This window comes from Flavobacterium sp. (assembly GCF_031537875.1).
Classification (GTDB): domain Bacteria; phylum Bacteroidota; class Bacteroidia; order Flavobacteriales; family Flavobacteriaceae; genus Flavobacterium.
Genome location: NZ_JAVKNB010000002.1, coordinates 1 through 115,343 on the forward strand (window position 1 = coordinate 1; position 115,343 = coordinate 115,343).

Annotated in this window: 95 protein-coding genes, 2 tRNA genes, 2 pseudogenes and 1 riboswitch (1 of these 100 running past the window's edge); of the genes and pseudogenes, 41 read left to right on the top strand and 58 right to left on the bottom strand. The window is 34.6% G+C overall.

The features are described from left to right. Positions 1-357 precede the first annotated feature (357 nt). The 8 genes and pseudogenes from RMR09_RS00155 to RMR09_RS00190 all read left to right on the top strand — a co-directional run bounded on the left by RMR09_RS00155 (position 358) and on the right by RMR09_RS00190 (position 5,244). Positions 358-588, top strand: coding sequence for a hypothetical protein (locus RMR09_RS00155; RefSeq protein WP_310593812.1), 231 nt, complete (start codon positions 358-360; stop codon positions 586-588). Between the two features lie 42 nt (positions 589-630). Continuing rightward, positions 631-1,107, top strand: coding sequence for a hypothetical protein (locus tag RMR09_RS00160; protein WP_310593813.1), 477 nt, complete (start codon positions 631-633; stop codon positions 1,105-1,107). Between the two features lie 18 nt (positions 1,108-1,125). Then, positions 1,126-1,677, top strand: a complete 552-nt coding sequence (gene ruvC, locus RMR09_RS00165; protein ID WP_310593814.1) for a crossover junction endodeoxyribonuclease RuvC — start codon at positions 1,126-1,128, stop codon at positions 1,675-1,677. 83 nt (positions 1,678-1,760) lie between these two features. After that, on the top strand, positions 1,761-2,894 hold the full coding sequence (gene hemW, locus RMR09_RS00170; protein ID WP_310593815.1) for a radical SAM family heme chaperone HemW: 1,134 nt from the start codon (positions 1,761-1,763) through the stop codon (positions 2,892-2,894). Between the two features lie 65 nt (positions 2,895-2,959). Further along, positions 2,960-3,336 (top strand): annotated as a pseudogene (locus RMR09_RS00175) (GxxExxY protein). 49 nt (positions 3,337-3,385) lie between these two features. After that, positions 3,386-4,183, top strand: a complete 798-nt coding sequence (locus RMR09_RS00180) for a cyclase family protein (RefSeq protein ID WP_310593816.1) — start codon at positions 3,386-3,388, stop codon at positions 4,181-4,183. Further along, a complete protein-coding gene (locus RMR09_RS00185) occupies positions 4,180-4,551 on the top strand; it encodes an MmcQ/YjbR family DNA-binding protein (protein WP_310593817.1) in 372 nt (123 codons plus the stop codon). Before RMR09_RS00180 ends, RMR09_RS00185 begins: the two co-directional genes overlap by 4 nt. A 45-nt stretch (positions 4,552-4,596) precedes the next feature. After that, positions 4,597-5,244 carry a PH domain-containing protein gene (locus tag RMR09_RS00190; RefSeq protein WP_310593818.1) on the top strand — a complete coding sequence of 216 codons (648 nt, stop codon included), beginning with the start codon at positions 4,597-4,599 and terminating at the stop codon, positions 5,242-5,244. 32 nt (positions 5,245-5,276) lie between these two features. Here the strand turns inward: RMR09_RS00190 and RMR09_RS00195 are convergent, their stop codons facing one another. From RMR09_RS00195 to RMR09_RS00215, 5 genes are all read right to left on the bottom strand, one after another. Beyond that, positions 5,277-5,663 (bottom strand): DUF423 domain-containing protein, encoded by a 387-nt coding sequence (locus tag RMR09_RS00195; protein WP_310593819.1) that lies wholly within the window; start codon positions 5,661-5,663, stop codon positions 5,277-5,279. 77 nt (positions 5,664-5,740) lie between these two features. Continuing rightward, positions 5,741-6,934 (bottom strand): M56 family metallopeptidase, encoded by a 1,194-nt coding sequence (locus RMR09_RS00200; RefSeq protein ID WP_310593820.1) that lies wholly within the window; start codon positions 6,932-6,934, stop codon positions 5,741-5,743. Beyond that, positions 6,931-7,305 carry a BlaI/MecI/CopY family transcriptional regulator gene (locus RMR09_RS00205; RefSeq protein WP_310593821.1) on the bottom strand — a complete coding sequence of 125 codons (375 nt, stop codon included), beginning with the start codon at positions 7,303-7,305 and terminating at the stop codon, positions 6,931-6,933. Before RMR09_RS00205 ends, RMR09_RS00200 begins: the two co-directional genes overlap by 4 nt. Next, entirely contained in the window at positions 7,305-7,538 is a 234-nt protein-coding gene (locus RMR09_RS00210) for a hypothetical protein (RefSeq protein ID WP_310593822.1), read from the bottom strand. Before RMR09_RS00210 ends, RMR09_RS00205 begins: the two co-directional genes overlap by 1 nt. 396 nt (positions 7,539-7,934) lie before the next feature. Further along, the gene (locus RMR09_RS00215) at positions 7,935-9,326 is read right to left on the bottom strand and encodes a dipeptidase (RefSeq protein WP_310593823.1); all 1,392 of its coding nucleotides are present in this window, start codon (positions 9,324-9,326) and stop codon (positions 7,935-7,937) included. Positions 9,327-9,437: 111 nt separating this feature from the next. Between RMR09_RS00215 and RMR09_RS00220 the strand changes: the two genes are divergently transcribed. Further along, a tRNA-Leu gene (locus tag RMR09_RS00220) sits at positions 9,438-9,519 on the top strand. Positions 9,520-9,571: 52 nt separating this feature from the next. On the opposite strand, the gene RMR09_RS00225 is transcribed toward RMR09_RS00220, so the two are convergent. The 4 genes from RMR09_RS00225 to RMR09_RS00240 form a co-directional block, all read right to left on the bottom strand. Continuing rightward, positions 9,572-10,465 carry a pseudouridine synthase gene (locus RMR09_RS00225; protein ID WP_310593824.1) on the bottom strand — a complete coding sequence of 298 codons (894 nt, stop codon included), beginning with the start codon at positions 10,463-10,465 and terminating at the stop codon, positions 9,572-9,574. Between the two features lie 105 nt (positions 10,466-10,570). Beyond that, the gene (locus RMR09_RS00230; RefSeq protein ID WP_310593825.1) at positions 10,571-11,527 is read right to left on the bottom strand and encodes a geranylgeranylglycerol-phosphate geranylgeranyltransferase; all 957 of its coding nucleotides are present in this window, start codon (positions 11,525-11,527) and stop codon (positions 10,571-10,573) included. Between the two features lie 35 nt (positions 11,528-11,562). Continuing rightward, positions 11,563-12,501 (bottom strand): mevalonate kinase, encoded by a 939-nt coding sequence (locus RMR09_RS00235; RefSeq protein WP_310593826.1) that lies wholly within the window; start codon positions 12,499-12,501, stop codon positions 11,563-11,565. Positions 12,502-12,509: 8 nt separating this feature from the next. Beyond that, positions 12,510-13,601 carry a diphosphomevalonate decarboxylase gene (locus RMR09_RS00240; RefSeq protein WP_310593827.1) on the bottom strand — a complete coding sequence of 364 codons (1,092 nt, stop codon included), beginning with the start codon at positions 13,599-13,601 and terminating at the stop codon, positions 12,510-12,512. Positions 13,602-13,709: 108 nt separating this feature from the next. Between RMR09_RS00240 and RMR09_RS00245 the strand changes: the two genes are divergently transcribed. Next, positions 13,710-14,186, top strand: a complete 477-nt coding sequence (locus RMR09_RS00245) for a TspO/MBR family protein (protein ID WP_310593828.1) — start codon at positions 13,710-13,712, stop codon at positions 14,184-14,186. Here the strand turns inward: RMR09_RS00245 and RMR09_RS00250 are convergent, their stop codons facing one another. From RMR09_RS00250 to RMR09_RS00300, 11 genes are all read right to left on the bottom strand, one after another. Continuing rightward, complete coding sequence (locus tag RMR09_RS00250; RefSeq protein WP_310593829.1) at positions 14,187-14,765, bottom strand: hypothetical protein; 579 nt, start codon at positions 14,763-14,765, stop codon at positions 14,187-14,189. Positions 14,766-14,804: 39 nt separating this feature from the next. Then, positions 14,805-15,443 (bottom strand): energy transducer TonB, encoded by a 639-nt coding sequence (locus RMR09_RS00255; RefSeq protein WP_310593830.1) that lies wholly within the window; start codon positions 15,441-15,443, stop codon positions 14,805-14,807. Positions 15,444-15,537: 94 nt separating this feature from the next. Next, positions 15,538-16,764 carry an NAD(P)/FAD-dependent oxidoreductase gene (locus RMR09_RS00260; protein WP_310593831.1) on the bottom strand — a complete coding sequence of 409 codons (1,227 nt, stop codon included), beginning with the start codon at positions 16,762-16,764 and terminating at the stop codon, positions 15,538-15,540. Positions 16,765-16,937: 173 nt separating this feature from the next. Continuing rightward, entirely contained in the window at positions 16,938-18,596 is a 1,659-nt protein-coding gene (locus RMR09_RS00265; RefSeq protein ID WP_310593832.1) for an alpha-amylase family glycosyl hydrolase, read from the bottom strand. Positions 18,597-18,680: 84 nt separating this feature from the next. Further along, positions 18,681-20,519 carry a glycoside hydrolase family 13 protein gene (locus RMR09_RS00270; RefSeq protein ID WP_310593833.1) on the bottom strand — a complete coding sequence of 613 codons (1,839 nt, stop codon included), beginning with the start codon at positions 20,517-20,519 and terminating at the stop codon, positions 18,681-18,683. Positions 20,520-20,530: 11 nt separating this feature from the next. After that, on the bottom strand, positions 20,531-21,439 hold the full coding sequence (locus RMR09_RS00275) for an alpha/beta hydrolase-fold protein (protein ID WP_310593834.1): 909 nt from the start codon (positions 21,437-21,439) through the stop codon (positions 20,531-20,533). A 45-nt stretch (positions 21,440-21,484) separates the two neighbouring features. Next, entirely contained in the window at positions 21,485-21,892 is a 408-nt protein-coding gene (locus RMR09_RS00280) for a GxxExxY protein (protein ID WP_310593952.1), read from the bottom strand. Between the two features lie 79 nt (positions 21,893-21,971). Beyond that, positions 21,972-24,275 (bottom strand): glycoside hydrolase family 65 protein, encoded by a 2,304-nt coding sequence (locus RMR09_RS00285; RefSeq protein WP_310593835.1) that lies wholly within the window; start codon positions 24,273-24,275, stop codon positions 21,972-21,974. Positions 24,276-24,335: 60 nt separating this feature from the next. Next, on the bottom strand, positions 24,336-24,992 hold the full coding sequence (pgmB, locus tag RMR09_RS00290; RefSeq protein WP_310593836.1) for a beta-phosphoglucomutase: 657 nt from the start codon (positions 24,990-24,992) through the stop codon (positions 24,336-24,338). Further along, positions 24,985-26,334 (bottom strand): MFS transporter, encoded by a 1,350-nt coding sequence (locus tag RMR09_RS00295; protein ID WP_310593837.1) that lies wholly within the window; start codon positions 26,332-26,334, stop codon positions 24,985-24,987. The genes pgmB and RMR09_RS00295 overlap by 8 nt, the downstream gene beginning before the upstream one ends. Before the next feature lie 190 nt (positions 26,335-26,524). After that, positions 26,525-27,550, bottom strand: coding sequence for a LacI family DNA-binding transcriptional regulator (locus RMR09_RS00300; RefSeq protein WP_310593838.1), 1,026 nt, complete (start codon positions 27,548-27,550; stop codon positions 26,525-26,527). Positions 27,551-27,786: 236 nt separating this feature from the next. Here RMR09_RS00300 and RMR09_RS00305 point away from each other — a divergent pair, with 236 nt between their 5' ends. The 5 genes from RMR09_RS00305 (at position 27,787) to RMR09_RS00325 (ending at position 37,636) form a co-directional block, all read left to right on the top strand. Then, positions 27,787-30,705, top strand: coding sequence for a SusC/RagA family TonB-linked outer membrane protein (locus tag RMR09_RS00305; protein WP_310593839.1), 2,919 nt, complete (start codon positions 27,787-27,789; stop codon positions 30,703-30,705). A 12-nt stretch (positions 30,706-30,717) separates the two neighbouring features. Further along, positions 30,718-32,322, top strand: coding sequence for a RagB/SusD family nutrient uptake outer membrane protein (locus tag RMR09_RS00310; RefSeq protein WP_310593840.1), 1,605 nt, complete (start codon positions 30,718-30,720; stop codon positions 32,320-32,322). A gap of 58 nt (positions 32,323-32,380) precedes the next feature. Beyond that, positions 32,381-33,532: a SusE domain-containing protein gene (locus RMR09_RS00315; RefSeq protein ID WP_310593841.1), complete on the top strand. Its 1,152-nt coding sequence runs from the start codon at positions 32,381-32,383 to the stop codon at positions 33,530-33,532. A gap of 79 nt (positions 33,533-33,611) precedes the next feature. Continuing rightward, the gene (locus RMR09_RS00320) at positions 33,612-36,929 is read left to right on the top strand and encodes an alpha-amylase family glycosyl hydrolase (protein ID WP_310593842.1); all 3,318 of its coding nucleotides are present in this window, start codon (positions 33,612-33,614) and stop codon (positions 36,927-36,929) included. Between the two features lie 2 nt (positions 36,930-36,931). Beyond that, entirely contained in the window at positions 36,932-37,636 is a 705-nt protein-coding gene (locus tag RMR09_RS00325; protein WP_310593843.1) for a SusE domain-containing protein, read from the top strand. 85 nt (positions 37,637-37,721) lie between these two features. Here RMR09_RS00325 and acs read toward each other — a convergent pair whose 3' ends face one another. The 12 genes from acs to RMR09_RS00385 all read right to left on the bottom strand — a co-directional run bounded on the left by acs (position 37,722) and on the right by RMR09_RS00385 (position 50,953). Continuing rightward, entirely contained in the window at positions 37,722-39,629 is a 1,908-nt protein-coding gene (gene acs / locus RMR09_RS00330; protein WP_310593844.1) for an acetate--CoA ligase, read from the bottom strand. A 35-nt stretch (positions 39,630-39,664) separates the two neighbouring features. Further along, a complete protein-coding gene (locus RMR09_RS00335) occupies positions 39,665-41,563 on the bottom strand; it encodes an acetate--CoA ligase (protein WP_310593845.1) in 1,899 nt (632 codons plus the stop codon). 28 nt (positions 41,564-41,591) lie between these two features. After that, on the bottom strand, positions 41,592-41,957 hold the full coding sequence (locus RMR09_RS00340) for a response regulator (protein WP_310593846.1): 366 nt from the start codon (positions 41,955-41,957) through the stop codon (positions 41,592-41,594). A gap of 4 nt (positions 41,958-41,961) precedes the next feature. Then, positions 41,962-44,667, bottom strand: coding sequence for a sensor histidine kinase (locus tag RMR09_RS00345; protein ID WP_310593847.1), 2,706 nt, complete (start codon positions 44,665-44,667; stop codon positions 41,962-41,964). A 256-nt stretch (positions 44,668-44,923) separates the two neighbouring features. Beyond that, entirely contained in the window at positions 44,924-45,145 is a 222-nt protein-coding gene (locus tag RMR09_RS00350) for a DUF6814 family protein (protein WP_310593848.1), read from the bottom strand. 35 nt (positions 45,146-45,180) lie between these two features. Further along, a complete protein-coding gene (locus tag RMR09_RS00355) occupies positions 45,181-46,743 on the bottom strand; it encodes an MFS transporter (RefSeq protein ID WP_310593849.1) in 1,563 nt (520 codons plus the stop codon). Between the two features lie 37 nt (positions 46,744-46,780). Beyond that, positions 46,781-48,025 carry a hypothetical protein gene (locus RMR09_RS00360; protein ID WP_310593850.1) on the bottom strand — a complete coding sequence of 415 codons (1,245 nt, stop codon included), beginning with the start codon at positions 48,023-48,025 and terminating at the stop codon, positions 46,781-46,783. 107 nt (positions 48,026-48,132) lie between these two features. After that, a complete protein-coding gene (locus RMR09_RS00365) occupies positions 48,133-48,552 on the bottom strand; it encodes a helix-turn-helix domain-containing protein (RefSeq protein ID WP_310593851.1) in 420 nt (139 codons plus the stop codon). A 632-nt stretch (positions 48,553-49,184) separates the two neighbouring features. Next, positions 49,185-49,520, bottom strand: a complete 336-nt coding sequence (locus tag RMR09_RS00370; RefSeq protein WP_310593852.1) for a DUF1493 family protein — start codon at positions 49,518-49,520, stop codon at positions 49,185-49,187. Positions 49,521-49,625: 105 nt separating this feature from the next. After that, on the bottom strand, positions 49,626-50,192 hold the full coding sequence (locus tag RMR09_RS00375) for an REP-associated tyrosine transposase (protein WP_310593853.1): 567 nt from the start codon (positions 50,190-50,192) through the stop codon (positions 49,626-49,628). A gap of 358 nt (positions 50,193-50,550) precedes the next feature. Next, complete coding sequence (locus RMR09_RS00380; protein ID WP_310593854.1) at positions 50,551-50,835, bottom strand: GIY-YIG nuclease family protein; 285 nt, start codon at positions 50,833-50,835, stop codon at positions 50,551-50,553. Between the two features lie 45 nt (positions 50,836-50,880). Continuing rightward, positions 50,881-50,953: transfer RNA gene (locus tag RMR09_RS00385), tRNA-Phe, on the bottom strand. 98 nt (positions 50,954-51,051) lie between these two features. Here RMR09_RS00385 and RMR09_RS00390 point away from each other — a divergent pair. The 5 genes from RMR09_RS00390 to RMR09_RS00410 all read left to right on the top strand — a co-directional run bounded on the left by RMR09_RS00390 (position 51,052) and on the right by RMR09_RS00410 (position 56,117). After that, positions 51,052-51,786, top strand: coding sequence for a type III pantothenate kinase (locus RMR09_RS00390; RefSeq protein ID WP_310593855.1), 735 nt, complete (start codon positions 51,052-51,054; stop codon positions 51,784-51,786). Next, positions 51,779-53,032 (top strand): hypothetical protein, encoded by a 1,254-nt coding sequence (locus RMR09_RS00395; RefSeq protein WP_310593856.1) that lies wholly within the window; start codon positions 51,779-51,781, stop codon positions 53,030-53,032. The genes RMR09_RS00390 and RMR09_RS00395 overlap by 8 nt, the downstream gene beginning before the upstream one ends. A 45-nt stretch (positions 53,033-53,077) precedes the next feature. Next, positions 53,078-53,632 carry an LPS export ABC transporter periplasmic protein LptC gene (gene lptC, locus RMR09_RS00400; protein WP_310593857.1) on the top strand — a complete coding sequence of 185 codons (555 nt, stop codon included), beginning with the start codon at positions 53,078-53,080 and terminating at the stop codon, positions 53,630-53,632. Positions 53,633-53,642: 10 nt separating this feature from the next. Next, entirely contained in the window at positions 53,643-53,837 is a 195-nt protein-coding gene (locus tag RMR09_RS00405) for a hypothetical protein (protein WP_310593858.1), read from the top strand. Between the two features lie 183 nt (positions 53,838-54,020). Further along, positions 54,021-56,117, top strand: coding sequence for a peptidylprolyl isomerase (locus RMR09_RS00410; RefSeq protein ID WP_310593859.1), 2,097 nt, complete (start codon positions 54,021-54,023; stop codon positions 56,115-56,117). A 64-nt stretch (positions 56,118-56,181) separates the two neighbouring features. Here the strand turns inward: RMR09_RS00410 and RMR09_RS00415 are convergent, their stop codons facing one another. Together RMR09_RS00415 and RMR09_RS00420 are read right to left on the bottom strand one after the other, a co-directional pair. Beyond that, on the bottom strand, positions 56,182-57,096 hold the full coding sequence (locus RMR09_RS00415; RefSeq protein ID WP_310593860.1) for a GYDIA family GHMP kinase: 915 nt from the start codon (positions 57,094-57,096) through the stop codon (positions 56,182-56,184). A gap of 5 nt (positions 57,097-57,101) precedes the next feature. Next, positions 57,102-58,418 (bottom strand): hydroxymethylglutaryl-CoA reductase, degradative, encoded by a 1,317-nt coding sequence (locus RMR09_RS00420; protein WP_310593861.1) that lies wholly within the window; start codon positions 58,416-58,418, stop codon positions 57,102-57,104. 178 nt (positions 58,419-58,596) lie between these two features. On the opposite strand from RMR09_RS00420, the pseudogene RMR09_RS00425 reads away from it, so the two are divergent. From RMR09_RS00425 to RMR09_RS00440, 4 genes and pseudogenes are all read left to right on the top strand, one after another. Then, positions 58,597-60,767: pseudogene (locus tag RMR09_RS00425) on the top strand (S9 family peptidase). 34 nt (positions 60,768-60,801) lie between these two features. Beyond that, the gene (locus RMR09_RS00430) at positions 60,802-62,496 is read left to right on the top strand and encodes a peptide MFS transporter (protein WP_310593862.1); all 1,695 of its coding nucleotides are present in this window, start codon (positions 60,802-60,804) and stop codon (positions 62,494-62,496) included. Continuing rightward, positions 62,483-63,970, top strand: a complete 1,488-nt coding sequence (locus RMR09_RS00435; protein WP_310593863.1) for a peptide MFS transporter — start codon at positions 62,483-62,485, stop codon at positions 63,968-63,970. The genes RMR09_RS00430 and RMR09_RS00435 overlap by 14 nt, the downstream gene beginning before the upstream one ends. Before the next feature lie 35 nt (positions 63,971-64,005). After that, on the top strand, positions 64,006-64,467 hold the full coding sequence (locus RMR09_RS00440; protein WP_310593864.1) for a thioredoxin family protein: 462 nt from the start codon (positions 64,006-64,008) through the stop codon (positions 64,465-64,467). Positions 64,468-64,472: 5 nt separating this feature from the next. On the opposite strand, the gene RMR09_RS00445 is transcribed toward RMR09_RS00440, so the two are convergent. The 3 genes from RMR09_RS00445 to RMR09_RS00455 form a co-directional block, all read right to left on the bottom strand. Further along, positions 64,473-66,509, bottom strand: a complete 2,037-nt coding sequence (locus RMR09_RS00445) for a ComEC/Rec2 family competence protein (RefSeq protein WP_310593865.1) — start codon at positions 66,507-66,509, stop codon at positions 64,473-64,475. A gap of 98 nt (positions 66,510-66,607) precedes the next feature. After that, on the bottom strand, positions 66,608-67,720 hold the full coding sequence (gene lpxB, locus RMR09_RS00450) for a lipid-A-disaccharide synthase (RefSeq protein ID WP_310593866.1): 1,113 nt from the start codon (positions 67,718-67,720) through the stop codon (positions 66,608-66,610). Positions 67,721-67,744: 24 nt separating this feature from the next. Continuing rightward, positions 67,745-68,020, bottom strand: a complete 276-nt coding sequence (locus RMR09_RS00455; RefSeq protein WP_310593867.1) for a hypothetical protein — start codon at positions 68,018-68,020, stop codon at positions 67,745-67,747. 174 nt (positions 68,021-68,194) lie between these two features. On the opposite strand from RMR09_RS00455, the gene RMR09_RS00460 reads away from it, so the two are divergent. Beyond that, complete coding sequence (locus tag RMR09_RS00460; RefSeq protein ID WP_310593868.1) at positions 68,195-70,459, top strand: carboxy terminal-processing peptidase; 2,265 nt, start codon at positions 68,195-68,197, stop codon at positions 70,457-70,459. Positions 70,460-70,527: 68 nt separating this feature from the next. Here the strand turns inward: RMR09_RS00460 and rodA are convergent, their stop codons facing one another. The 6 genes from rodA to purH all read right to left on the bottom strand — a co-directional run bounded on the left by rodA (position 70,528) and on the right by purH (position 77,775). Beyond that, on the bottom strand, positions 70,528-71,763 hold the full coding sequence (rodA, locus tag RMR09_RS00465; protein ID WP_310593869.1) for a rod shape-determining protein RodA: 1,236 nt from the start codon (positions 71,761-71,763) through the stop codon (positions 70,528-70,530). A 92-nt stretch (positions 71,764-71,855) separates the two neighbouring features. Beyond that, positions 71,856-73,805, bottom strand: a complete 1,950-nt coding sequence (mrdA, locus tag RMR09_RS00470) for a penicillin-binding protein 2 (RefSeq protein WP_310593870.1) — start codon at positions 73,803-73,805, stop codon at positions 71,856-71,858. Then, positions 73,802-74,308, bottom strand: a complete 507-nt coding sequence (locus RMR09_RS00475) for a rod shape-determining protein MreD (RefSeq protein WP_310593871.1) — start codon at positions 74,306-74,308, stop codon at positions 73,802-73,804. The genes mrdA and RMR09_RS00475 overlap by 4 nt, the downstream gene beginning before the upstream one ends. Further along, on the bottom strand, positions 74,301-75,125 hold the full coding sequence (gene mreC, locus RMR09_RS00480) for a rod shape-determining protein MreC (protein WP_310593872.1): 825 nt from the start codon (positions 75,123-75,125) through the stop codon (positions 74,301-74,303). The genes RMR09_RS00475 and mreC overlap by 8 nt, the downstream gene beginning before the upstream one ends. A gap of 40 nt (positions 75,126-75,165) precedes the next feature. Further along, the gene (locus tag RMR09_RS00485) at positions 75,166-76,194 is read right to left on the bottom strand and encodes a rod shape-determining protein (protein WP_310593873.1); all 1,029 of its coding nucleotides are present in this window, start codon (positions 76,192-76,194) and stop codon (positions 75,166-75,168) included. Between the two features lie 54 nt (positions 76,195-76,248). Beyond that, positions 76,249-77,775: a bifunctional phosphoribosylaminoimidazolecarboxamide formyltransferase/IMP cyclohydrolase gene (gene purH / locus RMR09_RS00490; RefSeq protein WP_310593874.1), complete on the bottom strand. Its 1,527-nt coding sequence runs from the start codon at positions 77,773-77,775 to the stop codon at positions 76,249-76,251. 165 nt (positions 77,776-77,940) lie between these two features. Here purH and RMR09_RS00495 point away from each other — a divergent pair, with 165 nt between their 5' ends. Continuing rightward, positions 77,941-79,191 (top strand): ABC transporter permease, encoded by a 1,251-nt coding sequence (locus RMR09_RS00495; protein ID WP_310593875.1) that lies wholly within the window; start codon positions 77,941-77,943, stop codon positions 79,189-79,191. Between the two features lie 57 nt (positions 79,192-79,248). Here RMR09_RS00495 and accD read toward each other — a convergent pair whose 3' ends face one another. From accD to RMR09_RS00510, 3 genes are all read right to left on the bottom strand, one after another. Beyond that, entirely contained in the window at positions 79,249-80,103 is an 855-nt protein-coding gene (gene accD, locus RMR09_RS00500) for an acetyl-CoA carboxylase, carboxyltransferase subunit beta (protein WP_310593876.1), read from the bottom strand. Positions 80,104-80,171: 68 nt separating this feature from the next. Beyond that, positions 80,172-81,239, bottom strand: coding sequence for a class II fructose-bisphosphate aldolase (gene fbaA / locus RMR09_RS00505; RefSeq protein ID WP_310593877.1), 1,068 nt, complete (start codon positions 81,237-81,239; stop codon positions 80,172-80,174). A gap of 58 nt (positions 81,240-81,297) precedes the next feature. Then, positions 81,298-83,853, bottom strand: coding sequence for a BamA/TamA family outer membrane protein (locus RMR09_RS00510; protein WP_310593878.1), 2,556 nt, complete (start codon positions 83,851-83,853; stop codon positions 81,298-81,300). 36 nt (positions 83,854-83,889) lie between these two features. Here RMR09_RS00510 and RMR09_RS00515 point away from each other — a divergent pair, with 36 nt between their 5' ends. Continuing rightward, positions 83,890-84,621, top strand: a complete 732-nt coding sequence (locus RMR09_RS00515; protein WP_310593879.1) for an RNA methyltransferase — start codon at positions 83,890-83,892, stop codon at positions 84,619-84,621. 7 nt (positions 84,622-84,628) lie between these two features. On the opposite strand, the gene RMR09_RS00520 is transcribed toward RMR09_RS00515, so the two are convergent. The 3 genes from RMR09_RS00520 to RMR09_RS00530 form a co-directional block, all read right to left on the bottom strand. Then, positions 84,629-85,360: a porin family protein gene (locus tag RMR09_RS00520; RefSeq protein ID WP_310593880.1), complete on the bottom strand. Its 732-nt coding sequence runs from the start codon at positions 85,358-85,360 to the stop codon at positions 84,629-84,631. Position 85,361: 1 nt separating this feature from the next. Further along, on the bottom strand, positions 85,362-86,093 hold the full coding sequence (gene ubiE, locus RMR09_RS00525; RefSeq protein ID WP_310593881.1) for a bifunctional demethylmenaquinone methyltransferase/2-methoxy-6-polyprenyl-1,4-benzoquinol methylase UbiE: 732 nt from the start codon (positions 86,091-86,093) through the stop codon (positions 85,362-85,364). Between the two features lie 424 nt (positions 86,094-86,517). After that, positions 86,518-87,000 (bottom strand): dihydrofolate reductase, encoded by a 483-nt coding sequence (locus tag RMR09_RS00530; RefSeq protein WP_310593953.1) that lies wholly within the window; start codon positions 86,998-87,000, stop codon positions 86,518-86,520. A 295-nt stretch (positions 87,001-87,295) separates the two neighbouring features. Here RMR09_RS00530 and RMR09_RS00535 point away from each other — a divergent pair, with 295 nt between their 5' ends. Beyond that, positions 87,296-87,592: an isoamylase early set domain-containing protein gene (locus tag RMR09_RS00535; RefSeq protein ID WP_310593882.1), complete on the top strand. Its 297-nt coding sequence runs from the start codon at positions 87,296-87,298 to the stop codon at positions 87,590-87,592. A gap of 35 nt (positions 87,593-87,627) precedes the next feature. Here RMR09_RS00535 and RMR09_RS00540 read toward each other — a convergent pair whose 3' ends face one another. The 5 genes from RMR09_RS00540 to RMR09_RS00560 all read right to left on the bottom strand — a co-directional run bounded on the left by RMR09_RS00540 (position 87,628) and on the right by RMR09_RS00560 (position 92,325). Further along, on the bottom strand, positions 87,628-88,452 hold the full coding sequence (locus RMR09_RS00540; RefSeq protein WP_310593883.1) for a thymidylate synthase: 825 nt from the start codon (positions 88,450-88,452) through the stop codon (positions 87,628-87,630). 35 nt (positions 88,453-88,487) lie between these two features. Further along, positions 88,488-89,777, bottom strand: coding sequence for an amidohydrolase family protein (locus tag RMR09_RS00545; RefSeq protein ID WP_310593954.1), 1,290 nt, complete (start codon positions 89,775-89,777; stop codon positions 88,488-88,490). A gap of 31 nt (positions 89,778-89,808) precedes the next feature. Further along, complete coding sequence (locus RMR09_RS00550; protein WP_310593884.1) at positions 89,809-90,438, bottom strand: bifunctional nuclease family protein; 630 nt, start codon at positions 90,436-90,438, stop codon at positions 89,809-89,811. 107 nt (positions 90,439-90,545) lie between these two features. Beyond that, positions 90,546-91,511, bottom strand: coding sequence for an electron transfer flavoprotein subunit alpha/FixB family protein (locus RMR09_RS00555; RefSeq protein ID WP_310593885.1), 966 nt, complete (start codon positions 91,509-91,511; stop codon positions 90,546-90,548). 67 nt (positions 91,512-91,578) lie between these two features. Then, positions 91,579-92,325: an electron transfer flavoprotein subunit beta/FixA family protein gene (locus RMR09_RS00560; RefSeq protein WP_310593886.1), complete on the bottom strand. Its 747-nt coding sequence runs from the start codon at positions 92,323-92,325 to the stop codon at positions 91,579-91,581. 267 nt (positions 92,326-92,592) lie between these two features. On the opposite strand from RMR09_RS00560, the gene RMR09_RS00565 reads away from it, so the two are divergent. The 4 genes from RMR09_RS00565 to RMR09_RS00580 all read left to right on the top strand — a co-directional run bounded on the left by RMR09_RS00565 (position 92,593) and on the right by RMR09_RS00580 (position 99,550). Continuing rightward, positions 92,593-93,570, top strand: coding sequence for a pyruvate dehydrogenase complex E1 component subunit beta (locus RMR09_RS00565; RefSeq protein ID WP_310593887.1), 978 nt, complete (start codon positions 92,593-92,595; stop codon positions 93,568-93,570). Between the two features lie 88 nt (positions 93,571-93,658). After that, positions 93,659-96,148 carry a DUF5686 family protein gene (locus RMR09_RS00570; protein ID WP_310593888.1) on the top strand — a complete coding sequence of 830 codons (2,490 nt, stop codon included), beginning with the start codon at positions 93,659-93,661 and terminating at the stop codon, positions 96,146-96,148. Positions 96,149-96,338: 190 nt separating this feature from the next. Then, the gene (locus RMR09_RS00575) at positions 96,339-96,869 is read left to right on the top strand and encodes an inorganic diphosphatase (RefSeq protein ID WP_296686043.1); all 531 of its coding nucleotides are present in this window, start codon (positions 96,339-96,341) and stop codon (positions 96,867-96,869) included. Positions 96,870-96,979: 110 nt separating this feature from the next. Next, positions 96,980-99,550 carry a sodium-translocating pyrophosphatase gene (locus tag RMR09_RS00580; protein WP_310593889.1) on the top strand — a complete coding sequence of 857 codons (2,571 nt, stop codon included), beginning with the start codon at positions 96,980-96,982 and terminating at the stop codon, positions 99,548-99,550. An 82-nt stretch (positions 99,551-99,632) separates the two neighbouring features. Here the strand turns inward: RMR09_RS00580 and RMR09_RS00585 are convergent, their stop codons facing one another. Continuing rightward, on the bottom strand, positions 99,633-100,247 hold the full coding sequence (locus tag RMR09_RS00585; protein ID WP_310593890.1) for a deoxynucleoside kinase: 615 nt from the start codon (positions 100,245-100,247) through the stop codon (positions 99,633-99,635). 262 nt (positions 100,248-100,509) lie between these two features. Between RMR09_RS00585 and RMR09_RS00590 the strand changes: the two genes are divergently transcribed. Then, the gene (locus RMR09_RS00590; protein WP_310593891.1) at positions 100,510-101,409 is read left to right on the top strand and encodes a GLPGLI family protein; all 900 of its coding nucleotides are present in this window, start codon (positions 100,510-100,512) and stop codon (positions 101,407-101,409) included. A 33-nt stretch (positions 101,410-101,442) separates the two neighbouring features. Next, positions 101,443-104,145: a carboxypeptidase-like regulatory domain-containing protein gene (locus tag RMR09_RS00595; protein ID WP_310593892.1), complete on the top strand. Its 2,703-nt coding sequence runs from the start codon at positions 101,443-101,445 to the stop codon at positions 104,143-104,145. 57 nt (positions 104,146-104,202) lie between these two features. Here RMR09_RS00595 and RMR09_RS00600 read toward each other — a convergent pair whose 3' ends face one another. Together RMR09_RS00600 and metK are read right to left on the bottom strand one after the other, a co-directional pair. Next, a complete protein-coding gene (locus RMR09_RS00600) occupies positions 104,203-105,963 on the bottom strand; it encodes a DUF4153 domain-containing protein (RefSeq protein WP_310593893.1) in 1,761 nt (586 codons plus the stop codon). A 113-nt stretch (positions 105,964-106,076) separates the two neighbouring features. Then, positions 106,077-107,327: a methionine adenosyltransferase gene (gene metK / locus RMR09_RS00605; RefSeq protein WP_310593894.1), complete on the bottom strand. Its 1,251-nt coding sequence runs from the start codon at positions 107,325-107,327 to the stop codon at positions 106,077-106,079. Between the two features lie 656 nt (positions 107,328-107,983). Here metK and RMR09_RS00610 point away from each other — a divergent pair. The 7 genes from RMR09_RS00610 to RMR09_RS00640 all read left to right on the top strand — a co-directional run bounded on the left by RMR09_RS00610 (position 107,984) and on the right by RMR09_RS00640 (position 114,841). After that, positions 107,984-108,187 carry a hypothetical protein gene (locus RMR09_RS00610; protein WP_310593895.1) on the top strand — a complete coding sequence of 68 codons (204 nt, stop codon included), beginning with the start codon at positions 107,984-107,986 and terminating at the stop codon, positions 108,185-108,187. Between the two features lie 180 nt (positions 108,188-108,367). After that, positions 108,368-108,474: riboswitch (SAM riboswitch) on the top strand. A gap of 75 nt (positions 108,475-108,549) precedes the next feature. After that, entirely contained in the window at positions 108,550-109,512 is a 963-nt protein-coding gene (locus tag RMR09_RS00615; RefSeq protein WP_310593896.1) for an alpha/beta fold hydrolase, read from the top strand. 25 nt (positions 109,513-109,537) lie between these two features. Continuing rightward, on the top strand, positions 109,538-111,949 hold the full coding sequence (gene thrA, locus RMR09_RS00620; protein WP_310593897.1) for a bifunctional aspartate kinase/homoserine dehydrogenase I: 2,412 nt from the start codon (positions 109,538-109,540) through the stop codon (positions 111,947-111,949). Between the two features lie 48 nt (positions 111,950-111,997). Further along, positions 111,998-112,429, top strand: coding sequence for an OsmC family protein (locus RMR09_RS00625; RefSeq protein ID WP_310593898.1), 432 nt, complete (start codon positions 111,998-112,000; stop codon positions 112,427-112,429). A 15-nt stretch (positions 112,430-112,444) separates the two neighbouring features. Then, positions 112,445-113,617: an aminotransferase class I/II-fold pyridoxal phosphate-dependent enzyme gene (locus RMR09_RS00630; RefSeq protein ID WP_310593899.1), complete on the top strand. Its 1,173-nt coding sequence runs from the start codon at positions 112,445-112,447 to the stop codon at positions 113,615-113,617. A 61-nt stretch (positions 113,618-113,678) separates the two neighbouring features. Beyond that, positions 113,679-114,395, top strand: coding sequence for a hypothetical protein (locus RMR09_RS00635; RefSeq protein ID WP_310593900.1), 717 nt, complete (start codon positions 113,679-113,681; stop codon positions 114,393-114,395). 35 nt (positions 114,396-114,430) lie between these two features. After that, on the top strand, positions 114,431-114,841 hold the full coding sequence (locus tag RMR09_RS00640; RefSeq protein WP_310593901.1) for an Rrf2 family transcriptional regulator: 411 nt from the start codon (positions 114,431-114,433) through the stop codon (positions 114,839-114,841). Between the two features lie 69 nt (positions 114,842-114,910). Here RMR09_RS00640 and RMR09_RS00645 read toward each other — a convergent pair whose 3' ends face one another. Further along, positions 114,911-115,343, bottom strand: partial view of a sulfite exporter TauE/SafE family protein gene (locus tag RMR09_RS00645; RefSeq protein WP_310593902.1) — the 3' portion only. It continues 350 nt past the right edge of the window; the window shows 433 of its 783 coding nt (coding positions 351-783); its start codon lies off the right edge, out of view; its stop codon occupies positions 114,911-114,913.

Genomic DNA, 115,343 nt, shown 5'->3' on the forward strand with positions numbered 1-115,343 from the left:
ATGGTATCTAAGGCTAGTTGTGTTGTTTGGTCGGCCTTGTAAGCTGACCGGGTTTAGTAGTTAGACCAATGAAAAGCTTTCCAGAAATTCTGATTTTCAGAACTAAGGATAGCTTTTTTGATTTAAGACGGTACTAAAACGATATAGTTGCTCTTTTTTATCCCCAAAAAATAGTATAATTTTGGTTTTTCGAAACACATTTCTTTTTTAAATGAAAAACCACTTCCACTTATTTTCGATAGTAATTGTTTTTAGTTGTATTTCTTTTAATGCAATGGGGCAATCTCTTGTGTCAAAAGATAATGGGCTTAAAGATTCCTTGTACAATGCAATCGAGTTAAGGTTTTGAATTATTCTATGAAAGAATTTGACGCTTTGTTTTTTGAGTTTTTTCAGAAGAAAGCCAATCCTAATCTGATTTTGAGCAAAAAAGAATTTTATAGTTTTACCATTAAAATCGCTGCTTTTTCAGATCGATTAGCTAGTTTATATCCAACTCAAAAGGAAATCGCTGCCGAGAGCAAAAAGAAGTGGATGTCCGAATCCTACGAAGATTATTTGCTTTATAAAGCTTCTCAAAAAAAATAATTGTATTTTTATCCAATATTAGTCCCATACAAAAACAAAACATTGAAGTATTTTTTTCTTTTTTTAGTAGTAATTCTGTTTAACTCTTGTCAGTATTTTGGGAAGCAAGTGCCTTCTGAAAAGGAATTGTTGGCAAAGGAATTAAACGAAATCAACTGGAAGGAAGTAGATGAATTCCCGTCACTTACAGATTGTGAAAAAATAGAGGATAAGACCCAGCGTCAACAATGTTTTTTTGAGATATTAACTCAATTAATTCAAGAAAAATTAAGTGTTGATACCTTATCAGTACTTTATCCAGAGTTAGATACAATCGAAGTTAAAGTAACTGTTTTTCCAAATTCAACATTGCAATTCGAACCACAGTTTCCTAAAGATTCTGTAGCGTATGATACCATAAAAATTGACAGTATTTTAAAAGCTCGATTAGTTGATTTTCCGAAAGTGAATCCCGCAATTAAACGTGGAATTCCAGTTAAAACTCAATTCATACTTCCTGTTATTCTAAAAGTAGAGTAGTAGTTAAACAAACTCAAATTGGCAAACGAACGCATCATATTAGGAATTGATCCAGGAACTACCATTATGGGTTTTGGCCTGATTAAGGTCGTGAATAAGAAGATGGAATTCTTGCAATTGAACGAACTACAATTGTCTAAGTATGACAATCATTATCAAAAATTAAAAATCATTTTTGAACGTACTATTGAACTCATCGAAACGCACCATCCGGATGAAATAGCGATTGAAGCTCCATTTTTTGGAAAGAACGTACAATCGATGTTGAAACTAGGTCGCGCACAAGGTGTAGCTATGGCAGCGGGACTTTCTCGCGGAATTCCCATTACAGAATACGAGCCAAAAAAAATAAAAATGGCCATTACCGGAAATGGAAATGCCAGTAAAGAGCAGGTTGCCAAAATGCTTCAACAATTACTAGGTCTCAAAACATTACCTAAAAACTTAGATTCAACGGATGGACTAGCAGCTGCTGTGTGTCACTTCTTTAATTCGGGCCGACTAGAAATTGGAAAAAGTTATTCGGGTTGGGATGCTTTTGTGAAACAAAATGAAGAACGAATTCGATAATTTGAAAATGTATCAATGAGGAAATTATTTTCTTGTTTTGGACACATTTTTAAATTTTCAAATTAATTAATTTTCAAATTAAAATGTCAGGTATCTACATTCACATCCCTTTTTGCAAACAAGCATGTCATTACTGCGATTTTCATTTTTCGACTTCGATGAAGAAGAAAGAGGAAATGGTTTTGGCTTTAGCCAAGGAATTGCAATTGCGTAAGAAGAAGTTTCAAAAGGAATCCGTAGCAACAATCTATTTTGGAGGCGGAACACCATCTGTTTTGACTCCTGCAGAAATTAGGTTTTTGATTGATGCCGTTTACGAAAATTATACTGTAGTATCAACTCCTGAAATTACTCTTGAAGTCAATCCTGATGATTTATTTGAAGAACGAATTGCGGCATTTGCCGAACTAGGAATTAATCGTCTCTCGATTGGGATTCAGTCTTTTTTTGAAGAGGATTTGCAGTTGATGAACCGTGCACATAATTCGGAAGAAGCCCAAAAATGTTTGGAAATAGCCACCCGTTATTTCGATAATATTTCACTGGATTTGATTTACGGAATCCCCGGAATGACGAACGAAAGGTGGCAACAGAATATTGAAACGGCGCTATCTTTTGGAATACCTCATATTTCTAGTTATGCGTTGACGGTAGAACCTAAAACGGCTTTGAATAAACTGATTCAAACCGGAAAAATAGCTTCGCCTAATGATGAGGTTGCCCAAGAACATTTTATGATTTTGGTCGAAACCCTAGAAAACAATGGATTTGTTCATTATGAATTGTCCAACTTTGGCAAAGAAAACTATTTTTCTCAAAATAATTCGGCCTATTGGTTGGGTAAAAAATACCTTGGAATTGGTCCTTCAGCACACAGTTATGATGGCGTTTCGAGGAGTTGGAATGTTTCAAATAACGCTTTGTATTTAAAAGCGATTCAAAACGAAGAATTGCCTAATGAAATCGAAAAATTAACTTTAGAAGACCGCTATAATGAATATATTATGACAGGTCTACGAACCATTTGGGGTGTCTCTTTAGTTCGGATTGAGCAGGAATTCGGTATAGAATTTTTAAATTATTTAAAGCAACAATCACAAAAATTCATTGATGATGGGTTACTTTTTATTGCTGACGACATATTAAAACCTACGCTTAAAGGTAAATTTTTAACGGATGGAATAGCAAGTGATTTGTTTTACTTAAATTTGGAATAACTTAACCGCAAGGTTCGCCAAGTTTTCGCCAAGAACGCAAGATAAAAATATACGCCAATTTCAATATGACAGAAAACGAATTATCAAGAATTGTGTTTGATTGTGCTTTAAAAGTACATCAAAGTTTAGGTCCCGGATTATTAGAAAGTGCCTATGAAGAATGTTTGTTTTTTGAATTAAAAAACAAGGATTAAATGTCGAAAAACAGAAACCGTTACCGTTAATTTATGAAGAAGTAAAACTTGATATAGGCTATAGAATTGATATTATTGTAAACAATAAATTAATTATTGAAATAAAATCGGTGGAGGCTTTGAATGATGTACATTTTGCTCAATTGTTAACCTATTTAAAATTGACAAATTGTAAATTAGGCTTACTAATTAATTTCAATGTTACCTTAATTAAAAACGGAATAAAAAGAGTGGTCAATAATCTTTAAAACTTTGCGAACCTTGCGTAAAACCTTGCGCCCTTTGCGGTTAAAAAATATGATTACAAAAATCCAAAATTTCGAAATTGACTTATCAAAACCCATTGATATTTCGATTCCAATAACGAATGACGAGCAAAATCCTATTGCTTGGTATCAAAATGCGCCGGAAATAAAACCGGTAGTGATGGGAGATTGGGTGGGCAAAGTTTCAGAAGGACAGTCGTCAACTAATTTCAACAATCTGTTTTTTAATCCGCATGCTCACGGAACACATACGGAGTGTTTGGGGCATATCACAAAAGAGTTCTATAGCATCAATCAATATTTAAAACAGTTTTTCTTTTGGGCAACACTAATCTCAGTTCAACCAGAAAAAGTGGGTGCGGACTTAGTGATTTCAAAAGCGCAAATTGAAAAAGAATTGAATTTTTTTCAGCATTCAGAAATCAAACCCGAAGCGATTGTTATTCGAACGCTGCCTAATGACGTTTCAAAAAAATCATTGAAATATTCCAATACTAATCCGCCATTTTTGTCTGAAGAAGCTGCGTTGTTTCTTCGCGAAAGCGGAATCCAACATTTATTAATTGATTTGCCCAGTGTCGATCAAGAGAAAGACGGAGGAAAATTAGTGGCACACAAGGCCTTTTGGAATGTTAAAGACGTGAATTATTTGAATGAAGATGCAAGATTGAATTGCACTATTACCGAAATGATTTTTGTCCCTAACGAAGTTTCAGACGGTAATTATATGCTGAATTTACAGATAGCTTCCTTTGAAAATGATGCGAGTCCGAGTAAGCCAGTTTTGTATGCGATACAAAAAAAAACAATATACAGAGTTGAGATATGAATTTAGAAACCTTTTATGAGTATTGTCTTTCCAAACTAGGAGTCACTGAACACTTTCCTTTCAATGAAGATGCTTTGGTGCTTAAAGTGGGCAATAAAATATTTTTGTTGAGTTCGTTAAGTTCTTGGGAAATGGGAAATCCTAAAGTCAACTTGAAGTGTGATCCTGAAAAAGCACAAGAATTACGTGCCGAATATGAAGGCATACAACCGGGCTACCACATGAGTAAAAAACATTGGAACACGGTTACTATCAATGAAGACGTATCTGACAGCTTGGTCAAGGAATTAATCGATCATTCGTATGAATTGGTTTTTAACAGTTTGTCTAATAAAATAAAGAATGAAATTCTAATAGTAGAAAATTAGGTAGTATATTTACTTTAACTAAAATAATTCCCAAATAAAGAGTGTATGAACGATCAAATTAAAAAGTTTTTAAACGAAGAGCAAGACCCAAAAGCCATTGAGAAAGTCATGTCAAAATTGAGTGATTTATTGATGAAGAATGAAGAAATTGGTTATATCGCAGTACAAAAAAAACCTGCTATAACTGTTTTGCCCGATAGTATTGTGGTGACCAACAAACGAATTATCATTTGCCAACCTAAAAATTTAGGACTTTCGATGAACTTTACGGATTATTCTTGGGATGAAATTGAAAGTACATTTGTCAAAGAAGGTATTTTAGGATCTGATTTTTCATTTGTAACCAAAACCGCGATTTCCGTAACAATTGAATACATTCCAAAAGTACAAGCGCGTAAAATGTATGCTTTTGCAAAAGAACAAATAGATGTGCTAAAAAGCGGTAGTTCTATAACTCCTGATGTAGAAGAAGTTGAAACGGAGGAAGTCACTTCATTTGATGAAATAATGCCAGCTCATGCCGAATTTTCAGAAATAGAATCAATTGGTTCAGACAAAGAAAAACCATTGAATGAGTTGTCTTCAGACGAACTTTTTGAAAAGTTGCAGAATTATAAAAAACTACTCGATAACGGATTGATTTTACAAGGCGAATACGATGCTTTGAAAAAAGAAATTCTGAGTTATATGTAATAAAAAAGCGGTTTCAATTGAAACCGCTTTTTTTATTTTCTTGTTTTTAGAATGGAAAAACCGAGTAGTCCCCAAGCCACAATTAGCAATAACCCGCCAATTGGTGTAATGAAACCGATGCTTTTAAAATTGATTCCTGTGATTCCCATTGTGGACAACAGATAAATCGATCCTGAAAAGAAAAGAACTCCCAATACTACTAAAGTATAGATGTTTTTTTTAGTCTTCTCTACTATATCATTTTGGGTTGCCAGAACGAATAGAAAGAAAGCATGATACATTTGGTACCGTACGCCTGTTTCAAAACTCATTAATTGTTCTGGATTTAATACTTTTTTTAAAGCATGAGCGCCAAAAGCACCTAATATAATGGCAATCATTCCAAACAAAGCGGCTGTTGCAGTGATTTTTTTATTCATTTTTTACAAAAATATCTTTTATTCAATTAATTTCGATAAAACACATCTGCTTTTTTTAAAGCAGATGTATCTTAGTACTATTCCTGAATTGTAATAGGTAAACTGTATTGAACTCTTACGGGTTTACCGTTTTCAGTTGCAGGAGTCCAATTGGGGCACATTTTTAAAACTCGAATAGCTTCTTTTCCTAAGCCGAATTCATCATCTTTAATAATTTCAAATTCAGAAAGATTGCCATCTTTTTCAACCATAAATTTCATATAGATTTTACCCTTTCCCTTAAATCCTTTTGGAATTTGATAGTTTTCGCCAATGAATTTGTAAAAGGCTTCTATGCCTCCTTTAAATTCAGGATTTGTTTTTGTGGTACTTGGATGCCGAAGTACTGTTTGACCTGCTTTTGATAAATTTTCAATAGTTTCAGTGTTTTTATGGCAAGAAAATAGCAATAAAACAAGAAAAAGAGGGACGATACTCATTTGTTTTAGTAAAATGATTCTGGTTGATTTTTGTTTTGTCATCATAATTAATCGTTTTTTGGTTATTAAAAAATTTAAATTACTGGCCAAGTAAAAAGTTGTATTCTCGTTTCCTTTAGATAAAAGTAAAGATTGGTAAAACGGAACATTTGTATGGGTTTGAATCACTTTTTCATCAGAGATGAATTCATGGTTTAGTTGGATTGCTTTTTTGTAAATAATAAATAGCGGATTAAACCAAAAAACAGTTTTTAGAATTTCGACAAACAGGATGTCCCAACTGTGTTTTCCGGATACATGAGTTAGTTCATGAATAAATAATTCGTTTTCTATCTGTTCTGTTTCGTATTCCTTTTTATTAATAAAAATGTAATTTAGAAAGGTGTGAGGAAGCACTTTTTTATCTAATAAAACTAATTTTGCATTTTTATATTTTATAGTAGGATGAGACTGAATAGTAGTTTGTATTTGTTTTAAATTTAGCATAAACCGTATAGAAAGTAGGGTAGTAATTAACCCATAAATTATCCAAGTTAAGAGGACTATATTATTTGTTTTACTTGTGTTTGTAATAATGGTCTGTGGTAGTTGAATGTTATTGATGGAACTCAAAGGAGATTGAATTTTTTCAATAATTTCAAACGAAAAAAATGGAATTGCTAATGAAAATAAAAGTCCAAATAATAAGTAATAACGGTTGAAATGGTGCATTTTTTCTTTTTCAAGAAATAAATAATAGACCGAAAGTAAAACTACTAGGGATAAACTGGATTTGATTAGAAAGATTGTCATTTTTTCTTTTTTTGAATTTCACTATCAATTATTTTTTTTAATTCTTCAAGTTCAGCAGCAGTTAAATTAGTTTCTTTTGTAAAAAAGGAGGCAAATTGCGAAGCCGAATTGTTGAAAAAATTACTAATTAACCCGTTGACATGTTTTGAGAAATAGTCCGATTTTTTAACTAATGGGTAATATTCTCTAGCGTTTCCATTTTCATTATAGGCTATAAATTTTTTATCAATCATTCGCTTTAAAAGTGTTGCTACTGTTGTTGTTGCTGGTTTAGGATCTGGATAAGCTTCGAGCAAATCTTTCATAAACCCTTTTTTTAGCTGCCAAAGGTGCTCCATTAATTGTTCTTCTGAATTGGATAGTTGTACCATTATTTGATTTCGGTTTCTGTGATTAAATTACCGTTATTATAGTTTCTAAGTGTAATTAATTTTCCTTTTTCGTTATAATATTTCCAAATTCCACTGTAATACCAATGGTATTTTTGATTAATGCTGTCTAACTTTGTTTTTCCTTTCGATGCTAATTTCCCGTTTTGAAAATATATCCTTGTGTTGCAATACCCAGCTTTATATTTTTCTTTTTTGATAATTTTGTCATTCAAAAAATATTTCCATTTTTTTATGGGATTTCCCTTTTTATAGTTCCCTATGGATTTATAGGCTAAGCTATCTTCAGAATATTTTTCGATCGATAAACCTTCTCTTTCCTTGTTTGTTTTTTAATTTATGGCTTGATTATTTTTGCATCCGTAAAGGAGTGTTAATCCGGTCAAAATCAATAGAAATTTTTTCATAGATGATTTTTACTCTACAAATGTAGAATAAAAAATCAGTTCTACAAGCGTAGAGATTAAATTTAACATTTTATCTTTTTTAAACTATTTTAAATTTGTGTTTTTCTAAATGAGTTTTCGTTAAAAAAGAAGCTGCCAGAAAGAAAAGCTAAAAAAATCCATTTCCTAGAGAAGAAATGGATTGGTTTTCAATTTGTATGTAAGTTACTTGTCACTCAGTTCTACAAAATACTTGTAAAATAACGGAATAGTTTCGATTCCTTTTAAGTAATTAAAAATTCCGAAATGTTCGTTTGGCGAGTGAATAGCGTCGCTGTCCAATCCAAACCCCATTAAGATGGTTTTACTTTTTAATTCTTTCTCGAATAAAGCGACAATTGGAATACTACCACCGGAGCGAACCGGAATAGCAGGAACGCCAAAAGTTTCAGTGTACGCTTTGTTAGCGGCTTGGTAGCCAATGCTATCAATTGGGGTAACGTAGCCTTGTCCGCCATGATGAGGGGTTACTTTTACCGTTACGCCTGCAGGTGCAATACTCAAGAAGTGATTGGTAAACAATTCGGTAATTTCTTCCCAATCTTGATTTGGGACTAAGCGCATCGAAATTTTAGCGAAAGCCTTACTCGCAATAACAGTTTTGGCACCTTCACCAGTGTATCCACCCCAAATTCCGTTTACGTCAAGGGTTGGGCGAATGGAATTTCTTTCGTTGGTTACATAGCCTGTTTCGCCATAAACGGCATCAATGTCTAAGGCTTTTTTATAATTTTCTAAACTGAAAGGCGCTTTGGCCATTTCGGCTCTTTCGGCAGCAGAAAGTTCTTCTACTTTGTCATAAAATCCAGGAATAGTAATATGATTGTTTTCATCATGAAGCGATGCAATCATTTTGGTCAATACATTGATTGGATTGGCAACGGCTCCACCATACAATCCAGAATGTAAATCGCGATTAGGTCCTGTAACTTCCACTTCAACATAACTCAAACCACGAAGTCCTGTCGTAATAGAGGGTTGTTGATTTGAAATCATCCCGGTATCGGAAATTAAAATTACGTCATTTTTTAGTTTTTCTTGGTTGCGTTCAACAAACCAACTCAAACTTTTGGAACCAATTTCTTCCTCACCCTCAATCATGAATTTCACATTACAAGGCAAACAGTTAGAAGCAATCATGTATTCAAATGCCTTAACATGCATGTACATTTGTCCTTTATCGTCGCAAGCACCACGAGCAAAAATGGCTCCTTCGGGATGAATTTCAGTAGTTTTAATTACGGGTTCAAATGGGGGAGAAGTCCACAATTCCATTGGATCGGGTGGTTGAACATCATAATGTCCATATACCAAAACAGTTGGTAAGTTGGGGTTGATTGTTTTTTCGCCGTATACAATTGGATAACCCGGGGTATCACAAATTTCGACCAAATCACAGCCTGCTTTTTCTAAACTCGCTTTTACAGCATCAGCGGTATCAAACACATCTTGAGAATAAGCGGTATCAGCACTTACAGAAGGGATTTTTAATAGTTCAATTAATTCGTTAATGAAACGTTCTTTATTTTCTTGAACGTAAGACGATATGTTTTCCATGGTAAGGATTCTAATTTAATACAATCAAAAGTACAAAAAAGGAGTGAAATATTTTTTGTTTAATTTACTTTGAAAATTAGAACTTATGTGTATATTTGCACCCACAATTGAGCGGATATGGTGAAATTGGTAGACATGCCAGACTTAGGATCTGGTGCCGCAAGGCGTGTAGGTTCGAGTCCTATTATCCGCACAAAAAAAGCTTCTCATTGAGAAGCTTTTTTTATGGAGTGAATTTAAAGATTTTAAACGTTCTTTAAATTGATAATTTCTTGTTCTGTAAGCATTCTCCAGTTCCCTCGAGGCAAATTCTTTTTGGTTAAACCAGCAAAAGCGACACGATCTATACGCAAAACATTGTAATCAAAGTGCTCAAAAATTGAACGAACTACTTTTACATTCGCAGAACGCAATTTAAGACCCACTTCGCTTTTAGGTTCGTTGTCGATATAACTTACTTCTTCTACAAAAACTCGGTGTCCGTCTAAAACTAATCCTTTGCTTATTTTTTCTAAATCCTCAAATTTCAAATTTTTGTCTAACGAAACTTGGTAGATTTTAGATGATTTTTGGTTCGGCAAAGTGAACTTTCTAATCATATCGGTATCATTTGTAAACAATAATAAACCAGTAGTATTTTTGTCCATTCGTCCTACAGCTCCTATTTTTGCAGTCGTAGCACCACGAACCAATTCTAAAACGTTGCGGTATTCTTGACCTTCATCAAGAGCAGTAGTAAAGTTTTTAGGTTTGTTCAACAAGATGTATTCTTTTTTCTCAGGAGTTAAAAGCACCCCGTCAAAATTAACTGTATCGGTAATTTTTACTAAATACCCCATTTCAGTTACAGGTACTCCGTTAACTTTTACGTTTCCTGATTGGATGTAAATATCGGCATCACGACGGGAACATACTCCCGAGTTCGCGATGTATTTATTCAAACGAATTTCGTCAGCAGCTTTCGCTCTTTTTGGAGCTTGATTAGGTGTTTTGACTACCTTGTTTGCTTCTGCCTCTGCTATTTTAGTGTTGACTTTTGCTTTTTTAGGACCTTGCGCACGCTTTTGCATGGCAGGTTTTGGCTTATTTGAATTGGGTCTAGAACTATTGGTTCTTCCGCCACCTCTGTTAGTATTCATAATTATTGGTATTTTAGTATCTCCATTCGGACAGACTTGTCCTTCAATTGGCAAAGATAGTATTTATATCCTTGAGAAACGATTTTACTTTTAAGAGTGTCGTAGTTAGTGTAATAGCAACAATCGTTTTCCGTGCCATAAAACAGACGGATTAATGAGTACGATGCAAAAAACCCCTGCTACAATCAAAAATTTAAGTACGTTGTGCAATCGGAGAAATGCAGCTTTGGTAGTTGCTTTTTGTAAGGCCAATGCAAAGAAAATCAAGACGATTAAACAACTGTAAAAATACACATCCATATAACCCACATCGTAAATTTCGATTAAAATATAGACTGGAATTACAGTGCAAAATGCCAAAACAGTAATGATTTTTTTAGAAGTGTTTTCTCCGTAAACAATTGGAATAGTTTTGTAATTGTTAGCCAAATCGCCTTTTAGGTTTTCTAAATCTTTGATCATTTCCCGAATTAGCAATAACAAAAAAAGGAAACTTGCGTGTGCAAAAATGACCGCCAACTGATTCTTGTAATTTTCAATTTCTTCAAAAGGGATTTGGTTGTAATAATACAAAAGGATGGCAAAAAATGGCAAAACGGCTAACAAAGCTGACATTAAATTGCCAATTAAAGGTTGTTTTTTGATTTTGTGGGAATAGAACCAAATCAAAAAAATATACACCGAAAAGAATAAAAAAGCGCGCCAAGAAACAAACAACGCCATTGAAGCAACAATGAAATTGAGTGAAAAATAGACGCTTAATTTTGTCTTTTGACTTACAAATCGATCCAACATCGATTTAGTAGGACGGTTGATTAAATCTTTGCGGCTGTCGTAAAAGTTATTGATAATGTAACCCGATGCAATGGTCAATGCCGATGCAAAAACTAAAATAAACAAATTGAAATCAAGAAGGACATCCAAAGCTCTTTTTTCGGGAGCTAAAATAAAAATAGCCGAAAGGTATTGCGCCAAGATAATAATAGGAATGTTGTAGCCTCTTACCACAGAGAACAAGCTGATTATTTTTTTAACCACCAATTTGTTAGCTCTGCTTAACATCTATTTGTTTTTGTCGTTGGGAATTTTATCTCAGACTAGAATTGGTACACCACTTCTAATTTGTAGTCTTTCAAAGAAGCTTTGGCGCGTTCTAAATCTTCGGTAAAACCTAAGATATAACCGCCTCCACCAGAACCGCACAATTTCAAATAGTAATCGTTGGTGTCGATTCCTTTTTGCCAAATCCCATGAAATTCTTCAGGAATCATCGGTTTGAAATGACTCAAAACTACTTTTGATAATTTCTTAGTGTTGGCAAACAACGATTTCATATCACCTCCCAAGAAGTTCTCTACGCACGAATCGGTATATTTTACAAACTGCGTTTTCAGCATGTTACGGAAGCCTTGATCTTTTAGGTTTTCCATGAAAATATTGACCATTGGAGCAGTTTCGCCCACAATTCCAGAGTCGATTAAGAAAACGGCTCCTTTGCCATCCAGACTTTGCGTTGGAATTCCAGTAGCTTCAATATTGTCTTTTGAATTGATTAAAATAGGAATGCTTAAATAGCTATTTAAAGGATCTAAACCCGAACTTTTTCCGTGGAAAAAACTTTCCATTTGAGAGAAAATAGTTTTTAGTTCCAATAATTTCTCACGCGTTAGATTTTCTAAAACGGTGATTTTGTTTTGAGCATATTTGTCGTAAATCGCTGCCACTAAAGCACCACTACTACCCACGCCATATCCTTGCGGAATACTGGAATCGAAGTACATGCCGTTAGTAACATCAGCTTCTAAAGTAGCTAAATCAAAACGAACTAAATCAGGTTGTTCAATTTCTAAATTTTTCAAATGATTTACAAAACGCTTCAAATGCCCGTTAGAAGAAATAGCTTCTGCAGAAGGATTTTGATCACATTTTAGCGCACCATTGTAAAAATTATAAGGGATAGAAAGTCCTTTGGAATCTTGAATAATTCCGTATTCTCCAAAGAGTAATATTTTTGAATAAAAAAGAGGTCCTTTCATAGTGTTGATTAATCAATTAATTGACTGCCAATTCCAATTTCATCACAAATATACTGACCATTTTGACAATAGCCAACTAATTCGTCCTGAATAAATTGCAAGACTTTTTCTTTTACTTGATTTGGATAAAGAACATGTACATTCGCACCAGCGTCTAGAGTAAAGCAAACGGGTATTTTCGTTTCATTTCTAAATTGCCAAATGCGATTGATAATTTCTAATGTATTTGGTTTCATCAAGATAAAATAAGGCATCGAAGTCATCATCATAGCGTGTAATGTCAAGGCTTCGCTCTCCACAACGGCTATAAATTCTTCTAGATTTCCACTTTCAAAAATTGAAATCAGTTGATCTAAATTCTCATGTGCTTGCGCAAATCGCCTTTCGGCAAAAGGATGGTTGTGCATTAAGTCGTGACCTAAAGTACTCGACACTTGTTTCTCGCCTTTGTCAACCAATAAAATAGTGTCTTGGTAGTTTTTAAAATTTTCGTGAATGGCGTGTGGAAATTCCACCCCAAATAAATCAGAACTTCCTGGAATATTGGATTGGTTTCCCCAAACAACAACCTGACCTTTAACGCTTCGGCAAGCACTTCCAGAGCCTAAACGCGCTAAAAAAGAAGCTTTTTGGTAAAAATACTCCTCGCTCATTTCAGGATTCAATGCTTTTTCGAGACTCATCAAGTTCATCGCTAAAGCGGCCATTCCTGATGCAGAAGAAGCAATTCCTGAACTGTGTGGAAATGTATTTTGAGTGTCAATCGTGAAATGATAGTCTTTCAAGAAAGGTAAGTAGGATTCAATTCGTTCAAAGAATTTTTGAATTTTGGGTTTGAAATCTTCTTTCGGTTTTCCTTCAAAAAGTAAATCAAAAGAGAATCCCGATTCGCTTGCATTTTGTTTTTTGGCGAAAGCCAAATGCGTAATCGTTTTGCAATTATTCAAGGTAAAACTCACCGAAGGATTGGCAGGTACTTGATTTTCTTTTTTACCCCAATACTTTACCAATGCGATGTTGCTTGGCGCACTCCATTGAAAATTACCTTGTTCAACTGATTGTGTATATGGAGCTGGAATAAAATCGTTTGCTGTAGCCATGAATAAAAATTTTAGCAAAGATACTTTTTTTGCTGAATTGGTTTTGGGTTTATTTTGGCTATTGAATAGAATATTTTTGAGTAAATTTGGTTTTAAATTAAAAATGAAATGAACAAAGTTTCTCGTATTGCACTAGTTGTCGTTATTTGTTTGGTAGTGGGGTATGTTTCTGGTATGGTTACTCGTGCCTCGATAACGACTTGGTATCCTACTTTGGTAAAACCGAGTTTTAATCCGCCCAATTGGATTTTTGCACCCGTTTGGACTTCGTTGTATATTATGATGGGTATTGCAGCTGGATTAGTTTGGAATCAAATAGCTTCCACAAAAGAATTGGTTACAAAAGCCCTGCAATTCTTTGCTGTTCAATTGGTTTTGAATGCGCTTTGGTCGTATTTGTTTTTTGGATTACACAACCTGATGTTAGCGACGATCGAAGTCATTCTACTTTGGTTGCTGATTTTTGAAACCTATACTCACTTTGCAAAAATCAATAAAAAAGCAGGTTATTTGTTACTGCCGTATTTGGCTTGGGTGAGTTTTGCTTCGGTTCTAACAGCTAGTATTTGGTGGTTGAATCGTTAATTAATATTCAACTTCCACTTGAATTAAATTTTCAATAAGTTGTTTGTATTTAGTCCAAAAATAGTTGAAAAAATAAAAGGTGTATAGTAGGAATGGGATTTTAAAATAATCCCAATAACTAAAGTGATAATTAAGCATTACGTTAATTACTGCTCCAACAATCATTACTCCAGCAGTAGTAATTAGTATAACTGATGTAATGGGTTGATTGAGCTGTTTGATAATTTTTTGAAGGTCTTCGTTTATTTTGTATTCTACAAAGGTTTCAGAATTTTGCTTTAAAAAACGGATGTGTTTTAATAGTAAATACTGGTACACACTATTTTTAAAGTTGATGCTACTTCCAATAAATAGAAATATAAAAATCCCCATTTTGTTCCATTCAAATACATCTCGAATCCCTATGGTTTCCAATAGAATGGTGGTAAAACCTATTCCGGAAATTAGAATTACTAAAAATCCCGAAAAGCACAAACCTAGTTGGCATTTTATAAGTCTGCTTTCAATAGATTGTGTTTTAGCATAAATAAAAGGTCTGTAACTATTGATCAGTTGGATGCGGGCAGTAATGGTATTCATTTGGGTAAGATTGGGGGGGGGTGTTTGGGTTGGATATTGTTAATTAAAAGTCAGTGGAAAAATTAATGTGGTGTCTTTAAATACTCCATTTTTATGGCCGGGTTGCCAACGAGGAATTTTTTGAAATACTTTTTTAGCTTCTTTTTCTATCTTGGTGTTATTCCCTTCGATTAACTCTACATTGTGTACAAATCCATTCGGATCAACACTAAATTGAATCCTTAATTTTCCGTAAAAATTACCAATTGAAAGATTTCTAGCTACAAAAAAATATAAATTTTCCATTCCTCCCTCATATAAAGGTTCCATTTCTGAAAAAGAGTAAAAGTAGTTTGAAATTCCCTCATCAATTTCACTATCATCAATGTTGATTAATGTTCTGCTAGAATCTTCATTCATTAAGAACTTAGCTTTAGTAGAAACTGAATCATTTATAATTAATAATTCATTTAATTCATTATTGTAGGAAGCAACTAACTTTTTGTTTTTATAGTATTGAGTATTCGAAACATACTTACCATCTAAAAATGTACTAGTTATTTCTATGTTACCATCCTTACTTATTAATTTCCAAAAACCTGTTTTTTGATTTTCCTTATTCAGTTGATTAATTTTTTCATTTTGTCCCAACGTAATTAGAGAAAAGAATAAAATTAGTAATGTAATGGATTTTTTCATTCTATTTTTTTTCAAAATTACAAACCTTTTTTACTAAAACAAAATAATTTTAATTTATTAATCTTTAATTTTAAATTATAAGTAAAAAAATATATTATTCGCTTATGGCACTCGCCAGAATGAATCCACTGGTCCACGCATTTTGGAAGTTGAATCCGCCAGTTACGGCATCAATATTGACGATTTCGCCAGCAAAATAAAGGTTGGGGTGTAATTTGCTTTCCATAGTTTTGAAATTGATTTCTTTTAAATCAATTCCGCCAGCAGTAACAAATTCTTCTTTAAATGTGCTTTTGCCATTGACTTGAAAAACACCTCTTGTAAGTTGGTTGGCTAAGTTTTGCAAATGGGTTTTAGATAAATCAGCCCATTTGGTTTCGGTGCCAATGCCTGAAGCCAGAACCAAACTTTCCCACAAACGATTTTGTAATTCCAAAGGGGATTTTTTAGAGACGGTTTTCTTAGCATGTTCTTGCTTAAGTTCTTTTAAAAGGCTTTCGGTTTCCTCTGTTTCGATATCGTTAAGCCAATTGACCTCGATGGTAAATTGATAGTTTTTATCGTGTAAAATTCGCGCGCCCCAAGCAGATAATTTCAAAATAGCTGGGCCACTCATTCCCCAATGGGTAATCAATAAAGGCCCTGATGATTCGAGTTTAGTACCTAAAACTTTGACGCTAACTTGGGTAGCAATGCCAGGTAATTCTTTGATTCGGGCATCTTTGATGTTAAAGGTAAATAGGGAAGGAACAGGGGTGATTATGGCGTGTCCAAAAGTATGCAACAAATCCCAAATTTTTGGATTGCTACCTGTTGCTAAAATCAATTTTTCAGCTAAGAAAGATTCGTTTTGGGTATCGATTTTCCAGCAATTTTCTGCCGAGCCTTCGGTATAGAAGATAGATTGAACACTTTGTCCTGTTAAGATAGCAATGCCTAATTTTTGACTCGCATTGGTAAAACAATCAATAATAGTTTGGGAAGTATTAGAAACAGGGAACATTCTACCGTCTTCTTCAATTTTGAGTTCGATTCCGTGTTTTTCAAACCATTCTATTGTGTCTCCAGAGCAAAATTGATGAAACGGTCCGCGCAATTCTTTTTCGCCTCTTGGGTAAAATTTAACCAATTCGTTGGGTTCAAAACAAGCATGGGTCACATTGCAGCGTCCTCCGCCAGAAACACGAACTTTGGAAAGGACTTCTTTTCCGCGTTCAAGAATCGCCACTTTGAGTTTTGGATTGCGTTCTACGATGTTAATTGCCGAGAAAAATCCAGCAGCACCACCTCCCACAATAATAATATCAAAGTTTTGATTCATGTTTTTGTTTTTGAACGACAAAGTTAAGAATAAAAGAACGCCTTTATTACTAAAGGCGTTGCTATAATTTAACCGATTTTCTATTTTTGAACCATTAAGATATTTAGGGAATTAAGTTTCTTAATGAATCTTACTATCTTAATGGTTTAGTTGACTCTCAAATAATATTGGTTTTATTTTTTTAATTCTAAAAGTACTATCTCAAATTCAGAATCAATTGTTACTTTTCCATTGGTAACAACTGCTTCTTTTCCAGAATAAGCTTCTTTTACCTTTGCACCATTTTTGAAAATTGTTCCTGTTGCAATTGTTTTTTTGCCTTTGGCTAAATCCAAACCAACCACAATTGCATCGGTATATTTTCCTTGAGTATACGTTCTGCTAAATACATAAGGAGAAGCAGTAATTTGTTGGTGAACTCCAGCACCTACTGCAGGGTGGTTTTTTCTAAACAATCCCAATTTTTGCCAATGTGCCAAGGTTTTTTGAGTGGTTGGATCCTTTTTGATGTCGTCCCAATTCATGAAGGAACGCAAGGTAGCATCTCCTTGTGTGCCTTCAATTACCAGACTTCTAGCGGATTCATCACCGTAATAGACTTGCGCAGTACCAGGAGCTAATAATAATTTATTGGCACTTTCAAAAGTCTTTTCTCTTTTACCATCAAAAGGTGTTGAATCATCGTGAGAGGAAACATAGTTTAAAACTCCAAAGCCTTTTAATTCATTTTGAAGTTTGTTGGAGTAAAATGAAAATAAGCTTTCATAGTCTTTCTTCGCCTCGTTTTTAAATTCAAAATTGATTAAGCTATTGAATCCATTAGCAAAATAATTTACTTTTTTATCTCCAAAATCATAATACAAGCCTCCACTGATGTTATATCCTGAAACTTCTCCTGTAGTGTAAAAACCATTGTTGTCTAACACTTTTGAAGGATTGTTTTTCTTCCAAGTAGCAAAGGCATAATTACATTGTTTTTTGAATTCGGCCCAAACGCCCTCTTCAATATGCTTGGCCGTATCAGCACGGTAGCCATCAATTCCGTATTCTGTAATATAATCGGTTAGCCATTTGATGATGTAATATTTAGGCGCTCTTGGGTATCCTGTACGCGCAAAAAAAGTGTCTAATTCTTTCACTTCTTGTTCATAACGTCCTTCTTTTTTCCATTTTTCGACCAAAGCAGCAGGCAATTCAACGCTTTGTTCGCTTTCAGTACGTGTGTCAGGAAGATTGGCTACCAAAGTACAAGCAGTTGTATTTGCATAGTTTTTATAATCACAGGCAGGACTTGTTCGTACCCAGTTTTCTGGCCAAACGGCATCTTGAGGTGTAACAGGTCCGGTATGGTTGATTACGCCATCAAAAATAACACGTATACCATGTTGGTGGGCTTTCTCTACCATATTTTTTAAATCGGATGGAGTTCCAAAGTTAGGATCTAATGTAGTCCAATCTTTTGCCCAGTAGCCGTGAAACGCATAGCTGTATCCTGTTCCTTCATCTGTTCCATCGTGAATTTGTTCTACCAAAGGCGTCATCCAAATGGCATTAATACCTAGTCGGTCAAAATAACCTTCTTCAATTTTTTGTGTAATTCCTTTGATATCACCACCCATAAAACCACGTAATTTTCCGGTTGGTTTAGTACGGTTGTAGTTGATGTCGTTAGTTTGATCGGCGTTATTGAAACGATCTGTCAATAAGAAATATACATTGGCTGCCTCCCAAACAAAAGGAGTGGTATTAGTTGATTTTTTCTTTTGTGCTTGTGTTACATTGGACGAAATGAATACAGCCAAAAGGGCAAGTAATAAAACATTCTTTTTCATAATTATTTGATTTAGTTTTAACCATTAAGGGATTAAGGAAATTAAGGTTTTTGCTTAATGAATCTTAATTTCTTAATGGTTTATTTAATGCTGTAATTCAAGTATTAAAGCAGATTTGCCTTCAACACTAATGTTACTTTTAATGTTGATGGTTTGTCCAGAAATCACATCTTTTCCAGAGGAATAGTTTTGAGTATTTTCTTTAAAACGGGAAACCGCTATCTCTTGTTTTTCATTAGAATTGTTAATAATAACCATTACACTTTCTGAATCATTGTATCTAAAATAAGTGTATACGTTGTTTTCAGGAACATAATGAGTAGTTTTTCCGGAATGAATTACCGATTTTCCTTTTCGCCAATTGAATAATTTAGCGGTAAAATCAAAAAATTGTTGTTGTTCTTTGGTACGCCCTTCAGCAGAAAAAGCATTGTTGGTATCTCCTTTCCAACCTCCAGGGAAATCATGTCGTATGTCGCCATCACCCATATTTTTATCTCCTTTCATGCCAATTTCAGAACCGTAATACAGTTGTGGGATACCGCGAATGGTAGCTACTAAACTCATAGCCAATTGGTATTTTTTAAAATCGCCTTGGTAGATTTGGTTGAAACGATTAGTGTCGTGATTTTCAGCAAAAACCAACATATTGTTAGTATTTGGATATAAAAAATCGTTGGTGAAATTTTCATATACTTTGATAATTCCTTTGTCCCAATTGGCTTTGTCTTCGTTAAAAACGCCTCCGCCAATAGCATCGTGAAGGGTAAAATCCATTACCGATGGCAAGTTGGAATTGTAGCTTTGAATCGCACCAATTTTACTGTCTTTTTGCCAATATGCCATTTGAGCTTGATCATGCATCCAAACTTCACCTACAATATTGAAATGCGGGTATTCGTCGGTAATGGCTTTAGTCCAAGCAGCGATTCCTTTTTTATCACAATAGGAATAGGTATCTACGCGGAATCCGTCAAGGTCAGCATATTCAATCCACCATATAGCATTTTGGATGAGATAATTTAGGACCAATGAATTCGACTGGTTCAAATCGGGCATTGATTTTACAAACCATCCGTCCATACACATTTGAGCATCTGTTTTAGCAGCGTTTGGATCAAATTGTGATGTCATTCGGTAGTTGGTTTGTTTAAAACCTGGAAATTGATGAATCCAATCGTAAGTAGGTAAATCATTCATCATCCAGTGCTTATACCCCCAATGATTGGTCACATAATCCATGATGTTTTTCATGCCGCGTTGGTGCAATTCGGCACTTAAACGCACATAATCTTCGTTGGTTCCGTAACGAGAATCGATTTTATACACATCGGATTGTCCGTAGGTATGATAGGATCCTCTTTCGTCATTGTCTTCGCAAAGTGGAGTAGGCCAAAGAGCAGTCGCTCCAAGGGATTTGATATAATCTAAGTTATTGATAATTCCTTCAATATCACCACCGTGACGGCCGTCTTTATTGGCACGATTCGCTTTTTCTATGGTTTCTTTCGTGCTGTCATTATTTGGATTACCATTGGCAAAACGATCTGGCATTAACAAATAAATCATATCCGAACTATCGAATCCTTCACGAAAGCGCGAATTTTCTCTTCTTGATTTCAAACTATATTTTTGGGTAAAAGCCACTTTTTTATTTTTCGAAAAAGAAAAAAGCAAGTCTTGCGTAGCTACATTTTTGGTGTCGATAGTTACAAAAAGATAGTTCGGGTTTTCTGTTTTTTGAATGGTTTTAATTACGACTCCATTAGAGACACTCACTTCATTTTGAGCAATATTTTTCCCGTAGAACATAATTTGCACTTCAGAAAGATTCATGTTAGCGTACCAAAAAGGCGGTTCAACACGGTCGATTTGAGCAAATGCAAATGTTGTTGAGAGTAATAAGAAGAGTAATTTTTTCATAGTTCTAAAATTTATTTTTGTAATAAAAATTGTAATGGAATATGCAGTCGTTCTGACCACGATTTTTCGGAATGGTCTTTTCCTTCAAAAAATTGAGTAGTCCAATTCGTTGGGAGAAACCCTTTTTTTTGCATGAGTACATCTACTTTTTTCTGTAAATCGGGGTACAAAGCATCTAGTGTTTTGTTTCCGTAATCAAAATAGAATGTATGTGTTTTTGGGTTAGGCAAATGGGAATCCATATAATTGATGAAAGCATCAGGTATTGGATTGTTTTGAGTGCTAAATGTTCCAGGCCAATGGGTAGAAATACACGCCGCTCCGCCAAAAACTTCGGGATATTCGCAAATAGCGTACATTGAAATCAGTCCGCCCATACTAGAACCCGCAATTACAGTATTACTTTTATCTTTTAAAGTAGAAAAATGGCTGTCGATGTAGGGTTTTAATTCAGTCACTAAAAATTTCAGATACAAATCAGAAATGGGTTGAAAGACTTCTTTAGTTCTACCGGCTTTTTGTAACTGAGCTGTTATCGTGTCTTTTTGTGTTTGGCTTAAACTTTCATAAGGCTTTTTCGGAAAATATTCTGGATGTCGTTTTTGACCGTTATTCCAAATTCCAACTACAATAAATTTTTTCGTTTTCCCTTCTTGTATCAATTTCCCTGCTACTTCATCCACTTCCCAAGATTGCTTGTTCCAAGTTGTAGCTGCGTCATATAACATTTGACCATCGTGCATGTACAAAACCGCGTATTTTTGAGTGCTAGAATAACCATCAGGCAGCCAAATATCGATATTTCTTGAATTAACATAGTCCGATTTAAAGTTTTCAAGGCGTTGTATAGTGCCTTTACTCACTTTTGGTATCTGCCCAAAAGAAATGGATGTTAGTAGTAAAAAGAAGATTTTTTTCATTCTTAAACCATTAAGGAATTAAGGGACATTAAGTTTTTTTATGATTTATTCGTCACTTAGCATTGTAAAGTATTCGTTTACAAAAGGTTTTGATGACTTTGTAATATTAGTTGTTTTAAAATTAATTAATAATCCCTGTGGACGTCTGAGTAATTTCATATACGATAAAAGTTGTGCTTCATGAATAGGTAGAATATTTTCAACCGCTTTTAATTCGACAATAACACAATCGTTTACCAATAAATCTAATTTTAAATCTGTTTCAGTTTTTAAATCGAAGTAATTAATTTTTACAGTAAGTTGTTGTTTTACATCATAACCATTACTCTCCAATTCGTATTTTAGACATTTTTCGTAGATACTTTCTAACAATCCAGGACCAAGTTCTTTATGAACTTTAATAGCAAACCCAATAATCTCATAAGATAATTGGGTTACTTCTTTTTTAGTCATTGTGATTCTCATCTACGTATTTTAATATAATGTCTGTGTAAAAACCTTAATGAATCTTAATTTCTTAATGGTTCAAAAACTAAACCGTAACTAAACCATTAGCTGCTACAGCAACTTCTTTTCCATTCACCACAACAGTAATTGCTGTATTCCCTTCCAAAGCAATTTGTGTTTCGGTTTGATTCACAGTTACCTTTACAATTTGGTTTCTGAAATTAATTTTGAAGGAGTAGCCCTGCCATTCTTTCGGAATTTTAGGAGCAAAATGTAAGGTGTTATTTTTAACACGCATACCTCCAAAACCTTCCACAATACTCATCCAAGTACCTGCCATAGAGGTGATGTGGCATCCTTCTTCCACTTCCTTGTTATAGTCGTCTAAGTCCAAACGAGACGTTCTCAAATAGAAAGTATACGCCATATCCATTTTGTCCAAAACAGCCGCTTGAATAGAGTGAACACATGGCGAAAGGGAACTTTCGTGAACCGTAAATGACTCGTAAAATTCAAAGTTATTTTTCAATTGTTCTTTCGAAAAATGATCTTCGAAGAAGTAAAAGCATTGCAATACATCGGCTTGTTTGATATAAGGCGAACGCAAAATTCTATCCCAAGACCATTTCTGGTTGATTGGTCGTTGGCTTCTATCCAAATCGGCAACGCGAACTAATTCTTTATCCAAGAATCCGTCTTGTTGTAAATACACTCCCAATTCTTCTGATTTTGGGAAGTACATATTGTCTGCTACTTTTTTCCATTCTTGTAATTCAGCATTCGATAAATTTACTTTTTCAATGATGCGTTTGTGATCCGATGGATATTCTAAAGAGACTTTTTGAATTTGCTCTGCAGCGTAATTAATACACCATTTAGCGATATAATTCGTGTAGAAGTTGTTATTAACGTTGTTTTCGTATTCGTTTGGACCTGTAACTCCAAGAATCACGTATTGATTTTTGTTGGTAGAGAAAGTCGCTCTTTGGTGCCAAAAACGAGCAATACCAATTAACACTTCCAATCCTTTTTCAGGAATATAACTGTAGTCGCCTGTAAAACGGTAATAATTAAAAATAGCAAAGGCTATGGCTCCATTTCTGTGGATTTCCTCAAAAGTAATTTCCCATTCGTTATGGCATTCTTCACCATTCATAGTCACCATTGGGTACAAAGCTGCACCATTGGTAAAACCTAATTTTCCAGCATTTTCAATCGCTTTGTCCAATTGATTGTAACGGTAGGTCAATAAATTACGGGCTACTTCTTGGTCTTTGGTAGCCATGTAAAATGGAATACAGTAGGCTTCCGTATCCCAATAGGTAGAACCGCCGTACTTTTCTCCAGTAAATCCTTTTGGTCCAATATTCAAACGAGAATCTTTACCTAAATAGGTTTGGTTCAGTTGGAAAATGTTGAAACGAATACCTTGTTGTGCTTTCACATCACCTTCGATAGTGATATCTGACATTTCCCATATTTTAGCCCAAGCTTGTTTTTGATCTTCTAAAAGGACATCATATCCTTTGGCTAATGCCGATTTAATCACATTTTCAGCAGCTACTTGCGTATTGGCATGATTCATAGAAACGGTGTATCCGCCAATTTTCTGAATCGCCGAAGTTTGACCTTGTCCAATTACGGTTTCATAACTGTGTTGGATTCTTTCGTTGTTAGCATCAATGGCAACAGGCGAAATGTTTTCGTTTTTTCCATTGGCCCAAACACTATTGTGCATGAAAGTAGTCGCTTTGAAATGGGTTTTGAATGTTTGAGCAGTAACAAATGCTTCATTACTTCCTTTTTTCACTTCTAGTGATTCCCAAAATTTTTCTTCCCAGTTCGCATCTTCATTGGTTACACCAGCATCAATGTAGGGTTTGTAGACAATTTTCGCATCTTTATTCAAAGGTGAAATCTCGTAATTGATGATTCCTACTTCATCCAAATCAATAGATAGAAAACGTTTTACATTGACTGCAATTTCAGTTCCGTTTTGTAAAGTAGCTTCAAAAGAGCGTTGGTACCAACCTTCTTTCATGTTCAATTCACGACGGAAATTACGAACCGAAGCACAAGTGTTTAAATCTAAATTTTCACCATTGATTTCGACATCAATTCCAATCCAATTCGGTGCGTTTAATACTTTGGCAAAATATTCTGGATAGCCATTTTTCCACCAACCCACTTTAGTTTTGTCAGGGTAGTAGATACCGGCAATATAACTTCCTTGGAAGGTTTCGCCTGAATAGGTTTCTTCAAAATTAGCACGTTGCCCCATGGCGCCGTTTCCAATACTGAAAAGACTTTCGGATGATTTTACTCGTTCTACATCAAATCCTTCTTCAATAATCGACCAATTGTCGGGTTTAATATAATCTTGATTCATTTTTTTAATTTGAAAATTTGAAAATTTGAAAATGGGCTACTTTGCCCTAATTCCTAACTTTTAATTATTTATAAGTGAATTTAAAAAGGCTTCATCGATATAAGTGAAGTCTTTAAAATTGTATTTTGCTTCGTTTAAAATGGCAGCATCGCCAATTCCAATACTGGTCATAGCTGCGATATTAGCGGCTTGAATTCCGGCAACTGAATCTTCAAAAACTATTGAATTTTCATTAGTACTACCTAATTTTTGAGCGGCTTGAAGAAAAACTTCAGGGTCTGGTTTAGCATTGCTTACGTCATTGCCGTCAACAATGGCATCAAAATAAGATAAAATTCCAGTTTTTTCTAAAATAGGTCTAGCATTTTTACTCGCTGATCCCAAAGCGATAGGTTGTTGATTAACTTTTAAAAATTCTAAAACCGTCATTACTCCTGGTAGGATTTCGCTTTGATCCATGTCCACTAGATACGATAAATACTCTTCGTTTTTTTGAATTAACCATTGGTCTTTTTGTTCCTGAGACGCTTCAACATCTCCTAAACCTAAAATAATATCGAGTGAGCGTACGCGGCTTACTCCTTTTAATAATTCATTGTGTTCGTGTGTGAAATCGATACCTAATTCGGTTGCAATTTTTTTCCATGCTAAATAATGGTATTTAGCGGTGTCCACAATTACTCCGTCTAGATCGAAAATAAATGCTTTTTTAGTCATTATTGGTATTATTTATTACATCATCTACATCTTTAACGCGCACTACTAATATGGCAGCAACAATAAAACTTAGGCCACTAGTTACAATGGCATAAATCGCATTGTCTTGGTACACATATTTTACCAAAGGCCCACCAATTAAGGCGTTTACTATTTGTGGCAACACCACGAAAAAGTTAAAAATTCCCATGTAAACTCCCATTTTTAATGGAGAAATGGATCCAGCAAGAATAGCAAAAGGCATAGATAGAATACTTGCCCAAGCAATTCCAACAGCAATCATAGAAAGAATAATCCAGTTTTCATTGGGCATAAAATAGATAGAAATTAGCCCGACTCCTCCTATGATTAAGGATACAGCATGAGTTAATTTTCGTCCAATTTTTTTAGCAATATAAGGTAAGGCAAAAGCGTAAATAGCAGACACTAAATTGTAAACGCCAAATAATACGCCTACCCAGTCGCCGGCATTTTGATAGGCATCGCTTTTGTTGTCACTGATTGGTAATCCATAAATATGGTGTGCTATTGCGGGTGTGGTAAAAACCCACATACCAAACAAACCAAACCAAGAGAAAAATTGAACAAAAGCCAATTGTCTCATAGTAGTAGGCATTTTTCTGAAATCGTCAATAACATCCAGCAATCTTGATTCTTTTTCTTCTACGATTTTTTCATCTGCAAATTGTGCCAATTCAGCAGGAGAATATTCTTTGGTGCTAAAAATAGAAATAAGTACAGAGCCTACTAATACAATTGCTCCTATGATAAAGGATAAGATTAGATTATAAGGTACACCTCCAGCTTCATCTTTATTGGAAACCCCAAACCAATTTGTTAATGTATATGGCAACCAAGATCCGATTACCGCTCCAAAACCGATTAAGGCTGTTTGCACACTAAATCCTGCAGTTCTTTGATCGGTTCTTAGGTTATCGCCGACTAAAGCTCTAAAAGGTTCCATAGCAATATTAAATGAAGCGTCCATAATCATTAACATCCCAGCCCCAACCCATAAAGCAGGGAGTACCGCGATAAAAATTTCAGCTTGTGGCATTAATATTAATCCGATAGAAGCTAAAATAGCTCCGGTAAAGAAAAATGGTTTTCTTCTTCCAAATCTTCCCCAAGTTTTATCGCTATAATACCCAATGATAGGTTGAACAATTAAACCCATTAAAGGAGCAATTATCCAAAACCAAGAAAGTTCATGCACATCGGCACCAAAAATTTGAAGAATTCGGCTTGCGTTAGCATTTTGTAATGCAAATCCCATTTGTATTCCAAGAAATCCAAAGCTCATGCTCCAAATTTCAGAGGTACTTAATCTACGCTTTTCCATTATCGTAATTTTAAAATTAATACGATAAGCGCTATGCTTATCAAAACTTAACTAGGATTTTCGAAGTAAAAGTAAAAGTTTTGAAGCTCCAAATATAGAGATATAAATTTTACATTCATTTCAAAAAACTAATATTAAACAAAAAAATCTACTACAAGGTTGTAGTAATGAGTGAATTAACAAATTGTGTTTAATTTGTAGATTCTCTTTCGATGAGGTGGGTTGAGATCACTTCAGTGGTATAATTCTCTTCCCCCTCATTATAGTCGTCTGCTTCTAATCTTTTTATTAGCATTTTAGCTGCTTTAGCCCCCATTTTTTTACCATTTTGACTTACAGTAGTAATGGTAGGCGTGGAGTATTTTGAAATTATCCCATCAGTAAATGCGATTACAGCCAAATCATTTGGAACTTGAAGTCCCATCTTGTTCGCCATTTTTATGATAGTTACCGCAAATAGTTCGTTTACGGCAAACACCGCATCAATTGCTTTGTCTTCTAGTAGCTTACTAATAGTGATTTCGCAAGTGTCCACATCCTCAATTTTGATGATTAAATTCTCATTGAAAGGGATATCATTGTCTAGTAAGGCTTTGGTATAACCATCAGTTCTTAATTTTCCAACGCTCACATAGTCGACCGTGGTAACTAAGGCTATTTTTTTCTTGCCTTTGTCAATTAAACTTTGAACCGCTTCGTATGCTGCTGCTTGATCATCAATAATTACTTTGTCACACAAAATATCATTCGTCACACGGTCAAACATGACTACCGGCATTCCTTGATTGATGACTTCGGTAATGTGATGAAAATCGCCTTTGTATTGTGTTTCTTTGGATAGCGACATAATGAAGCCATCAATACTGCCGTTAGCAAGCATTTCCATGTTTAATACTTCCTTGTCGAATGAATCGTCGGATAAACAAATTACCACGCTATAGCCATTTTCATTGGCCACATGCTCAATACCATTGATTACGGTAGAAAAGAAATAATGTACAATTTCGGGTATAATAATACCGATAGTTTTGGTTTTTCGGTTCTTTAAACTAAGCGCAATATTATTGGGTTTATAATGATATAGTTTAGCAAAAGCTTGCACCTTTAATCGGGTTTCTTCACCTATTTCATGACTATTTCTTAAGGATTTGGATACCGTAGAAATCGAAACGTCAAGTTCCTTAGCAATTTGTTTTAGCGTGACTTTTCTTTTCATAATGAGTTGTAAGAAATAGTTATTGAGAATAAATGTATTGTTAAATTATTTCAATTACAAAAATACCTTATAAATTTTCTTAAAACTACAAACTTTTCAACACTACCACGTTTTCGTAAATAGAAAACGTTTTCGGTAGTTTCGAAATCGTTATCGATTTATTACGTTTGTTATTCGAAGTAAATTAAAAGTAGAATAACGTTAACCAAAAATCAAATTAATTTAAACAAACAAGTATGAAAACAATTTACAAAAAGTTGTTAGTTTTATTACTACTCTTGCCAGCTAGTTTGTTGGCTCAGAGTTCATTTAGCGGTGTTGTAGTTGATTCTAAATCGAATCAGCCAATACCTGGCGTAAATGTAGTAGTAAAAGGAGCGCAACAAAGTGTTACTACAGATTTTGACGGTAAATTTAAATTGTCAAAAATCAAGCAAGGAGACGCTGTTATCTTTTCATTTGTAGGATACAAGGCGCAGACAATTACCTATTCTAATCAAGCTAATGTGACAGTAAAACTGGCTGAAGCTGAGAATCAACTACAAGAAGTAGTGGTCCAAGTAGGATACGGTTCCGTTAAAAAGAAAGATGCAACAGGATCTGTGGCTATTATTACTGCAAAAGACTTCAACAGAGGAGCTATTACTAATACTGAGAACTTACTTAATGGTAGAGTTGCTGGTGTTGTAGTTACTCAAGGAGGGCGTCCTGGTGATGGTGCTGCAATTCGAATCAGAGGAGGAGCTTCTTTAGGAGCTTCAAATGATCCTTTGGTGGTTATTGATGGTTTACCTGTAGATAATGGTTTGTCTTCAATTAATCCAAATGATATTGAGTCGTTCTCTATCTTGAAAGACGCTTCAGCTACTGCTATTTATGGTTCTCGTGGATCGAATGGTGTAGTTTTAATTAAAACTAAAAAAGGAACTAAACAAGAAGGTGTGAAAGTTTCGTTTAATTCATTGACTACTTTCAATACGGTAGCTAAAAAAGTAGATGTATACTCTGCTGATGAATTTAGAAATTTGATTACCACTTATGTTCCGTCAAGAGTAGCTTTGTTAGGAACAGGAAATACTGACTGGCAAAATGAAATTTACAAAACAGGAATTACTTTTTCTAATGACGTTTCTATTAGAGGTAATTTCTTGAAATCAGTTCCAACACGATTGTCTGTTGGTAAAACTACGGTAGATGGTGTTTTATTGACTTCTTCTTTTAACAGAAATACGGTAGCCTTATCGATGACTCCTTCATTCTTGGATAATCATTTGAAATTTGAAGTAAATGCAAATTATGCTTCTGAGAAAAATAGATATGCTGATGAGGGTGCAATTGGATCTGCTATTTCATTTGACCCAACTCAAGTGAATTATGATCCGAACTCTCCTTTTAATGGATACAGAGAAAATTATACGTTGAATTCTCCAAATAATTATACTACTTATGGAGCTTCAAATCCAGTAGCTTTATTGAAACAAAAAAACAATACAGGTCAGAGTACTAGATTTTATGGAAATATTCAAACAGAATATAAATTACACTTCTTTGAAGATATAAAAGCGGTTGTAAATTTAGGTTTCGATAGTAGAAGAACTACTGGAAATAATATTGTAGACTTAAATTCAAGAGCGGGTATTTATAATGCGGCAAAACTTGGATATAATGAAAATACTTGGGAGAATAAATCAAATAAATTAGCTGATGGTTATTTGAATTATAACAAACAATTTGGAAAAGTTAAGGTAGATTTAACTGCGGGTTATTCATACCAAAATTTCGAATTAGAAAGCTATTATTCAACTAATACTTTGTTGCCAGTTGCTGAACAAAAAGCCGATGTAGTAACAAGTCCAGGAGTTAATTTACAAGCGTATTACTCAAGATTGAATTTTGATTTAAGCGATAAATACTTATTTACAGTAAACTTTAGACGCGATGGTTCTTCAAGATTTTCTGAAATACACCGTTGGGGTAATTTCCCTGGAGCGGCTTTTGCTAGGAAAGTGTCTAAAGAAAATTTCTTAAAAGATTCTAAAACAGTTTCTGAATTAAAATTACGTTTAGGATGGGGTGTTACAGGTCAACAAGATCTTGGATCTGCTGCTTATGACTATTTCCAAAGATATAATTTGAGTGGTGTGACTTCGGGAGCTACGTACCAATTTGGAAGTCAATTCTATCAATTAGGAAGACCTGAAGGGTACAACCGTAACTTGAAGTGGGAGGAAACTACTACTATCAATGCTGGGTTAGATTTTGGTTTATTTAATGATAAAGTAACAGGTTCGTTAGATGTGTATAACAAAACATCAAATGATTTGATTGCTTATGTTCCTGAAGGATCGTTACAAAACTTTAGAACAGCAGGTTTTCAAAACATTGGTTCATTAACATCAAAAGGAGCGGAGTTAAATATTAACTACAAAGCAATTCAAACTAAGAACTCTTCTTTAAACTTTAATTATAACATTGCTTACAATGATATTAAAATTAAAGATTTAGGAGGATTAAACTTTGCACAAGGTTCAGTAGGATTGGATTTGTACGCACAAATTCATCAAGAGCAATTAGCTCCAAATACTTTCTGGTTGTACGAGCAAGTATATGATGCTGCTGGTAAACCATTAGAAGGGGTGTATGTAGATAGAAATGGAGATGGACAAATTACATCTTTGGATAAACATGCTTTCCATAAACCAAATGCTACAGTAACAATGGGATTCATGACCAATTACAACTACAAAAAATGGGATGTATCTATGGCTTGGAGATCTAGTGTAGGAAATTATATCTACGATAATGTTAATGCAAGTAGAAGTTTCCTTTCTCAAAGTATTTCTGATAATAATGTTAGAGCTATCAACAATACTACAGTTGATTTTAATAGCACATTGTTTACTCAAAAGAGAGCAGAATCAGATTACTATGTTAAAGATGCTTCTTGGTTAAAATTAGATAACGTAACAATTGGTTATTTAATTGAGTCTCCATTTAATGTACAATCATCATCTTTACGTTTGTACTCAGGGGTTCAAAATGTCTTGACAATTTCTAAATACAAAGGAATGGATCCTGAGGTTTTTGGAGGAATTGACAGTACAATTTATCCACGTGCAAGAATGTTCTTATTTGGACTAAACTATAATTTTTAATATTAAACTATTATGAAAAAGATAAAATCAATTAATTTTAAATTACTTGTATTTCTTGGATTAATTACATTTTTTGCATCATGTACTAATGATATGAATGTGTCTCCAAAAGATGATGATGATTTTACATCAGAAGCTTTCTATAAAGATCCAAGTTCTTACAAACAATTTTTAGCTAAAATCTATGCAGGTTTAGCTGTTACGGGTCAAAAAGGTCCTTCGGACGCTCCCGATATTCAAGGAATTGACGAGGGTTTTGGTCAATACTTAAGAGGATACTGGCAATTACAAGAGTTGCCAACTGATGAAGCAATGGTTTCTTGGGGTGACCCAACTTTGCCAGAGTTGAACAACCACACTTGGAATGCTGATAACCGATTTGTTAAAGCATTTTATGCTAGAGTTTTTTACCAAGTAGGATTGTCTAATGAGTTTTTAAGAGCTACTACTGATGCTAAATTAGCATCAAGAGGAGTAAGTGATGCTTTGAAAGCTGATATTAAAGTATACAGAGCAGAGGTTCGTTTCTTAAGAGCATTATCTTACTATCACGGTATTGATATTTTTGGTAAAGTTGCTTTTGCAACAGAAGATGATTTAGTAGGTACTAAACCTGTTGAAAAAGATAGAGCTTATGTTTTTAACTATTTAGTTACTGAATTGACTGCTATTGATGCTGATTTAAAAGACGCAAGAACTAACGAATACGGAAGAGCGGATAAAGTAGCTGCTAAAATGTTGTTAGCTAAATTATACTTAAACGCTAAAGTATATACAGGAGTTAGTAAAGATGCAGAAGCACTTGCAGCAATAAATGCAGTAATTGCATCTCCTTATGCTATTGCAAACGTTCCTTATAGCAACTTGTTTATGGCTGATAATGATAGAGCAGCAGTTCAATCGGAAATCATTTTCCCAATTCGTTTTGATGGTATTAATACTAAAACATGGGGAGGAACTACTTTTATTATTCACGCTGCAACTGGTGATTGGAATTCACAAGTAGGTGTTGATGGAGGTTGGTATGGATTAGCAGCTAGAAAAGAATTTGCTAATGTATTCTCAGATTTAACAGGAACTACTGATAGAAGAGCGATGTTTGATGCTGCATCAACTTCAAACTTAACTATTAATTCAGTTTCTGATTTCTTCGGGAATGGCGGTTTGAAAATCAAAAAATTCTCTAATAAAACTTCAACTGGTGCTATTGGAAGTAATCAAACACATGCGGATACCGATTTCCCATTATTCAGATTGGCTGATGTTTATTTGATGTATGCTGAATTAGCTGCTAATAATGTTGCATCTGCATCAAAATCAGTTGCTAGAGGTTATGTTAATACATTGAGAACTCGTGCTGGAGCTACTGCAGTAGCAGCAGATTCAGACATTACTCCTGACTTTGTCTTAGACGAAAGAGCTAGAGAGTTGTACTGGGAAGGACACAGAAGACAAGATTTAATTCGTGCTAATAAATTCACAGGAAGTGCTAAATTATGGCAATGGAAAGGAAATGCTTTGAATGGAGCTAGTATTGATGCTAAATTCAATGTGTACCCAATTCCTCAAACAGAATTAAATACCAATTCTAATTTGACTCAAAATACTGGATATTAATGTTTAAAAAATCCAATGGTCTGAATTGTTCAGACCATTGGAAAATAAATTAATAATTATGAAAAAAATATATTTAAGTTTAATTTTAGTAGCAGGAATACTATCAAGTTTAGTTTCTTGTTCAGATGATCTTTTAGATCCAGTTGCTGCAAAGGGAGACAATATTGTACTTTCTGCTCCAACAGGAGGCACTTATGCTTTGACCGCTTCGACTGCTTCTGCAACAGCTTTTACTGCAAAGTGGACTTCGTCTACTTTTGGATATTCAGCTGCAGCAAGATATACTTTACAAGTAATCAAAAGCACTGGAAACTTTAGTGCTCCAGGAACATTTCCATTAGGAGATTTTGCTGTTGATGCTTCTATAAATTTAGAAAAAGCAGTAACGAATAGACAATTAAATGCAGCTTTATTAGGCGCGGGTGGTGCTATTGGTACTTCACAATCTTACAAAATACGTGTTGTAGGAAGTCCTTTGAATCAATCTTCTTCAACTGTTGATGCGTATACAGTGGTTTCAAATGAAGTTACAATTACAGCTACAGCTTTTGATACTTATGATGAATTTGCACGAATTTATGTTCCTGGAAATTATCAAGGAGCAAGTGGTTATGGATCAGATTGGTCTCCTGATAATGCAAATGTTGCTAAATTATTTTCTGCTGGGAATAATGGTAATTATGAAGGATTTGTTTGGTTCGCTAACTCAACTCCAGAATTTAAATTCTCTCCAGTTGCTGCTTGGTCAGGAGATAGAGGGGAAGCTAGTGGCTCTGGTGCTTTTTCAGGTGTTTTAGGAGGAAATAATATTAAGCCTGCTTCTGGAGGAACTTATTTCTTTACTGTGAATTGGGCAGCTGGAACTTATACAATGGATCAAAGACAAGTGACTATTATTGGTGCTGCAACTCCAAATGGATGGGGTTCAGGTACTCCATTGACATTTGATACTAATCCAAGTTCTCCATACTATCAAATGTATACCGCAACCCTAACTTTAGCAGCAGATAATTTTTTAATTCGTTTGAAAGATGACTGGTCAGTTAAAATGGGTACAGTTTCAGGGAATTTAGAGACTGTAACAACAGGTGGTCAATATAAAATTAAATTAGGTGGTGGTGATATGAAAGTACCTACTGCTGGAAATTATAAAGTAGTTTTAGATATCAGAAACTCTGCTAACTACAACTTACGATTAATGCCACAATAAAATTATATTTAAATGAAAAGCACTTAATTTGTATAAATTAGGTGCTTTTTTGTTTAAGTTCCACTTTTGATATATTGCTATGAAAAAAACAATTTTATTTTTTTTGATTTTGTTGGCGAATGCTATAGGTATTGCGCAAACAACGACTACGCCAACTCCGGCAATAGCTGGAGGTATAGTTACTGTTAATTTTAATAAAGCAGGTACCCCTTTGGCAAATGACAATAGTACTCTTTATGCTCACATTGGTTTAACAATAAATGGGCAACGTTGGCAATATGTAAAAGGGAATTGGGGAGTTAATACAACGCAGCCTGCCTTAACTTTAGTTGCAGGTACTACCTATAAATTAGAGTTGACTCCTGACTTGTACACCTATTTTGGTGTGCCAACTACCAATTCGATTACAGAAATTTGTTTAGTAATAAGAAATGCTGCAGGTAATGCACAGACTTCTGATATATTTCTTGAAGTTGGAGCTTTTCAATCTACTTTAACGGCACCAGTTCAAAATAGTACGACCATTATTAATTCTGGTTCTAATTTTACAATTACAGCTACTAATACTAATGGAAATGCAAGTTATAATTTGAAATCAAATGGAGTGAGTATCAATACTAACACATCGACTTCAAGTTATTCATTTACACATTCCAATATTACAAGTAATCAAAATTATGAATTAGAAGTAGTTCAAGGTACTACAACTATTACAAAAAAGTTTTCGGTAGTTGTCAATCCAGGAACGAGTAGACAAGCCTTGCCTTCTAATTTAGTAGACGGTATCAACTACGATCCTAGCGATGCGACAAAAGCGACTTTGGTGTTAGACGCTCCGTTTAAAGATTTTGTATATGTGGCGGGAAGTTTCAATAATTGGCAACCTACCAATGCCTATGCGATGAAAAAAGATACCAATTCAGATAAATTCTGGTTGGAATTAACGGGTTTGACCTCAGGCACAAAATACACCTATCAATATTGGGTGGTAGATGCTACACCAATTACTGGTACGCCAGCTATGGTGAAAACTGCCGACCCGTATTCTACTTTAGTGTTGTCTCCTTATGATGACCCAACTATTCCAGCATCATCATATCCTAATTTACCTGCTTATCCTACGGGACAAGAGCGTGAGGTTACAGTATTGCAAACCGGACAAGCGCCTTATGCTTGGAGTACTGCTACAACGAATTTTGTTAAACCTGCAAAGGAAAAATTAGTAGTGTATGAATTATTAGTTCGTGATTTTGACGCAGGTCGGAATTTCCAATCAGTAATTGATAAATTAGATTATTTTAAAAATTTAAAAATTAATGCCATCGAATTGCTTCCTGTTATGGAGTTTGAAGGCAATGAAAGCTGGGGATATAATACCGCTTTCCATATGGCTTTGGACAAATTTTATGGTACTTCAGACAAGTTAAAAGAATTGATTGATAAATGCCATCAAAATGGGATTGCAGTAATTTTAGATGTGGCTTTGAATCATGCTTTTGGAAGAAATCCAATGCTTAGAATGTGGATGAATGACCCTGATGGTGATGGTTGGGGAAGCCCCTCAACTGAGAATCCGTATTTCAATACCGTTGCGAAACACAGTTATAGTGTAGGCGAAGATTTTAATCATCAACAGCCACGAACTCAAAATTATGTAAAACGTGTAGTGAAACAATGGATTGAAGAATTCAAAATTGATGGGTTCCGTTGGGATTTGACCAAAGGATTTACACAAGAATGTACTGCTGGAGACGATGCTTGTACCAATGCTTATCGTGCAGATCGTGTTGCTGTTTTAAAAACGTATGCTGATTATTCATGGAGTTTAGATCCGACTCATTATACTATTTTTGAGCATTTAGGAACCGATACCGAAGAGAAAGAATGGGCAAATTACAGAATAACTGAATCGCCAAGCAAAGGAATTATGCTTTGGGGAATCATGAATTCGGAATACAATCAACTCTCTATGGGGTATACTTCTAATATTGCTAGAATGAACAGTGCTAGTAGAGGATTCACGAACCATAGATTGATGGGGTATGCCGAAAGTCATGACGAAGAGCGTTTAATGTATAAGAATATCCAATATGGAAATAGTACTAACTCGGCTCATAATGTAAAAATAGTAAATACCGCTTTATCTAGAATGTCGGCAATAGGTGCAGTTTCATTATTGGTTCCAGGACCAAAAATGATTTGGCATTTTGGTGAGTTGGGGTATGATGATTCTATTTTTACGTGTAATAATGGAACCGTTAATACTTCTTCAGATGCTACAACGGGCGATTGTAAATTGGATACCAAACCACAATTGCAATGGACAGGAAATTGGTTAGCCAATGCCAATAGATTCAAAATTTATTCGGATTGGGCTAAAATGATTCGCTTAAAAACAGAAGAGCCTGTCTTTTCTGGTACAGCTACTATAACTAACGCTAGTTCATTATTACAAACTATTAAAATTACAGATGCTAATCTTCCTAGTACAAGTTTGAAAGATGTAGTCATTATTGCCAACTTTGATGTCACCACTAAAAGTGTACCAACAGGATTCCCGTATGCAGGAGAATGGTTTAACTTGATGGATAATTCGACTTTGAATGTTGTTAATGTAAACGATGCTATTGCTGTTTTACCAGGTCAATTTAAAATTTACGGAAACAAACAGGCTTTTGGTGCCAATGCCCCATTTGCCTTACCATCGGATAATTTTAATGTAGAATCGAGAGCTGAAACTTGTGCTAATAAGAATAATGGAGAAATTGTAATTAATGCTGCTCAAACCTATAACTACGTAGCCACTGTCAATGGGACTAATTATAATTTCACGAATAATAATTTGACTATTTCTAATTTAGCTCCAGGAGTTTATCCAGTTTGTATAACCATTCCAGGAAAACCTAACTTTGAGCAATGCTACAGTTTAACTATAACTAGAGGTTCTTCATTAACAGGAAAATCATCAGTTGCATCTAATGTAGCCTCAGTACAAATTATGGAAGGAACAGCTCCTTTTGAAGTGTTTGTAAATGGGACATCCCAATTTGAAACTTCAGCTACTAATTTTACAATTCCAGTCCAACAAGGTGATTTTCTAGAAGTAAAAACGGCTAAAGCTTGTGAGGGAATTTATGCTACTAGTATTATGGATCCTTTAAGTGGTTTTACAGCCTATCCCAATCCAACGCATGGAGTAATTGAAATAGCTACACCAACTCTTAAAACTGAAATAGCCGTTGAATTGTACAATTTGAATGGACAATTGGTTTTAAAAGGAGTGTATTCAGTGTCGAATGGAAAAGTACAGCTGAATTTAGAAAAAGAATCAGCTGGGGTGTATTTTGCAAAAGTACATTTAGATACTCCAGTAAGTTTAACCATTGTAAAAGAGTAAACATGAGAAAAATAATATATTTAGCGAGTATAGCCCTTTTGTTTATTTCGTGCGGTGGAGGGGGGTCTGATGGACCAACACCTACACCAGAGCCTACAAACACTGCGCCAACAGTACCCTCTTTAGTGGCGCCAACAAATAGTTTGTTGTGTATTAACAATGCGGTTACTTTTGAATGGAGTGCTTCAACCGATGCAGAAAGCAATCCTATTGTGTACCAATTACAAATTGCAACAGATAATCAGTTTGCTCAAATTGTCAGTACAACAGATGTTTCATCACGTACCCAAGCGGTTACTTTAGACAAAGGTAAAGCCTATTATTGGAGAGTAAAAGCAACGGATAGTAAAAATGCATCTAGTGCCTATTCTGGAACGTATAGTTTTTATACTGAAGGGGTAGCGGTAGCCAATCATTTGCCATTTTTACCGGAATTAGTTCAGCCTGAAATAAACAGTACAATTTCTGGAACATCAGCTACTTTAAAATGGTTTGCTTCTGACGCTGATGTTGCAGATGTATTGACTTATGATGTGTATTTAGGGACTACAAATCCGCCAACAGTTAAGGTTGGAGATAATATAACGACACCGGTTTTTGCCGCAACTTCATTACAAGCTACAACACTCTATTATTGGAAGGTGGTAGTCAAAGATAATAAAGGAGGAGAAACAAGAGGGCAGGTTTGGAATTTTAGAACCAATTAGAGAATCCAAATAGTATTTGAAATAAAAAAGCTACTCCCCGAAAGGAGTAGCTTTTTTCAACTACAATTAACACATAAACTAAAAACTAAATTTTTCCATCTTTAATTTCGTCCACAATTTCTGGATTCAATAAAGTGGTAATGTCTCCAAAGTTTGAGAAGTCGCCTTCTGCAATTTTACGCAAGATTCTACGCATAATTTTTCCAGAACGTGTTTTTGGCAAACCAGATACGAATTGGATTTTATCCAATTTAGCAATAGGCCCAATGTGGTCTGAAATATGTTGGTTAATCTCTTTACTTAAGTTTTCTCGGTCACGGTATTCACCAGACTCTTTTAAGATGACAAATCCGTATAACGCATTTCCTTTAATGTCATGTGGGAAACCTACAATAGCTGATTCAGCCACTGCTGGATGTTCGTTAATAGCATCTTCAATAGGAGCAGTTCCTAAATTGTGTCCAGAAACAATCACTACGTCATCGACACGACCTGTAATACGGTAATAGCCTACTTCATCACGTAAAGCACCGTCACCTGTAAAATATTTACCAGGGAAAGCACTAAAATAGGTTTCTTTATAACGTTGGTGATCCCCCCAAATGGTTCTGGCAATACTTGGCCAAGGATATTTAATACACAAACTTCCGGTCACTTGATTGCCTTCAATTTCGTTTCGTTTTTCATCCATTAATACCGGTTGAATTCCTGGCAATGGAAGCGAAGCGTAGGTTGGTTTTGTCGGTGTTACAAAAGCCAAAGGCGAAATCATAATTCCTCCTGTTTCGGTTTGCCACCAAGTATCGACCACAGGACATTTTTTCCCTCCTACGTGGTCATTGTACCAGTGCCAAGCTTCTTCATTGATTGGCTCTCCTACCGATCCAATTACTTTTAACGATTGAAGTGGGTATTTTTGAACGTATTCAATACTTTCCTTAGCCAAAGCACGAATGGCTGTTGGAGCTGTATAGAATTGGGTCACTTGATGTTTTTCAATTACTTCCCAGAAACGACTGAAGTCTGGATACGAAGGAACTCCTTCAAAAATAACAGTAGTCGCTCCATTTAATAAAGGTCCGTAGAGAATATACGAGTGACCTGTAATCCAACCAATATCCGCAGTACACCAGAAAACATCATTTTCTTCGTAGCTAAATACATTTTTGAAGGTGTACGCAGTATACACCATGTAACCTGCTGTAGTATGTACCATTCCTTTTGGTTTCCCTGTTGAACCTGAAGTGTACAAAATAAATAAAGGATCTTCAGCATCCATAATTTCAGCAACGTTAGTATTCATTGCATTGTCTAAAAGCGGTTGCAACCATTGGTCACGACCTTCTTTCATATTCACGTTGGTATTGGTTCTTTTGGCAACCAAAACAGTTTCAACGCAAGGACATTTTTCTAAGGCTTCGTCCACAATGCCTTTTAAATCAATCGCTTTGTTTCCGCGGTAACTTCCATCAGAAGTGATGACCATTTTACATTCGCAATCGTTGATTCTTGAAGCGACTGCTGAAGCAGAGAATCCTGCAAAAACGACCGAGTGAATGGCTCCAATTCTAGCACAAGCCAAAAGAGAAATAGCCAGTTCAGGAATCATTGGTAAATAAATGCAGACGCGATCTCCTTTTTTGACGCCTTGGTCACGCAAGACATTCGCCATTTTAGAAACGCGTTCGTATAATTCGTTATACGAAATATGTTGCGCTGCTTCTGAAGGATCGTTCGGTTCAAAAATAATAGCCGTTTTATCGCCTCGTTTTGCAAGGTGTCTGTCGATACAGTTTTTCGTAATATTTACTTTGGCATTGGTAAACCATTTAATTTCGGCTTCGGCCATATTGAAATCAATTACGTTGTCCCATTCTTGGTACCACGTAAAGTTTTCAGAAGCAATTCGGTCCCAGAATTTTTTAGGTTCACGAATTGATTTTTTGTAGTGTTTGAAATATTCTTCTAGATTTTCAATTTTATAATAACTCATGGTATTCTATTTTATATGTTCTAATTCTGTTTGTTTTATTTGCTGTAACTTCCAATTTTATATTTTTTCAACACCTCAATAATTTCACCTACAATAGCTTCGTCATCGATAGTAGAAGGGATTTGAAAGTCTTCTCCGTCAGTAATACTGCGCATTAATTTACGAAGGATTTTACCCGAACGAGTTTTTGGTAAACGATTTACAATGACTACATTTCGCAATGAAGCAACGGCGCCAATTTGTTGGCGAACCAGTTTTACAATTTCTTGTTCCAATTGGAAATGCTCAATGTCTTCTCCGTGTTTGATCACTACTAAGGCCAAAGGAGTTTGTCCTTTTAATTCGTCATGAATTCCAATAACGGCACATTCTGCCACTGACGAATGAGAAGCTACAATTTCTTCCATCTCAGCAGTAGAAAGTCGGTGACCCGCTACGTTGATTACGTCATCTACACGACCTGTAATAAAAATATAATCGTCGTCGTCCTTGAATCCACCATCGCCTGAGAAATAATATCCTGGGAATTTTTCTAAATACCCCGCTTTAAATCTTGGGTTGTCTTTCCATAAGTCCAATAAGGTTCCTGGAGGCAAAGGCAATTTGATCACTACGTATCCTTCTTCATTTGGGCCTACTTCGGTTCCGTTTTCACTAAAAATTTGGATGTCGTATCCAGGAACTGCTTTCCCAACCGATCCTGGTTTGATTGGCAAATATTCGATACCCATCATGTTAGCTACAATTGGCCAACCTGTTTCTGTTTGCCACCAGTGGTCAATAGCTGGAACGGGAATATGTTCTTGATACCATTCTAGGGTAGCAACATCACAACGTTCACCGGCTAAAAATTGAATTTTCAACGAACTTAAATCGTGTTTTTTGATGAATTCTCCGTTTGGGTCTTCTTTTTTGATAGCACGGATAGCCGTTGGAGCTGTAAACATTACGCTTACTTTATGTTCTTCAATCATTCTCCAAAAAGTACTTGCATCTGGAGTTTTGATTGGTTTTCCTTCGAAAATAATTGTAGTATTTCGATTGATTAGCGGACCATATACGATATAGCTATGCCCTACAACCCAACCCACATCTGAGGCAGCCCAGAAGACTTCTCCAGGTATTGCGTTGTACACGTTTTGCATTGAATATTTTAGAGCCGTGGCATAACCACCTGAATCACGAACGATTCCTTTTGGTTTTCCAGTAGTTCCCGAAGTGTACAAAACATACAAAGGATGTGTGGAGTTCAAAGGCACACAATCGGCTTCCTCAGAACCGTATACCAAAGCATCGTAATCTACATCGTATTTTTTAAACGGAACTTTGGCACCTAATTTTCTATTTAGAATAATTACTTTTTTAGGCTTGTGTTCGGCTAATTGAATGGCCTCGTCAACTAGAGGTTTGTAGGCAATTAATCGATCAATTTCAATTCCAGAAGAAGCGGTGATAATCGCTCTTGGTTTGCAATCATCAATTCGGATGGCTAATTCATGAGGAGCAAATCCTCCAAAAACTACCGAATGGGTTACACCAATTCTAGCACAAGCTAACATAGCAAAGGCTGCTTGAGGAATCATTGGCATGTAAATTACTGCGGTATCTCCTTTTTTTAGACCTAAAGATTGCATTCCTCCTGCGAGTTTTGCTACCTCAGTTTTCACTTCTAAGAAAGTATATTTTTTAATGGTTTGTGTTACTGGCGAATCATAGATTAAAGCCACTTGGTCTCCAAAACCATCCTCAATGTGTTTGTCTAAAGCTAAATAGCATACGTTTAATTCTCCATCTTTGTACCAAAGAGGGTATCCATTTTCATCTGATGATAAAATAGTTTCGGGTTTGGTAAACCAATCAATACTGTCGGCTTGTGTTTTCCAAAATGCTTCTGGATTTTCGGTGCTTGTAGCGTAGGTATCTTTGTAATTCATGATCTAGTATTTATATATAAAGATTGGGCTAATTTTCTATTAATTCGTGAACTTGTTCTACTAATTTTTTGGCGGAAAAAGGCTTGACGACATATAAATTAGCGCCTAATTCTAAACCTTTTTCAATGTCTGTCTCTTTATTTTTTGCCGAAAGGAAAATGACTTTACAATGGGCTAATCTATCGTCTTTTTTTATTTCTTCTAGTGTAGCATAACCATCAACCATAGGCATCATTACGTCTAGAATGATTACATCCGGAAGTTGTTTTTCTAAAATTTCCAATGCCTCTTTTCCATCACGCGCAATGAATACTTCAAAATTGTTTTTTTTGAAAGTATATTCTAATGCCATTACGATGTTGGGTTCGTCATCTACGATTAAAATCTTTTTCATCCTCTTAGTTGTTTTCTGTTGTGTTGTAGTTGGGTAATGTGAAGACAAAAGTGGCTCCCTCTTTTACATTATCATTGGCCCAAATAGCGCCTTTGTGATGTTCTATAATTTGTTTGCAAATAGCCAAACCTAATCCGCTACCAATTGGTTTTTTGACATTTTGATTTCTGGACTGATAAAATTTATCAAAAATGGCTTCAAAATCTTCTTTTTTGATTCCTTTGCCGTTATTGTGAATGGTAACTGCTACATTCGATTCGTTTTCCGTTATTTGAATGCTAATCAAACCATCCGTTTCAGCTGAAAATTTTATGGCATTCGATACTAAGTTGTGAATGACTTGAATGATTCGCTCCTCGTCATAAAAGGCTCTAATTTCTTTGCCAGCATCTTCAAATTCGACCTGAATTTTTTTGTTGTTGATGAGTTGTTTTAGAGAATCTAAGGTTTTCTCAATTGTTTTGGCAATGTTATTTCTAGAAAGATAAATTTTTTGTTTTCCTGTTTCAAATTTTTCCAAATCCAAAATCTTATCAATCAAACGATTCAAACGATCCGATTCTGAAATGATGTTTTGCAAAAATTGTTTGCGCACTTCAAAAGGCACATCTTCGTCGTCATGTAAAATTTCGCTTGCCGCACGAATGGCAGTAATTGGTGTACGTAACTCATGAGTAACCGTGTCTAAAAATTCATCTTTTTGTATGTCTTTTTTAACGAGTTCTTCATTGGCTACTTTTAATTGTTCTGATATTTTTTGCAATTCATTGGAAGTATCAGTCAATTTTTTATTGATGATGATATTTTCTTTGGACTCTTCCAGAATTCGCAATACTTCAGGCAAACTAATTTCGTCTTCTTTAACCACACTTGCGATTAATATTTTGGCAGAAGCGGTACCAATATGACCCGTCAATAAATTCTCTGCAAATTTTATAAAACGCGCATCAGCGGTTGCTACATTTTTGTCGATGTTGTACTTTAAATTGAAAATAGATAACGCGCGTTTGGTTCTTTCCTCTCCTAGAAAACGTTGCAATACCTTTTCAATATCCGATACATAAGCAGTTCCTTTCCAAACAAAAGCATCTTCGTGATTGGTGATGTATTTGTCAATATCCACAAACATTTCGGCATAATTGCGCTCTCTGTAGTTGCCTCTAAAACTAACAGATACAGCAGCAAAACTCATTACGTTAAAAAACAAACTCCAAAATAAAGCATGTGGAATGGGTTGTAAATAATCCAAGCCAAAAAGTTGAAATGGTTTTAATAATTCAACTCCCCAAGGACCTTCTTGAATAAATAAACTGCTAGACTCACTAATGCCTAATGCATAAGGTGCCAATAAAGTATAGCAGCAGATGGCGAATCCAATAAGGATACCTGTAATGGCTCCTTTGTTAGAACCTCTTCTCCAAAATAGCGCTCCAAAAAAAGCAGGGGCTAATTGCGCAATCACTACAAATGAAACTAGTCCAATAGAAACTAGAGAGTAATCTAAAATGAAAATTCGGTAAATAGCGTAGGCTAAAATAATTAATAAAAAGATGCCGATTTTTCTACTACGAATGATGCGTTTGTTGTTCTTTTCTTGTGATTTGTTTTGCAACGAACCCACAAATCCATAGGGAATCAATAGGTTGTTACTTAGCATCGTAGCCAATGCAATAGACGAAACAATAATCATCGAAATGGCAGCTGAAAATCCACCGAGAAATACTAAAACAGTAAGTGCATTATTATTGAAAAATTGTGGAATTAATAGGGAATAGGTGTCGGAATTTAATCCTTGACCGTGGAATAAAATATTACCTCCCCATGCAATTGGAAATACAAAAATATTGAACAATAACAAGTACAAAGGAAACAACCACATGGCTGTTCTAAGATGTGTTTCTTTGTTATTTTCTACAATTGAAGTATGGAACTGTCTTGGCAATAGAAATATAGCAAACATGGATAAAATGCAAAGAAAAAACCAATTGATACCACCGGTTAAACCACCTACTGAATTTTTCTTATCAAAATTTTCTAAGACAGCAGCTTTGGTATAAATGTCGTCAAAACCATCAAAGACAAAGTAGGTAACATAAATACCGATGATTAAAAAGAAAACGAGTTTTAAAACCGATTCCATCGCCACTGCGGTAACAATTCCGCGTCTTTTTTCGGAGGCGTCTACATAACGGGTTCCGTAATACGAAGCAAATAATGCCAACGCAATACAAGCATACGTAGTGGTGTCGTAAAAAATATTAGGGCTAGATTCGGTTTTGGTAACAATATGAAAAGTGTCCGAAATGGACTTAAGTTGCAAAGCAATGTAAGGCACAATACCAGAAATACAAACAATGGTAACTAATGCGCCTAAGAATCTATCATTGCCATATCGTAATGAAATGAAATCAGCAATACTAGAAATTTTATTTACTCTTGAAATTCGGATGATTTTTTTTAGAATAATCATCCATGTTGGGATAATAATGATAGGACCTAAATAGATAGGTAAGTAACCTAATCCGGAATTGGCAGCAACACCAATACTTCCGTAATACGTCCAAGCGGTGCAGTACACAGCTAATGAAAGGGAATAAATATATGGATTGTTAGTCCATTTGGAATGACCTCTTTTTTCTGCCCAATAGGCAATATAAAAAAGGATAAGCATGTACAATGCTAAAATGAATAAAAGGCCTACACTACTCATAATATCTCTTTATAATTAAGTAGGTTGCACCAATAGAAAATAACCAAGCAGAAAACACATAAATGTAAATCACAGGAAAGCCAAGAAAAGGCTGAGAGCTGTCAAACAATAACAATAGCGGTAGGTTCAAAGCCAATAGCATTAGCATTGAAAGGATAACCAGCTTTTGTTCGTGTCTCTTCTTCATAGTTATAAAAATATACAAACGCTGCCAATAATGACAGCGATTGTATATAAAATATTAAAATTTTATTTATTATTTGTCGCTATATTCTCCTGTAAGTGAATAGTACCCGAAGATACCTAAACCACCCACAATAATAGGAGCAAGAACAAATGTGTAAATAATAGCAGGAATCAAATCTTCTTGTTTTCCTGTTTCAAACTTTGGAATAGCTTGGTCAATCAAAAGGAAATATCCAGCGGCAACTCCAATGGCAATCCAAACAATGCCTAATACTCTTTTTATCGCATTCATAATATGATGTTTTTTTAGTTTAATTAAAATATTACTTATTCTTTATGAGCGGTACTTTTACCATCTACATATATAGCACCGATTACAAAACAGATTGCTCCGATAATGATTGGGTACCAAAGACCTTCTAAATAAGCGTCTTGAACTACTGGTTCGTTTCCAGCAGCTACTGCAGCGTCATTTAATTTACCTGCACTAACTACTAATGAAGTAGCGATAGCTGGTAATAATCCTCCAAAGATTCCATTACCAATATGGTAAGGTAATGACATTGAAGTATAACGAATTTTTGCAGGGAATAATTCTACTAAGAAAGCAGCAGTTGGTCCATACACCATTGTTACTAAAAAGATTTGGAAGAAAACTAATAAAGTAACCATCCATTTGTCAGAATCATTTACCACCATTGTAGTTACTTTGTCTACTTTTGGTTTTCCATCTACGATTTTTGCAACTCCATTTTCTAAAGCAACAGTTTTTACTTCTTTCCAAGTAGCACCATCTGTAAATTCTTTAGTAGTAGTATAAACTGAATCTAAGGCGTCTTTGTTCTCTTTAGTTTCGGCTAATAAAACAGTTTTTGCAGTGATTTCAGTTTTGTTTTTAATGCTTGTAGTTTCGTACATTGCTTTGTAAACCGGTCTGTAAGATACTACAGCGATTAAAATCCCGATAAGCATTAACCATTTTCTTCCAATTCTATCAGACAACCATCCGAAAAATACGAAGAAAGGAGTAGCCATTAAAATGGCAATCATCATGATGTCTCCTTTTTGATCTACAAGTCCCATTGTTTTTTCGATGAAACTCATAGCATAAAATTGACCTGTGTACCAAACTACACCTTGTCCCATAACCAATCCAAATAAGGCAAGTAAAACAAATTTGAAGTTTAATTTGTGTCCGAAACTTTCTTTCAATGGATTTTTAGATGTTTTACCTTCTGCTTTTACTTTCGCAAATTCAGGAGATTCGCTCATGTTTTTACGAATCAAGTAAGAAACTAAGATCATTAAGATAGATACCCAGAACGGTACTCTCCATCCCCAATCTTCAAAAGCTTCTTTAGTCATTGAACTTTTCGTAACCATAATCACGATAAGAGAAACAAATAACCCGATTGTTGCTGTAGTTTGAATCCAAGAAGTCCAATAACCTCTTTGGCCTGGGCCAGCGTGTTCTGCTACATAAGTAGCGGCTCCACCGTATTCCCCACCAAGAGCAAGACCTTGAAGTAAACGTAATATTAATACTAAAGTTGGCGCCATGAAACCAATAGTTTCATAACTAGGAATACATCCAATCATAAATGTAGCTCCACCCATCAATAATAAAGTAACCATGAACGTGTATTTACGTCCAATTAAATCCCCAAGACGACCGAAGAATAAGGCTCCAAACGGACGTACTACAAACCCTGCAGCAAATGTTGCCAATGTAGAAAGAAAGGCAGCAGTTGGGTTGTCTGAAGGGAAAAATTTAGTTGAAATAATAGTAGCTAAACTACCAAAGATGTAAAAGTCATACCATTCGATCATGGTACCTACTGAAGACGCTCCAATTACGCTCCATAAGGAGCTTTTTTTGTGTTGATTCATAATTTAATTGTTTTTTGGTTTGGTTAATTAATAGTTGTTAAAATGTGTAAACACATGAAATCATTGTTCTGAAATTATTTACAGTTTCAAAATTTGAAGCTGCTTTTCCAAAAAGGTTTGTATCTCCCCATTTAGCAGAAGTTAATTCTAACTCTGGCGATACTCTGAATTTGTTTTTCTTGAAATCGATTCTTCCTGAAAGTCTCCATACATTGTCGATAGATCGTGTGCTAGAAAGTCCTCTTCCAGCGATATTAGCTAATGAAGAGGCAGCAGTGTCCGCTCCATTGTTTTGTGTAGAACCAAAGAATAATCCTGGAGCTACTGATTTTCCATTGCTAGCAATGTCAATCCAGAAAGCATTTGTTTTTGTAGGGTTAAATGTTTGAGTTGTTCCTGAAGTGATAGCAGTATAACCCCCTAACATTACTAAGTTATTCATATTTCCTCCAGAAATTCCGTACGCTTTAATAATGATGTCGTCATCTGCATATTTACCATATCCAAAAATAGAAGTACTATTTAAGGTTTCTGTTGTTACAACATTAGAGAATATAGTATTAGGTTGAACTGATTTGTACTCAACACCAGCTCCTAAGAAAACATTTTTCCCTTTGTATTGTAATTGTGCATTTAATGTTGGCAATGTACTATTGATAGACGCAGCATTTGCAGTAGTTCCCGCAACGCTGAATTCTCTTTCTTTATATGCAGTCAAACTCAAAGAAACGTCTTTGCTTAAAGCTTGTTTCAATTTTACTTGTGTAGCCCATCCAAAAGGATTGAATAGAATCCCAGTGTTGAAATTAGCTACTCCAGGAAATACTTCTGGAATAAACGTTGGGTACCAAGTTTGCCCCATTGTTAATGATGTTTTTTTCCAGTCCATTGTAATGAATGCGTGGCGCAAACGAAGTGAACCAATGTTAGCTTCAACAGTAGCATAGAAATCAGCTTCTAAAGTTCCACCCATTTTAGCTCCCCAAACATCTGGACCTTTTACTTTAGCTCCAAATCTTGAAGTTACTGCTAAGAAGTTGGATTGACCTACTGCATTAGCATCTTTCCCGTTAGCATCTCTCAATACATCATTAGGATATAAGTTCAGTTGGTCTTCTCTAGCCATCGCTGATTTTCTAGAATCAAAAATATAGTCTGATCTAAGGAATCCATACCAGGAAACACTATAGTCATTTGCTGAAGGTGCTGGGGCAGCAGGAGTTTGAGAATATCCTTTAAAAGAAGCAATCGCTGCTAATAGGATTAAATAACGTTTTTTCATAATAATTTTTTGGTTTGGTTAGTAAAATGGTTAGTTTTAATAGAGCCAAATTCTATTATTTTTAGATTAAAAAAAATTATTATATATATAAGTGTAAAGTAATATAGTTAGTCTTTAAAACGTTCCCATTTTATCAGCATAAATTTATCTCCTAACTCTGTGATAATCATCCCAGCCCCTGATAGTAATTCTTTATTTTTCAAATATTCTACGAGCTCTAAATGATTAAAAATCTTATAAGTAGGATGATAATCGGTATGAGAAGGTTTTTTTACATTAAAGCTTTTTACCCAATTGCTAATGGTAACATGCGAAACCCCAATAATGCGCTCTATTTCTCGGTAACTAAGACCTTCAAGATATAGTTGAAGCGCTTTGGTAACGTAGTAGTCGTCTATCTTTTTGCCTATTTTATTAACGGTGAAAAAATAGTTGCAATTTTTGCACAAATATCGTTGTTTGTTGTTGATAATGCCGCTTTTTATGATGTGGTTATTTTGGCACTTTGGGCATGATAAAATTTCCATATATATAAATTTTGCATAAATATAATAAATTAGCAAATATAGCAATTCGAAATTGGCAATAAAATTTAAAAAAAATTACAAACACTTTAATTTTATTGAACTAAAAGCTAATGATTGATACTAATATCTATTAAAATGAAAAATGGATAAGAGTATGTGCTTGGGAGAACTAGATTTAGATGATGCTTATTTTGGTTACCATGTGAAGCTAATCCTTTCGTGTGATTTTATAATCTAAAATAGCGTCATTTTCTATATATACTATCTCCAGCATAATCTTAAGTGCTACTATATTTTTTCTAATTTAGAATTGCCACGCGAAGGGATTCGCGCGGGAGCGGGGGTTTTTAAATTAATAATACAATTGATTTTCAGCATGTTAACCATCAATCACACCTCCATCACTAATTTTGATACACGAGGACGGATAAAAAGCCATTTTAAAAGATTTAAGCGATACTAAATGTACAAAAGGAGAGGCTGTATGTCTCTCCTTTTGTAAAATAATTAACTTAAACCTTGATTATCAATATAGTAACTTATGTATTTATGGTCATCACTAATTTTGATACACTACCACATTACCAGCTAATTTAAATTTGTTTTTTACAGAGTAAACATTACCACATTACCTATAAAAAGGTGTTTTCATCTAGCTTACCTGCTATTATTGCCTTTTCAAGATGCCCTACTGTAAAAGACTTTTTGTCTCTCTTTTTTTTGTTTGTTAAAAATCTAATGAGTGCTGGTAATATAAAATCTCCTTCAGGGCTAAAATAATCATTTGCCATAAATTTCGATATATCTACATTAAATTCTTTTCCAAAAGCAATTATAAACTCTACGGCATCATCTCCAGACACACCTAAATCATCTTCTATTCGTGTCGAACTATTTATCTCTTCATCATTAACCGCAGATTGATTTATAATAAATTCTTTTAACTTATTAAACGTTTCTTCATTCATGATGTACTTATTTTTTTAGTATAGAATTAGATTTTTCTTTAATTTCAGTAATATTCTTGTTATGAACTAAAATCCCCGCTCCCGCGCGAATCCTTTCGCGTGGTTTTACAATTTAAAATTTTGAAAAACACAAATCCCATCTAACAATCCTTTTTCTCCAGCATAATCTGCTGCGCTACTATATTTATAATCTTCGGGTCTAAAAACAATTCCTTCTTCAACAGGATTATTGTGTATGTAATCTATTTTTTGTCGAATTACTTCATTACTCCATAATTCAATTGGTTTGTTATCGTGTCTCCAAAACTGAAAATGGGTAGTATTAGAGCTTTTGTCGGCTTCCTTTTTAAAATAATCCAATAAAAATTCTTTTCTACTTTCTCTTGGATTTTCCTGAATTGCTTTAATAATGCTTCGGCTCGTAAATCTTTTGAAGTCACCTAATACTAATTCTGGCTTTTGGTTTTCTGTGCTTCTAAAAATTAAATGGACATGATTTGTCATGATACACCAAGCATGAATTTCCATGCCTTTGTTTTGCTGACAAAATTCAAGACTTTCCACAATTAAATCTTTATACTCATTTCTTGTAAAAACATCTAACCAACCTACCACAGCAAAACTAACAAAATATAGTCCCTCAGGATTATGGAATTTATAATTTCTACTCATTTTTGTTTTTTCAAATATAGAAAAAATAGTTTGTTATTTAGTGCCACGCGAAGGGATTCGCGCGGTAGCGATGGGGATTGACTTCGTCGAATTTTATTTCGCGCGGGAGCGGAGGAATCTATTGTTTTTTAGTACCACGCGAAAGGATTCGCGCGGGAGCAGAGGGAGAGCAACTAATGAGATTCTTCCTTTGTCAGAATGACAAAATACAGAGGTTTTTTTCTTAAATTAATGATATTGCGCTAGCGTGGGAAAGTGAGGTATATATTTTAGTAAAAACAAAAAACCCACTCGTTTGAGTGGGTTTTGTGGTACCTCCAGTCCCGACGCTTCGGGAGAACCAGGGACACATGGATTTTTATTTTTTGGATAAAATATCTGAAAGTATTTCAGGGTTTTGAATAATTTTTTCAATAAAAACTTTGCTTTTCATTTTCTTGATAAAGCGTTCTAGATATAAAGTCGAATTTCTATCGATACATTCAAAAGTTAACACCAATTCCCAATCATTAGCTATCTTGGAAAATGAATTGGCATATTCATGTTCATTGTGTTTTTGAATTCTTTCTTGAATATTATGTGTTTCACCAACATAATATTTGGTTGAAGATTTAGAATATACTATGTAAAGAAAGTGAGGCATATATTTTAGTAAAAACAAAAAACCCACTCGTTTGAGTGGGTTTTGTGGTACCTCCAGGGATCGAACCAGGGACACATGGATTTTCAGTCCATTGCTCTACCATCTGAGCTAAGGTACCTTGCTAATGCGGGTGCAAATATAGAACCATTTTTAATTTATCCAAAACAAATAGTAAAAAAAATCAATTCGTATCTTCGCGGTGTCAAATAATGAAATATGATTCTAACAATAGATGTAGGGAACACCCGAATTAAAGGTGCTGTATTTGAGAAAGATACCTTTTTGGAGCAATTCCTTTTTGAGCCGAATGCATTACAAAATGCAATTGAAAATATTTTAACAAAATATCCAAGCACTTCCCATTTAGTCGTGGCAAGTGTTGGAAAATTTGAAAAAGAGGCTTTTTCATTTTTTGCAGACAGACTTTCTGTTCACTTTGTTACGCATGAAGATGTTTTTCCTTTTTTGAATGCGTATGCTACACCCACTACTTTAGGGATTGATAGAATGGTTTTGGCTGCGGGGGCTACATTGCGTTATCCAAATCAAAATAGATTAGTAATCGATGCAGGAACTTGTGTCACCTATGATTTTATAAGTCAAGACGATGTGTATTTAGGAGGGGCAATATCGCCAGGATTGCGTTTGCGTTATGAATCCTTACATAATTACACTGCAAAACTACCTTTATTAGGATCAGAATGTCCGGATTATTTCATTGGAAATTCCACAGCGAATTCGATTCATTCAGGTGTGGTTAATGGATTGGCTCACGAAATAGATGGTTTTATCGAAGAGTACCGAACACGCTATTCAAATTTTATCATAATTTTAACGGGTGGCGACGCAGAATTTTTGGCTAAACGATTAAAAAATACCATATTTGCCAATTCAAATTTTCTTTTAGAGAGTTTGAATCACAACTTTCAATATAAAATCAAAAATGATTAAAAAAATTATAGTAAGCACTTGTTTGCTTTTTTCATTCGTAACTTTTGCACAAGAAGGAACCGCTTCGCCTTATTCGTTTTTTGGAATTGGTGATGTTCGATATAAAGGAACTGCTGAAATGCGTGCTATGGCAGGTATCGGAATAGAACAAGATAGTATTCATATTAATTTAGACAATCCGGCAAGTTATGCCAATCTGAAATTAACCACATTTGCCATTGGCGGAAGCTACAACACAACTAATTTAAAAACAACTTCAGAATCAGCAACTACACAAAGAACAGCGCTAGATTATTTAGCGGTTGGATTGCCTGTTACCAAAAAAATAGGAGTAGGGTTTGGATTAATACCCTATTCTTCTGTAGGATATAAAATTGAATCTATTGCTGCTGTTGCAAATCAAAACAGTAGTCGTTTTGATGGGAAAGGCGGGTTAAACAAAGTGTTTTTAGGAATAGGATACAAAATCACCCCAAAATGGAGCTTAGGAGCAGATGCGCAGTATAGTTTTGGTAAAATCGAAACCAATAGTTTGGAGTTTATCTCTGGAATTCCTGTTGGTACTCGTGAATCAAATAATGTAGCCATAACCGGAGTGCATTTTAATACAGGCTTAATGTTTCAAACTAAAATTAAATCAAAATTAAATTTTTATAGTAGTTTGAGTTATTCATTAGACAGTAAATTACAATCAGTAACAGCAAGAAATATTTCAACCGTTATGTTTGATGCAAGTTATAATATGTCTGTTGTGGATCAAGCCGATGAGGTTACAACAACTTCTAATTTAAAATTACCAAGTACAATTACTTTTGGAGCAGGTATTGGAGAGTCAAGAAAATGGCTTTTGGGTGCTCAAGTAAGTATGCGAGCTGCAGCTGGACTTGCTAATAGTTACAACTCATTGAGTAATGTTTCTTACGAAGGAAGTCAAAAATACAGTATTGGAGGATATTACATTCCTAATTACAACTCTTTCTCAAGTTATGTAAAAAGATTAGTGTATAGAGGTGGACTTAAATATGAAAAAACAGGTTTAGTGGTTAATTCGCAATCGATTAACGATATTGGATTGACGCTTGGAGTTGGATTTCCAGTTTCAGGAACCTTTTCAAATGTAAACCTTGGTTTTGAATTAGGAAAAAAAGGAACTACTTCTTCTAATCTAGTACAAGAGAATTATGCTAATTTCAGCCTGAGTTTGTCTTTAAACGACAGATGGTTTGAAAAGAGAAAATTCAACTAATACGCAATCTAGCGCATATTATTTCTTACTTAGTTAAGTGTGATTATGAGATTTCTAAAAAAAAATAACCTTTACTATCTATTGGCGGTTTCACTTGTGATGCTTTCGTTTGGATGTGAAAGTAATTTTAAGGAAATTCAAAAAAATAACTTTTCAGACTTTGTACCTAGTAGTGATGCGGATGAAATCAATTTAAAATATACTGATTCGGGACGAATTACAGCCATTTTGGTTAGTAAAAAAATGCTGGATTATGCCGTAGTTGATTTTCCGTTTACTGAATTTCCAAAAGGAATTCATGTTACATTGTATGACAAAAACGCAAAGAAAACGGTAGTTACTTCTAATTATGCAGTCTCTTACAAGCAAACCGGAATTATTGATTTGCAAGGCAAAGTGAAAATCGTTTCTGACGATGGTCAAATTCTAGAAACCCAACAATTGTACTACGATCAAAATAACGCTTGGTTTTTTACGGAGAGAAAATTCAAATTCACTTCTCCCAAGGGAGTTTCAAACGGACAAGGAATTGATTTTAGTAAAGATTTTAAAGTAATAAATTCACAAAGAATAACCGGCGAAGTTGATTCGGCCGACTAAATAAAACACTATGAGTTATCTTAAATTTACCCCTTATTTATACCTTATTTTAGGAATCTATCTGATCTATGATGGAATTTCAAATTGGAATACTGACGATAGACCATGGATGAGTTTTGGACTTGCGGCATTTGTATTTTTTATGTTTTTCTTCAGAAGAAAGTATGCCAAACGATTTGAATCGTACAAAAAGAACAACAACTAATTGTTGCGAGTTTAGCAATTAGATTTGTAGAAGTCAAAGAGAACAGAATTAGCGAAAATAGCACTAGAACATTGATTTTTTTTAGAAATTTAAAAAATCTTACAAAATAAAACGCTACTAGTATAATTATTAATTAGATAATTGTATTTTCGCAAACTGAATATAAAATTAATTACAATAAAAATGGCAGTTTTAGCAAAAATTAGAAAACGTTCCGCATTATTAATAGGTGCTATTGCATTAGCTTTATTTGCGTTTATAATACAAGATCTTATCGGTAAAGGTGGACTTGGAAAAAACACTAAGGATATTGGAACTATCGACGGAAAAGATATTTCATTTGAAGACTTTAGAGTTAAAGTAAGTAATGTAGAAAAAAGTGGTCAAGGAATTACTTCAACTCAAGCAGCTAATCAAGTTTGGGACCAAGAAGTTTCTGTAGCTTTGTTGACTTCTCAGTTTGATAAATTAGGATTAAGAGTAGGTGAAAAGCACCTAGTAGAAGTTTTGAAAGCAGACGAAAATATTGGAAAAAACCCATTGTTTTTGAATGCAGCAGGATTGTTTGATTTAGCTAAATTCAAGGACTATTTCAAAGCTAACCCAGAACAAGCAGCCGTTTTACAAGAAAGAGAAAAATCAGCAGAATTGAATGCTAAATTTCAAATCTATAGCACTTTGGTAAAATCAGGGTTGTATACTACTGAAGCTGAAGGAAAATTGAAATATGAAATGGAAGCTAACAAAGTGAACTTTGCTTATGTTGCTGGATTGTATTCTACTATTAAAGACAGTCAAGTTAAAGTGACGGATGCTGAAATTGTAGATTTCATGAAGAAAAACGAGAAAAAATACAAAGCTGACGAATCAAGAGAAATCGAGTACGTTTTAATTGAAGACAAAGCATCTAAAGAAGATGAAGCTGATGTAAAAGCTAAAATCACTGCTTTATTATCTGGTAGTGTAGTGTACAATCAAAAAACCGCTAAGAATGATACTGTAGCTGGTTTTAGAACTGCTCCAAATGCTATTGATTTTGTGAATTCAAATTCTGATGTTCCTTACGATTCTACTTATATCGCTAAGAAAAATTTACCTGCAGTTGATGCAGATCAGTTATTCAACTTAGCTCCAGGAGCTGTTTATGGACCATACAAATTTGGAAACTACTATTGTATTTCTAAATCTTTTGGTAAAAAAGCAGGAGTGAATGCTAAAGCAAGTCATATCTTAATTAGTTACGAAGGAACTCAAGTACCTAATAAAAGAGAAAAAAGAACTAAAGAACAAGCCTTGGCTAAAGCGCAAGCTATATTAGCACAAGTAAATACTAATCCAGATAGTTTCATGATGTTAGCATTTTCTAACTCTGATGATTCTTCTGCACAACAAGGAGGTGATTTAGGTTATTTTGGTCCAAACCAAATGGTAAAACCATTCAACGATTTCGTATTTGGAAATGCTATTGGTAAAGTTGGTTTAGTAGAAACCCCTTTTGGATTCCATATCATCAGAATTACTGATAAACAAGATGGTATTCGTTTAGCTACTGTGGCTCAAAAAATTGAACCTTCTGAAGCTACTTCAGATAAAGTGTTTACTCAAGCTACTCAGTTTGAAATGGACGCAGCTAGTAAAGATTTTGCAAAATTGGCAAAAGACATGAAATTAACAGTTGCTGCACCGGTTACAGTAACAGGAATGGAAGAAAACTTCGCTTCTTTAGGAAATCAAAGAGCTATCGTAAGATGGGCTTTTGAAGATGATTCTAAAGTAGGTTCAATCAAAAGATTTGAGTTGGCTAATATTGGTCACGTAATTGCTAGAGTAAAATCGATTGACAAATCAGGTTTAGTACCGGTTACTCAAGCTAGAGCGTATGTAGAGCCAATTCTTAAAAACAAGAAAAAAGCAGAGTTAATCAAAGCGAAGATGACAGGTTCATCATTAGAAGCAATTGCGAAAGCAGCAGGTTCTAAAGTAGAGCAAGCAGCTAATGTAACTATGGAAAATCCTGTATTAGGTCTTGTAGGAGCAGAACCAAAAGTAGTTGGAAATGCTTTTGCATTAGCAGCTAATAAAGTATCTGCACCAATCGAAGGTGTGACTGGAGTGTATGTAGTAAAAAATGTAAGCACAGTAAAAGCACCTGCTTTGAAAAATCATGCAGCTTATGTGGCTAAATTGAAACAACAAACTGCAGGTGATGCGGGTAGAATTCTTCCTGCTTTGAAAGCGAATGCAACTATTGAAGACAATAGAAGTAAGTTTAATTACTAAGCAGTAATTATAGAGTATAAAAAAAGCCAAGATGTAAGTCTTGGCTTTTTTGTTTTTTACTTAATCACAAAATCATTTCTTCATACGGAATTACCGTTTCATATCCTTTGGCAACAAAATACGATTTTGGATTTTCTTTGGATATGACCAAAACAAAATCGCCTCCCCAAGCGCCTAAACTTTTCACAGCACCATCAAAATCAGGGAATAAAGTATCTTTTACTGTTTCTGTTTTTAGAATTTCACTTAAAACAGTTTCGTGTTGGTTTAGTAATTGGGTAAATAACTCTAGATCTTTCGCCTCGATAATATCCTGAGTTAGTTCATTTATTGTAGCGATGTAGTTCGATAATTGTGAAGTCTTGTTGGTATGGTAGTCGGCTATAGCTGATTTACTATTTCGCTTTTGGTTCAAATACACAAAATAGAGGTTTTTGGTAAATTCAGGCTCGAAAACTACTTTTTCTACTCTTGGGTTTCCACTTTCTAAAGTGTAGGTAATAGGGGTGTTGTTTTGCGCACAAGCAATATCGTACCCACTGCCGCCAAAACTTTTATGTAGCAATTCAAACGCATCTATTTGAAACCATTGCGCAATGTTATTAATCAAAGTAGAGGAGGTGCCTAATCCCCAATTTCTAGGAAAGCTCAATTGAGTGGTTATGGTAAGCCCTTCTGAATCAGAAAGTAGGTTAGAATTCATACTATCGGCAACTTGTAAAATTTTGATTAATGTTGCTTTTACCGATTCGGCTGAGGTGTTGTTTGGTTCTTTTATTTCTTGAAATGTAATATGATCTTCAAACCAAAGACTTCCATCCGCATCATAACTTCTCCAGTGTATGGCACCACTATTCGTTTCTTTTACAATGAGATTTTGTCCCATTTTGGTAGGCAAAGCCAATCCTTTAGCACCATCTAAAATGAGGTACTCTCCTGTGATTAGTAATTTACCATTGCTGTAAAAGGTATGTTGCATATCGATTAGTTTCTCAATTGTTTCATCAAATCAACCACAGCGCTGTGTGAAACCGTTTGATGTTTGAAATGTTTTTGAACCGCAGTACGTTCTTCTTCTGTTGCTTCGAATTGGTTCAAAATATTATTCAAGTGCATTTTCATGTGTCCGTCCTGAATTCCTGTTGTGGTTAAAGAGCGCAAAGCGGCGAAGTTTTGTGCTAGTCCCGCAACAGCTACAATTTGCATTAATTCTTGAGCGGATGGTTTTTCAAGCATTTCCAAAGATAATTTGACCAAAGGATGTAAACTGGTCAATCCACCAACGGTTCCTAAAGCCAGCGGAATTTCCATCCAAAAGCTAAAAATACCATTTTCTATTTTAGCATGAGATAAACTTGAATACTGTCCGTTGCGAGAAGCATACGCATGAATACCTGCTTCAATCGCTCTAAAGTCATTTCCAGTTGCCAAAACTACAGCATCTACACCATTCATAATTCCTTTATTATGGGTTACGGCACGGAAAGGTTCTACTTCGGCAATGCGAACGGCTTGCACAAATTTTTCTGCAAATTGGTATGGATTCGGAATGTGTTTTTCTTCTAAGTCGGCAATGGGACACGAAACTTCGGCACGAACCAAGCAATTGGGAACATAATTCGACAAAATGCTCATTACGATTTGGATGTCTTTTTCTGTTTCCGAAAAAAGTTCGTATTCGTTTGCTTTTGCTTTCAATGTTTTGGCAAATTGCTCCAAACACGAGTTTATGAAATTGGCACCCATACTATCTTTGGTTTCAAAACTGACATGAAGCTGAAAATAGTTGGGAATTAAATCGGTTTTGTCTTTTAATATAATATCTAAAATACCTCCGCCACGGGCTTGCATATTTTTAGTAATGCTAGCGGTTTCAGTAAATAAATCGGCTTTGATTTTCGAAAAGAAAGTGTGTAATTTTTCGGCTTCCCCTTTGAAAATGAAATGAACTTGACCAATTTTTTCGGTGTCAATTACTGTAGTCGTAAATCCACCTCGAGTAGACCAAAATTTAGCTGCTTTGGAAGCCGCCGCTACTACGGAGCTTTCTTCGATAGCCATTGGGATAGTTTTGTATTTTCCGTTGATGAGAAAATTTGGGGCTACACCCAAAGGGATATAAAAATTAGAAATCGTATTTTCGATAAATTCGTCGTGTAGTTTTTGGATTTTTTCATCTGAATTCCAATAGTTTTTCAATAATTGAATTGCATTTTCAGGCGTTGAAAAATAGGTTTTGGCAACCCAATCTATTTTTTCTTCTTTGGATAGTTTCGAAAATCCACTTACGGCTTGGTTCATTCTCAATTGATTATAGTAATTTCCTCGCAAAGATACACTTTTCGACCTTTTCTTCAGTAACTCATTTTATGCAATAAATTGAAGTAATTGAATTTGAGTTTAACATTTAACAGCCCAAATGTGAAATAATTGTAATTTTTTCACTAAAATTGGGGTCGTTTATAACCAATCAAAAATTATGAAATCAAACCTATCTTTTGTTCTGTATTTTGTGTTCACAATTGCAGTTTTTGGACAACAAAAAATTACTGTTGAAGAAATATATTCAGGAGCCTTTAGAGCCAAAGGAATGGACGAATTACAGTCCATGAAAAATACCAACCAATATACCGTATTGAATTATGACAATGCGTCTAGAAGTATGCAAATTGACCTTTTTGACTTTGCTACTTTGAAAAAAGTAAACACTTTGATTGATACTAAAAACTTTCCTGTTTTGGCAGATGGTATAGATAGTTATACATTTTCGCCAGACGAGAAATTAGTTTTAATTGCGAATTCTACCAATCAAATTTTCCGCCACTCGTTTACTGCCGATTATTATTTGTACGATACAACTACAAAAAACGTATCTAAAGTATTTGATTTTCAAGTTCAAGAACCTACTTTTTCGCCAGATGGTAAAAAGATAGCATTTGCTAGAGAAAACAATTTGTATGTATACGATATTGCCACTAAACAAATTACAGCCATCACCACAGATGGAAAAAAGAATAGTATCATCAACGGAATTACTGACTGGGTATACGAAGAAGAATTTGCTTTTGTTCGCGCTTTTGATTGGAGTAAAGACAGTAAAAAAGTAGCGTATATTCGTTTTGACGAAAGTCAAGTTCCAGAATTTTCGATGTCGATTTTCAAAAAGGATTTGTACCCAACCATTGAGACATTCAAATATCCTAAAGCGGGAGAGAAAAATTCAGAAGTATCGTTGCATATTTATGATGTAGCTTCTAAAGGAACTCAAAAAGTAAATCTATCCCAATATTCAGATTTTTACATCGCTAGAATGCAATGGACTAAGGAAGCCAATGTGCTTTCGGCTCAGGTGTTAAATCGCCATCAAGATAATTTGGACTTGTTGTTTATAGATGGAAATTCAGGAACTACGAAAGTAGTGTTGAATGAGAAAGACAAAGCCTATGTAGATGTTACTGATAATTTGACGTTTTTGAAAGACAATAGTTTTATTTGGACTAGTGAAAAAGACGGTTTCAATCATATTTATTTATATGACAAAACTGGAAAATTGAAAAATCAAGTGACAAAGGCAACTGGGAAGTGACGAATTACTACGGTTTTGACGAAAAAACCAATACTGTTTTTTACCAATCGGTAGAAAATGGTTCGATTAATAGAGATGTGTATAGCATCAATCTTAATGGCAAAAATAAACTGCGTTTGTCTAAAACGACAGGAACTAATGCGGCAACTTTCAGTCCGAATTTCCAGTATTTTATCAATACGTTTTCTAGCGCTACACAACCAACTACGTACACGTTGAATGAAGCTAAAACAGGAGCGCAAGTGCAAGTGATTGAGAAAAACGAAGATTTAGCAGCTAAATTAAAAGGCTACAATTTACCTTCAAAAGAATTTTTTGTTTTAAAAACGGCAAAAGGGAACGAATTGAATGCTTGGATTTTGAAACCAAAAGATTTTGATGCTTCTAAAAAATATCCGGTTTTTATGTACCAATATTCTGGTCCAGGATCTCAACAAGTAAATAACGATTGGAATTCTAATGATGATTATTGGTTCCAAATGTTAGCGCAACAGGGATATATCGTAGCTTGTGTTGACGGACGCGGAACAGGTTTCAAAGGAGCTGCATTCAAAAAAGTAACTCAAAAAGAATTGGGTAAATACGAAGTAGAAGACCAAATTGATGCGGCTAAAGTCATTGGAAATTATCCGTATGTAGATAAAAACAGAATTGGAATTTGGGGTTGGAGTTTTGGAGGATTCATGGCGTCTAACTGTATTATGAAAGGGAATGATGTGTTCAAAATGGCTATTGCGGTGGCTCCGGTAACGAACTGGCGTTTTTATGATAGTATTTACACGGAACGTTATATGCAAACGCCTCAAGAAAATGCAAGTGGCTATGACGAAAATTCGCCTATCAATCACGTAGCTAAATTAAAAGGAAAGTTCTTGTTGATTCATGGTTCAGGAGATGATAATGTGCATGTTCAAAATTCAATGCAAATGATGGAAGCGATGATTCAAGCCAACAAACAATTTGATTCTCAAATTTACCCTGATAAGAATCACGGAATTTATGGAGGTAAAACGAGAATTCAGTTGTTTAACAAAATGACTAATTTTATCAAAGAAAATTTATAAACCAACCAATTAATTACAACCAAAAAATAGAATTATGACAGAAACTCAATCGAAAACAGCGCATCCAAAAGGACTTTGGGTATTGTTTGGAACAGAAATGTGGGAACGATTCAATTTCTACGGAATGCGAACTTTATTAGTATTATTTCTTGTGAATTCTTTAGTAATGAAAGAAGAAGATGCTTCCTTAATTTATGGAGGTTTCTTGGGACTTTGTTACTTAACGCCTATGTTGGGTGGATTTATTGCCGATCGATTTTTAGGTAATAGAAACTGTATTATGTTAGGTGGATTGATAATGGCAATCGGTCAGTTATTGTTGTTTACTAGTGCAAGTGTTTTTGGTGAAAATTTACCTTTGGCTACAACCATTATGTATAGTGGTTTAGGGGCGATTATCTTTGGTAATGGATTTTTCAAACCAAATATTTCTTCTATGGTGGGAAGTTTGTATCCAAAACAAGAAAAAAATAAATTGGATACTGCCTTTACTATATTCTATATGGGAATTAATATTGGTGCTTTCTTAGGTCAATCGATTTGTCCATTGTTAGGAGATGTGAAAGATTCTGCTGGAATTAGAAATATTCATGCTTTTAAATGGGGATTTCTTGCGGCTTCAATTGCGATGCTTTTAGGAACTATTTTGTTCTACTTTTTGAAAAATAAATATGTAGTTTCTCCTGAAGGAAAACCATTAGGAGGATTGCCATCTAAAAATGAATCGTCAGATTATGAAGAAGGAGAAGCACAAAAAGCCGTTTTTACACCAACAGCATTAGCGGTAGCAGTAGTTTGTTTTGTTGGCTTATTCTTGTTGTTCCATTTTTCGGTTGATGGTGATAATGTGGTAAAAACCATTATATACCCAATTATTTACGCTAGTGGAATCACTTTGGCGGGATTGATTTTGTCCGATAGTTCGTTGACCAAAATAGAAAGAGATCGAATCTTGGTAATTTATATTGTATCATTCTTTATCATTTTCTTTTGGGCTGCCTTTGAACAAGCGGGATCTTCGTTAACTTTTATTGCTGATAATCAAACCGACAGAACTTTTATGTTTGGTTGGCAAATGCCAGCTTCGATGGTGCAAATTTTCAACGGACTTTTTGTTGTGATTTTGGCTGTGCCATTCAGTATGTTATGGGACAGATTGAGAGCTAAAGAAAAAGAACCTATTTCTCCATTCAAACTTGCCTTAGGATTGTTTTTAATTACAGTGAGTTTCTTTATGATTGCTAATCAGGTGAAAGGTTTAGGTACTTCAGGTTTGTTAGCGGTTAAATGGTTGATTTTATTGTATTTCTTAAATACTTGTGCTGAGTTATGCTTGTCGCCAATTGGGTTGTCATTAGTAGGCAAATTATCTCCAAAACGTTTCGCCTCTTTATTGTATGGTGTTTTCTTTTTGTCGAATGCTTCAGGATATGCGTTAGGAGGAACTTTAGGTTCAATCTTACCTGCAACAGGAGATAAATTTGATAAGGCAAAAACATTAGGGATTGATTTGCAACCTATTTTAGATAAAAAAATCACACCAACAGCAGAGCAATTGAAGTTGTTAGCGGATAACCAAATCAGCGATCACAATCCTATTTTTGCAGGTGTTGAAATCCATAATCTATTCGAATTTTTTATGGTATTTGTGGTACTGACAGGAATTGCGTCATTAATATTGTTTGCCTTGACTCCTTTTTTGAAAAAAATGATGCATGGTATCCGATAATTTAACCTTAGAAAAAATACAAAACTTTGAAGGCAAATACCCCAAGCAATTGTGGTATTTGTTTTTAGTAGAAATGTGGGAACGCTTCTGCTTTTATGGAATGCGTGGTGTTTTAACGTACTTCATGGTCGATCAATTGCTATTGAAAGACGAAGCAGCTAATTTGCAATACGGAGCCATTCAAGCTTTTGTCTACGCTTTTACTTTTATTGGAGGTATTTTTGCGGACAAAATTTTAGGCTTCAAAAAATCTCTATTATTTGGTGGAATAGTTATGATTTTGGGTAATCTTTTGATTGCTTTTTCTCCTGCCACGCTTTTTTATTATGGTATTGCTTTTTCCATTATTGGAACGGGTTTTTTTAAACCCAATATTTCTTCTATGGTGGGCGAGTTGTACCATGAAAATGACAATAGACGTGATGCAGGTTATGGGATGTTCTATGCCGGAATTAACGTTGGCGGACTTTTAGGAGGTGCTTTGTGTATTTATTTAGGAAAATATTATTCTTGGCAATGGTGTTTTTTGTCTGCGGCTATTGTGATGTTTTTGGGTTTAATCACCTTTTTATTGACCAAAAAACAGTTAGGTCCTATTGGCGATTCTCCATTATCGAATTTAGCTTCCAATAAAAGAAAAGTTAGAGAAATTGCAGTATATGTAGGTTCGCTATTGAGTATTCCTTTTATCTTTTTAATGGTAAAAAATACGGATTATACGGACTACTTTATGTACACGATAGGGATAATTGCGATTTTGTATTTTGTAATTGAAACTATTAATTTGAAGAATAGTGCTTTGCAAAAAAAATTAATTGCGGCGTTCTTATTCATCTTTTTTTACTTTTTATTCAATGCCATTTACGAGCAAAGTGGGGGTTCGTTGTCTCTTTTTGCTAAAGACAATCTGAATGATAGTTTGTTGTTTTTTCATATTGACCCTAATGTGGTAAACAATAGTTCTAATACTTTTTTTGTCATTGTATTGAGTCCCCTTATTGGATTATTATGGTTGTGGTTAGGAAAGAAAAAAATAGAACCGAATACGATTGTAAAATTCGGAATCGGATTTTTATTCCTCGGAGCATCATTCTATATTTTTTACCTCACCCGATTTTTTGCTAACGTGAAAGGAATCGCTTCTTTGAATGTGTTCACATTTGCTTATTTGGTAACAACTGTTGGTGAGTTGTGCTTAGGACCTATTGGGATGTCAATTATTACCAAATTGTCTCCAAAACGTTTGTTTGGAATGATGATGGGATTGTGGTTTTTGGCGAGTGCGTTCGGACAATTGGCTGCTGGTAAATTAGGCGCTGCTATGTCCAATTCAGATATAGGAAATACATTAGTGTCTAAATTACAATCGTATACCGAAGGCTATTATCAATTAGCCGTATATTCTATTATAGCAGGTGTGTTTTTGCTATTGATTACACCCTTGGTAAAAAAATTAATGCAGGAAGTAAAATAATTCACTAATTTTGATTTTATAAAAAATACAACTAAATGAAAAAAATAATTATCACCTTAGTCTTTGTTTTGGGAACGATTTCTCTACAAGCACAAGAATTGTATTGGGAAAGTAATGTAAATAAAGCGATTGAAGTTTCTAAGAAAACTAAAAAACCGATGCTGTTGTTTTTTACTGGAAGCGACTGGTGCGGATGGTGTATTCGTTTACAAAAAGAAGTTTTAAGAACTCCTGAATTTGCAGCTTGGGCTCAAAAAAATGTAGTTTTAGTCGAATTGGATTACCCAAGAAGTAAACCACAAACTAACGAAATCAAACAACAGAACGGACAGTTACAGCAAATTTTTGGAATTCAAGGATATCCAACGGTTCATTTTGCGACAGTAACAGAGTCTAAAGGAAAGATTAATTTTCAATCTTTAGGTAATACAGGTTATGTGGCTGGTGGACCAACGGCTTGGTTAGCTGTTGCTGATGGAATTTTGAAGAAAAAATAATTGCTTTAATTCAAGATATAGAATCCCTTTTCACTAGTCGAGTGAAAAGGGATTTTTTCTTTTAAACAAGTTGCTTCCCAAAGTTTCTGCAGGTTTTTGTAATTGGATGCGTCGGCTACAATAGCTTTGGGTTGGGTAGTTTGAATAAGTCGTTCTAAGTTAATTTTAGGGGACTGGGTAAGCAGTACAATATCAGGTCTGCTATGGATGGGATACACTCCTAAACTGTCTAAAATCAAAATACGTTTTCCATTGAAGAAAACAGTGTTTTTTAATTCTTTGGCTGCAGCCAAATGACTAAAATTACCTACAAGATAGGAATTGATGGTGTTGTTTTTTGAACCAATTTTTGAAAGGTTGTCATTGGCAAAAAGTGTAACATCATCCCCTTTGCGTTCGACTATTAAGGTGTTTTTTTTGGAATTGAATACGACCCATTCGTGTTGGTTTTCTATTGACCATTTATTCCATAAAAAAGCAATTTGTACTAAAATAACTGAGACTAAAATAGTAACCAAACGAGTAAAACGAGGCTTTTTAAACCAAAGAATTGTACTGAAAACTACAGCATAACTGGTCAAAAGAAAGGCTAAGGTAAATGGAATGTCTTTAATAATGAATTGTTCTAGCGAAGCAATGGTATGGATAATTTTGTTTACAATAAATAAGCTCCATTCTAATCCCTTGGATAAGAAAAACGGACATTGGTTAATAAATGCCAATACCATTACCACAACACCTAATCCCATAATGAATCCTGTTAGTGGAATGATAACCAAATTAGTTATAAAAAACAATCCTGGAAACTGATGAAAATAATACAAACTCAACGGGAGTGTTCCAATTTGTGCCGCGAAAGAAACGCTTAGAATATCCCAAATGTATTTTGAGATTTTGTTTTTGGGCGTCCAAATTTGGGATAACAAGGGATGAAACCACAAAATAAAAAATAAGGCTAAATAACTCAGTTGGAATCCCACATCAAATAAAAATCCCGGTTGCACTAATAAAATGAGTAAAATGGAAACCAACAAAGTGTGGTAAATATTCACGCTTCGACGAAGGTGTTGCCCAATAGCTACAAACGAAAACATAGTTACAGAACGCACTACTGAAGGGGCTAAACCCGCTAATATTCCGAACAACCAAAGGGAGCATAAAATAACGATTAACTTTAATAAAGAGCCTTTCTTATTGTTAGGAACAGGCTTGAGAATGAATGTGACAAACAATAATAGGAACCCAATGTGTAAACCTGAAACGGATAAGATGTGTACTGCTCCAGCGTATTGGTAGTCCTTGCTAATTTCAGGGTCAATGTCTTGTTGTTGTCCCAGAATCAAAGCGACTGCTACATTGAGTTCGGTGGAGTTGAAACCGTCTTTTGTTAGATTGGTAATGATGGTATTCCGAATTTGAGCAGCATAATACCAAATGTCTTTTTCAATCTGAGTACTTATTTTAATATCGGAGCCGTCTGCGTACAATTGACCGTAAATTTGTTTGTTTTTTAGGTAGCTGCCATAATCAAATTGATTGGGATTTTTAGGCGTGACATTAGGATACAAATTGCCTTGAATTTGAAGTCGGTTGCCAATGATAAACGAATGATGTAGACTGTCTTTTTTGATATTGAGCAGTATTTTGCCCGAGCAGTTTGTTGTGTCAATTTGTTGTACCAAGGCGATATACCGTTGGCTAGACGTGCTGCTTTTCAATTTTTCGCGTAAGACCAAATTGAAGGTATGCGTTTGCTCAAAAACAGCATCTACTTGACTAAAATGATTTTTCTGATAAGTTGCTGTATGAATCGTTTGCGAACTCATTCCAATCCCGAAAGCGGTGATGTAAACGCTGATGCCAAAAACACGAACTAGGTTAGCCCTTTTGGTACTCCAATAATAAACTCCACCTAATAATGAGGTAGTCACAAATAGATAGGTGAACACAAGATTGGGACTCGGTTGGAAATAATAAGCAAACACGATGCCTATTATAAAAACCAATGTAACTCTTGCTAGGGGGAATTGCAAAACTTTCATGTTACTAAAATACAAAATTTTAAAAACGAAATGGATAAAAATAAAAAAGCTTCCAATCTTCAAAAGGCTGGAAGCTTTGTAATCTTAATTTTTAAAAATTATTTCAAATCCGCTACAATCAATTGTGCTGTTTTTTGACTGGCTCCTTTGCCTCCTAGTTTTTGTTCTAATTGATTGTATTGTGCTAAAAGCTTAGCACGGTGCTTATCTTCTAGAATTGTTGTTAATTCTTCTTTGATGCGTTGGCTAGTACAATCGTCTTGAATTAATTCGGTTACCACTTCTTGATCCATAATTAAATTTACCAAGGAGATGTATTTCAACGTGATGATACGTTTCGCAATTTGGTACGAAGCCCAACTTCCTTTGTAACATACTACTTCGGGAACTTTAAAAAGAGCCGTTTCTAATGTAGCAGTTCCAGAGGTCACTAAAGCAGCTGTTGCATTTTGTAACAAAGCGTACGTTTTATTTGAAATGAATTTGATGTTATTGTTGGTGATGAACTTTTCGTAAAAATAAAATTCTTGACTTGGCGCACCTGCAATAACAAATTGGTAATCTGGAAAATCTTGCACTATACTCAGCATTAATGAGAGCATTTTAGTGATTTCCTGTTTTCGGCTACCCGGCAAAATAGCAATGATGGGTTGATCGTTCAGATTGTTTTCTTTTCTAAAAACAGCAGCATCTACTTGAGGTTGGCTGTGTATAGCATCAATCAATGGATGGCCTACAAAATTAACAGGATAGTGGTGCTTATTTTCGTAAAAGTCTTTTTCGAAAGGCAAAATGACATACATTTTATCCACATCGCGTTTGATGTCTGTAATTCTATTTTCTTTCCAAGCCCAAATTTGGGGTGATATATAATAATGCGTTTTGATGCCTAAAGTTTTGGCCCATTTGGCAATACGTAAATTAAATCCTGGATAATCAATAAAGACAATCACATCGGGTTGGAACTCCAAAATGTCTTTTTTAGCAATTGAAATATTGTTTAAAATCGTTTTTAGATTGAATAATACTTCAATAAATCCCATGAAAGCCAAGTCTTTGTAATGTTTTACCAAAGTACCACCGGTAGCCTGCATTAGATCACCTCCCCAAAAACGAATGTCTGCTTTTGGATCTTCTTGATACAAAGCTTTCATTAAATTGGCTCCGTGTAAATCGCCTGACGCTTCTCCTGCTATAATGTAATATTTCATGTTTATTACGTGTTTTTCTGAAAGTTATACAAACAAAGTAATGATTGTAAGGACGATAACGGCCAAAATTACTCCGCGTGCCATGAACTCTTTGTAGTATTTGAGTAAAGCCCAAAAAACAATTAAATCCAATACGGTTCCTAATGTGATAATTTTACCCAACTTTCCGTCGCTTTGTAATAATTCCATTCCGGTGACAAAGGTATAATCAGTGAATAACTGAATGAAAAGAAAGCATCCCAAAAAGGAAGTAACCATTCCGATGACGAATCCAATGAGTATGTCGGTTTTATTTTTCAAAAGGCTATCAAATTAATGTTAATGCTTAAAAATAATAAACAAAGAAAAACAAAAAATGCCAACTTCAACTATTTAATCTTTGCCAAAAAGAACAATTTTATATCTTTAACAAAAAATTATGTAAGCCTTATAATTGTTGGTATAATTTTTACTGTAATTTAGACAAAAAACTTGATGAATACTATTATTACCTTTATGAAAAGAAACTATAAAATACTCTTAGTTGTCACCTTCTTATCATTATCATTGTTGGCTTTCAAGTCAAATTATGCTAATTCAACTGATCCAGACAAAGATAAGTTACTGTTAGAGTTACTGACTTTTGTTCTTGAAAAAGGGCATTACAGTCCTGTGACTATGGATGATGAGTTTTCAAAGGGAGTATATAAAGATTATTTAGAAGCTTTGGATCCATCCAAACGTTTTTTCTTGCAATCGGATATTGATGAGTTTTCAAAATACGAATTGGAATTGGACGACGAATTACAAAACAAAGATTTGACGTTCTTTGATTTGACGTATACTCGATTGATGAAACGTATGGAGGAAAGCAAAGCCATTTACAAATCAGTTTTGAGTCAGCCATTTGATTATAAAGTCGATGAATCATTCAATACCAATTATGAAAAAATGCCGTATGCTAAAAATGCTACGGAGTTGACGGAAAGATGGCGTAAACAAATTAAACTATCAACGTTGTCCTCTTTAGTAGATCGTTTGGAAATTCAGGAGAATAATGGCAAAGTTGATAAAGATTTAAAAGAAGCAGCGGCACCAGTGAATCCGGACGCTGCTTTTCAAGAAAATGCTAATCAAGTAAAGAAAGAGGTTGCTGCTGATGCAGGTAAAGTAAAAACTTTTGAAGAATTAGAAAAAGATACAAGAGAGAGTTCAGTAAAATCTTTGGACGAGTATTTTGGCTTTATTAAAGATTTGGATAGAAATGATTATTTCTCAGTGTATTTAAATACTATTACAGCGCGTTTTGACCCGCATACAAATTACTTAGCACCAGAAGAAAAAGAACGTTTTGATGTGAGTATTAGTGGGAAACTAGAAGGAATTGGCGCGCGTTTGCAAAAGAAAAATGACTATACTGAAATTTCTGAATTGATTTCAGGAGGTCCTGCTTGGAGAGGTAAGCAACTAGAAGCAGGCGATGTTGTGATTAAAGTGGCTCAAGGCAATCAACAAGCTGTTGATGTGGTTGGGATGCGATTAGATGATGTAGTGAAGAAAATCAAAGGGGCAAAAGGTACTGAGGTGCGTCTTACAGTAAAAAAAGTAGATGGTACTATTAAAGTAATTTCAATCATTAGGGATATTGTAGAGATTGAAGAAACGTATGCCAAATCGAGTATCGTTGAGAAAAACGGATTAAAATATGGAGTGATTTATTTGCCAAAATTCTACATTGATTTTGAAAATAAAGATGGTAGAGATGCAGGGAAAGATATTGCTTTAGAAGTCTCTCGTTTGAAAAAAGAAGGGGTGAACGGAATTGTGTTAGACGTTCGTGATGATGGTGGAGGCTCTTTGTCAACTGTAGTAGATATTGCTGGTTTATTTATCGAAGAGGGACCAATTGTACAAATCAAATCTGCGGGAAAAAGAAAAGAAGTATTGTATGATAGAGATAAAAAAATTGAGTGGGATGGACCTTTAGTAATTATGGTGAATAGTTTTTCTGCCTCAGCTTCGGAAATTTTAGCAGCGGCTATTCAAGATTACAAACGCGGAATCATTATTGGTAGTAAACAAACTTATGGCAAAGGAACCGTGCAAAATGTAATTGATTTGAATCAATTTGTACGTTCTAGTTCGGCGGGGGATTTAGGTGCTTTAAAAACAACTACTCAAAAATTCTACAGAATTAATGGTGGTTCAACACAATTAGAAGGTGTTAGTAGTGATGTGGTTATGCCAGATCGTTATGCTTACTTAAAAATGGGAGAACGCGATGTGCATAATGCCATGCCATGGGATAAAATTGATCCAGCTCAATACGGTGTTTGGACAAATAATAAAAACTTCAATCAAGCGATTGCAAATAGTAAAAACAGAATCGCTCAAAATGCACAATTCCAGTTGGTAGAAGATAATGCAAAATGGATTGATAGTCGTAGTGAAGATTATGTGTATAGCTTGAACATTGATAAATTCAAATTGGCACAAAAACAAATCGAAGAAAAAGCAAAAAAATACAAGCCACTTCAGAACTATAAAAACAATTTGAAGTTTAGTTCTTTGCCTTACGAATCAGAAGTAATGGCAAAAGACAGTGCTTTGAAAGAGAAAAGAGATCGTTGGCATGAATCGTTGTCCAAAGATATTTACGTGGAAGAAGCTTTAAATGTATTAGACGATTTGCAATCAAAAGCTGTGGCAAAGAAACCAATGGATGCCAATTTAAAAAGTAATAAACTAGTAAAATCATAATCTAGTAAATGCACAAATAAGAAAGCCCTCAATTGAGGGCTTTCTTATTTATATAGTAATGCAACAAATTACCATTCGTTTACTTTGTTGGCATCCATTTTTAAGAAGATAAAAAGTAAAATAGTAAATCCCCATAGTCCTGATCCACCATAAGAAAAGAACGGAAGAGGCACTCCGATAGTTGGGAAAATACCCACCACCATAGCAATATTTACAAAGAAGTGAATAAATAGAATTCCAGCAACACAATAGCCATACACACGGCTAAATTTAGTTTTTTGTCTTTCGGCTAAGTAAATGACACGAAGAAATAAGGTAACAAATAGTGCAATTACAACTAGAGAACCAAAAAATCCCCATTCTTCACCAACTGTAGTAAAAATATAATCGGTATGTTGTTCAGGTACAAAGCCTCCTTTGGTTTGAGTTCCTTCTAAGAAACCTTTACCAAACCAGCCGCCTGAGCCAATAGCAATTTCAGATTGATTGGTATTGTATCCAATTCCTTTCATATCTACTGATTTCCCCAATAATATATTAAAACGGTCTCTGTGGTGTTGTTTGAAAACGTGTGTAAAAACATAATTTACAGATAGAACAAATCCAGAAATCAAGGCAAATAAGATTCCGCTGAGTACAATATTTCGATCAGCCATTCTTGATTTGAAATGGATAAACACAATGACCAATAGCGCTAATAGGATAACATATTGTGGTTGTAAAATCAAGGTTAAAACAAATAGGAGGATAGCAGAGAAGCCGGTCCAGATATACCAAGAAGGAAGTCCTTCGCGATACAAAACCAAGAAGAAAGCACTGTAAATTAGTGCGCTTCCAGGGTCTGGTTGAGGTAATATTAAAAGTACAGGTAACAGAACTATGGCTAAGGCCTGAATTTGTCGATTGGTATCTTTTAAATTTATTTGACTGTCACTTAGATATTTGGCTAGAGCCAAAGCAGTCGCCGCTTTTGCAAACTCAGAAGGTTGTAAGGTAAAACTCCCAAAGCCATACCAACAGCGTTGTCCTGCGATGGTTTTACCCACTGCAAAAAGTCCAATTAAAGAGAGTAAGGAAACACCAAAAATGATAGATGCATATTTTTCGTAGAATTTACCATCAACGAAAAGGACAACAAAAATTAAGGGAATGGTCAACGCAATAAAAATAAATTGTTTCTCAGAAGTTCCTTCCATAGAAGATAACGAAGAAGAATAAATGTTGAGCCAACCCAATAATACTAATACGCTATAAATAATTACGCATATCCAGTCGAGGTTGTTTGTTATACTTTGATTTTTCATATGTTTAAATTCTATTTTTTAGCGGTAACATATGGTATCGCTTTTTACTATAGGCGTTTGCTTGCAACTTCTTGTTAATGGCGATTTCATTATTAACGAGTCGCTTTGTTGTTGGACTTAATCGTGTCTTTTTTAATCTTAGGAGGGTTCATTTTACTTTGTAAAATCGAATCTTGTTTTTTCATTTCTGCTTTCACTGATTCGGATAGTCCACCTAATTTTGCATATTGACCTTGTAAACTTTTATTTAATATTCGAGTTTCTAAGTCTGTTCTTGTAATTTTTTTGCGAATGAATTTTTCTATCATTAAAGTAGCAATTGGTCCTGCAATGGTTGCTCCAAATCCACCATTTTCTACCATTACAGCAAGTGCTATTTTAGGATTATCTTTTGGTGCAAAAGCCACAAATATAGAGTGGTCTTCCAACTGAACTCTTTTACCGCCAATTTTAGCAAAATTTTCTGCGGTTCCGGTTTTTCCACAAATGTCAATTCCTTCTGCCTTTAAGGCGTAGGCTGTTCCAAAATTATACACATCAAATAACCCTTCAATCATTGGTTTGAAGTGTTTTTTATTGATAGTTGTAACATGTTTGGTTGTAAATTTTGTGTCGATTTTTCTTCCTTCGATTTTTTTAATGATGTGAGGAGTATAATAATACCCTTGATTGGCTACAGTTGCCATCATATTGGCTAACTGAATAGGTGTCATCAAGACTTCTCCTTGTCCAATTGCATTAGATACAATTGCGGTACTTCTCCAACCGCCATTTGGATAAATCTTTTTATACATTTTAGAATCGGGAATATTTCCTTTTCTTCCTGTAGGTAAATCATAGCCCATAAATTTCCCTAAACCAAAGCTTTTCACATGATTACTCCACACATCCACTGCGTAACCAGGTTTTACATACTTATTGATGGTTTTCATATAAGCTGTTCCAAAAAAAGCATTACAAGATTCGTAAATACCACGGTGTAATTGTAGCACTCCACCATGACAGTGGCAACGCATAAAACGACCTCTAGCATAACTAAATCCGTGATTACATACAACACTAGTTTGTTCATTAATTACACCTTCTTGTAAGGCGACTAATCCCGTCATGATTTTGAAAGGCGATCCCGGAGGATATTCGGCTAAAAGACCTCTGTCGTACAATGGTTTTGCAATAGAATCACGATATAATTTGGTGTAATTTTTTGACCTCTGTCTTCCAACCAAGATAGAAGGATCGTAAGAAGGAGCGGTTACTAAAGCTAAAATTTCACCCGTTTTAGGTTCAATAGCCACAATTCCACCACGTTTGTTAATCATTAATTCTTCCCCATACTTTTGAAGTTCGGCATCAATGGTTAAGTTGATATCTTCTCCTTGTACCGCAATGGTATCGTATTTTCCTTCCTTAAAGGTGCCTATTTCTCTGTTGTATTTGTCTTTTTGAATGTATTTTACCCCTTTAATTCCTCGTAAAATTTCTTCATAACTTTGCTCAACACCTTGTTTTCCAATTAAATCTCCACTGTTGTAATACGGGTTTTTGGCAACAAGATTTTCATCAGCTTGTGTGATAAAACCAAAAACATTGGCTCCATAATTTACTTCGTAATCACGCAAAGAACGTTTTTGGAAATAGAAACCTTCAAACTTTCTGATTTTTTCTTGGAAGGCCGCAAATTCAACTTTATTTAACTGTGATAAAAATACAGAAGGTAGTCTTGGGCTGTAAATTTTTGCTTTTTCAATCTTTTTGATAAAGTCTTCTTTGGTGATATCAAGTAATTCACAAAATTCGATTGTGTCTAATTTTTTAATTTCTCTTGGAATGACCATGATGTCATAAGAAGCCTGATTGGAAACTAACAATTTTCCATATCTATCATAGATATAGCCTCTTTCTGGGTAGTCGTATTTTATCTTGATGGCGTTATTATCAGATTTCAGTTTAAATGAATCATCAATAACTTGTAGATAAAAAATTCGTAATACCAGCAATGATGCTGCAACAAGTATTAAGGTAGGCAGCAATACTTTTCTCATCGTTTGTTTGGCTTAATTAAGTAGATGATGATTATACAAATCGCAATAGTAAGTACACTACTTAGAATGGTTCGTATTAGAATGTCCCAAAAGAAACTGAATTGAAATGCTACTAAAATAAATAAAGTTAAATGATGGATAAGTACGGATACTAATATGAACGAGAATCGTTCAGGTGTTAGTACATCATTTAGCTTTATAGTTTGGTATTCGTAACTTACTCCAAACGCAAACTTAAATACAGCAGGTCTAAAATATGCTAATGTAAGACAAGCAGTGGTGTGTATTCCTCCTGAATTACTAAACATATCTAAAATTATTCCTAGTAAGAAACTGGCAATTAATAATCCAGACTTGTTTCCGTTTACAGGATATAAAATGATAAATAGGATGTAAGGAAACGGACTTATGAAACCAAATAAATTAATATTATTGAAAACAATAATTTGAATGGCTAGCAGAGTCACAAATCTGAAAATATTCAAAAACAAACTACTATTCATCGTTTTCTCTTTTTTCTAGATTCATAATTTCTTTACGATCTTTCCCTTTCAGGATATAAACATGTCCTAAGTTAGTCATGTCATTAAACAGCTTTACATCTAAGGTATAATAGTTGGTTTGATTGTCAATATATACTTTTTCAATGGTTCCAATGTTAATGTTTTCAGGGAAGATAACAGATTGTCCACCTGTTACAATAGTATCACCTTTTCTAACCGAAGCTAATCTAGGCACGTCAATTAATTGAACAAATCCAGTACTTTTTCCATTCCAAATTAAAGAACCAAAGTGATTTGATTTTTTAATTTTAGCATTGATTTGTGATTTTTTGTTTAGGATACTAACCACAGTGGCATAATGGGGAGAGGTATTATCTACGATACCTACAATTCCTAAACTATTAATTACCCCCATATCTGGTTTTACACCTTGTAATTCTCCTGAATTTAGAGTCAAATAGTTTTCGTACACATTGTAAGAGTTATGTATTACTCTTGAAACTATAATATCACTTGATTTTACTCCTTTTATACTGTCTAGTTTTCGAGCAACTGTAGTATCTTTTTTATTGAACAAGATGCTTTTTAGAGTGGCATTTTCTTGAGCCAAAGCTTCGTTCTGTGATTTTAAATTCAAGTATTCGTCAAATTCACTAAGTTGTTCATATACCCCTCCACTTAAGAAATTAGCAGAACTAATGACTTTACTTCTATGAAAAGAATGCGATTGAATGGTAAGAGTTAACGAAATACCCAAAAGCAGCAAAAACAGTAAGCGATTACTGTTTTTAAATATAAAATTAAATATTTGCTGCATTTCTTAAATGTATTATTTATGACTTCTCTTTAGAAAAGGACTATTTGATCAAGATGCTTTTAAATCTATTGATGTTTTTAAGTGCCATACCAGTTCCTCTTACAACTGCTCTTAAAGGATCTTCTGCAATATAAACAGGCAAATCAGTTTTCAACGAGATACGTTTGTCAAGTCCTCTCAACATCGAACCTCCACCTGCAAGGTAGATTCCTGTATTATAAATATCGGCAGCCAATTCAGGAGGTGTTTGAGATAAAGTTTCCATGATAGCATCTTCAATACGTTGGATAGATTTATCCAAAGCTTTAGCGATTTCACGATGAGAAACTTCTACTTGTTTTGGTTTTCCAGTTAACAAGTCACGTCCTTGAACAGACATGTCTTCTGGAGGAGTTTCTAAATCTTCTACAGCGGCACCAATTTGAATTTTAATTTTTTCAGCTGTACTTTCTCCAACAAATAAGTTGTGTTGAGTACGCATGTAATAAATAATGTCATTGGTAAAGACGTCTCCAGCAATTTTTACTGATTTGTCGCAAACAATACCTCCAAGTGCTATTACAGCAATTTCGGTTGTTCCACCACCAATATCCACAATCATATTTCCTTTTGGTTGCATAATGTCGATTCCAATACCGATTGCCGCAGCCATTGGTTCGTGAATCAAATACACTTCTTTACCATTTACTCTTTCACAAGATTCTTTTACCGCACGCATCTCTACTTCGGTAATTCCAGAAGGAATACAAACCACCATTCGAAGAGCAGGCGTAAACATTTTTTTCTTTAATGCTGGAATACTCTTAATAAACATATTAATCATTTTCTCTGACGCATCAAAGTCTGCAATTACACCATCTTTAAGAGGTCTAATTGTCTTAATGTTTTCGTGAGTTTTTCCTTGCATCATGTTGGCTTCTTTACCAACTGCGATGATTTTACCAGAGACTCTGTCTCTAGCTACTATCGAAGGACTATCTATAACAACTTTATCGTTGTGAATAATCAGTGTATTTGCGGTACCAAGGTCGATTGCGATATCCTCGGTCATGAAATCAAAAAATCCCATAAGCTTATGCGGGGTTTAAATTTTAATATTATCTAACAAGCAAAGTTAAACAAATTAATGTTTAAAATGACGTGTTCCTGTAAATACCATTGCTAATTTATTTTCATTGCAATAATCGATACTCAATTGGTCTTTTATTGAACCTCCTGGTTGAATTACAGCTGTGATTCCTGCTTTTTTGGCTAGCTCAACGCAATCAGGAAAAGGGAAGAAAGCATCACTTGCCATTGACGCTCCGTGTAAGTCGAAACCGAAAGCATTGGCTTTGTCAATCGCTTGCATCAAAGCATCTACTCTTGAAGTTTGTCCAGTTCCAGATGAGATAAGGGTTCCGTTTTTAGCAAAAACAATGGTGTTTGATTTGGTATTTTTACATACTTTGGAAGCAAAAATCAAATCCTCAACTTCTTGAGTTGTTGGAGCAGTTAAGGTAACGGTTTTTAAATCTTCTTTTGTATCTGTAATATTGTTTCTTTCTTGAACTAGTATTCCGTTCAAACAAGTACGAACTTGTTTTTGAGGTAAGGCTACTTCGTTTTGAACTAAAATAATTCTATTTTTCTTTTCTTCTAAAATAGCGATGGCTTCTGTATCAAATGCAGGAGCAATAACTACTTCACAGAATAATTTGTTGATTTCTGTTGCTGTAGCTACGTCAATCTTTGCATTAGCAATTAAAACGCCTCCAAAAGCCGATGTTGGGTCGCAAGCTAAGGCAGCTAAATACGCTTCACTAATCGTTTTTCTGGTAGCTAACCCGCAAGCATTGTTGTGTTTAAGGATGGCAAAAGTTGGTCCGTCATTCTTGAATTCGTTAATTAAATTCACAGCAGCATCTACGTCAAGAAGGTTATTGTATGACAATTCTTTTCCATGAACTTTGTTGAACATTTTGTCAAATTCACCAAAGAAAAATCCTTTTTGGTGTGGATTTTCGCCATAACGCAATACTTGACCGTCAGCAATACTTTCTTTATAAATGGTTTCGTCAGTATTAAAATAGTTGAAGATTGCACCGTCATAATGTGACGAAACGTGAAATGCTTTGGTTGCCAAAAGTTTTCTGTCTTCTAATGTAGTAGCACCATTTTGATTGGTAATCATATCTAAAAACAAACTATAGTCGTCAACCGAAGCCACAATTACAGTGTCTTTGAAGTTTTTTGCAGCAGCACGAATCAATGAAATTCCACCGATATCAATTTTTTCAATGATATCTGCTTCGCTAGCACCTGACGCTACTGTTTTTTCAAAAGGATACAAATCAACAATCACTAAATCAATTTGAGGAATATCAAATTCTTTCATTTGTTGCACATCACTTTCATTATCTTGACGGTTTAAGATTCCTCCAAAAACTTTTGGGTGTAATGTTTTTACTCTTCCTCCGAGGATAGATGGGTAAGAAGTTACATCTTCAACAGGAATTACCGGAATGCCTAAGTTTTTGATAAAGTCTTCTGTTCCTCCTGTCGAATAAAGGGTTACATTTTGAGAATGCAATTTTCTTACAATTGGTTCAAGACCGTCCTTTGAAAATACTGAAATTAATGCAGATTGAATAGATTTAGTTGTGCTCATTGTGTAGTTAAAATTATAAAGTGCAAAAATAGTTTTTTTTTGATTATAAATTTCATTCGAATGCTGTAACATTCTACTAAAAATGAATACTTATGAAGAAGACTTTTTTTATTAGGTTTTTGAATAAAATTTGCTCAATTTTACATTGATACAAAAGAGAATAATATGCTGGTATATCTTCGATTATTAAAAGAGAGTTTTGGCTTTGCTATGAATGCCCTGCGAAATAATAAACTAAGGACTTTACTTTCTTTGTTGGGAGTTACCATTGGTATTTTTTCTATCATCGCAGTGCTTGCTGCGGTAGATTCATTGGACAAAAAAATCAAAAAAGACTTGAGTAGTTTAGATAAAAATACTATTTATTTAATGCGATTTTCTTTTGGTCCTTCCGAAATTCCGCAATGGAAAAGGGAACAATTTCCAAATGTAAAATACGATGAATACGAATATTTAAAAAATTCCATGAATGATTTGGATCAAATGGGATTTCAACTTTTTGTCAAGAGAGAATCCTTAAAATACCAATCAGCTTCGGTAAGCGACGTTAATGTAGTTCCTGTTTCTCATGAATTTATTGATATTCAAGGTTTGGAATTTGACGAGGGTCGATTTTATAATGAATCGGAATCCAACTCAGGAGCTGCCGTTATTGTTTTAGGAAACGAAATCGCACAAAACCTTTTTGAAGATAGCAATCCTATTGGGAAAGATATTCGGTTGTACGGACAACGTTTTTCAGTTATAGGTGTTTTGAAAAAACAAGGAGCGGGAATGTTTGGAGACAGCAATGACACTTCTGTTTTTATTCCAGTTAATTTCTTAAGACGAATGTATGGAGATAATAATGATGCAATGACTCCAGTGATTTTAATTAAGCCTCAAAAAGGGATTGATATGGATGCTTTTAAAGCAGAATTAAGTCAGAAGCTGCGAAATTATCGTGGGATGAAAACGGATGAAATCGACAATTTCTTTATTAATGTATTGTCTGGATTTACTGATTTAATTGATGGAATTGTAGGTCAAATGAATGTGGTAGGGTGGATTATTAGTGGTTTCTCATTGCTGGTGGGCGGTTTTGGAATTGCCAATATTATGTTTGTTTCAGTTAAAGAAAGAACCAATTTAATTGGAATTCAAAAATCCTTAGGTGCTAAAAATCGATTCATCTTATTCCAATTTTTATTCGAAGCGGTTATTCTTTCTGTAATTGGTGGAGCTGTTGGCTTGTTCTTGGTTTGGATTATCTCTGTAGTGCTTACTAAAGCGCTGGACTTCGAGTTTGTATTGAGTATGAGTAATGTGTTTTTAGGAACAGGATTGGCTGCATTAATAGGATTGATCTCTGGAATTTTGCCAGCAATCACAGCTTCCAAATTAGATCCTGTAGAAGCGATCCGAACAGGAATGTAATAAATAAAACATTCCATTATAAGCATAAAAAATCCCGAATTATTCGGGATTTTTTATTTATCTAATATCGTTGTTTTGAATCAAATCGATATACAAATTAATATTGTCTTTCAATTCTTTTCTTGGCGTGATAAAGTCTAACAAACCATGTTCTAAAAGAAATTCAGCAGTTTGAAAACCTTCTGGCAAATCTTTACCAGTAGTGTCTCTAACCACACGAGGCCCTGCAAAACCAATTAAAGCACCAGGCTCAGAGATGTTGATATCTCCTAACATAGCGTAAGAAGCAGTAGTTCCTCCTGTTGTTGGATCAGTACAAAGTGAGATGTAAGGTAATTTAGCTTCAGCTAGCTGAACTAATTTTACAGATGTTTTAGCCAATTGCATTAAAGAGAATGCAGCTTCCATCATACGCGCTCCACCTGATTTTGAAATCATTACGAATGGCATTTTGTGCTTTATAGCGTGATCAATACCTCTTACGATTTTTTCACCTACAACTCCTCCAATAGACCCTCCGATAAAGGCAAAATCCATACAGCAAACGACTAAGTCTTTTCCTTTAGATTTTCCAACTCCTGTTCGTACAGCGTCATTCAGTTTGGTTTTAGAAGTAACGTCTTTTATACGATCTGAATATTTTTTGGTATCAACGAAATGTAATGAATCTTTTGAAGTCATGTTTTTATCCAACTCATTGAATTCATTGTTGTCGAATAAAATTTCGAAATAAGTTTCACTTCCAATTCGAACATGAAAATCATCTTCAGGACTGACGTATAAGTTACGTGCTAATTCCTCTGCATCAATAATTTTTCCTGTTGGAGATTTGTACCAAAGACCTTTTGGAACATCCATTTTTTCTTCGGTAGGAGTAGTGATTCCTTTTTCCTGTCTTTTAAACCAAGCCATATTGATATAATTATAAATTATAAATTGCGAATTACGAAATCATTTCGCAATTCGCAATTAGTCAATTCTTATAGAGTGTTTACATTGTTCAAGTCAGCAAAAGCTTGCTCTAATCTTGTGTTGAATGTAACTTCGCTCTCACGTACCCATCTTCTTGGATCGTAATATTTCTTGTTTGGAACATCAGCACCTTCTGGGTTACCAATTTGTGATTTCAAGTAGTCAATGTTTTTAACCATATAATCACGGATTCCTTCTGTGTAAGCAAATTGTAAATCAGTATCGATGTTCATTTTAACAACACCATATCCGATAGCTTCTCTAATTTCTTCTAAAGTAGAACCTGATCCACCGTGGAAAACGAAATCTACTGGATTAGCTCCTGTATTGTATTTGTTTTGAACGAAGTCTTGAGAATTTTTCAAGATTTTCGGAGTTAATTTTACGTTACCTGGTTTGTAAACCCCGTGAACGTTTCCAAAAGCAGCGGCAATAGTAAATTTGGGACTTACTTTTGATAATTCTTCGTAAGCGAAGGCTACTTCTTCTGGTTGAGTGTATAATTTTGAACTATCTACATCAGAGTTGTCTACACCATCTTCTTCACCACCAGTGATTCCTAATTCGATTTCTAATGTCATTCCCATTTTACTCATACGAGCTAAATATTCTTTACAGATTTCGATATTTTCTTCGATAGGCTCTTCTGACAAGTCAATCATGTGAGAAGAAAATAATGGTTTTCCTGTTGCAGCAAAATGTTTTTCTGAAGCATCTAACAAACCGTCAATCCAAGGCAATAATTTTTTTGCACAGTGGTCAGTATGTAAAATTACAGTTGCTCCGTAAGCTTCTGCTAAAGTATGAATATGAAGTGCTCCAGCAATTCCACCAGCGATAGCTGCTTTTTCACCTGCATTAGATAATCCTTTTCCTGCGTTAAATTGCGCTCCACCATTAGAAAACTGAATGATAACTGGTGCGTTTAATTTTGCAGCTGTTTCAAGAACTCCGTTGATTGTACTTGATCCAGTAACGTTTACTGCAGGAAGTGCAAAACCTTTTTCTTTTGCATAATTGAAGATCTCTTGTACTTGATCTCCCGTTGCTACGCCTGGTTTGATGTTGTGTGCCATTGTAATTATTTTAAGTTGTTTTTAGTTTTTAGACCGCAAAAATAAGAATTAATTAGCATTAGAAAGGATAATTTATCCCAAAATTTAATACAGAGCGCGCAAAATTATAATCTTTTAGCCATCTGCTTCCGCTTTCGTAAGCAGGGTTATAGGTCTTAAATCCTAGGTCAAAACGAACTACAAAAAAACTTAAATCGTATCGTAAACCAAAACCAGAACCCAGTGCGATATATTCTAAATCTTTGATTCCAGTAAATTTAGCTTTCGCATCTTCAGTGTTATCTAGTACGTTCCAAATATTTCCTGCATCGGCAAATAAGGCTCCTTTAAGACTGCCTAAAATCTTGAATCGGAATTCACTACTCAAAGCAATTTTCATATTGGCTTCGTTAAAATCGTTGACTCCACCCGTGCTTCCTGGACCTAAACTATAAGGTTGCCAACCTCTGTTATCATTGGAACCCCCTGAATAGTAACTTCTCGAAAAAGGAATACTTTTTGAATTTCCAAACGGAATCGCAATACCAAAAAAGCTCCTAACTGCGAAGACTTTTTCTCGAGATAAATCCCAAAGTTTAATAAAATCAAATTCGGTTTTAATGTATTCAGAATATTCCAAATTGAAAATTTCATATTTGCCATCCGACTTTTTAGGTAGGTTGGCGGTATTGGCAAACAAAGATAAAATAGAACCAGCCGATTCGATTTTGGCTTTAAAAAGATGGAAATTGGTATCCGTTAACTCTTTTTTTGTGGTTTTAGTAAAACTAAAGCTGGTGGCTAAGATAAAGTCGTTTTCTGTAAGCCTTGTTTTTCTTTCTTCTATGCTTTTTACACTTGAATAATCACTAGTAGTTGTAGTAATTGTGCCGTTCAAGACGTTATTCATGAAACCTTCGGTCCCTTTTTCAATAATTAAATTCCCATTGGTATCAAGATAGGTTGGGTCTAAAGTGTAATTCGGGTTTTTTGCTAAAGTATTCAAAGCAGTATAAGAAGATTTGTACACATTGAAATAATTCTGTGGATTCAAATTTCTAACAAATTGGACATTGAAAAGATCAAAACGAGCCGTGTTATTTTTTTTAGGGGTCCAATTATAGGTAATAGCACCGGTGAAATTCTCTTTGTCTAAACCAATGTTTTTTTGAGTTGAAAAACCAGTGTTTATCGTAGTGGTAGGGATCATGCTTTTTGGAATGATTCGCTCGGTATTAAACGGTATTACCATTCTAGGAAAACTTAGTTTTAAATCCAATCCGTATTCAGATGTATTGAAAAATACATTGTTAGGATTGGCAAAATCTTTGGAAGATCCCATATTAGCACGTCCAGAAAATTGTAATGTTTCAGCTCCATTAAATACATTTCGGATCGAAATAGAAGGGCTAAACCCAATACCAAAGGTCTGAATGTTGGAATGAGTGGCGTCAAAAGAAAGTCCGAAACTGTATTTTTTTCTTGGTGTTAAATAAATCTTGGCGATAAGCGATTGGTTAGTGGAGTCCTTTTTGTCAATTTCATACAAAATAGAAGGGTAGTTGAACACTTTAAGATTACTCAAATAGCGACTAGTTAAAGTTGTTTTTGCATCCGAAAACAAACCTCCTTTGGTAATAAAAATGGCATCGGTAATAGCGTAAGGTTTGTATTTTAATTTTTTCTTACTGTACAAATTGAAGTTTTTATACGAAATACTGTCGGTAATTTTTGCATCGGCATCAGAAGCTGAATAGTCAGTAAACACATTGACTTTGCTTATTTTGTATATTTTAAATGGTGTAGTTCTGGTAGAGTCTTGTTCTTGATAGCTGTAATCGCCAATGGCTAAATCAATATTGGCTTTATTGTGTTTATTGATGGTGTCAATATCAAAAGTGACATCATTAGGTTGAAAGTGATATACACCATTGTTTCTAAAATGAGTCGTGATACGGTTTCTTTCATTTTCGAAATCTTCTGTTTTGTATTGTTTGCCAGTTTGTATGAAAGACGCACTTTTAACCGATTTGTATAGAGAATCTAATGCAGGTGTGGTAATGCTGGTTTTTAAAGAATCAATAAAGTAAGGTTTTCCAGGTGTAATAGCGTATTTTACTTTTGCTTTTTTGGAACCAATACTATCAAAAGAAAAAGTAGCTTTTACATCAAAAAATCCCTTGTTGAAATAGAAATATTTCAATCGAGCAATTGATTTTTCTGTTTTTGTTTTATCAAAAATCACAGGGGCTTCTCCTGTTTTTTTCAAGAAATCATGAATACCATGATACCAAAAAGATTTGCCTAATTGGTCTACTTGTTTGGCCGACAGCCATTTTGACATTCGAGCATATTTTTCAGGATCTTTTTTAAATTTGGCTTGGTAAGTTGAGTCAGGATTTGGATTAGCCCAATTGTGTATTGCTAAGAAAAAAGGGATACCTAAGATTTTGCTATTGGGTTTTTGGTACAATTGATCAATCGTAATTTCGTCTGAAACTACTTTGTTGTTTTCAAAAATTTCGTTTTTAGTCAACAAGAATTTGCCGTTTGGAACCCTTTTTACAGAATTACATGCGGAAATAAATATTGCAATTAGGATAAATGCTACTATTTTTGTGAAAATCTTTTTCAACTGTTCTAGAAATTTAATTCAAAAGTACATTTTTTTATGGTTAGTAAAAACCAAATAAAGCTTATATCGAGTTTGCAACAAAAAAAACAGCGAATAGCACATCAATTGTTTATTGCTGAAGGAATCAAAGGTATTCAAGAATTACTGGATGCTAGTTTTGAATTGGATCATTTGTATACTACTCAAAATGATTTTGAAATGGTTTCAAATAATCAGAAAACAGTAGTATCTGATGCTGATTTGAAAAAAATAAGTGCTTTAGCAACTCCCAACACTTGTTTGGCGGTTTTTAAAATGCCCAAAGAGAAAAAGATTGAAGCTTCAGGTTTGATTCTGGCACTAGATTCAGTTAGAGACCCAGGGAATTTAGGAACCATTATGCGTTTGTGCGATTGGTTTGGGATCCAACAATTGATTTGTTCCAAAGAAACGGTTGATATTTACAATCCAAAAGTAGTTCAAGCTACTATGGGGTCTATCGCTAGAGTGAATGTGAGTTATGTCGATTTGAATGATTTTCTAACAACTACTTCATTACCTGTTTTTGGCACTTTTATGAACGGTGACAACATCTATAAAACTGCTTTACCTCAAGAAGGAATTATTGTAATGGGCAATGAAGCGAATGGAATTTCGCCTGAATTAGAAAAAATAATCAAAAATAGATTAACAATTCCTCGTTTTGGAACAATTCAAAAAACGGAGAGTTTAAATGTTGCCACCGCTACTGCGATTGTTTTGAGTGAATTTCGCAGTGCTTCGCTCTAAATGTGCTTTAGTGAAAAGTGAAATTGATGAACAATCCTCGAGTTCTCATCGACTCGATATTGCTTGTCCAAGGACTTGTAGGATCGTTATCCTGAATTAATTCGTCTTTTAACCCAAACACACCTCTTACTGAAGGAGAGAATATAAAATACTCTGAAAAAATATCGATACCTAATCCCAATTCATAATTTGGACTCCATGCTTTTACTCTGAATCGTTGGCCAAAATTATCGTCTTTAGAACTAGCATTACTAGATAGATTTAAGGTAGTTGAGAAGCCACCTAATAGATAAGGACGAACATTTCCAGTTCTTAACGCTGAAAATTTTAGTAATAATGGGAGGTGAATATAAGTGCTATTCACTTCTCGAATTTTATCAGAAGCTTTTGCAGGTGCTGTAAAATTGATAAAATAACTCTCAGGATAATTTAAAGTTCTTTTGGTGTAATACAATCCGGGTTCAAAACGCAAGTTGAAATATTCTTGAAGCCTAACATCAGCGACCAGACCTACATTGAAACCAGTTGTTTTTTGTACCTGAATGTCGTCGGCTACGTTGGCCTTGTAGTTGAATTTAAAATCGTAAGAATTTAAACCCAAGAAAAAGCCAAAATACAATTTTTGCTTTTGCCAATTTTCTAAGTGTATAACTGGATCCTTGCTGAAAATACTTTGCGTAAATTGAGCATAGCTACTAGTTGTAAATACAATTAAAAGTAAGAAAACGGCTTTTTTCATATTATTTTTTAGATGCTGAATAAATGGTAGCTACTCCAAATGTTTGAGGTAAAGCTACAACATCTATAAACCCAATTTTCCTCAAAATATTGTTTAACTTTTCTCCATAAGGAAAAGCAGCGGCAGATTCGGATAAATATCCATAAGCTACATTGTCTTTAGAAAATAGTTTTCCTATTAAAGGGAGGATATTGTTGCTATAAAATTGATACCCTTGTTTGTAAGGTGTTTTTTCTGGAACAGAAGTTTCTAAAATAACAAAGGTTCCATTAGGTTTTAAAACTCGAAGAATTTCGGCCAATCCTTTTTCTAGATTTTCAAAATTACGAACTCCAAATGCAACGGTGATAGCGTCAAAGTAATTATCCTCAAAAGGAATATTTTCTGAGTCTCCCAAAACCATTTCAATAGTTTGGGATAAGTTTTTTGTTGCAATTTTTTGAACTCCTACCTCAAGCATTCCTGCTGAGATATCTAAGCCTATAATTTTATCTGCTTTGGTTTGAGCCATTAAAATAGCTAAATCCCCAGTTCCAGTTGCGATGTCTAAAATGGTTTTCGGATTAGATTGCGCGACCATTTTCAATACTTTTTTACGCCATTTCACATCGATTCCAAATGAAATTACTCGATTGAGATTGTCGTAATTTCCTGAAATGGTGTCAAACATTTGAGCGACTTGTTCTTTTTTGCTTAAAGAAGAGTCTTTATAAGGAGTGATTTTTTCAGCCATTTTTTTTGTTTGTGCAAATATAAGTAAAGTCTAGTAACTACAGAGAGGTGATCCTATTCAATATCGGGTGTAGAATAAAAACTTAAAAAATCACTAAAAGTGGGTATTGCAGTCCAAGTATTTAATGTTCAATTTTACCAACAGAGAAAATTAATTTTTTTCAATGTTCAATTGGGAGTTAATGAATAATAATCAAGTAGTTAGCTTTGCGTTGCTGCTATAAATGGGTCTTTGTACTTTTTAAAATTTCTTGTAAAAGGATTTTAAGTTTAACGCAAAATACGTTCTTAAGAATTAATTTGTTTTTGGAAACTTTAAATTTATTCGATTGTATTGCCTTCGTGGTATTTGGCAATACTTACTTAAAAAAGTAAAAGACATTTCATTCTCCCAATACATTGAAAAAAGCTTCCTTTAAGCTATTTTATTTCTTTACAAAAGTTTGATAAGTGTAGTCATAAAGATGTTTTTCATCTTTAGCATTAAAATCAGATTGGACTAAATCCCATTCAGACAGATTAATATCTGGGAAAAAGGCATCCGCTTCAAAATCTCCGTGTACTTTGGTAATTTCGATTTTATCTGAAAAAACAAGCGCTTGATTGTAAATCTCTCCTCCGCCAATAATGTAAATAGTCTCGTTTTCAGGACAGGCTTTGATAGCGTTTTCGATGCTATTAACAACAATGCATCCTTCAGGTTGATAATCGTGTTGCCTAGTAATAACGACGTGTGTTCTATTAGGTAAAGGCTTTGGAAAACTTTCAAAAGTCTTTCTCCCCATAATGATGTAGTGTCCAGAAGTTAATTCTTTGAATCTCTTAAAATCATTTGGCAAGTGCCAAACCAATTCGTTATTTTTTCCTAAAGCATTATTCTCGGCAACTGCCGCAATCATTATAATCATATTGATGTTCTTAGTTTTGGATCGAAAGAAGTCGCTAATCATATTTTAACTTGTTTTAACGACGTTTTTCAGTCCATAAAGGTAAAATTTATTTTCAAAAAGCCATTTCGTTGATTGTTAAATATTTAGTGCGAAAAGGTTTTCTTATTTTGGATTTTATGAAATAAATAGCTTAAAATAAGAATCCGATGGCAAATAGAATCAGTTTTTGTCATTATCCTAAAAATTTACTTTCGTTTTTTTGGGTCGTCGAATTGTGGTTACTTTGTTGCATAATTCTAAAAATGAAATAGTTATGTCAATTAAAAAACAATTTGTAAAAACAAAACCAGTTTGTAAGGTTACTTTTTCAGTAGAAGCAAAAGAAGCAAATACAGCTTCGGTTGTAGGAGATTTTAATAATTGGGATCAAGAAGCAGGAGCTTTGAATAAGTTAAAAAACGGAACTTTTAAAGGTGTTTTTGATTTGAATAAAGATGCGTCTTATGAATTCAAGTATGTGGTTGATGGTCAATTTGTAAATGAACCAGAAGCTGATTCTTTTCGTTGGAACGATTATGCCGGAGCAGAAAATAGTGTTTTATCTATATAATTAAAAAATCCGCTGAAAAGCGGATTTTTTTGTTTTTATACTGCAACACTTCCTCTAATTAGGGGGTGTGGGTCATAGCCTTCTAGAGTAAAATCATCAAAGTCAAAGTCGAAAATATCTTTGATTTCGGGATTCAAAATCATTTTTGGCAATGGTTTGGTTTCGCGAGACAATTGCAATTCTAATTGTTCAAAGTGGTTGTTATAGATGTGTGCATCACCAAAGGTATGGATGAATTCGCCAACACCTAAATTACAAACTTGAGCTATCATCATGGTCAAAAGCGCATAAGAAGCAATATTGAATGGGACGCCTAAAAATATATCCGCTGAACGTTGGTATAATTGACAAGATAATTTACCATCAGCTACATAAAACTGAAAAAAAGCATGACAAGGAGGTAAGGCTGCTTTATTGTTAGCCACATTTTCTTCAAATGATTTTGTTGTATCTGGAAGTACTGATGGATTCCAAGCAGAAACTAACATTCTGCGACTATTAGGATTTGATTTCAATTCTTTGATTAAATCAGAAATTTGATCAATTTCTTCGCTATTCCAATTGCGCCATTGGTGTCCGTATACAGGGCCTAAATTTCCATTGGCATCGGCCCATTCGTCCCAAATTTTCACTCCGTTTCCTTGAAGATATTTAATGTTTGTATCGCCTTTTAGAAACCAAAGCAACTCGTAAATAATAGATTTAAGGTGTAGTTTTTTAGTAGTAACCATTGGAAAACCTTCGTTTAAATCAAAACGCATTTGATAGCCAAAAACACTTTTGGTTCCAGTTCCGGTTCGGTCTCCTTTTTGACAACCACTTTCCATTACGTGTTGTACTAAATCTAGGTATTGTTTCATGTGGGTTTGTTCTTTTTATTATAGTAAGGAATCTTCTAATGGCTTTTATAAATTACCCCGTTTTTCATTACAAATGTAACGTTCTCTAATGTCTTTACTTTTAGTAGTGGGTTTTCATCTACTGCAATGATATCTGCAAAGAAATTAGGTTTAATTTGTCCAATTTCATCTGCAACTCCTAATAACATAGCATTAGTAATTGTAGCGGATTGAATTGCTGCTAAAGCGGGCATACCTGCTTCTACCATGTAGCCAAATTCTTTTCCATTTTTACCATGGTCATAGACTCCTGCATCAGTTCCAAAGGCAATTTTAACTCCTTTTTTATATGCTTTAGCAAAAGTAGATTGAAGTTGAGGACCAACTTCTCTTGCTTTAGGAACTACAATTTCTGGATAAAATCCTTCAACTTCGGCCTTCAATGCTACTTCTTTTCCGGCTGTAATAGTTGGAACTAAATAGGCATCGTATTTTTTCATTAGTTCCATAGTTTCTTCACTCATAAAAGTCCCATGTTCAATGGTTTTAATTCCTCCTAGAATAGCTCTTTGCATTCCTTCGTCTCCATGAGCATGAGCTGCAGTTAACATATTGTAATCTTTTGCAGTAGTGGTTATGGCTTTAATTTCTTCAATTGAAAATTGTGGATTTTTACCGCTTTTAGCTACACTTAGAACGCCTCCGGTAGCTGTAATTTTGATTACATCTGCACCTTCTTTGTAGCGTTCTCTAACTGCTTTTACTCCATCTTCTGGTGAATTGACTACTCCTTCGTGCGGTCCTGGATCTCCCATTAATTGATGATTACTCCCATTAGTTGGATCAGCGTGACCTCCCGTTGAAGCAATTGCTCTTCCTGCAGTATAGATACGTGGTCCTTTTGCAATTCCTTTATTAATAGCATTTCGTAAAGAAATATTCACTCCTGTCCCTCCTAAGTCGCGAACTGTTGTAAACCCTGCCATTAGGGTAATCTCTGCGAATCGAGCAGCCTCAAAAGCAATGTCGGCTTCGTTATTAGTGAATTTAGAAGCATAGCTTTTTGGGTTTTGTTCGCTTTCAATGTGAACATGCATATCAATAAGTCCGGGTAGTACGAATTTATTTTTTAAGTCTACTTCTACATCATTGGTATTCTGTTTAACAGTATATCCTTCGGCAATTTTAACTACTTTATTTTTGGAGATAATTATTGTAGATGATTTCATTTGCTTTCCTGTTTGCACATCTAATATTGATCCACAATGAAGATAATAATCTTGTGAATAACCCGTTAGTGTGTTGAATGCAAGAATTAAAACAAAAGCTAGTTTGGTAATTTTCATCATGACTATTTTGGTTGGTTAGATAGGTGAATTAGCATTCTCTTTTTGAAATTTCATCTCTAATTTTGGCAGCTTTTTCGTAGTCTTCATTTTCTACAGCTTCAGCTAATAAACCATTTAGTTCTTGAATACTATTGGCAGAATACGTTGCTCCAGATTGATTGCTTTCTACTTCGTGACCAAATGTTTCAGGATTAGAAAGAATATCGTCAATATCTTCAGAATCTTTATTGGCGTCAGTTGCATTAGTATTTAAATAGATACCTGCTTTGTCTAAAATGTTTTTGTATGTAAAAATAGGCGCGTTGAAACGAAGTGCTAAAGCAATAGCGTCAGAAGTTCGCGCATCTATTATTTCTTCGATTTTATCTCTTTCACAAATGATACTTGAATAAAAAACACCATCAACTAATTTGTGAATGATAACTTGTTTCACCACAATATCAAATCGGTCAGCAAAATTTTTGAATAAATCATGAGTTAGAGGACGAGGTGGTTTGATCTCTTTTTCTAAAGCAATAGCGATAGATTGTGCTTCAAAGGCTCCAATTACAATAGGTAATTTTTTATCGCCGTCGACTTCGTTCAAAATCAAAGCATAAGCTCCGTTTTGGGTCTGGCTATACGAAATTCCTTTTATAGATAATTTTACTAAACTCATGTGTTACAAATGAAAATTTAGGAAGGTCTAAATAAAACTCCCTAAAAGCAAAGATACAAATATCATTGTTTTTAGGGAGCGGTTTTTTGTTGAAATTTATATTTCTATTAATGCTGTGCTTTGAAGGCTTTTAGTTTTTCGATCAATTGAGGTACAATTTCGAAAGCATCGCCTACAATACCATAGTCGGCCACTTTAAAAAACGGTGCTTCTGGGTCGCTATTAATTACGACTTTCACTTTAGAAGAGTTAATTCCTGCAATATGCTGAATGGCTCCTGAAATTCCGATAGCGATATATAAATTAGTAGCTACCGGTTTTCCTGTTTGGCCTACGTGTTCACCGTGAGGTCTCCAACCTAAATCAGAAACTGGTTTTGAACAAGCGGTTGCCGCTCCAAGAACACTAGCCAAATCTTCAATCATTCCCCAGTTTTCAGGACCTTTTAATCCGCGTCCGCCAGAAACCACGATGTCTGCGTCAGCAATAGAAACTTTCCCAGAACTTTTTTCAACTGCAGTTACTTTTACATTAAAATCAGCTGTATCGATAGTTGGATTGAAATCTTCTTCAGTTAATGTAGCGTTATTTTCAATAATTCCGTAGGAGTTTTTAGCCAAGCCAAGAACTTTGACATCAGTTGAAATTTCGGTTATATTAAGTGCTTTGTTTGAAAATGCAGTTCGTTTTACTTGAAACGGATGGGTGCTTACAGGAAGTCCAACCACATTTGAAGCAAATCCAGCTTCTAAACTCACGGCTACTAATGAGGATAAATAAATACTATCTGTAGTAGAAGAAAGCACTACGACTTTGGCTGCTTCTTTTTGAGCTGCTTGTTGGATTACATCGGCATAAGCTTTAGCTGAAAATCCGTTTAGCGCATCGTTTTTTACTTTCAATACTTTGTCTACGCCGTATTTTGCTAATTCAGCAACATCACCTACATTAATAGTTACTGCGGTTACAGTTGTTCCTAGACTTTCGGCTACTTTTTTGGCATAAGAAGCCAATTCAAATGCTACTTTTTTGAATTTTCCTTCGGTTGATTCTGCGTATATTAATAAAGACATGATTTAAGTGTTTAAATTGTTTAAAAGTTGAAGTGTTTAGTAGGAACTGAACACTAATAACTAATTACTAAAGTACTTTAGCTTCGTTGTGTAATAAATTGATTAACTCGTCCAAGTTGTCAGCAGCAACTAATTTCACCGCTGATTTGGCTGCGGGTTTTTCAAATTTCACCGCTTTTGTATTCACGTTAGCTGCAACAGGTTCAAGAATAGTTAATACTTTAGTACGTGCCGTCATGATTCCTCTCATGTTTGGAATGCGAAGATCTTTTTCTTCAACTAATCCTTTTTGACCACCAATAACTAAAGGTAAAGTTGCACTTAAAGTTTCTTTTCCTCCGTCAACTTCACGGTTTGCTGTAGCATTGGTTCCGTCAATAGTTAATCCAACACAAGAATTAACAAAGTTATATCCTAAAATACCGGCCATCATTCCAGGTACCATACCACCATTGTAATCTAACGATTCTTTACCTGCTATAATTAGATCATACCCACCTGTTTTGATTACTTCTGCCAATTGTTTGGCAACAAAGAAACCATCAGTTGGATTGGCATTGATGCGAATGGCTTCGTTAGCTCCAATGGCTAATGCTTTTCTAAGTGTAGGTTCGGTTTCTGGACCACCAACATTGACTACGGTAACAGTAGCACCTTGTTGTTCTTGGAACCAAATGGCACGTGTTAATCCAAACTCGTCATTAGGATTGATTACATATTGCACTCCGTTAGTGTCAAATTCAGAATCGCCATTAACGAAGTTGATTTTTGAAGTAGTATCAGGCACATGGCTGATGCAAACTAATATTTTCATAGGGTGTTGTTTACTGATTTCTTAAAATGCTCCACAAATTTAAAATAATAAATCGGAATATTTACTATGCACGCATAATATTTTTTAATGATTTTGTGATTTTTTAGCCCAGATAGTAGCGGCATCCTTCCTGTGGTGCATTCAGCCACAGGAAGATATAGCGAATAGCTGGAAATAGCTCCTGATTATTTTAGTAGATTTTATGCTTTTAAGTTATTTAAAATATTTATTTTTGCGTTTCGAAAAATACACATACAACTTACAACTATGAGAACGATACAATTTAGAGAGGCCATTTGCGAAGCGATGAGTGAAGAAATGCGTCGCGATGAATCCATTTATTTAATGGGTGAAGAGGTTGCTGAATATAATGGTGCTTATAAAGCTTCAAAAGGAATGCTTGCCGAATTTGGTGAGAAAAGAGTAATTGACACGCCAATTGCAGAGCTTGGTTTTACTGGAATTGCAGTAGGTTCAGCAATGAACGGGAATCGACCAATTGTAGAATACATGACCTTCAATTTCTGTTTAGTAGGGATTGACCAAATTATAAATAACGCTGCCAAAATGCGTCAAATGACAGGAGGACAATTTAATGTGCCGATTGTTTTTAGAGGGCCAACTGCTTCGGCAGGGCAATTGGGAGCAACACACTCACAAGCCTTAGAAAACTGGTTTGCTAACACTCCAGGTCTTAAAGTGGTAGTTCCTTCTAACCCTTATGATGCTAAAGGTTTGTTGAAAGCTGCTATTCGTGATAACGATCCAGTTATTTTCATGGAGTCAGAGCAAATGTATGGTGATAAAGGAGAAGTGCCAGATGGAGAATATACAATTCCACTAGGTGTTGCTGATATCAAACGTGAAGGAACTGATGTTACTATTGTTTCCTTTGGAAAAATTATCAAAGAAGCCTATATCGCAGCTGATGAATTGGCAAAAGAAGGAATCTCTTGTGAAATTATCGACTTAAGAACGGTTCGTCCTATGGATCACGATGCTATTTTAACTTCGGTTAAAAAAACGAACAGATTAGTGGTTTTAGAAGAAGCTTGGCCATTTTCAAGTGTGTCTTCAGAGATTGCATATATTGTTCAAGAACGTGCTTTCGATTATTTGGATGCACCAATTCAACGTATTACAACTGCTGATACTCCAGCGCCATATTCTCCAGTATTGTTGAAAGAATGGTTACCTAATTCAGAGGATGTAATTAAAGCAGTTAAAAAAGTATTGAATAAATAACTTATACAACTGTTAATTATCTTGAGATAATTAATTTAATTTCTATATTTGAATCTTCATCAATTCTATTGGTGAAGATTTTTTATTTATGACAATTCAATTCCCTAAATATTTTCTGTTTTTATTGTTGATTACAACACAATTCGTTTTAGCACAAACTAAAGTGAGCGGTATTGTATTGGATAAATCCAACCAACCTATTCCATTTGCTAACGTTGTGTTTAAAGGGTCTACTACTGGTGTAGTTTCTAATGAAGATGGTCGTTTTTACATTGAGTCTCCAAAAGAGTATACCTTATTGGCGGTTTCTGCTACGGGGTTTTCAGATAAGGAAATTCGATTAGAAAAAGCAGTAAACTTTAATTTTAAAATTCAGTTACGGGAGGCCCAATCTTTAAAAGAAGTTGTCATCTACAATGGGAAAACGTCGAAGAAAAACAATCCAGCGTTAGATATACTTCGCAAAATTTGGGAACACAAGCATAAAAATGGGTTGTCTCTATTTCGTCAGTACCAATTCCAAAAGTACGAGAAAATCGAATTTGATATGAATACGATTGATAGTGCTTTTATGAAAAATAAGATTTTCAAAGGAATGGAATTTATCTTTAATAAAGTAGATACGTCTAAGGTAACAGGGAAAACCTACCTGCCTATATTTATTAATGAGTCTTTGTATGATGTATATGGAGACAATCAATTGAAGAAAGTAAAAGAGATTCTTAAAGCTAACAAAAACTCAGGTTTACGAAATGGGGATGGGGTCAATACTTTTGTAAAAGACTTGTACAGCGATTATAATATTTATGACAACCACCTGCATTTTTTTGACAAAAGTTTTACCAGTCCATTATCTACAACCGGAATTGATGTGTACAATTATGTACTAAAAGACACGGCTAATATCGATAACAAAAAATGCTACAATATTGTTTTTTATCCAAGGCGAAAAAATGAGCTGACTTTTAAAGGCGATTTTTGGGTCAACGACAGCACATTTGCTATCAAGAAAATCAATATGGAGGTGACTAAAAGTGCCAACATTAACTGGGTGAAAGACATTTACATTGAGCAAGAATTTGATGTGATGAATGATTCGGTTTTTCTATTAACTCGAGATTACATTATGTCTGATTTTGCGCTGAATAAAAACGAAGGCTCAAAAGGAGTGTACGGAAAACGCACTACTTTGTATCGAGATCATCAATTCAATAAGCCTAAACCTCTTCCTTTTTATAAGGAGGAAGTGAACTTTATAGACAATGAAGTGTTTACTAAATCAGACGAATATTGGCATGAAAACCGGTTTGAAAAATTAAACAAAGACGAAGCAGGAATTTATAAATTAATTGATACGCTTAAAACAGTTAAACGATTCAATCAGGTCTACAGTGCGGTTTCTATTTTAGGGAAAGGGTATATCAACTTCAAAGATTTTGAATACGGACCTGTTTTTTCTACTTTCGGATTTAATGAAGTAGAAGGATTTAGAACCCGAATTGGAGCAAGAACATTTTTTGGTCCTAATGATCCTTGGCGTTTGCAGGCTTATACCGCTTATGGAGTAAAAGATAATAAGGTAAAGTACGGACTTTCGGGCAAGTGGATGATTGATAAAAAAAATCGAGTAATTGTTTCAGGAGGAACACGACGCGATATAGAGCAAATAGGCGCTAGTTTGACTACTAGTAATGATATTTTGGGTCGAAATTTTGCCTCTTCAGGTTTGTTCACTTCAGGGTCTAATGGGAAATTAACCAATGTTAATCTGTCCAATGTCTCAATTGAAGCCGAACCAATAAAGAACTTGGTTTTTGAGACGGGATTTTCTTACCGAACCTTAGAGTCGGCATCGCGATCGTTTAGTTTGGATTATTTTACAGACGATAGTCATACTTCGACTAAATCAAGAGTACGCCAGTCAGAATTGTACTTGCAAATTGAATTCACTCCAAAGCGAAAAACCTTTGGCTATGGAGTAGAACGCAGAGATGTAGATAGCCCTTACAGTAGACTTTTTGTCAACTATAGTGAAGGTTTTAAAGGTTTGCTTGAAAGCGATTTTAATTATAGAAAATTACAATTATATTACAGACAACCTGTTATCATTGGCGCATTAGGAAGAACTAATTTAACGGTAGAATTAGGAAAAACATTTGGTACAGTTCCTTTAGGACTTTTAAATGTGATTCCGGGAAATCAATCCTATTTTGTTATTGGCAACACGTTTAGCAATCTAAATTATTACGAATTTGTTTCAGATCAATATACTACTTTTCAGTGGGATCATAATTTTCAAGGACGTTTGTTTGCTAGAATTCCTTTTATGCGAAAGCTAAATTGGCGCGAAATTATTGGTGCTAAAGCAGTATATGGAACAGTGTCAGATGCTAATAGAGCCATTAACGCCTCTGGCTTGGTTTATCGCGCGCCCGAAACAGTATATTGGGAATACAGTGCGGGAATTGGAAATATATTCAAAGTATTTCGTTTGGACTTTTCGTGGCGAGGGAATTACTTGAATGTGCCTGATGCAACCAAGTTTGCCATTAAAGGCTCGTTTGGGTTTTATTTTTAGTAGATACTCAATAATTTTAATTTGTAAAGCTTCCAGCCTTTTAAGACTAGAAGCTTTATTTTTTTAGAAGATATTGAGTACAATGCAACAATTTCAATTTTATCAAGAGATATCTTCTGTTTTTTCTTGTAAAAACGTATAGTTTCCTTACTTTTGCACCAAAATTTAAAAGAAAATTACAACAAATACAATGACTGCAGACAAATTAAAAACTTTCGACGTTTTAATCGAAATACCAAGAGGAAGTAGAAACAAATACGAATACGATTTCAAAATTAGAAGAATGCGTTTTGACAGAATGTTATTCTCGTCTATGATGTATCCAGCTGATTATGGTTTTATTCCAGAAACTTTAGCTTTAGATGGTGATCCATTAGATGTTTTGGTTTTGATTAACGAGCCTACTTTTCCTGGTTGTGTAATGGAAGTAAAACCAATTGGTGTATTCCACATGGCAGATGACAAAGGACCAGATGAGAAAGTAATTTGTGTTCCTGTTTCTGACCCAATTTGGAATTCATTGAATGATTTGAGTGATGTAAACCCTCACTTAATCAAAGAAATTGAGCATTTCTTCCAAGTGTACAAAGATTTGGAAAATAAACAAGTTGATGTAGAAGGTTGGGGAGACGTAAACGAAGCATTTGCAATCATTAAAGAATGTACGGAACGTTTTGAAGCGATTGAAAATAAACCAAAAAATTTATTTAGCATCAAATAATTTTTTTGGTTAATTAATATAAAAAAAGCAATATTCTGTAAAGAGTATTGCTTTTTTGTTTAAATTCGTTTGTTATCAATGAATTATTAATTAAAACCAAAATTATTTTTATGAATGCATTTATGATTTATTTGCCAATAGTAATGGCAATTATTGGACTTTTGTTCATGGTGGTTAAAAGAGCTTGGGTGCTAAAACAAGACGCTGGAGATGGTAAGATGAAAGAGATTTCAGATTATATTTATGAAGGCGCATTGGCTTTTCTTAAAGCCGAATATAGATTATTGACTTTCTTTGTTATTGGTGCAAGTGCAGTTTTGGCGGGAATTTCATTTATAGTTCCCACAACACATATATTAATAGTAGTAGCGTTTGTTTTTGGAGCTTTCTTTTCTGCATTAGCAGGAAACATGGGAATGAAAATTGCTACTAAAACTAACGTAAGAACTACTCAAGCGGCTCGTACAAGTTTGCCTCAAGCATTAAAAGTTTCATTTAGTGGTGGAACGGTAATGGGATTAGGAGTTGCAGGCTTGGCTGTTTTAGGTTTAACAGGTTTCTTTATTATTTTCTTTCAGATTTTCATGAATGGTGCTTGGACTTCGTCAGAAGACATGACCAAAGTACTTGAAACCTTAGCTGGATTCTCATTAGGTGCTGAATCGATTGCTTTATTTGCTCGTGTGGGTGGTGGTATTTATACCAAAGCGGCCGATGTTGGTGCTGATTTAGTTGGTAAAGTTGAAGCAGGTATTCCAGAAGATGACCCACGTAACCCGGCGACTATTGCTGATAACGTAGGGGATAATGTGGGTGACGTTGCTGGTATGGGAGCTGATTTATTTGGTTCGTATGTAGCAACGGTATTGGCTGCAATGGTTTTAGGTAACTATGTAATTAAAGATATGGGTGGTAAAATCGAAGATGCTTTTGGCGGAATCGGTCCTATTTTATTACCAATGGCTATTGCAGGTTTTGGAATTTTATTTTCTATCATCGGAACGATGTTAGTGAAAATTTCAAGCGATGATGCTAAAGAAGCACAGGTACAAAAAGCCTTGAACATTGGAAACTGGGTTTCTATTGTGCTGACTTTAGTAGCGTGTTATTTCTTAGTACAATATATGTTGCCTGCCACTATGAAAATGGAATTTTATGGCGAAGGATTAAAAGACATTTCATCAATGCGTGTTTTCTATGCTACTATTGTCGGTTTAATTGTAGGTGGAGCGATTTCATCTGTAACGGAATATTATACAGGATTAGGAACAAAACCTGTTTTGGCAATTGTTCAAAAATCATCAACTGGGGCAGGAACTAACGTGATAGCAGGTTTAGCTACCGGAATGATTTCTACTTTTCCAACGGTGATTTTATTTGCTGCGGCAATTTGGTCTTCGTATGCTTTTGCAGGATTCTACGGTGTAGCTTTGGCGGCTTCGGCAATGATGGCTACAACAGCAATGCAATTAGCAATTGATGCTTTCGGACCTATTTCTGACAACGCAGGAGGTATTGCTGAAATGAGTGAATTACCAAAAGAAGTGCGTACACGTACGGATATTTTGGATTCTGTTGGGAATACTACCGCCGCAACTGGAAAAGGATTTGCGATTGCTTCGGCAGCCTTAACTTCGTTAGCTTTATTTGCAGCGTATGTAACTTTTACAGGAATTGACGGAATCAATATTTTCAAGGCGCCTGTATTGGCAATGTTATTCGTAGGAGGTATGATTCCTGTTGTGTTCTCTGCTTTGGCAATGAACTCGGTTGGAAAAGCAGCTATGGATATGGTGTATGAAGTGCGTCGTCAGTTCAAAGAGATTCCAGGAATTATGGAAGGAACAGGCAAACCAGAATACGGTAAATGTGTGGAGATTTCTACGAAAGCCGCTTTACGCGAAATGATGTTGCCAGGTATTTTAACGATTGGTTTTCCAATAGCGATTGTGCTTTTAGGTAAATTAGTATATGGCGATAACAACCAATTAATCGCTGAAATGTTAGGAGGTTATATGGCAGGTGTAACTGTTTCAGGTGTGCTTTGGGCAGTATTCCAAAACAATGCTGGAGGAGCTTGGGACAATGCTAAAAAATCATTTGAAGCAGGTGTTGAAATTAATGGCGAAATGACGTACAAAGGTTCAGATGCACACAAAGCGGCAGTAACTGGAGATACAGTTGGAGATCCATTTAAAGACACTTCTGGTCCATCAATGAACATTTTAATTAAATTAACGTGTTTGATTGGATTGGTAATTGCTCCTATTTTAGGAGAAGGAAGTACGGGAAATACACCTAAAGAAATGACGTGTACTATAGAGATGAAATCTTGTAAAAAAGGAGAAATGATGGGCAATTGCGATATGAGCAAATGTGCCACCATGACTAAAGACGAATGTGCTAAAATGTGCGATAGTCTGAAATGTACTCCAGAGCAAAAAGAAATGTGTTTGTCTCATTATGACGCTAATGGTAAGTTTATTGCAAAAGAGTCTAAAGAAGAAAAAGCCTGTTGCGCTAAAAAAGGTGCGGCAGAAAAGCAAGTAAATGTTCAAATGAGCAAAGAAAACGGAAAGGCAAAAGCAACAGTAACTATTTCTGAAAACGGGAAGCAAACCGTTCAAGTTTTTGAAGGAACAGAAGCTGAAGTGAAAGCCAAAGTAGAAGCAATTAAATAGTTTCTCTTTCAATAAAAAGAAAATGCCTCAAGAAATTGAGGCATTTTTTATATGTGTATTTTTATATTTCTTATAAATTGGACTAAAACAACCCGTTCAGTTCGGCATCAATTTTACGAATGATGTCTCCTAAATCTTCTTGATTGTCTACAAAATTAATATTGTCCACATCAATAATTAATAATTTACCTCTATCATACGTATGAATCCAAGCTTCATAACGTTCGTTCAAACGGCTGAGGTAATCAATAGAAATCGAATTTTCATATTCGCGTCCACGCTTGTGGATTTGACCTACTAAATTAGGAATAGAACTGCGCAAGTAAATCAATAAATCAGGTGCTTTTACCAAAGATTCCATTAACTCAAAAAGCGAAGAGTAATTTTGGAAATCACGATTGGTCATCAACCCCATCGCATGTAAGTTAGGAGCAAAGATGTGAGCATCTTCGTATATCGTTCTGTCCTGAATGATTTTTTTACCGCTTTCGCGAATTTGCATTACCTGACGAAAACGACTGTTTAAGAAATAGATTTGTAAGTTAAATGACCAACGCTCCATTTGGTGATAAAAATCATCCAAATAAGGGTTGTCAACTACGTCTTCAAAATGAGGCTCCCATTTGAAATGTTTGGACAATAAATTAGTTAATGTTGTTTTTCCTGAACCTATGTTTCCTGCTACTGCTATATGCATTACGGTAGTGTGATTTTATAATTGATAACTTTCTAAAGTTGTAAAAATAGATAAAATTTAGTCTTAGCAATACAATTTTTTGAATGATTTATCCACAATGAATAAATCCAATGGGTTTGTTTTTATTTTTTATCTTTTTGCTAATTGGTTTTAAACCATTTGACAATCAGGTTGTCTAATGTTTGAGCATTTAACATTTTTTGGTAACAAATCGAAATTTCTTTCGACATATTTGCACAAATAACCTATAAATCAACACCTAATGAAAAAAATAATTCTACTATTTTTCTTTGCATTAATCTATACCAACTCTAATGCACAAAAAGACTTTCAAGGAATGGCTGTATACGAATCTAAAACTAGTACAGCCGATTTTAAAGCACGAATGGAAGGCAATAAAAATATTACTCCTGATATGCAAAAGATGATGGAAGAACGAATGAAAAAAATGTTTGAAAAAACGTTTATTCTCAACTTCGATAAATCAGCTTCTATTTATAAAGAGGAAGAAAAATTAGACGCGCCACAATCTCAAGGCGGTGGCGGAATGCGATTCATGAGTTCGATGACTGGAGGCGGAGGTACCTTTTATAAAAATGTAAAAGACAAAGCCTATGTGGTGGATAAAGAATTTATGGGAAAAGAATTTTTAGTAAAAGATTCTCTTGCCAATTTGCAATGGAAAATGGAGTCTGAAACCCGAGTAATTGGTGGATATACTTGTTACAAAGCTACTGCTGTGAAAGCAGCTAGTAAAACAGATTTTAGAAATTTCCGACCTAAAAAAGACGAAGAAGTTAAAAAAGAATCAGACAAACCCGGAGAAGCAAAGAAAACCAATTTTATGGATGCTGTCGAGTTGCCAAAAGAAATCACAGTTACGGCTTGGTATACACCTGAAATCCCTGTTAATCAAGGTCCAGAAGGATATTGGGGACTGCCAGGTTTGATTTTGGAAGTAAATGATGGGAAAACTATTATTTTATGTTCTAAAGTGGTTTTGAATCCAAAAGATAAAGTTGAATTTAAAGCCGTTACAAAAGGGAAAGTAGTGACTCAAAAAGAATATGACGAAACCGTAATTAAAAAGATGGAAGAATTCAGAGAAATGAACCAAGGTCGTGGCGGTCGAGGCGGAATGGAAATCAGAATTAACCACTAAAAAAATCCGCTTTTTAATTTAAACTATTTTAAAATGAAGAAAATCCTACTGATTGTTGGGCTGTTGTTAGTGTCTGTTTCGTATGCTCAAAATATCCGTTTTGAAGGGGTGGTAATGGATACAGGAAAATCGCCTTTAGAAATGGCCAATGTAATGGCAGTGAATCAAACTACAAAAGCGATGGATTCGTATGCAATAACCAGTGATAAAGGGAAGTTTGTCCTGAATTTAAAAGCCAATACCTCTTACGTTATAAAACTGAGCTATATTGGGATGCAAAACAAAGAAATCACTGTGGCTACTCAATCGGGGAATATGGTTCAAAATATCACGATGGAATCAGGAGGGATTGAACTAGCTGGTGTTGAAATTGTTCGCGAAATGCCAGTTTCTATCAAAGGAGATACTATTGTGTATAATGCCGATTCGTTCAAATCAGGGACCGAACGAAAATTAGAAGATGTACTTAAGAAATTGCCTGGAGTGGAGATTAATTCTGATGGAGAGGTTGAAGTTGAAGGAAAAAAAGTGTCTAAATTAATGGTAGATGGAAAGGATTTTTTCAAAGGAGATAGTAAACTAGGAGTAAAAAACATTCCTGCGGATGCCATTGATAAAGTTCAATTTCTTAGAAATTACAATGAAAATTCGATTCTAAAAGGAGTCGAAAACAATCAGGATAATGTGGCAATGAATATCAAATTAAAATCAGGAAAAAAGAATTTCTGGTTTGGAGATATTTCTGCGGCAGGTGGTTTGAACGACACTAAACGCTACTTGGCTAATCCTAAATTGTTTTATTATAGTCCAGATTACAGTGTCAATTTGATTACTAATTTCAATAATATTGGAGAATTACCTTTAACCGCTCAGGATTATTTTAAATTCACAGGAGGATTCAAGGATATGATGTCTAAAGGGGGTAGTAGTTTTAATGTTTCTTCTAATGATTTGGGTATTTCTTTATTGAAGAATAATAGAGCTAAGGAAATTGAAACGCAATTTGGAGCCGCCAATTTTTCATACAATGTAAATAAATCGCTGACTTTAAGTGGTTTTGGTATTTTATTGGATTCGAAAACGGATTTAGAAACTAAAACCAGTACTAAAATTTTGAATCCAAATTCAAACCAGGTTGCCTCTGTTGAGAATAGACAAGAAGTAACCAATCAAAAAAATAATTTGGGCTTATTCAAATTGGCTTCAATTTATAAACCTACGAGTACATTTCAATTGAATTATGATATTTTGACCAAGTTGTCTAAACAAGACGAAAACAGTAATTTAGTTCGTCAGGCAATCGTAAATAATTTGTCCAACACCGAAACCATTCTTACAGGAAAAAACCAAGATCCTATCTCAATCAATCAAAACATAAGTGCTTATCTTACTAAGAATGAAAAGAATGTTTTTGCTCTAGAAGTACAGCATTTGTACCAAAATGAAAATCCATTTTATAATGCCAATTTGCAAACGCAGCCGTTTAATTTGACAGGATATTTAACAGGTCAAAATAGAAATGATCTTTCTCAAAGTCGTTTTGTAAAAACCAATAAACTGGATACTAAACTGGATTATTATTACATGCTTACTCCAAAGAGTAACATTAATATTACCCTAGGAAATACCTTTTCTAATCAAGATTTTAACTCTGCTATTTTTCAAATTTTAGACGGAGGAGGAGTTAATAATTTAGCTTCTACCCAAAATACTAATGCCGTTAATTACAAGTTTAACGATGCTTTCTTAGGGTTGCATTATAAGATGTTGTCAGGAAAATTCACTTTTACACCTGGATTTAGTCTTCATGCCTATGACATGACCAATTCACAATTAGGGACTAGCTATAATCAAAACTTTTTCAGAATTTTACCTGATTTCTTAGCTATTTATCAGATTAAAAAGGCTGAAACACTAACCTATAACTTTGGTTATACCAATAATTTTACAGACATAAGTAAATTGGCAGAAGGATTTGTGTTTAATAATTATAATAGTCTGTCTAAAGGTAATCGCTCTTTGGAAAATGCCATTCAGCAAACCCACTCTTTGCGTTATTTTAAGTACAATATGTTTAATTTAGAGAACATTTCGGCTAATTTGAGCTATTCTAAAACGATGAATGGAGTCAAAACACAATCAGTATTTACGGGTGTGAATCAATCTTCTTCACCATATAATTCAAATTTTGCAGATGAGTCGGCTAGTGCTTTTGCAATGTATGGACGTTCTTTTTTGAAAAATTACAAAGCATCAATGAATACAAGAGTGTCTTGGTCAAAATTCAACAACATTCAAAACGGAACGTTTACTTCAGTTGAAAGTTTTACACAAACTCATACTGTTTCGGCATCAACTAATTATAAAAATGCACCTAATTTGGAGTTGGGGTATTCGTTGACAGTGAATAATTATAACCAATCGAAATTCTATACAGATAAGCCCTTTGTTAAATTGGATTATTATTTCTTAAAAAGCTTTTCATTTGTTTCGGAATATGAGTTTTATCATTATTACAACGGAGATAAGACGGTTAACAATGAATATGATTTCCTTTCGGCAAGTTTGATTTATCAAAAAACAAAAGAAAGCAAATTAGAGTATAAAATTGCTGCGACTAATTTATTAAATACAACTTCGTTGAATGATGATAGTTTCTCACAGTTCTCCACTCGAACTTCACAATACACTGTTCAGCCTAGATACATTATATTTAGTTTGAAGTATAATTTATAAGTTGAATAGAGCATAAAAAAACCACGCAACTTGCGTGGTTTTTTTATGCTCTATTTATTATTGAACGAATTTCACTAATATTTTGACTTGGTATCCATCTAAAGATTTCTCTTTTAAATTAGTATGCGCACTAGCCGATTGGTATAGTATTTTAAGATGGTATTTTGGTAAGTTTATTTCTTGACTAATTTCAGTGTTTGAATTGTCATTTTGTTTAAAAATTGGGTTGGATAGTATGAAGGTTAATAAATCTATGGGAAGTATCTCTTTGTTGATTTGTAAATCCAAACCGTATTTTTTTGTAACCGTCTTGATGTCGTATTTTACATTGTTAATTGTAACAATTCCTGAGTTGTTCTTTCCTGCAAATTGGTTAGCCCTAATTACAAAATCATAGCCATGGACATTTTCAATTGTACTGCCATTATAGTAATAATTGTATTGGTTTTCATTGGGTTTGCTATTTTCGTATGTTGCAATATAGGATGTTCCTAGGGCTTTCATGACTTCGATTGAAGTTGGATTTTTAGTGCTATTTTTTAATTTGTCTAATTTTCCTTTTGCCAATGAAGCCATAGGGTCTAAACCATAGTTGGATTTAATAAAATCTATGATACTACTAAGGTCTTTTTTTTGTTCATCATTCAATTCTTTCGTATCAATTGTTTTTATGTACGATTCAAATCGATTGAGTTGACTTTTTTTGGAAATAGCATCGGCACTTTGAGGACCGGCTACTGAAATTAGCGCAGTTAAAAACAAACTTACTGGGATGAATTTTATTTTAGCTTGCTTTTGAAAAACAAAATAGACAACTACAATACTTAACCAAAGAGATAAAATCAAAACATAATACCGCTCATGAGTTATACCATAGAGGTTGATACGATATAAAATAGCCCAAAATAGCAATCCTAAAAGAGGTACTAATAAATAGTAAAACCAGCGGTTAAAAGTATGCATCCAAAGATTTCCCTTTTGCTTAGCGATTGGATAAACCAATAAAAAAGAAAGTATTCCAAAGAGGGCAAATACTAAAATTAAATAGGATACCCAGCCCACAGGAAGTGTTAGGGTAATTAGTATTTTCAACTCATAGATTACTAAAATACCTAAATAAATAGAAATTAAAGGGAGTAGAATAAATTGAGTAAATTTTTTGAGTCCGTTGGGATAGTTTAACGTTAGTTGAGGCTGGGAACTATTCATTTCAGGAATACCAGCTAAAAAGAAGATGGTGCTAAATCCAATGACAATAACTAACCATAAATGGAAATATATTTTCTCATACAATTCAACAGAAAATAATTGGTTTACCGCTAAAATGGCTAGAGATAGCCCTGAAAACAGCACAAAACTGTATAACCCAGTAATTAAGATGCGCAAAAAGAGTTGTTTGTTGAATTCCCAAAAGCTATCTTGATTGTATTTTTTTATAAAAGCTGAAAAGGAAACCAAAAGATGCAAAGCAATATTGAGGACGACAAATTGCAGCATTTCTACTTTTGTTATTTTTTCAGAAAATTGAAAAACAAAAGTGCAAACTAGCACTCCGGCTAATAGACTAGAGATCAATCGAACTAGACGTTTGTTGTTTCCTGAAAAATAGAGGCTAATAGATAAAAACGAGACCAAGCAAAGGGAGCAACTTAGTGCAATTTTTGCATAAAAATTAAAGTTAGGAGTATGATCTGCTTGTTCTGACAAAAGAATTGTGGTAACCATCCCGACAATAGCGGTTATACATTCTAGTGGAAACCGTACAATAGTTTTTTGTGTAGCGCTTAAAATACTTCGTAATAAATGGGATTTGGACATAGTATCCTTTTTTAGATTTCAATCTAAGTAAAGGAATTATTTTTAAATATCAAAATAAAAAAGCCTCAAAATGGTTTACTTTGAGGCTTTAAAATATAAGGTAAAATATTGATTTACAATTTAAAAGCTGTTTTTACAGCATCTACAAAATCTAATTTTTCCCAAGTAAATAAATCTACAGTAACAGTTTTAGTTAATCCGCCAGGAGCAGAGAAAGTTTTAGTAACCGTTTCAGGTGTACGTCCCATGTGTCCGTAAGCAGCTGTTTCACTATAGATTGGGTTTCTTAATTTCAAACGTTGCTCAATAAAGTATGGACGCATATCAAAAATACCTTCAACCACTTTACTAATTTCTCCATCAGTCAAACTCACTTTTGAAGTTCCGTAGGTGTTTACGTTGATTGATGTTGGTTTTGCCACACCAATAGCATACGATACTTGTACCAAAACTTCGTCACACAATCCAGCAGCTACTAAGTTTTTAGCAATATGACGGGTTGCATAAGCCGCAGAACGGTCTACTTTTGACGGGTCTTTCCCAGAGAAAGCACCACCACCGTGAGCTCCTTTTCCACCATACGTATCGACAATGATTTTTCTTCCTGTCAAACCAGTGTCTCCGTGAGGTCCTCCGATAACGAATTTTCCTGTTGGATTGATATGATAGGTAATATTGTCATTGAATAAATGCGCATATTGTGGGTATTTCGCTTTAATACGCGGAATCAAAATACTAACTAAATCCGATTTGATTTTAGCTAACATTTTAGCTTCTTCATCAAAATCATCGTGTTGCGTAGAGATCACAATCGCATCAATACGAACCGGTTTGTTATCATCTGAATATTCAAGAGTTACTTGAGATTTAGCGTCTGGACGCAGGTATTTGATTTCGTTGTTCTCTCTTCTTAAGTTAGCCAATTCAATCAAAATAGCATGAGATAAATCCAAAGCCAAAGGCATGTAATTTTCAGTCTCATTAGTAGCATAACCAAACATCATTCCTTGGTCACCAGCTCCTTGCTCTTCTTTACTAGCTCTATCCACTCCTTGATTAATATCAGCTGATTGTTCGTGAATAGCAGAAAGGATTCCACAAGAGTTAGCTTCAAACATGTACTCGCTTTTAGTGTAACCAATTTTTTTGATTACATCACGAGCAATTTGTTGTACATCTAAGTAGGTATTTGATTTTACCTCTCCAGCCAAGATTACTTGACCAGTTGTAACCAACGTTTCACAAGCTACTTTTGAATCGGCATCAAATGCCAAAAAATTATCAATTAATGCATCGGAGATTTGATCAGCCACTTTGTCTGGATGTCCTTCACTCACAGATTCTGACGTAAATAAATAAGCCATAATAATTTAATTTGTTTTAAATTAAGCGAGGAAAATAAGGAATTGCTACGAAATGCTAAAGGGAAGTTCCTGCTTTAGCATTTTTTAACGAGGTTGCAATCAGTTCAAATTTTTCCTCTGAAATTAGAGTGCAAAGTTATAAAACCATTTTGAATTCCAAATCAAACTTTCCTTTTTTTTGTTTCTAAAATGCGATTTGGTTTCGTTTTAATCAAAAAACAGGTGTTTTATGCTCTTTTTTTTGAATTATTTCTTTCTAGAATTAGGATTTGTAAATAATTATTCTCAATTTTGGTATTCAAATAAAGAAAACATGAATTTTAAGGTATGCAAAATGGTAAAATCAATTCAGGAAAAATCCTGCGGGTTGACTATTGCATAAATTAATTTACAACTAATATAGCAAAGCCTCCCGCAAAAAACGGGAGGCTTTTTTTATACTCAATAATTCAAACAAACAAAATGAAAAATTTCAAACAACAACAAAAACAAATTAAGATGGTAGCACTAGTGTGTTCTGCTGTCGTGATGTCTATTCGAGTCTGTTGATGCCAAAAGTTTTGTTTTACCCTTATAAAACCCCTTTTGGAATCTGTTTCAAAAGGGGTTTTTTCTTAACCAAAAAAATACTAAACAATCATTTAATACATACAATCATGAAAAAAGAAACCCTTTACACGCCAAGTAGTCGATTCAGAAGATTGTTTCGAACAAAAACTACCAATGCCAAATTGCTTTCGAACGAATTAATCCATCCGAGATTTGTTTTGACAGAAACCGATTTGTTGACTAAAACTAAGACCGTTAACTCGTTGTTATTTTTAATGTATTCTCAAGAAAATGAATCACTCTTTATTTAAAAAAACAAATTATGCTTTGATTGACTCTTTTGAATGAAAAAAATGAAAATGATTGTTCGTTCAAAAGAGTAAATCAAAAGCGGTCTAATGGTATTTTGTCCAATTATGCAGTAGTGAAATTTGTTTCTTTGAGAAATAAGACGTTAATTTGCAGCTCAAAGTTCAAATAAACGTATTGAAATGTTATAAAGAAAGGTAGAGGGATTAGACCCGATGAAGCCTTAGCAACCCTTCGGTAAATCGAAGAAGGTGCTGCATTCTACCACAGAAATGTGGAAAGATAACACGAGATTTTTCTAGCTTCCTTCTAGATTTTCTTTCTAATATTTCCAACACAAATCAAAAACACAACAGATTTGACATTGGAAAATAAAATCAACCAAATACAAATACAAAATTTCACCACCGAAAGTGGTGCGCAATATCCTATAATCAATTTGAGTTACCAAGTTTTTGGTCCAAGTTTGAATTCGGCGCCTATTGTTTTAGTCAATCACGCTTTAACAGGGAACTCTCAAGTGATTGGAGCGCAGGGTTGGTGGAACGACTTAATAGGCGAAAGCAAAACAATAGATACACTTAAATATACCATCTTGGCTTTCAATGTACCAGGAAATGGATTTGATGGTTCTCTTATTGAAAACTACCAAGATTTTAATGCGAGAGATATTGCCAAACTATTCAATCAAGGAATTGCGATCTTGAAAATAAAGCAACTATTTGCTATTATTGGTGGTTCAGTTGGAGGTGGAATTGCTTGGGAAATGGCGGCTTTGGAACCTGAAATTACGCAACATTTAATTCCGATTGCTACGGATTGGAAATCGACTGATTGGTTGATTGCGAATTGTTTTTTACAAGAGCAAATTTTATCCAATTCGTCTAAACCTATTGAAGATGCTCGTATTCATGCTATGTTGTGCTATAGAACACCGGAGTCTTTTTCGGCTAAATTCCAACGCACTACTAACGAAGAAATGGACGTTTTTAATATTGAAAGTTGGTTAGCGCATCACGGGAATAAGTTGCAAAAGCGGTTTCAGCTTTCGGCTTACAAAATGATGAACCAGTTATTGAAGACTATTGATATTACCAGAGGGAGGGATTCTTTTACTACAGTTACTTCAAGAATACAAGCTGATATTCATATAATTGGAATTGATTCTGATTTGTTTTTTACGGCAAATGAGAACCGAGCTACGTATGAAGAATTAAAGAAACAGAAAGAAAATGTATCCTATCAAGAAATCGTTTCCATCCACGGTCACGATGCTTTTTTGATAGAATACCAACAATTACATAATTTATTGGCTACCATTTTTTAATGGTACAACCTATAAAACAGATACTATGAAGATTTTAAAATTTGGAGGAAAGTCATTATCTAACGGAGAAGGATTAGATAAAGTAGTTGCAATTATTTTAGACAAAGTAAATCAGGGCGAGAAAATAGCCGTGGTCGTTTCGGCACGTGGCAATGCTACGGATGAATTGGAAGAACTATTATCAATTGCGTCTAAAAATGAAAGTTACAAGCCATTGTTAGAACAATTCAAATTGGAACAACAAAATGGTTTGGAGGATGTTGACTTGTCGGAAGAATTTACCGTTCTAGAAAAATTATTTGAAGGCGTAAGCTTAATTGGAGATTACAGCAGTAAAATTAAAGATCAAATTTTGTCGATTGGCGAAGTGCTTTCTGCCAAATTGCTTACTTCAATTTTGATTAAAAATGGCGTAAATGCCCGTTTTGCTGACAGTAGAGAATTGATTAAAACCGATTCGAAATTTGGCGATGCACAACCCATTGAACAAGCTTCTAAGAAAAATGTGGTACAGTATTTCAAAGAAAATGAGGATGCAGTGAATATTGTAACGGGTTTCATTGCTTCGAATGCTAAAAATGTGACGACTACTTTAGGTAGAAATGGAAGTAATTATACGGCTTCGTTAATTGCTAATTATTTGAATGCAGAGGAATTACAGAACTATACTCACGTTGACGGTATTTACACTGCCAATCCTGATTTAGTTCCTGATGCAAAAAAAATTGATTATCTGACTTTTAATGAGGCAAATGAGTTGGCTAATTTTGGAGCTACCATTTTACACGCTAAAACAATTATTCCTCTATTAGAGAAAAACATTCCGCTTCGAATTTTAAATACGTTCAATCACGAAAACAAAGGAACCTTAATTCGTTCTACAGCGAGTAAAGAAGGGATTAAAACACTTTCAGTATTGGAGAACGTGGCCTTGGTGAATTTAGAAGGACGCGGATTGCTAGGAAAAACGGGAGTTGATGCCCGAATTTTCAAAGTGATGGGTGATAATGATATTAGTGTTAGTATTATTTCGCAAGGTTCTTCAGAAAGAGGAATTGGTTTGGTGGTAGATGCTGATAAAGCAACTACTGCAATGATTCAGTTAGAAAAAGAATTCGAAAATGATTTCTATTCTAAAGATGTGAATAAAATTTCGGTGACTGATAATGTATCGGTGATTTCTATCATCGGCCAAGATCTGAGTACTTTTCACAAGCCTTATACGGCTTTGATCAAAAATAAAATTGTTCCGATTTTGTTCAACAACACCGTTACGGGTAAAAACGTGAGTTTGGTGGTGAAAAAATCAGAATTGAATCGTGCCTTGAATGTTATTCACGGAGAGATTTTTGGGGTTTCGAAAAAAATCAATATTGCCATATTTGGACATGGTTTAGTAGGCGGAACGTTGATTAACCAAATTCTAGAATCGGCTACAGCCATCGAGAAAAGGAAAGATGTGAAGTTGAATATTTTTGCTATCGCCAATTCTAAAAATGTATTGCTGAACAAAAATGGGGTGACTCCCAACTGGAAAAATGAAATCCAAAACAAAGGCACATTATATTCAATTCAAGATGTGATTGATTATGCCAATGAAAACCATTTGGAAAACATAATTGCTATTGATAATACAGCTAGTGCTACTTTTGTGGAGAATTATATTCCATTGATTGAAAGTAGTTTTGATTTGATTTCGTCCAACAAAGTAGCGAATACGTTGAGCTATAGTTTTTACAAAAAACTTCGCAAAGTCTTGGCCGACAATCAAAAAACCTATTTGTATGAAACCAATGTAGGTGCTGGTTTGCCATTGATTGATACCATCAAATTATTGCACCTTTCAGGAGAAAATATTACTAAAATTAAAGGGGTATTTTCAGGGACTTTGAGTTATTTGTTCAATAATTTTTCAGCCAAAGACGTTCCGTTTAGTGAAATCTTGAAAGAAGCTATTGACAATGGTTACACAGAACCCGATCCAAGAGAAGATTTGTGTGGAAATGATGTTGGTAGAAAATTGTTAATTTTGGCCCGTGAATTGGATTTGCAAAACGAATTTGAAGAAATTGCTATTCAGAATTTAATTCCGGAACATTTGCGTGAAGGAAGTGCATCCGAATTTTTGACTAAATTGAAAGAATTTGATGCCGTTTATGCCAAAATAAAAGAAGATCAACAACCGAATCACGTTTTGAGATACATCGGCGAATTGTCCGGAGATTTACAAAGTGATAAGGGGAATTTAGAAGTAAAACTAGTTTCAGTTCCTTCAGATACCGCATTAGGTGGATTGAAAGGTTCAGACTCGTTCTTCGAAATTTATACCGAATCGTATGGCGATAGACCTATTGTAATTCAAGGAGCAGGAGCAGGTTCGGCAGTAACGGCAAGGGGTGTTTTTGGAGATATTTTGAGATTGTCGGATAAAGGATAAGATTTCAGAATTACGATTTTTGATTTACGATTTATACAAACAAAGCAAATGAAAATAACATTAGAAAGAGTAAATGAGAACTTTCATTTTCAAATGAAAAATGATAGAGGACACCTTGTCAATGTGGATGCTCGTCCTGCCTTTGGGGGGAACGATATGGGACCAAGTCCAATGGAATTGGTTTTGATGGGGGTAGCAGGATGTAGCGGAATTGATATGATTTCGATTCTGAAAAAGCAACGTCAAGAAATCACCTCTTTTAAAGCTGAGGTAGAAGGAGAACGCGTAACAGTTGGAGAGGCAAATCCTTTCAAAACAATTCACGTGGTGTTCTTTTTAGAAGGACCAATTAATGAAGACAAAGCAGCTAGAGCAGCTAAATTATCTTTTGAAAAATACTGTTCTGTTTCCAAAACCTTGGAACCAACCGCTACCATTTTGTACAAAGTAGTGTTGAATGGAGTGGAATTAGCGAATTAAATAAATACAACTACAATGAACGAACAAGATTTTGGTTTTGAAACTCAAGCAATACGCGGTCAATTAGAAAGAACACAATACTTAGAGCATTCGGTGCCTTTGTACTTAACTTCTAGTTTTGTCTTTGAAGATGCCGAAGATATGCGTGCTTCTTTTGCAGATGAGAAAGAGCGTAATATTTACAGCCGATACAGCAATCCCAATACGATTGAATTTATCAATAAGGTGTGTCAAATGGAAGGTGCCGAAACGGGTTTTGCTTTTGCTTCGGGCATGGCAGCCGTGTATTCTACTTTTGCGGCTTTATTGAAATCGGGAGATCATATTGTTTCTGCTAGTAGTGTTTTTGGAGCAACACATTCCTTGTTTGTAAACTATTTTCCAAAATGGAATATCGAAACGACCTACTTTGATCTTTCACAACCTGAAACAATTGAGAGTTGTATTCAACCCAATACTAAGATTTTATTTGCCGAATCGCCAACGAATCCTGCAGTTGATATTATCGATTTGGAATTGCTTGGAAAAATTGCTAAAAAACACAATTTGATTTTGATTATCGACAACTGTTTTGCAACGCCTTATTTGCAACAACCTATTAAATGGGGAGCGGATTTGGTAGTACATTCAGCTACTAAATTGATGGATGGTCAAGGACGTGTTTTAGGTGGAATCACAGTGGGTAGAGCTGATTTGATTAAAGACATTTATCTTTTTTCTCGTTTAACAGGACCTACTTTATCTCCTTTTAATGCTTGGGTATTATCGAAAAGCTTGGAAACATTGGCAGTTCGTTTAGAAAAACATTGCGAAAATGCGTTGAAAGTGGCCGAGTTTTTAGAAAATCACCCTCAAGTTAATAAAGTAAAATATCCGTTTTTAAAATCACATCCACAGTATGCGATTGCGCAAAAACAAATGAAATTAGGAGGCAATATTGTAGCTTTCGAAATCAAAGGCGGTATCGAAGCAGGAAGAGCGTTTTTGGATAAAATAAAATTATGTTCTTTGTCACCTAATTTAGGAGATACTAGAACGATTGTTACGCATCCAGCATCCACCACTCATAGTAAATTATCCGTTGAGGAGCGTTTGGCTGTGAGTATTACTGATGGATTGGTACGTGTTTCTGTAGGTCTAGAGACTGTTGCTGATGTCATTGCTGATTTGGAACAAGCCTTGTCTTAGAATTTACGATGTACGATATTGGATTTACGATAGATGAGATTTAGTTTTTAATACAATATATATGAGAAAATTTCGAGAAATAATATTTTTTTTAATTTTACTTATTTCAATTTCAAGTTGTGAGAAGAAGAAGACAGTTGAATTTGAATTTGAGAAAGCCGTTATGACTGAAATTTTCCCAAGCTTGGTTGATTCGATTTGTGTTGATAGTAGAAAAATGCTTCCCCCTCCTATGTTGGGAGTATATGTTACAGATAAAGAAGGACACGTTTCTGAAGATTCTACTAAAGCAACAAAAGTTCAATTAATTGAGTACCGAAAATGGAAGAAGGATAGGGAAAGAATAGAGAAAGATACGTCTAAGGTAGTTATTGCTTTTGATCCATTTCTTAAAAAAGGAGATTTTCGTTTTTCAAATAATAATAATTTAGAAAAAAAATATCCGTTTCTAGAGACTTACATTGAAGATGATGATACAATAAAAGCATACAGGTTTGATTACGAAAAACTTAAACTACATAATAATTTTAAATTGAAAAATCTTTCGGAGTTTCCTAAAGAAAAATTTCGTAATGAAATATATGATTTAAAATATGACTTTGTTTTTTCAGGAGTTTTGTATTTGTCAAGAATTCAATTTGACAAACAGAGAAGATCAGGAATATTAGAAGCTGGGTTTAGTTATTGTGGTAGATGTGGAAGAGGTTTTATTATTTTTATCAAAAAAAAGGATGCTAAATGGGTAGTTGATAAAATCCAAAGAACATGGATTTCATAAGTATAAAACACTATAAGTAACTTCAAATTTAAATAATGCTCTCTAAAAAGACAAAATACGGAATTAAAGCATTGACTTTCTTGGCGCGCCAAGAGAATCAAACGCCTGTGCAAATTGCTGAGATAGCTAAGAGTGAAAATATTTCGATTAAGTTTTTGGAAAGTATTTTGTTATTGTTGCGTCATTCGGGTTTTTTGGGCGCCAAAAAAGGAAAAGGGGGTGGATATTATTTAATTAAAGATCCCAAAGACATCAATATGGCGCATGTCTACCGTATTTTAGAGGGCCCCATTGCATTACTACCTTGTGTAAGTCACAATTTTTATGAAAAATGTGATGATTGTGTGGACGAAGCGAGTTGTTCAGTACACAAATTAATGACTGAAGTCCGCGATAACACACTGATGATATTGGAAAATAACACCCTCGCAGATATTTCTTTTTAGTGAGTTTCATTCATAAAAAAAACGACCATTTTATTTAAATGGTCGTTTTTTTTATATGTGTTTTAGAAATTAAAACACCAATTTGTATCCTACAAAGAATAGCATGATGGCTATGGCATTTCTAAGCAATAAGTCAGGTACTTTTCCACTCAATAAACTTCCGATGAAGATACCAGGTAGTGACCCCATCAACAACTGACCTAATAAAGTTAAATCTAAATTCCCCATAGAAGCATGGCCAATTCCAGCTACCAAAGTTAAAGGTACTGCATGTGCTATTTCGGTACCAACCAAACGAGGTGTTGGAAGTAGTGGATAAAGAAAAAACAGGGTTACGGTTCCTAAAGCACCTGCTCCAATAGAAGTTAAAGTTACTGTAGCACCTAGCATTACACCGATGGCAATAGTTAGCATATTTTGAGTAGTACTTTCGGTATGAAACTTATCTCCGGCGTGTTTTTGAGAAAAAACTAAGATTTTTTGTTTAAAAATAATCGCAACT

Bases quoted from the DNA above. Each gene is read 5' to 3' on its own strand.
- RMR09_RS00155 (WP_310593812.1), top strand. From the start codon at position 358: ATGAAAGAATTTGACGCTTTGTTTTTTGAGTTTTTTCAGAAGAAAGCC.
- hemW (WP_310593815.1), top strand. From the start codon at position 1,761: ATGTCAGGTATCTACATTCACATCCCTTTTTGCAAACAAGCATGTCAT.
- RMR09_RS00180 (WP_310593816.1), top strand. From the start codon at position 3,386: ATGATTACAAAAATCCAAAATTTCGAAATTGACTTATCAAAACCCATT.
- RMR09_RS00185 (WP_310593817.1), top strand. From the start codon at position 4,180: ATGAATTTAGAAACCTTTTATGAGTATTGTCTTTCCAAACTAGGAGTC.
- RMR09_RS00190 (WP_310593818.1), top strand. From the start codon at position 4,597: ATGAACGATCAAATTAAAAAGTTTTTAAACGAAGAGCAAGACCCAAAA.
- RMR09_RS00195 (WP_310593819.1), bottom strand. From the start codon at position 5,663: ATGAATAAAAAAATCACTGCAACAGCCGCTTTGTTTGGAATGATTGCC.
- RMR09_RS00200 (WP_310593820.1), bottom strand. From the start codon at position 6,934: ATGACAATCTTTCTAATCAAATCCAGTTTATCCCTAGTAGTTTTACTT.
- RMR09_RS00205 (WP_310593821.1), bottom strand. From the start codon at position 7,305: ATGGTACAACTATCCAATTCAGAAGAACAATTAATGGAGCACCTTTGG.
- RMR09_RS00215 (WP_310593823.1), bottom strand. From the start codon at position 9,326: ATGGAAAACATATCGTCTTACGTTCAAGAAAATAAAGAACGTTTCATT.
- RMR09_RS00225 (WP_310593824.1), bottom strand. From the start codon at position 10,465: ATGAATACTAACAGAGGTGGCGGAAGAACCAATAGTTCTAGACCCAAT.
- RMR09_RS00230 (WP_310593825.1), bottom strand. From the start codon at position 11,527: ATGTTAAGCAGAGCTAACAAATTGGTGGTTAAAAAAATAATCAGCTTG.
- RMR09_RS00235 (WP_310593826.1), bottom strand. From the start codon at position 12,501: ATGAAAGGACCTCTTTTTTATTCAAAAATATTACTCTTTGGAGAATAC.
- RMR09_RS00240 (WP_310593827.1), bottom strand. From the start codon at position 13,601: ATGGCTACAGCAAACGATTTTATTCCAGCTCCATATACACAATCAGTT.
- RMR09_RS00245 (WP_310593828.1), top strand. From the start codon at position 13,710: ATGAACAAAGTTTCTCGTATTGCACTAGTTGTCGTTATTTGTTTGGTA.
- RMR09_RS00250 (WP_310593829.1), bottom strand. From the start codon at position 14,765: ATGAATACCATTACTGCCCGCATCCAACTGATCAATAGTTACAGACCT.
- RMR09_RS00255 (WP_310593830.1), bottom strand. From the start codon at position 15,443: ATGAAAAAATCCATTACATTACTAATTTTATTCTTTTCTCTAATTACG.
- RMR09_RS00260 (WP_310593831.1), bottom strand. From the start codon at position 16,764: ATGAATCAAAACTTTGATATTATTATTGTGGGAGGTGGTGCTGCTGGA.
- RMR09_RS00265 (WP_310593832.1), bottom strand. From the start codon at position 18,596: ATGAAAAAGAATGTTTTATTACTTGCCCTTTTGGCTGTATTCATTTCG.
- RMR09_RS00270 (WP_310593833.1), bottom strand. From the start codon at position 20,519: ATGAAAAAATTACTCTTCTTATTACTCTCAACAACATTTGCATTTGCT.
- RMR09_RS00275 (WP_310593834.1), bottom strand. From the start codon at position 21,439: ATGAAAAAAATCTTCTTTTTACTACTAACATCCATTTCTTTTGGGCAG.
- RMR09_RS00280 (WP_310593952.1), bottom strand. From the start codon at position 21,892: ATGACTAAAAAAGAAGTAACCCAATTATCTTATGAGATTATTGGGTTT.
- RMR09_RS00285 (WP_310593835.1), bottom strand. From the start codon at position 24,275: ATGAATCAAGATTATATTAAACCCGACAATTGGTCGATTATTGAAGAA.
- pgmB (WP_310593836.1), bottom strand. From the start codon at position 24,992: ATGACTAAAAAAGCATTTATTTTCGATCTAGACGGAGTAATTGTGGAC.
- RMR09_RS00295 (WP_310593837.1), bottom strand. From the start codon at position 26,334: ATGGAAAAGCGTAGATTAAGTACCTCTGAAATTTGGAGCATGAGCTTT.
- RMR09_RS00300 (WP_310593838.1), bottom strand. From the start codon at position 27,550: ATGAAAAGAAAAGTCACGCTAAAACAAATTGCTAAGGAACTTGACGTT.
- RMR09_RS00305 (WP_310593839.1), top strand. From the start codon at position 27,787: ATGAAAACAATTTACAAAAAGTTGTTAGTTTTATTACTACTCTTGCCA.
- RMR09_RS00310 (WP_310593840.1), top strand. From the start codon at position 30,718: ATGAAAAAGATAAAATCAATTAATTTTAAATTACTTGTATTTCTTGGA.
- RMR09_RS00315 (WP_310593841.1), top strand. From the start codon at position 32,381: ATGAAAAAAATATATTTAAGTTTAATTTTAGTAGCAGGAATACTATCA.
- RMR09_RS00320 (WP_310593842.1), top strand. From the start codon at position 33,612: ATGAAAAAAACAATTTTATTTTTTTTGATTTTGTTGGCGAATGCTATA.
- RMR09_RS00325 (WP_310593843.1), top strand. From the start codon at position 36,932: ATGAGAAAAATAATATATTTAGCGAGTATAGCCCTTTTGTTTATTTCG.
- acs (WP_310593844.1), bottom strand. From the start codon at position 39,629: ATGAGTTATTATAAAATTGAAAATCTAGAAGAATATTTCAAACACTAC.
- RMR09_RS00335 (WP_310593845.1), bottom strand. From the start codon at position 41,563: ATGAATTACAAAGATACCTACGCTACAAGCACCGAAAATCCAGAAGCA.
- RMR09_RS00340 (WP_310593846.1), bottom strand. From the start codon at position 41,957: ATGAAAAAGATTTTAATCGTAGATGACGAACCCAACATCGTAATGGCA.
- RMR09_RS00345 (WP_310593847.1), bottom strand. From the start codon at position 44,667: ATGAGTAGTGTAGGCCTTTTATTCATTTTAGCATTGTACATGCTTATC.
- RMR09_RS00350 (WP_310593848.1), bottom strand. From the start codon at position 45,145: ATGAATGCGATAAAAAGAGTATTAGGCATTGTTTGGATTGCCATTGGA.
- RMR09_RS00355 (WP_310593849.1), bottom strand. From the start codon at position 46,743: ATGAATCAACACAAAAAAAGCTCCTTATGGAGCGTAATTGGAGCGTCT.
- RMR09_RS00360 (WP_310593850.1), bottom strand. From the start codon at position 48,025: ATGAAAAAACGTTATTTAATCCTATTAGCAGCGATTGCTTCTTTTAAA.
- RMR09_RS00365 (WP_310593851.1), bottom strand. From the start codon at position 48,552: ATGGAAATTTTATCATGCCCAAAGTGCCAAAATAACCACATCATAAAA.
- RMR09_RS00370 (WP_310593852.1), bottom strand. From the start codon at position 49,520: ATGAATGAAGAAACGTTTAATAAGTTAAAAGAATTTATTATAAATCAA.
- RMR09_RS00375 (WP_310593853.1), bottom strand. From the start codon at position 50,192: ATGAGTAGAAATTATAAATTCCATAATCCTGAGGGACTATATTTTGTT.
- RMR09_RS00380 (WP_310593854.1), bottom strand. From the start codon at position 50,835: ATGCCTCACTTTCTTTACATAGTATATTCTAAATCTTCAACCAAATAT.
- RMR09_RS00390 (WP_310593855.1), top strand. From the start codon at position 51,052: ATGATTCTAACAATAGATGTAGGGAACACCCGAATTAAAGGTGCTGTA.
- RMR09_RS00395 (WP_310593856.1), top strand. From the start codon at position 51,779: ATGATTAAAAAAATTATAGTAAGCACTTGTTTGCTTTTTTCATTCGTA.
- lptC (WP_310593857.1), top strand. From the start codon at position 53,078: ATGAGATTTCTAAAAAAAAATAACCTTTACTATCTATTGGCGGTTTCA.
- RMR09_RS00405 (WP_310593858.1), top strand. From the start codon at position 53,643: ATGAGTTATCTTAAATTTACCCCTTATTTATACCTTATTTTAGGAATC.
- RMR09_RS00410 (WP_310593859.1), top strand. From the start codon at position 54,021: ATGGCAGTTTTAGCAAAAATTAGAAAACGTTCCGCATTATTAATAGGT.
- RMR09_RS00415 (WP_310593860.1), bottom strand. From the start codon at position 57,096: ATGCAACATACCTTTTACAGCAATGGTAAATTACTAATCACAGGAGAG.
- RMR09_RS00420 (WP_310593861.1), bottom strand. From the start codon at position 58,418: ATGAACCAAGCCGTAAGTGGATTTTCGAAACTATCCAAAGAAGAAAAA.
- RMR09_RS00430 (WP_310593862.1), top strand. From the start codon at position 60,802: ATGACAGAAACTCAATCGAAAACAGCGCATCCAAAAGGACTTTGGGTA.
- RMR09_RS00435 (WP_310593863.1), top strand. From the start codon at position 62,483: ATGGTATCCGATAATTTAACCTTAGAAAAAATACAAAACTTTGAAGGC.
- RMR09_RS00440 (WP_310593864.1), top strand. From the start codon at position 64,006: ATGAAAAAAATAATTATCACCTTAGTCTTTGTTTTGGGAACGATTTCT.
- RMR09_RS00445 (WP_310593865.1), bottom strand. From the start codon at position 66,509: ATGAAAGTTTTGCAATTCCCCCTAGCAAGAGTTACATTGGTTTTTATA.
- lpxB (WP_310593866.1), bottom strand. From the start codon at position 67,720: ATGAAATATTACATTATAGCAGGAGAAGCGTCAGGCGATTTACACGGA.
- RMR09_RS00460 (WP_310593868.1), top strand. From the start codon at position 68,195: ATGAATACTATTATTACCTTTATGAAAAGAAACTATAAAATACTCTTA.
- rodA (WP_310593869.1), bottom strand. From the start codon at position 71,763: ATGAAAAATCAAAGTATAACAAACAACCTCGACTGGATATGCGTAATT.
- mrdA (WP_310593870.1), bottom strand. From the start codon at position 73,805: ATGAGAAAAGTATTGCTGCCTACCTTAATACTTGTTGCAGCATCATTG.
- RMR09_RS00475 (WP_310593871.1), bottom strand. From the start codon at position 74,308: ATGAATAGTAGTTTGTTTTTGAATATTTTCAGATTTGTGACTCTGCTA.
- mreC (WP_310593872.1), bottom strand. From the start codon at position 75,125: ATGCAGCAAATATTTAATTTTATATTTAAAAACAGTAATCGCTTACTG.
- RMR09_RS00485 (WP_310593873.1), bottom strand. From the start codon at position 76,194: ATGGGATTTTTTGATTTCATGACCGAGGATATCGCAATCGACCTTGGT.
- purH (WP_310593874.1), bottom strand. From the start codon at position 77,775: ATGAGCACAACTAAATCTATTCAATCTGCATTAATTTCAGTATTTTCA.
- RMR09_RS00495 (WP_310593875.1), top strand. From the start codon at position 77,941: ATGCTGGTATATCTTCGATTATTAAAAGAGAGTTTTGGCTTTGCTATG.
- accD (WP_310593876.1), bottom strand. From the start codon at position 80,103: ATGGCTTGGTTTAAAAGACAGGAAAAAGGAATCACTACTCCTACCGAA.
- fbaA (WP_310593877.1), bottom strand. From the start codon at position 81,239: ATGGCACACAACATCAAACCAGGCGTAGCAACGGGAGATCAAGTACAA.
- RMR09_RS00515 (WP_310593879.1), top strand. From the start codon at position 83,890: ATGGTTAGTAAAAACCAAATAAAGCTTATATCGAGTTTGCAACAAAAA.
- RMR09_RS00520 (WP_310593880.1), bottom strand. From the start codon at position 85,360: ATGAAAAAAGCCGTTTTCTTACTTTTAATTGTATTTACAACTAGTAGC.
- ubiE (WP_310593881.1), bottom strand. From the start codon at position 86,093: ATGGCTGAAAAAATCACTCCTTATAAAGACTCTTCTTTAAGCAAAAAA.
- RMR09_RS00530 (WP_310593953.1), bottom strand. From the start codon at position 87,000: ATGATTATAATGATTGCGGCAGTTGCCGAGAATAATGCTTTAGGAAAA.
- RMR09_RS00535 (WP_310593882.1), top strand. From the start codon at position 87,296: ATGTCAATTAAAAAACAATTTGTAAAAACAAAACCAGTTTGTAAGGTT.
- RMR09_RS00540 (WP_310593883.1), bottom strand. From the start codon at position 88,452: ATGAAACAATACCTAGATTTAGTACAACACGTAATGGAAAGTGGTTGT.
- RMR09_RS00545 (WP_310593954.1), bottom strand. From the start codon at position 89,777: ATGAAAATTACCAAACTAGCTTTTGTTTTAATTCTTGCATTCAACACA.
- RMR09_RS00550 (WP_310593884.1), bottom strand. From the start codon at position 90,438: ATGAGTTTAGTAAAATTATCTATAAAAGGAATTTCGTATAGCCAGACC.
- RMR09_RS00555 (WP_310593885.1), bottom strand. From the start codon at position 91,511: ATGTCTTTATTAATATACGCAGAATCAACCGAAGGAAAATTCAAAAAA.
- RMR09_RS00560 (WP_310593886.1), bottom strand. From the start codon at position 92,325: ATGAAAATATTAGTTTGCATCAGCCATGTGCCTGATACTACTTCAAAA.
- RMR09_RS00565 (WP_310593887.1), top strand. From the start codon at position 92,593: ATGAGAACGATACAATTTAGAGAGGCCATTTGCGAAGCGATGAGTGAA.
- RMR09_RS00570 (WP_310593888.1), top strand. From the start codon at position 93,659: ATGACAATTCAATTCCCTAAATATTTTCTGTTTTTATTGTTGATTACA.
- RMR09_RS00575 (WP_296686043.1), top strand. From the start codon at position 96,339: ATGACTGCAGACAAATTAAAAACTTTCGACGTTTTAATCGAAATACCA.
- RMR09_RS00580 (WP_310593889.1), top strand. From the start codon at position 96,980: ATGAATGCATTTATGATTTATTTGCCAATAGTAATGGCAATTATTGGA.
- RMR09_RS00585 (WP_310593890.1), bottom strand. From the start codon at position 100,247: ATGCATATAGCAGTAGCAGGAAACATAGGTTCAGGAAAAACAACATTA.
- RMR09_RS00590 (WP_310593891.1), top strand. From the start codon at position 100,510: ATGAAAAAAATAATTCTACTATTTTTCTTTGCATTAATCTATACCAAC.
- RMR09_RS00595 (WP_310593892.1), top strand. From the start codon at position 101,443: ATGAAGAAAATCCTACTGATTGTTGGGCTGTTGTTAGTGTCTGTTTCG.
- RMR09_RS00600 (WP_310593893.1), bottom strand. From the start codon at position 105,963: ATGTCCAAATCCCATTTATTACGAAGTATTTTAAGCGCTACACAAAAA.
- metK (WP_310593894.1), bottom strand. From the start codon at position 107,327: ATGGCTTATTTATTTACGTCAGAATCTGTGAGTGAAGGACATCCAGAC.
- RMR09_RS00610 (WP_310593895.1), top strand. From the start codon at position 107,984: ATGAAAAAAGAAACCCTTTACACGCCAAGTAGTCGATTCAGAAGATTG.
- thrA (WP_310593897.1), top strand. From the start codon at position 109,538: ATGAAGATTTTAAAATTTGGAGGAAAGTCATTATCTAACGGAGAAGGA.
- RMR09_RS00625 (WP_310593898.1), top strand. From the start codon at position 111,998: ATGAAAATAACATTAGAAAGAGTAAATGAGAACTTTCATTTTCAAATG.
- RMR09_RS00630 (WP_310593899.1), top strand. From the start codon at position 112,445: ATGAACGAACAAGATTTTGGTTTTGAAACTCAAGCAATACGCGGTCAA.
- RMR09_RS00635 (WP_310593900.1), top strand. From the start codon at position 113,679: ATGAGAAAATTTCGAGAAATAATATTTTTTTTAATTTTACTTATTTCA.
- RMR09_RS00640 (WP_310593901.1), top strand. From the start codon at position 114,431: ATGCTCTCTAAAAAGACAAAATACGGAATTAAAGCATTGACTTTCTTG.